This is a genomic window from Bradyrhizobium sp. NBAIM18 (genome assembly GCF_020193825.1).
In the GTDB taxonomy this organism is placed as follows: Bacteria; Pseudomonadota; Alphaproteobacteria; order Rhizobiales; family Xanthobacteraceae; genus Bradyrhizobium; species Bradyrhizobium yuanmingense.
The window spans coordinates 55656-149622 of the sequence record NZ_JADYVO010000017.1; the positions used below are offsets into that span (position 1 = coordinate 55656).

The window sequence follows — 93967 nt, forward strand, 5'->3', positions numbered from 1 at the left end:
TTCATTCCCCGTCATGTGATTGTCCTCCTCGTGTGCGCTTTTCGACCAGCGCAGGAGACAGGCCGGCCACCCCACGCGCATCTTCTTGAGGGTGACATGATGCCCCTGTTTTGCCCGACAAGTCAAATTTGGCTTCGAAAAATCCTAAAATTTGGCGACCTGAGTGTTTGCAATGACTTGGCTACTGTGCATGGGGTTGTTTTCGCACTTTTGTGTTTTGGGGCCGACAGCGGCGCCTTCGTTTCCTTTCCCGGAACTGCCGAGGTCCCTGACCTGTTGCCGAGAGCGCACACGTGCCGGCTTTCGCACTTGCCCTCGGTTGCCAACGAACCGCCGTTCACCCACTATTCGCGCTGACTCGTGATGTGGGGGGATCGATGCCGGCGTTTCGCTTCAAGTCCTTTGCAAAGCTCTTGGCCGTTGCAAGCCTCGTGCTTGCCCTGGCCATCCTGGCGCTGCCGCGCGCCGGCTTCGCCTACACCCAGGAGGAGCAGCAGGCCTGCACGCCGGACGCGATGCGGCTGTGCGGCGAGTTCGTCCCGAACGTCGATGCCATCACCGCCTGCATGATCAAGAAGAAGGCGCAGCTCTCGCCGCAATGCGCGGTGTTCTTCCGCCGCGGACCGGCGCCGCGCGAGCAGCGCGCCGGCAAGCCGACCCAGATCGCGCCCAAGGCTGCGAAGAAGACCGCCAAGCCGGCGCCGAAGAAGAAATCCAGCCAAGGCTGAGCGCCCAGCGACCAAGGCTGAGCGTCCAGCAGCGCGTTCCGGTTTGAAACTCCGCCGAAGGCGCGCAATCGGGCGCCTTCCTCGTTCCGGCCCTGACTTCGGCTTCGCGACAGATTGCGGACTCGTTTTGTTCGCACGGCGCCGGAAGGCTTGCATCGATTGACGGGCGTGCGCCCTGAAAAGCAAGCGAGCGGCAGGTTTGCGCGGCAAGGTTGCATTCCGCTTTTGTCCCGCGCAATGCTCAAAAAACGCACAGACGCGCGCACGAGCGGCATTTCGATGCGGCCCGTGTCTCCGTCCTGCGAAGCAGTGTGACTCAAAAGCCAACACGTCTTGTTATTTCGTGGCTGTCGCGCAGCTCCCGACAAATTTTTCTTTCACGAATCAGCGCGCTGATTCATTTTCGCGGCCTGGGGTCAATCTGGAGGCGGAAGGTATGAACGTCATTGTTTTTGCATCACGTAAAGGCGGTTCGGGCAAGAGTACCCTCGCCGCGCATCTCGCCGCGCAGATCAAGGCGAGCAAGCAGGTCATGCTGGTTGACGCCGATCCGCAGGGCTCCCTGACGCTGTGGCACAAGCTCCGCGGCACCAACGAGCCGCCGATCAAGGCTGCCGTCAACTCCGTCAGCGGCATCGTCTCCGCGGCCAAGCGCGACGGTTATGAATGGGTGTTGATCGACACGCCGCCGAACCTGTCGGCCGTCGTCGACGACGCGATCAAGAACGCCACCATGGTGGTCATCCCGGCGCGTCCCGGCGTGTTCGACGTCAACGCCGTGCAGGAAACCATCCAGATGTGCCGCGCGGCGCGCAAGCCCTACGCGGTCGTGCTCAACGGTGCCCCGGCCAAGCGTGACGAAGCCGAAAGCCCGATCGTCACCATCGCCCGCGAAGCACTGGCGAAATTCCGCGCTCCGGTGTGGGGCGGCCAGATCACCAATCGTTCGGATTTGTTGATGGCGCTCAGCCACGGCGAAGGCGCGCGCGAATATCAGGCCGAAAGCCGTGCGGCTCAGGAAATCGCAAGACTGTGGGCGGCGATCGAGCGTTCGGTCAAGGCTATCCGCGGCACCGCGTCGGCCTCCGGCGCAATGCACAAGCAGGCAGCTTAATTTTCATTGATCATGTCGAACGGCGAAAAACGCGCGGGAAGTCCGCGCGTTTTGCGTTTCTGATTTCGCTCACGCCACCATCAGCATGTAGAACACGATGACCGGCGACAGGGTCAGGATTACCGACCAGATGCCGACGGCCCAGAGAATGTCCTCGGTGCTGAAGCCCTGCTGTTCGGCGTCGAAATGCGACGCCATTTCATTCTGACTATTCACAAACGCCCCCGCGATTTCTTCGCTTATGGACGTCAGTGATAGCAGCGATGTTTTAAGATCCGGATCGCATCTGCCCGTGCATTTTGAACACAGGTGCTACCACGGATTAACCATCCCGCGCGCGCAGCTTCAGCCGACCAGCCAGACGCGAAACAGCAGCACCGGCATCAGGCCGAGCATCACGGCCCAGAACCCGAACGACGAGACGACGAGAATTCCCTTCAAGAGATCGGCGGGCGCGAACTGGCTCGCGGCCGTAGGCCGGGTGCGATACCCCATGGTCATTTCCCCTTCGGTAACTTTGGACAGAACGATAGGCGCAGTCACGTAAACGAGACGTGGATACGGATTGCGGCAGCTGCGAAGGCCGTTGGGGCGCGGTTAACCACGGTGCGATCCGTCGTTCCCACCGCCGTCATTCCGGGGCGCGCGTAGCGCGAACCCGGAATCCATTCATCCACCAACTCCGCCGCGCAATGGATTCCGGGTTCGCGACTTCGTCGCGCCCCGGAATGACATGTGAGTGACGCGAAGAAGCGGCGCGCTACGCCGCGATCGTCACCCGTCGCTCGATCTCGCGATCGATCGTTGCCGCGAGCTCGCTGCTCACTTCCACCATCGGCAGGCGCACCTCCGGGCTGTCGATCAGGCCGGATCGCCACAGCCAATACTTCGCCGGCGCGGGGCTCGGCTCGGCGAACAACAGCCGCGTCAGCTCGGCGACCTCGTGCCAGCGCGCCAGCGCTGCATCGTGGTTGCCGCGCTTGTGCTCGCTATAGATTGCCGCGAAGGTCGCGGTCTCGACATGGGCTGAGAGCACGATGCCGCCGTCGGCGCCGTCACTGAGCGCCTCGAAGTAATTGGCGTCCTCGCCGGTGAGCACGCGAAAGCCCTTCGGCCGGTCGCGCAAGAGCGCGATCGATTGCTCCCGGCTCGCGCCGCAATCCTTCAGGCCGACGATGTTCTTGTGCTCGGCAAGGCGCAGCATGGTCTGGTTGGTGATGTTGACGGCGCAGCGATAGGGAATGTTGTAGAGCGCGATCGGCCATGCCGCGTGGTCGGCGAGCGCCTCGAAATGCGCCAGCAGGCCGCGCTGCGACGGCCGCACATAATAGGGACTGGCGATCAGGTAACCGTCGATCGGCCAGTCCGCGGTCTCGTCGAGGCGCTCTTGCAGACGCGAGGTGTCCGCACCGGACAGTCCGAGGCAGATCGGCAAGTTGCGGCCGGCGGTCGCCATCTCCTCGCGCACCACGGCGACGAGACGTTCGAGCTCGGCCGCGCGCAGTGTCATGCCTTCACCGGAGGTCGCGCCCAGGATGAGGCCGTCGATGCCGTGCGCGCAATAGTGCCGGGTCAGCCGCCGCAGCGACCTCTCGTCCAGCGCGCCGTCCTGGAACGGCGTCACCAGCGGCAACCACAGCCCGTGCAATTGGTCTCGTAGTCCGGTCATGTTTCCATCTCCTTCTCGGGAAAAATGCCTGAGACGGAGGCACATGAAAAAACCCCGTCCAGGCGGCGGGGTTTTCGGGATTGGCTCGGGATGACGACGTCAGCTTAGCGCGCGCAATATTCCGAGGCCCCGGGATGGGGGCCTTTTTTCGAAACGATTGCGCACGACTTCGTGATCATGGGCGAATGATGCGGGGTATGCGCGGAACTGTCAACACACGCGGAGAGCGAAGCACATTTTGACGAAAAAAAGCCGGACCCGAGGGCCCGGCTTAGGTATTGGCCACGTGAGGCCGACACAATCACCTTCCAAGAGGGATTACTGAACTCCCGCGCCACTGGAGGAGGGGGACAAATGCGCAACGCGAAGGCTCAGCGTGCAAACATTATGGGCTTGCCGAGTGCCTTGCAGCAACAGCCGAGGCCGCATGTCAGTCATGCGGAAATCAGGACGGCCAGCGTTGCGCCTTGCTCACCACGAAGTCACGGAACACCTGCACGCGCGCGACCGTCTTCAACTCCTCGGGATAGACGAAGTAGGTGTCGAGCTGGATCGAATCCGACTCGCCGAACAGCTGCACGAGCTTGCTCTGCTCCTCGACCAGGTAATCGGGCAGCGCGGCGATGCCGAGGCCCTGCGCGCAGGCGCGCACGAGACCGAGGATGTTGTTGACCTTGAAATAGGCTTCGCGCGGACCCGAGCCATTGCGCCCGGCTTCGATCAGCCAGTTGCGGTTCTGCAGGTGCGGCGCGAAGTTGCCGTCCGAGAGCGTGATGATGCGGTGGGAGTCGAGCTCCTCCAGCGTGCGCGGCGTGCCGAAGCGCTTGATGTATTCCGGCGAGCAATAGGCGTGGAAGCCCATCGCGAACAGCTTGCGCTGGATCAGATCCGGCTGCGTCGGCTTGCGGGTGCGGATCGCGACGTCAGCCTCGCGCATCGACAGATCGAGCTCCTCGTCGGTGACGATCAGCGAGATGCGGATCTCCGGATAGAGCGCGGTGAATTCGCCGAGCCGCGGGATCAGCCAGTTGATGCCGACGCCGGGCGTGGTGGTGATCTTGAGATCGCCGCTCGGCCGCTCGCGGCTGTCGGTCAGCTTGGCGCGCGCCGCCTGCAGCTGCATGAACACGTCATGCGCCGTGCGGAACAACAGGTCGCCCTGCTCGGTAAGGATCAGGCCCCGGGCGTGGCGGTGGAACAGCGAGACCGAGAGCTCCTGCTCCAGCGCCGAGACCTGGCGCGACACCGCCGATTGCGACAGGCCAAGCTGCTCGCCCGCATGCGTGAAGCTGCCTGCTTCCGCCGCGGCGTGAAACACCTTCAGCTTGTCCCAGTCCATATCCGTAAATCCGTCGCGTGTTCGGGGCATGATTCTATTCCGCTGCCGCGCGCTCGCTGGCGCGAAGGGCCAAGAAACGTTCGGCTTCGAGTGCGGCCATGCAGCCGAGGCCGGCGGCCGTCACGGCCTGGCGATAGGTTTCGTCGGCGACGTCGCCGGCGGCGAACAGGCCGGGCATCGAGGTCGCGGTCGAGTTCGGGGCGACCTCGATATAGCCGGAGGGTTTCAGCTTGACCTGATCCTTGACGAGCTCGGTCGCCGGCGCATGCCCGATGGCGATGAAGATGCCGTCGGCCTTGACGTCCGTGAGCGCGCCGGTCTTGACGTTCTTGAGCCGGACATGGGTGACCTTGTTGGGGTTCTCGGTGCCGCAGATCTCGTCGACCGCGGCGTCCCAGATCACCTTGATCTTCGGATGCTTGAACAGGCGCTCCTGCAGGATGCGCTCGGCCCGGAAATGATCGCGACGATGCACGATCGTGACCTGCGAGGCATGGTTGGTGAGGTACAGGGCTTCCTCGACCGCGGTGTTACCGCCGCCGACCACGATCACCTCCTTGCCACGGTAGAAGAAGCCGTCGCAGGTGGCGCAGGCCGACACGCCGCCACCCTGGAACTTGGCTTCCGACGGCAGCCCGAGCCAGCGCGCCTGCGCGCCGGTAGCCAGGATCACGGTCTCGGCGAGATAGACGTCGCCAGAGTCGCAGGTGAGGCGGAACGGCCGCTGCGCCGTCTCCAGCTTGGTGACCAGGTCGGAGACGATCTTGGTGCCGACATGGACCGCCTGCTTCTCCATCTGCTCCATCAGCCAGGGGCCCTGGATCACGTCGGCGAAGCCTGGATAGTTCTCGACGTCGGTCGTGATGGTGAGCTGGCCGCCGGGCTGGATGCCCTGGATCAGGATCGGCTCAAGCATCGCGCGCGCGGCGTAGATCGCGGCGGTGTAGCCAGCCGGGCCGGAGCCGATGATGACGACCTTTGCATGAACAGGAGCGGACATTTCGATGGACGCCTTTCACGGGGGATTTGCAGCGCGGGCGCGCAATGTGCCGGGAGGCCTAGCGGAGGCGCTGAAATATCAGAGCTAATCTAAGCAATCTGGCGAGCCATGCAAGAATTGCATTCCCTATCGGCGGATTTTTCCAACAGGGAACAAAAGTCGATTGCGCTGCACGCGCAATAAAATTGCGCCGGCGGTGCGGATTGGGCTATGAGGATTTCGACAAGTCACCCAATACCGCCGCAAAGGCCAGGAGTTCCAATCACGTGTCGCGGAACCTAGACGAGATCGACCTGAAAATTCTTACCGAGATTCAGGCCGACGGTCGAATCACCAATGTCGAGCTGGCCAAGCGCGTCGGCATCTCGCCGCCCCCCTGTCTGCGCCGCGTCCGGGCGCTGGAGGAGGAGGGTTACATCCACGGCTATCGCGGCCTCCTGGACGCACGCAAGCTGGGCTTCGACGTCACCGTTTTCGCCGCCGTGCACCTGTCCAGCCAGGCCGAAGCGGATTTGCGCGCGTTCGAGGAGTTCGTCCGCGCCGAGCCCCTGGTGCGGGAATGCTGGATGCTGTCCGGCGAGGTCGATTTCATCCTGAAATGCGTCGCTCCCGACATGGCGACTTTCCAGGATTTCGTCACGCATCTGACGGCGGCACCGCATGTCCGCAACGTGCGCACGTCATTGGTGCTGCACAATTCGAAGTACGAGGCGGCCGTGCCGCTCGAGGTGAAGGGACGACGGTAGGGTCTTCTCCCTCTCCCCGTTCTTACGGGGAGAGGTGAAGACCAGTCCACGGTCCTCTCCGTCATTGCGAGCGGAGCGAAGCGATCCAGAGTCTTTCCGCAGAGGCAGTCCGGATTGCTTCGCTCCGCTCGCAATGATGTGTGGTGAGGACGTGTGTCCCGGCACAACTCCAGCAACACACCAAAAAGGCCGCACACTGCGCGGCCTTTTCGAAATGTCAGCAGACGCAGCGGCAAGTCCTTACCGCCACTCCACCTTGGTGATCTCGTACGCCTTGGCGCCGCCCGGCGTGTTGACCTCGACCGTGGCGCCCTTCTTCTTGCCGATCAATGCGCGTGCGAGCGGCGAGGTGATCGAGATCCGGCCCTTCTTGGCGTCCGCCTCGACCTCGCCGACGATCTGCCACACCGTCTTCTTCTCGGTGTCCTCATCGACCAGCGTCACGGTGGCGCCGAACTTGATGGTGTCGCCGGAGAGCTTGGAGATGTCGATGATGTCGGCGCGCGCGAGCTTGTCCTCGAGCTCGGCGATGCGACCCTCATTGTGCGACTGCTCTTCCTTCGCGGCATGATACTCCGCGTTCTCCGACAGGTCTCCGTGCGAGCGCGCCTCCGCGATATGCTCGATGATCCGCGGACGGTCCACGGACTGGCGCTGCTTCAATTCTTCCCCGAGCGCGACAAAGCCGGCCTGGGTCATCGGAACCTTTTCCATCGTCTCTCTCGTCCTTCGATCGTGCGCCCCAGAATGCGGATGGGCGCCGCAACCTTAATTCGTCAGTCCTCCAGAGCCCAAAGAGGGGCTGCCGGACCTTGACAGATATGGGCTTTAGCGCCGGAACAGAACTGCCACCTGGCCGGACAGTTCCTCCGGCCATTGTGGCTTCATTGCCAATCACTTAGCGGAAGCTTCGCTGCCGCTAGCGATCAGGTTTCCGAAAAGTAGCTCTGCAGGGTACGAACCTCAAGGTCCCCGCCCAAATAGGCGCGGATGCCCTGCGCGGCCGCCACGGCCCCGGAAAGAGTGGTGTAATATGGCACTTTATGCAAGAGGGCCGCGCGCCGCAGCGAGCGGCTGTCGGCCAGCGCCTGCGGGCCTTCGGTGGTGTTGAAGACGAGCTGGACGTCGCCATTGGTGATGGCATCGACGATGTGCGGCCGCCCCTCCAGCACCTTGTTCACCTTCTCGGTCGGGATGCCCTGGTCGGTCAGGAAGCGCGCCGTGCCCGAGGTCGCCAGCACCTTGAAGCCGAGCGAATGCAATTCGCGCACGGCATCCGCGATGCGCGTCTTGTCGCTTTCGCGCACCGAGACGAACACAGTGCCCTTGCGCGGCACCCGCGTGCCGCCGCCGAGCTGACTCTTGGCGAAGGCGACCGCAAACGAGCGGTCGATCCCCATGACCTCGCCGGTCGAGCGCATCTCGGGGCCGAGCACGGTATCGACGCCGGGGAAGCGTGCGAACGGGAAGACCGATTCCTTGACGCCGACGTGCTTGAGCGCCGCCTTCTTCAGCTTGAAATCGGCAAGCTTCTCGCCGGCCATGATGCGCGCGGCGATCTTGGCGACCGGCGTGCCGACCACCTTGGCGACGAACGGCACGGTGCGCGAGGCACGCGGATTGACCTCGAGCACGTAGATTTCGCCGTCCTTGATGGCGTATTGCACGTTCATCAGGCCAATGACGTCGAGGCCGAGCGCGAGCTCGCGGGTCTGCCGTTCCAGCTCCTCGATCATTTCCGCATCGAGCGAGTGCGGCGGCAGCGAGCAGGCGCTGTCGCCGGAATGGATGCCGGCTTCCTCGATGTGCTCCATGATGCCGACGATGAAAGTGTCCTTGCCGTCGCACAGGCAGTCGACGTCGATTTCCGTGGCATCCGACAGATAGCGGTCGAACAGCAGCGGGTTCTTGCCGAGCACGGTGTTGATCTGGCCGGTCTTGTCGTTCGGATAGCGCGCCTTGACGTCGGCCGGCACCAGCTCCGGCAGCGTGCCGAGCAAATAATCATTGAGCTGGTTCTCCTCGCGGATGATCTGCATCGCGCGGCCGCCGAGCACGTAGGACGGGCGCACCACCAGCGGCAGGCCGAGATCGGCGGAGACGAGGCGGGCCTGCTCGACCGAATAGGCGATGCCGTTCTTCGGTTGCTTGAGGCGGAGCTTGTCGAGCACGCGCTTGAAGCGGTCGCGGTCCTCGGCGAGGTCGATGGCGTCGGGTGAGGTGCCGAGAATCGGCACTTCGGCGGCTTCCAGCGCACGCGCCAGCTTCAGCGGGGTCTGGCCGCCGAACTGCACGATCACGCCGTGCAGGGTGCCGTTGCTGCGCTCCTTGGCGATGATCTCCAGCACGTCCTCGGCGGTGAGCGGCTCGAAATAGAGCCGGTCGGCTGTGTCGTAGTCGGTCGACACCGTTTCCGGATTGCAGTTGACCATGATGGATTCGTAGCCGGCGTCATGCAGCGCGAAGCAGGCGTGACAGCAGCAATAGTCGAACTCGATGCCCTGGCCGATGCGGTTGGGACCGCCGCCGAGAATGATGACCTTCTTCTTGTCGGACGGCGCGCTCTCGTCCGCGGGCAGGCCGGCGAACGGCGCCTCATAGGTCGAGTACATGTAGGCGGTGGGCGAGGCGAACTCGGCCGCGCAGGTGTCGATGCGCTTGTACACCGGGTGGACGCCGAGCGCGTGGCGCTTCGCCTTGACCTCGGCCTCCGTCGTCTCGGCGAGCACGGCGAGCCGCGCGTCGGAGAAGCCCATGGCCTTCAGCGTGCGCATGCCGAAGGCGTTACCCGGCAGGCCGTTCTTCCTGACCTTCTCCTCCATCTCGACGATGCCGCGCATCTCGGCGAGGAACCACGGATCGATCTTGCAGGAGTTGAAGATGTCCTCGTTCGACCAGCCGAGCCGCATGGCCTGGGCGACCTGGAGGATGCGGTTCGGCGTCGGAGTGCCGAGCGCGGCGCGGATCGCGTTCTTGTCGTCGTCGCGGCCGAGGCCCTCGATCTCGATCTCGTCGAGGCCGGTCAATCCCGTCTCGAGCCCGCGCAGCGCCTTTTGCAGGCTTTCCTGGAAGGTGCGGCCGATCGCCATGACCTCGCCGACCGATTTCATCGAGGTGGTCAGCGTGGTCGAGGCGCCCGGGAATTTCTCGAAGGCAAAACGCGGCACCTTGGTGACAACGTAGTCGATGGTCGGCTCGAATGACGCCGGCGTGGCACCGCCGGTGATGTCATTGGCGATCTCGTCGAGCGTGTAGCCGACCGCGAGCTTGGCGGCGACCTTGGCGATCGGAAAGCCGGTGGCTTTCGAGGCCAGCGCGGAGGAGCGCGACACGCGCGGATTCATCTCGATGACGACCATGCGGCCGTCTTCGGGATTGACGCCGAACTGAACGTTGGAGCCGCCGGTCTCGACCCCGATCTCGCGCAGCACCGCCAGCGAGGCGTCGCGCATGATCTGATATTCCTTGTCGGTCAGCGTCAGCGCCGGCGCGACCGTGATGGAATCGCCGGTGTGCACGCCCATCGGATCGAGGTTCTCGATCGAGCAGACGATGATGCAATTGTCTTTCTTGTCGCGCACCACCTCCATCTCGTACTCTTTCCAGCCGAGCACGGACTCCTCGATCAGCACTTCGTTGGTGGGAGACGCGTCAAGGCCGCGCTCGATGATGTCGAGGAACTCTTCCTTGTTGTAGGCGATGCCGCCGCCGGTGCCACCCATCGTGAAGGAGGGGCGGATGATCGCGGGCAGGCCGATCTCGGACAGCGCCATCATGGCCTGGCCGAAGGCGTATTCCTGGTAGCGCTTGCGACGCTCGCTCTCGCCGAGCGTCCATTGCCGGTCGAGCTCTTCGAGCGCGGCGCCCGACAGCTTCTCGCGTTCGGCCTGGTATTTCTCGCGGAACGACTTCTTCAGCTCGGAGGCGTTGGCGAGCCGAGACTTCGGCGTCTCGAGCCCGATCTTGGTCATGGCCTCGCGGAACAGCTGGCGGTCTTCGGCCTTGTCGATGGCGTCGGCGGTGGCGCCGATCATCTCGACGTCGAACTTCTCCAGCGTGCCCTGGCGGCGCAGCGACAGCGCGCAGTTCAGCGCGGTCTGGCCGCCCATGGTCGGCAGCAGCGCGAAGCCGCCGGGGACGACGTGACGTTCCTTCTCGATGATCTTGGCGACGATCTCGGGCGTGATCGGCTCGATATAGGTCGCATCCGCCAATTCCGGGTCGGTCATGATGGTGGCCGGGTTGGAATTGACGAGGACGATGCGATAGCCCTCTTCCTTCAGCGTCTTCACCGCCTGCGTGCCCGAATAGTCGAACTCGCAGGCCTGGCCGATCACGATGGGACCGGCGCCGATGATCAGGATGGTCGAGATGTCGGTTCGTTTGGGCATCACCGCTCACGGGCTGGGATCTGGGCACAAAAAAAGGGCGCGCTTGCCGCGCGTCCCCATTTGGCGAGAGCGCGGGGTCTCCCTCGCGCGCGGGTGGGTCTTAAACCAGTTTTTGGAGCGGCGAAACCCCGAAAAACGCCCATCAACCGCCAATTTTCAGGGGTTTGACGGTGCGTTGCCGGCATCGTCGGGGCGGGCGGGCAGTCCGTCTCCGCTTCCGCTAGGCTCCAGCTACGCCGGACACGCTTCGCCCCTTCGGGTCTTGCGTGGCTGCGCCACGCGTAGCCCCGCACGGGCGAAGCGTGGAGACCCGGCCTGGATTTGAACCAGGATGAAGAGCGATGCACCGCCCCCGCGTAGACATTTCCGCCACCGGGCCATCAGGATTATTCCCGATCGGCGTGCGCCAGGCCACCTCAGCTGATCGTTATGCTTAACGGACCAGAGGCGGCCTCGCGATGAAGGTCATGCGCCCGCGGTTGTGCCCGATATTGCTGTGGGCGCGCTGGACCGCGAAGCCCGCCGCCTTCAGCTTGGCCGTGATCTCGTCCTCGCTGTAGCGCTGCAGTCCGATCTTCGAGCGCAGCTGGCGATAATCCGACAGCGCGGTGCTGATCAGCCCGATCAGCGCGTCCTTCAGAAAGCCGTGACGCAGGCCGAACCCGAGCAGCGCCATCACATCCCTGACCATGCCGACATTGGGCTGTAGAATGTCGCCCAGCACCAGCTTGCCGGAAGGTTTCAGGATGCGGCGGATGTTCAATAGCGCCGCATCGAGCTCGTCCGGTGTCATGTATTGTGCGACCGAGTTCATCACGACGAGATCGATCGACTGATCCTGCATCTTGCGGACGTCCTCGAGCGAGCGGACGCGGATCTTGGTGTTTGGGGCAAACCGAGCGATCAGCCGGCCGCGCACGCCCGGCGCGGGCTCGGCCAGGATCAGCATGCCGCAGGCTGCCGCCACCTGGCTCGCCGACAGCGCTTCGCCGCAGGCATAGTCCAGCACCGTCGCATCGGGCGAGGGGATGTAGCCGATGATGTCCCGCGCAATGATCTGGAAGTGCAAGTCGCGATGCAGCTTGCTGACATAGATCGTATGCGTGGAGTCGTAATAATCGATCCAATCGTCCATTGGTATCCCGCCCAGGGGTTCCTATCTAGGAACCGCGCTGCCCACCTTGCGTTAGGGGTGCGGCGGCGCGCCGTCAATGTCCGCGTCCTAACAGGAAGGTCTCCCGTGAGCAAAACCAACAACAAGGTCTCGCCCGAACTCGATACCCCCACGGATCTGTCGCCCGACGGGGTCAAGAAAGTCTCTGAGGCGCTCAACGTGCTTCTGGCCGACGCCTTCGCGCTTTATCTGAAGACCAAGAATTTCCACTGGCACATCAGCGGGCGCCACTTCCGCGATTACCACCTGCTGCTCGACGAGCAGTCCGACCAGATCTTCGCCACCACCGACCAGCTCGCCGAGCGCGTCCGCAAGATCGGCGGCACCACGCTGAAGTCGATCGGCCAGGTCGCAAAGCTCCAGACCATCAAGGACAACAACGAGGACTACGTCCCGCCGCGCGAGATGCTGCGCGAGCTGATGCAGGACAACAAGCACGTCGCAGCCGCGATGCGCAAGGCGCACGACGTCTGCGACGAGGCCGGCGACGTCGCCAGCGCCAGCATTTTGGAGAACTTCATCGACGAGACCGAGCGCCGGACCTGGTTCCTGTTCGAAGCGACGAGGCAGGAGGGCGCCAACGAGGCGTAACGGGATGCGTAGGTGGGTTAGCCTCGCAGAAGCGCGAAGCGCATCTGCAAGGCGTAACCCACCACTGTCTCTGTCCGCGGAAACAGAAGAGGTGGGTTACGCCTTCGGCTAACCCACCCTACTGCACCACGCGTGTGGCTACCGCCACAGCCGCATCAGCGCGCCGTCCTTCCCGGTCACGGGATCAGCCGGCGGCAGCGCCACTTGCGGAATCGTCTTCAGCGCTTTCGCATGGTTCTCCGGCGTTGCGCGCGTGATCTCCATTTTTGCGCCTGGCGGATAGGCGCCGATCACGCAAAAATCATCGCTCGCCTTGATGCGTTGATGTCCGGTGCCGGCGGGCAGGATCGCAACGTCGCCGGCCTTGATGTCCAGCTCCTGGCCGTGATCGCCGCCGAAACGCACGCGGGCGCTGCCGCGCGCGACGCCGAGCACCTCATGCACCGTCGCATGATAATGCAGATAATCGTAGACGCCGTTGCGCCACGTCCCGCCCCAGCCGTTCGCTTCGAACAGGTTTTCGATGGTCTCTTCCGGGTGTCCCGGATCGAGCTTCACCGCGCCCTGGTAAACCAGGAACGGAAGGATGTTGTTCGGCACGAGCCCGTCATCCTCGAACACGATGGCGAGCGGCTCGGCCTTGTCGCGGACGACGGACATGGCTTTGCTCCTGCGCAAGAATAGCAGGGATCAACCAAACGCGTGCGGCGACGTTCCTCGTTCCACCGTCATTCCGGGGCGACGCGCAGCGTCGAGCTATGATGCGCAATTGCGCATCAGAGAATCCATGGCGCTGCAGAGTCTGTTGCCAGATGAATTTCCGGGCTCGCGCTACGCGCGCCCCGGAATGACGAAAAAGTCCGGGCGAGCCCGGACTTTTGTGGTGACGTATTCGGGGAGAACGCGCCTTACGCCCTCTTCCTCTGCCGCATCAGATCCGCGAAGCGCTGGAACAGGTAATGCGAGTCGCGCGGGCCGGGTGAGGCCTCGGGGTGATATTGCACGGAGAATACCGGCTTGCCGTCGAGCTGGATGCCGCAGTTGGACCCATCAAACAAGGAAATGTGGGTCTGCGTCGCGCCCTTCGGCAGCGTCGTCTCGTCCACGGCAAAGCCGTGGTTCATCGAGGTGATCTCGACCTTGCCGGTGGTCTCGTCCTTCACCGGGTGATTGGCCCCGTGATGGCCCTGATGCATCTTCTTGGTCTTGGCGCCGACGGCAAGGCCCAGCATCTGGTGGCCGAGGCAGATGCCGAAGGTCGGCGTGCCCGACTTGATCACGTCGCGGATCACGGGCACGGCGTATTTGCCGGTCGCGGCCGGATCGCCTGGACCGTTGGACAGGAACACGCCGTCGGGCTTCATTGCCAGGATGTCTTCGGACGACGTCGTTGCCGGCACCACCGTCACCTTGCAGCCGACGCCGGCGAGCAGGCGCAGGATGTTGCGCTTGATGCCGTAGTCGATGGCGACGACGTTGAACTCGGGCTTGTCCTGCCTGCCAAACCCCTTGTCCCAGGCCCAGGGCGTCTCGTCCCAGGTGAAGCGCTGGCCGCTCGTCACCATCGGCACGAGGTCCATGCCTTCGAGCCCCGGCCACTCGCGCGCTTCCTCCTTGAGGCCGTGCAGGTCGAACTCGCCAGACTTCGAGTGCGCGATCACGGCGTTGGGCATGCCCTTGGAGCGGATCAGCGCGGTCAGCGCGCGGGTGTCGATGCCAGAGAGGCCGATGATGCCGCGCGCCCTAAGCCAGGCATCGAGATGCTTGGTGGCGCGGTAGTTCGAGGGATCGGTGATCGCGGTGCGCAGGATCACGCCGCGCGCGCCGGGCGTCGCGGCCATGTTCACCGTCTCGATGTCGTCCTCATTGGTGCCGACATTGCCGATATGCGGGAAGGTGAAGGTTATGAGCTGGCCGGCATAGGAGGGATCGGTCAGGATCTCCTCATAGCCGGTCATTGCGGTGTTGAAGCAGACCTCGCCGACGGCGTGGCCCTCGGCGCCGAGACCAAAGCCCTCCAGCACCGTGCCGTCGGCAAGCACGAGGAGCGCGGTCGGTTTGTGGTCCGGCCAGGCGGGATCGTTGTCATGTTGTGTCATGAGCCCGCTTCATAAGCCCCCCGCGTGTGCACGTCAAAGCGAGAGAGGGCCGATTCACATGCGTTTTTGCATATTTGACAGGCCTCCTCCCGCCCTTAAGCTCGGCCGCACAATTTCCGGCAATTTCCTGGGCTTGCGAGGCAATAATGGACCAGACCACCCCCATTGTGCTGGTTCCGGGGCTGGCGTCCTCGGCCCGGATCTATGCGCCCGTGATCCCTGCGCTCTGGCGTTTCGGGCCGGTGACGGTCGCCAACCACATCCGCGACGACAGCATGGCGGCGATCGCCCGCCGCATCCTCGCCGAGGCACCGCCGCGCTTCGCCCTCGCCGGCCATTCCATGGGTGGCTACATCGCGTTCGAGATCATGCGCCAGGCCGGCGAGCGCGTGACAAAGCTTGCGCTGATCAACACGCAGGCGCGGCCCGACACGCCGGAGGCCACCGCACGCCGCCGTGGCCTGATGGCGCGCGCCAGACGCGGCGAGCTGCGTGCCGTGCGCGAGGAGAGCTTTCCGGAGCTCGTGCATCCGTCGCGGCGTGATGACGCCGAGATTCTCAGGCTCGTGCATGCGCAGGACGAGGACGTCGGCGTCGAAGGCTATCTGCGGCAGCAGACCGCGATCATCGCACGGGCGGATTCGCGCCCCTTGCTGGCGACGATCACATGCCCGACGCTGGTGCTGACGGGCGATACCGACAACTCCATCCCCAACGCCTTCTCAAAGGAAATGGCCGAGGGGATTGCCGGCGCCAGGCTCGTGATCCTCGATCGCTGCGGGCACCTGCCGCAAGCCGAACAGCCGGAAGCGACGGTGCGCGCGCTGACCGAATGGCTCGCTAGCTAAGCACTCACCCGCAGTAGGCGGCCTTGGTCCATAGCGGCAGGAGGAAGAAGCCAACCGCGGCAATATCCACCGCGTAAAGTATGCGCCGGGTTTTCGTGGAGACCGGATTCGTCGAGAATTCGCCCTCGTAGACCACGAGCGGATCGAACCTTGGCTCCCAGCCGAGCTTGTAGGTCAGCAGGGATATGAAGTCGTAGGCCGGCAGGTACAGCAGAAGGACCAGAAAGAGGCCGTTCGCCGCGATCGCGAGCCAGGACGTTCCGGTTTCTCCGGTGAAGGCCGGAAGCGAGCCGCAGGTGTAGGGCCCGAAACGGCTTGCCCAGAGCACCACGAGGCAGACTGCCAACATGGCGAGATGCTTTCCGGTCTTCATCCAAGCACCTATATTGACCCGACATCTTGTTGTAGACCACGAGTCTTTCCGGACTATTTCCAAACGAGGCGATCATGCTGCGCGACGACATCAACAATGCGGTCAAGGAGGCCATGAAGGCCAAGGACGAGCGCAAGCTGTCCACGCTGCGCATGGTCAACTCGACCATCAAGAACGCCGACATCGACGCGCGCGGCAGCGGCAAGCCGCCGCTGTCGGACGCCGACATCCTCGCGGTGCTGCAGAAGATGATCAAGCAGCGCCAGGAGGCGGTCGAGCTCTACGACAAGGGCGGCCGCGCCGAGCTTGCCGCGCAGGAGCGCGAGGAGATCGCGGTGATCTCGGCGTATCTGCCGAAGCAGATGTCCGAGGACGACGTGAAGAAGGCGATCGCGGATGCGATCGCCGAGACGGGCGCTGCCGGCATGAAGGACATGGGCAAGGTGATCGCCGCGCTGCGCGCGAAATACGCCGGGCAGATGGATTTCGGCAAGGCGTCTGGTCTCGTGAAGGCTGCGCTGTCGGGCTGAGCTGTCATTCCGGGGCGTGCGGAGCACGAACCCGGAATCCATCGGGCTTCCGACTCCGTTGCGAAATGGATTCCGGGCTCGCGCTACGCGCGCCCCGGAATGACAACAAGAACAAGGGGAGGCAACCGATGACCGCCATCAATCCGTTCCGCATCGCCATCGGCGACGACATCCTCGCCGACCTGAAGTCACGCCTCGCTCGCACGCGCTGGCCCGATGCCGAATTGGTCGACGACTGGAGCCAGGGCGCGCCGCTGAAATGGATCCAGGAGATCTGCACCTATTGGGCCAACGAGTACGACTGGCGCTCGCGCGAGGCAAAGCTCAATCGCTTCTCGCAGTTCACCACGGGGATCGACGGGCTCGACATCCACTTCATCCACGCGCGTGCGAAGGAGCCTTCGGCGCTTCCGTTGATCATCACCCACGGCTGGCCCGGCTCCATCGTCGAGTTCCAGAAGGTGATCGCGCCGCTCACCGATCCAGCCGCGCATGGCGGCAATCCCGCCGACGCCTTTCACGTGATCTGCCCTTCGCTGCCTGGGTTCGGCTTCTCGGGCAAGCCAAGGACCACCGGCTGGGGCGTCGATCGCATCGCCGCGACCTGGGCCAAGCTGATGGACCGGCTGGGTTACGCGCGCTATGGCGCGCAAGGCGGCGACTGGGGCTCGGCGGTGACGACTTCGCTCGGCGCGCAGGACGCTGAGCACTGCGCCGGCATCCACATCACGCTCGCCTTCAACGCGGCGCCGAAGGTCGAGGGCGACCCGACGGCAGAGGAGAAGCGGGCGCTGGCCGGCCTCAAGCATTATGTCGATCTCGATTCCGGCTACTCCAAGCAGCAATCGACGCGGCCGCAGACGCTCGGCTATGGCCTGACGGATTCGCCGAGCGGGCAGGCGGCCTGGATCCTGGAAAAATTCTGCGCCTGGACCGATTGCAACGGACACCCCGAAAACATCTTCAGCAAGGACGAGCTGCTCGACAACGTCATGCTCTATTGGGCGACGCAGACGGCGACCTCGTCGGCGCGGCTCTATTGGGAGAGCTTTGGCAAGCGCCGCACCACGCCGGTGGTGAAGGTGCCGACGGGTGTCGCGGTGTTCCCCAAGGAGATCGTCACGCCGGTGCGGCGCTGGATGGAGCCGAACTTCCATGACATCACGCATTGGAGTGAGATGGAGAAGGGCGGTCACTTCGCCGCCTTCGAGCAGCCGGAGCTGTTCGTGCGCGATGTCCGGAAGTTTTTTGCGACGGTGCGGTGAGTCTCCGCCGTCATTCCGGGGCGACGCGTCAGCGTCGAACCCGGAATCCATCAAGCGGCATTTCCTGTGGCCCGATGGATTCCGGGCTCGCCCTTCGGGCGCCCCGGAATGATGGCGAGGGACTTGTCCCGTGCGCCCGCGGCCCTAGACTGAACGATAATAACAAGACACCGGAAACGACCATACCATGCTGACCGAAGCCGCAACCTACGACGAGCTCGTCCGCAACTTCCGTTGGGATATCCCCGCGCGCTTCAACATCGCGGAAGCGTGCTGCGATCGCTACGCCGACGGCACCGGCCGGCTTGCGCTGATCTATGTCGACGACACCGGCGCCACCAGCCGCACCACCTTCGATGAGGTCGCGGAGATGTCGCGCCGCTTCGCCAATGTGCTGAAGGCGGACGGGCTGGTGCGGGGCGACCGCGTCGCGGTGTTCCTGTCGCAGTCGCTGGAATTGCCGATCGTGCACATGGCGGCGTTTCGCTCTGCCCTGATCTCGATCCCGCTGTTCGCCCTGTTCGGCGAGGACGCGCTGGAATTCCGTCTGTCGAATTCGCAAGCCAAGGCGATCGTCACCGACGAAGCCGGCTGGGAGAAGCTGGCGAAGATCCGCGACCGCCTGCCGGAGCTGAGGAACGTCTACGTCGTGGGCGGTCGCGCGGTCGCCGGCACGACATCGTTTTGGGATGCGGTGAAGGCCGCTTCGCCCGACTTTACGCGCGCGGATACCTCGGCCGACGATCCCGCGCTGATCATCTACACCTCGGGCACGACGGGTAACCCGAAGGGCGCGCTGCATGCGCATCGCGTCGTGCTCGGCCATCTGCCGAATGTGGAGATGTGCCACAACTTCTTGCCCAGGCCCGGCGATCTCATGTGGACGCCGGCGGATTGGGCCTGGATCGGCGGGCTCATCAACGGTCTGCTCGCGTTCTGGTACCACGGCATTCCCCTGGTCGGCCATCGCGCGCGAAAATTCGAGCCGCAGGCGGCGATGCAGATGATGGCCGATCTTGCGGTCCGCAACGTCTTCCTGCCGCCGACGGCCCTGAAGCTGATGCGGCAGGCCGGCGTCAAGCATTCCGGCGTCAAGCTGCGCAGCATCTTCACCGGCGGCGAGTCTCTCGGGGGTGAATTGCTCGGCTGGGTGCGCGAGACGTTTGGTGTCGACGCGCATGAGGTGTTCGGCCAGACCGAGTGCAACCTTGTGATCGGCAGCAACGCGAACCTGTTTCCGATCCGTCCGGGTGCGATGGGCAAGGCGACGCCGGGCTTCGATGTCCGCATCGTCAACGACAAGGGCGAGGAATTGCCGCGGGGGCAGCGCGGCATCATCGGCGTGCGCCAACCGTGCCCCGTCACCATGCTCGAATATTGGCGGAATCCGGAGGCGACCGCGAAGAAATATGCCGGCGATTTCCTGCTCACCGGCGATCTCGGCGTGCAGGACGAGGACGGCTATTTCTGGTACGTCAGCCGCGAGGACGACGTCATCACCACCGCCGGCTACCGCGTCGGCCCCTCCGAGATCGAACACACGCTGATGAAACATCCGTCCGTGGCCATGGCTGCGGTGGTCGGCATTCCCGATCCGATCCGCACCGAATCGATCAAGGCCTGGATCGTGCTGCGTCCGGGCTTTGCCAGCAGTGACGCGCTGGCGCGCGAGATTCAGGACTTCGTCAAGGTGCAGCTCGCCGCGCACGAATATCCGCGCTTCGTCGAATTCACGGAGACGCTGCCGATGACGGCGACCGGCAAGGTGCTGCGCCGCGAGCTGCGGGCGAGAGGCTAGCTTCCAATCATGTTAAAGACGTCTCAAGCCGCGGGGCTTCACCGCGCCTCGCTTGCAAAGCTGCACGAGCTCGATACGGCGCTGGAGCTCATGTATTACGGCTGGCGCGGCATGACGCTTGAGGCCGACACATATCTGGCCAAGCAGGGCCTGTCGCGTCCGCACCATCGCATCCTCTACGTGGTGGCACGCCGACCCGACATCGCCATCGGCGCGCTGATCGAGATCCTCGGCATTTCCAAGCAGGCCCTCAACCGTCCGCTCAATCTGCTGCTGGAGCGCAAGCTCCTGACCTCAAAGCGCGCGCCGGAGCAGCACCGCTCGAAATTGCTGCGCCTGACGGAAGCGGGGCGGCGCATCGAGCAACGCGCCTCGGACCACGAGCGCCAGGTCATGCGCGAGGCGTTCGCGCGCGTCGGGGCGAGCGGTGCGGCAGGATGGATCGGCGTGATGGAGGCGATCGCCGACAACAACTGACCGAAATCTCAAGTCAACATAATTGACATGAGGCGCGCGCTTTGCCACCTTCCGGGCCACAAGCCGAAGGGAGGATCCGTGTCGTGAGCGGACAGGCAATGGACCGCGCGGCCGCCGCAAGCTTCGTCGCGGCATGGTGCGCGAACTGGTGCAAAGTGGACATCGACGCGGTCGTCGTCCATTTCGCCGACGATGCGCAGATGCGCAGCCCTCTCGCGCTTACCCTGACGGGGTCTCCGACCGTCACCGGCGCCGAGAACATTCGCGCCTACTGGCGGAAAGCCTACGGCCACATCGAAAGCGCCGACCTGAAGATCCTGGACTGGAGCTGGGACGAGGTGATCGCGCGACTGACGGTGTGGTGGCAATTGGGCGATACGCGCGCCAGCGAGTTCATGGACTTCGACGATGCGGGCCGTGTGGTGCGCAGTGAAGCCTTCTACGGGAAATGACCATGCGATTTTCGGATATCGTCCTGCTTCTCAACACGCTCTGGTTCGTGGGCGCGTTCATCCAGTTCAGCATCGCGCAAACCAACACGTTGAAGATCCTGCTGCCGCGGGAGGAGCGCAGCAATCCGATCGCGCCGACCCTTGCAGCGAGCGTCGCGTTCCTCGGCGGCATGAATCTGCCGATCGGGCTCTTGTCGCTTTATCTTCTGGCCGCCCGTCCGTCCTTCTTCCAGCCGGCCGAAGCGCAGCTCGCGCTGTTCCTGTTCTTTGCCGCCTGCCATTTCAGCCAGTTCGCCTATAACGTCCCGGTGCTGATGCGCGGCGGCCGCGTCGGGGTGGCCTATTGGCCGGTGTTGAAGGGCCCGATGCTCCGGATCTTCGTCATCGATGCGGCTCTGTTCGCGGCCAATCTCGCAGTGGCGCTGCAGCTCACGATTGCGTCCTGATCTAGCGCGGCGGCTCCGCAAGGGCCGCGCGCAGCATCGCGGCGAGCTCCTTGCGCCGGAACGGCTTGGTCAGAATGCATGCGTCGATCCCGTCGGGCGTCTTGACCGGATCCTGGCTGTAGCCGGACGTGAAGAGCACCTTGAGGCCGGGCCGCAGCTGAGCGGCCTGCCTCGCCAGCTCCGGCCCGAACATGCCGCCGGGCATCACGACGTCGGTGAACAGCAGCTGGATGTCCGCGGACTGGCGCAGCACGTCCAGCGCCGCGGGTCCGTTTGCCGTCGTGACGACGCGGTAGCCGAGCGCTTTCAGCTCGTTCTCGACATAGGCGCGCACCATGTCGTCGTCCTCGACGACGAGGATCTTCTCGTATCCCTCGGGTGCGGCGACACGCTCTGCCGGCGAGGGCTCCTTGCTCGGCGACGTCGCGAGCGAGGAAAGTACAGCCTGACCACGCTGCCTTGACCTGGTTCGGACTGCATCTGCACGAGTCCGCCGGATTGCTGCGCAAACCCGTAGACCATGCTGAGGCCAAGGCCGGTCCCCTTGCCGACCTCCTTGGTGGTGAAGAACGGCTCGAACGCGCGCTGCAACACCTCGCTGCTCATGCCCGACCCGGTATCCTTCACGGCCAGCATGACGTAGTCGCCGGGCCGCGGCTCGCCGTTGACGTCGAGGTCGGATTCACCGAGCGATGCATTCCGCACCTCGACCATCAGCTTGCCGCCGTCAGGCATCGCGTCGCGCGCGTTGAGCACGAGGTTGAGCACGGCCGTCGCCAATTGGCCGGGATCGACGCTGGCGAGCCAGAGGTCCGGGGCGAACGTGAAGCTGGATTCGATGTGCTCGCCCAGGGTCCGCTGCAGAAGCTGCTTCATGCCGGTCACCTGCTCGGCGATGTCGATCTCGCGCGGCCGCAGCGGCTGCTTGCGCGCGAAGGCGAGCAGGCTCCGCGTCAGGTCGGAACCCCGCTCGGCGGCGGTCGCAATGTCGTCGGCGATCCGGTGCAATTCCTCGTTGCCCGCAAGCCTGTCGGCGAGGTGCTCGGAATTGCCGAGAATGACGGTCAGGAGATTGTTGAAATCGTGCGCCACGCCGCCCGTGAGCTGGCCCATGGCTTCCATCTTCTGCGACTGGCTGAGCTTGTGGCTGAGATCGGCGATGGCGGCGCGCTGCTGCTCGAGCGATTCGGCCGTGCTGTTGAGCAGCGTCATCAACCCGCCGAGCTCGCCCCCCGGATGGGGCTCCGGAATGCGCGCGCTGAGATCGCCGTGCCCGAGGCTCTTCGCCATGGCGGCGAGCCGTCCGACCTGCCGTCCGATGCTCACGGTCGTGAGGATCCAGAGGCCGGCGAGGAGCAGCAGCGAGGCCACCGCCAGGATCGCCATGTCCTCGTAAAGCCGGCGGTTCGCTGCCGCGATCAGTCCGTCCTTGGACCGCCCCACCAAGATATAGAGTCCGGCCTTACGGATCGCGGGCGAGCGGGCAACGCCCCAGATCTGCGTGCGGCCGTCGCGATCGGCGATCTCCCGGAATGGTTCGCCGTCGGGATCTGCCGCGAAGCGGAACAGGTCGGAGCCCGCAATGGAGCCGCCGATGGGTACGCTCCAGCCGCCGCGCTTGGGGGCGGCCAGGACCGTGCCCTTGGCGTCGACGAGCAGGATGTCCTTCTCGGCGAGCAGCCGCTTGTCGTGAAACTCCGCGAATTTGTTCAGGTTGAAGGAGGCCAGCAGCACGAATTTCAGCGCGCCTGTATCCGATCGCACCGGATAGGCGATTTGCAGCACCGACAGTCCGGTGAGGCGGCCGAACACCGGTTCCACCGCGACGAGGCCGTGAAGAGTCTGGACCTCTTTGAAATAGCCGCGGTCGTTCAGGTCGAGCGTGCGGTTGGTCCGCAGCGAGTCGCAGAACAGCCTGCCGTCGGGATCGATGGTCAGGATACCCGTGAACTGCGGATATTCCTCGCGGACATCCGACAGAAACGCCGAGCATGCCGCCTTGTCGCGCGTGTCGAGGTCGCGGGCGCGGGCGAGCCCGTAATGAAGCTGGGCAGTCCCCTGGATCTTCTCGCCGAGATCGCTGGCGATGTCGTCGGCGGATGCGGCGAGATTGGCCAGCGCCGCGTCGATCTCGCTCGTCCGGTTCTGCACGAAGCGCAGCCCGACCAGAATCGCCGGCACGAGCATGGCCGCGATGACGAGGATAAGTAACCGGGTACGCAGGCTCATCGGTGGGCGATCGGCTCTCGGGCGACGGTATTCGGAGGTGCAATTTGCGGCACGATCATCTGCCCCGTCCATAGCGGTCGGTGCAAAAATCGCGCGAAAGGCTAACGATTTCGCCGTGCGAGCATCGTCGTTTCGCTGCTAACCTTCGCGCCGGCCGGCATCAAGTTGCGCCGCCGCGCGGCGGCGCTAATATCGCGGCATGCGCGCGACGAAGATCGCGCCGATCTGCGGAGGAAGCTGATGTCCATCTCGGGCAAGGTCGATCCGGTGGTGCGTCCGGTGGCGGCGGTCGACATCGCCGAGGCGCTGGTCGAGGGGCTGCGCGATTTCCAGGCGCTGCCGCTCTACGGTCTCTGCTTCGGCGCGCTCTATGCCGCCGGCGGCATCGTCATCATGCTCTGTCTCACCGCCTTCGGCATGGTCTACCTGGTCTATCCCCTCGCTGCCGGCTTCGCGCTGATCGGACCGTTCGTTGCGATCGGCCTCTACGAAGTCAGCCGGCGCCGTGAGCTCGGCGAACCGGTCTCGTTCGCTGCGATCTGGTCAGCGATCCGCTCGCGCAGCGAGATCGGCTGGATGGCTTTCGTGACGTTGTTCGTGTTCGTGGTCTGGATGTACCAGGTGCGGCTCCTGATCGCGCTGCTGCTCGGCCTCAACGCCTCGTTCTCGAGCTTGCAGGAATTCATGACGGTGGTGCTGACGACCAGCGAGGGCCTGCTGTTCCTGGCCATCGGCAATGCGGTCGGGGCCGTGCTGTCGCTGATCCTGTTCTCGCTGACCGTGGTGTCGTTCCCGCTGCTGCTCGATCGCGAGGTCGATTTCGTCACGGCCATGGTGACGAGCGTGCGCGCGGTGGTGACGAGCCCGCTGCCGATGATCGGTTGGGCCGCATTGATCGTGATGCTGCTGATCGTCTCGGCGCTGCCCTATTTTCTCGGGCTGGTGGTCACGCTGCCGGTGCTCGGGCATGCGACATGGCACCTGTACCGCCGGTTGGTGGCGCCGGTGTAGGCCGTCGCCCCCGCCTAGTGCGCAGTTGCGCACGGGGGCGGGGGCCCGTAACCCCAGGGAGAAGTTGGGGCGCGAAGTCGTAACCACGAGTCTTCGCCAAACTTTATCCTGTGGTTATGGGTCCCGGGCTCGCGCTTCGCGCGCCCCGGGACGACAGCGGAGATTGCCTCGCTCAAGGCACCTTGATCCCCATCGCCTTCAGCGCCTCCAGCAACCGCACCGGCGGGGACATCTCGATATGCGGCGCCTTGCCGGTCTCCAGCAGGCTCTTCAATCCGGAGAGGATCGCGGGCCAGCCGGTGCGGCCGCCGGAAAGGATGTCGTCGCTGAGCTCGCGGTCGTGGCGTTGGCTCAGGGTGAGGCGGACGGCTTCGCCGGCCTGCTCTATCTCGTAGGTGACGATGGTGGTGCCGAGCTTTTCCACGAGGTCCGGCCAATTGACGTTCCAGCTCACTGTGAGCCTCCTCGGCGGATCGTATTCGAACACTTCGCCGCGGATGTGCTCGGAGCCGTCGGGCGCATGCACGACGAAGCTGCCGCCGAGCTTCGGCTCCATCTCCACCGCAAAGCCGGAAAAATATTTGCGGCTGAACTCGGCGGACGTCAGCGCCTCCCACACCTTCTCGGGCGTCGAGGCGATGTAGATGGTGTAGACGGTCAGCGGCTTGAATTGATCGAGGTTCATCGTGCATCAAATCCTTCGTTGAGCGGACTCACTCGTCGCCGTTCTCCAACTGACGTTTCAGCTCGTTGAGCGCGGCGAGCTTGCTGCGCTCGAACTTCCTGATCCAGCGTTCGCCGATCTGATGGATCGGCATCGGGTTGAGGTAGTGCAGCTTCTCGCGTCCATGCCTGATGGTGGTGATGAGGTTCGCTTCCTCCAGGATGGCAAGGTGCTTGGTGACGGCCTGTCGCGTCATCGCAAGCCCCTCGCAGAGCTCGTTCAGTGTCTGGCCGTTTCTGGCGTGAAGCCTGTCGAGCAGCGAACGTCGCGAGCTATCCGCGAGCGCCTTGAAGACCTCATCCATGGCGGCGATAATAGGCAACTAAATGGTTGCATGTCAAGGGATCGGCTTGGAGCGACTGACGCGTCTTCCGTTCCAGCGCTCGCCATGCATTAATGCGGCGAAACCGCCCTCAGCGAGTCCCTCCCATGATGTCCATGCAAGCCTACCTCGCCTTCGTCGCCGCCTGCATTGCGCTGGCGCTGCTGCCGGGGCCGATCGTCACCCTCGTCATCGCCAATGGCTTGCGCCACGGCACGCGTGCGGCGCTCATTAACGTGGCCGGCGCGCAGGCCGGGCTTGCCATCGTCATCGGCATCGTTGCGATCGGCCTGACCTCGCTGATGGCGACCATGGGCTATTGGTTCGACTGGGTGCGCTTTGCCGGCGCCGCATATCTGATCTGGCTCGGCATCAAGCTGATCTGGGAGCCGGTCGAAGGCGTCGCTGTCGACGCACCGCCTCCGCCGCCGCGCGGCGGCTTCTTCCTGCAGGGATTCCTGGTGCTGCTGTCGAACCCCAAGGTGCTGGTGTTCTTCGGCGCTTTCATCCCGCAATTCATGGACATGAGCCAGCCGCATTTCCCGCAGGTCGCGCTGCTGGGTGCCACCTTCATGGTGACGGCGGTGATGACCGATGCGCTCTACGCGATTGCCGCCGGGCGCGCCCGAAAATTCTTCTCGGCGCGGCGAACGCGGATGGTGTCGCGCATCTCAGGCGGCTTCATGATCGGCGGCGGCATCTGGCTGGCACTGACGCGGGCGAAGTGACCGCTTAACTCATTCCCTGCTCGCGCAGCGTGGCCTCGATCTCGCGCAGGATCCGCGCCAGCCGCTCGGCCCATTGCTGCTGGCCGCTCTCCTCGGCGATCAGGTCCTGGCGGATCTCGATGCCGGTGTTGACGAGGCCGCGCGCCTCGCCGTGGATTGGAATCGTGTAGTCGGTGATGTCGCTCACCGCATAAGGCTGGTTGTCGCCGACGACGAGCGCGCTCTCGGCCCGCAAATGCTGCAGCATCAGAAGCGGCAGCACGGTGTCGCGGTGATAGAGCGTGCCGATGTGCCAGGGCCGCGGCTCGCCGTAATAGACCGGCGTGAAGCTGTGCAGCGCCACCAGCACCGTCGGCCTGCCCGCCCTGATGCGCGCATCGATCGCAGCGCCAATCCGGCGGTGATAGGGATCGAAGATCTCGCGCCGGCGCATCTCCTTGGCCGCGGCGGACAGATCCTCATTGCCGGGGATGGCGGTCGCCTCGGAGATCTCAGGGATCGAGCTTGCGACGCCGGGCGGGCGGTTGCAGTCGATCACCAGGCGCGAATAGCGCTGCGCGATCAGATGCGCATCGAGCATCTCGGCGAGCCGCTCGGCGACGCCGGCGATGCCGATATCCCAGGCGATATGCCTGACGAGATCGCTCTCCGCGACGCCGAGATCGCCGAGCGCGCGCGGCAGCACCCGTCCGTAATGGTCCGCGGTGAGCAGGAACGGCGATGTCCCTGCCGTATTCACCTCATGCACGGGCGGAATGTCGCCCTCGCCGAGCAGCTGGTCAGTTGCGTCGGCTATATCCAAAGCCATCCTGATTTGCCTATGGAATGACAAACTGTGTAAACGGAGTAGCGGTATCGCACCGATGCCGCAACGTTGGAACGGCATGAGCTCGGATCGACTTTTCGTTTACGGCACCCTGATGCGCGCCTTCGACCACCCGATGGCGCGGCTGCTCGCCGGCCATGCGGAATTCATCAGTGAAGCCACCTGCCGCGGCCGGCTCGTTCTGGTGAAGCACTATCCGGGATTGCTGCTCTCCGAGGCGGCGACCGACATCGTCCATGGCGAGCTGTTTCACCTGCGTGTGCCGGACGAGCTCTTGCGCGAGCTCGACATGTACGAGGCCTGCGGCGAGGGCTTTCCGGAGCCAACCGAATATCTGCGGCAGATGATCGAGGTGACGCTGCCCGACGGCACCACCGGGAAGGCTTGGACCTACGTCTACAACTGGCCCGTCACCGATCTGCCGCGCATCGAATCCGGGCGATTCCTCGATCGCTAAGCCGACAGCACTTCCTTCACCACGCGCACGTCGACCTCGCGCTCGACATAGGTCCATTCCTCGGTCCGCCGCAGCATCGCCACCAGCTCCTCGAACAGCGAGGCGTGCACGGGGGCGAATTCGAACCAGGTCAGGAAATCGAAGGGGCCGCCGAGATCGCGGCAATGATAGAGCTGGCGCGCGATCGCGGGCAGGAAACGAAGACTGCTCGCGATGTGGTGCGACTTGTCCTCGAAGATCTTGCGGCGCTCTTCCTGGGTCAGCTCCCACCAGGCCTGCGACTTGCGGATCGGGATCAGTGCTGCGCTGGTGGCCTCCAGCCGGCCGAGGCCGGCCTGCACGGCGACGAGTTGCTGCTTCTCGGCCCGCTCCGTGTAGCGCAGGCTGCTGGCGACGCCGACCAGCCGCCAGGCATTGCGCGAGGGCACCAGCGGCAACGAGACGGCCTCGCTGTCGGTCACCGACAGCGCCGGCACGAAGGGCAGGGACTCGCCCGTCACAGGCGAGAGCGAGGTCACCCGCCAACCCCCGGGTCTGGCCGCCCCGAAAGGTCCTGAACATGGCGGTATGGAAGCGTGGAACCGGGCGCGGTTCAAGTGGCTCGTCATTCCGGGGCGCGCCCCTTGGCGCGAGCCCGGAATCCATTTCTCCGAGCATCCCGGCGGCGCCATGGAGGGCTCGCGCTACGCGCGCCCCGGAATGACGGAGCAATGACTGTAGGCCTGTGCATAGGTCGAATAAGCCGGATAAGCCCGACAAACCTGGCCTTTGACCGGGCCGTCCCTATATCCCTGATCCTTCGCCCGACTCAAACGCTCGGCTAAACTCGCCCCATGCGCTTCACGCCCCAGTTCCTCGACGAGCTTCGTGCCCGGCTTTCGGTCTCCGAGGTCGTGGGCAAGCGCGTCAAGCTGAAGAAGGCCGGGCGCGAGTGGAAGGGGCTGTCGCCGTTCCAGCAGGAGAAGACGCCGTCCTTCTACGTCAACGACCAGAAGGGTTTTTATCACGACTTCTCCTCGGGCAAGCACGGCGACATCATCACCTTCGTGATGGAGACCGACGGCCTGCCGTTCGCGGAAGCGGTGGAGCGGCTTGCAAATATGGCGGGCCTGCCGCTGCCGGCGGTGACGCCCAACGCCGCGCGCGAGGAGCAGCGGCGGCGCTCGCTGCATGACGTGATGGATCTCGCGGCGAAATTCTTCGCCGAGACGCTGGCCTCGCGCGTGGGCGCGAAAGCGCGCGGCTATCTCGCCGACCGCGCCATTTCGCCGGCGACGCAATTGCAGTTCCGCCTCGGCTATGCGCCGGGCGAAAGATTCGCGCTGAAGGAGCATCTCGGCAAGCTCGGCGTCTCCGTCGAGGACATGGTCGAGACCGGTCTGTTGATCGGCGGCGACGACATCCCCGTTCCCTACGATCGCTTCCGCGATCGCGTGATGTTTCCGATCACCGATCTGCGCGGCCGCGTCATCGCCTTCGGCGGGCGCGCGCTGGAGAAGGACGTTCCGGCCAAATACCTGAATTCGCCGGAGACGCCGCTCTTCCACAAGGGCGACAATCTCTACAACCACCAGACCGCGCGCAAAGCCACCCATGACGGCAGCCCACTGATCGTGGTCGAAGGCTATGTCGACGTCATCGCCATGGTCACCGCGGGCTTTGCCGGCAGCGTCGCGCCGCTCGGCACCGCGCTCACCGAAAGCCAGCTCGCGCTGCTCTGGAAGATGGCGGACGAGCCGATCCTCTGCTTCGACGGCGACCGCGCCGGACAGAAGGCGGCCTATCGTGCTGCGGACCTTGCCTTGCCGTTCCTCGCGCCCGGCAAGAGTCTTCGCTTTGCGCTGCTGCCGGAAGGGCAGGACCCCGATGATCTCGTGCGCTCGGGCGGGCGCGGCGCGATCGAGGAGGTCATCGCCGCCGCCCGTCCGCTCGCCGACATGATCTGGTCGCGCGAGCTCGAGGGCGGCAATTTCGCCACGCCCGAGCGGCGCGCCGCGCTGGAGGCGCGCATCAGGGAGCTCACGAACGGCATCCGCGATGAGGTGGTGCGGCGCTATTATCGCGACGAATTCGTCGAGCGGCTGCAGCGCACGTTTGCTCCCGAAGGCGGGCGCGGCTTTGGCGGCCGGGGCAATTTCCGCCCCGGTGGCGGCCGGCCGTTTCAGCCGCGGGGCGGGGCGAATCGATTCGGCGGACAAGGGTTCGGCGGCCGCCGCGGCGCCCCGGGTCCGACCCCGCTACCGTCCGGCCCCTACCAGGCGGCGAGCCCGCAGCTGGCGGCAAGCCCGATCCTGCGAGGCCAGCGCAGCGCCATCTCCCGCCGGGAGGCGCTGATCCTGCAATGCCTGATCAACCACCCCTGGCTGCTGCACGAGCATCTGGAGGAGGTCGCCGCCCTGGAGCTGGCCCATCCCGAGGCCCACAAGCTCAGGGCCGGCATCATCGCCGCCTTCGCCAACGACCATCACCACTCGCCGGACCCCGGCGAGCAGGCAGAAAAGATGCGCGGCGACCTCGCAAAGGGCGGATTTTCTCAAACTCTTCAAAGGGTTGAGAATGTCATCACGACCCAGGCGGTGTGGGCCGCCCGCGAGGGCGCGGCGCGGGACGACGTTCTTGCCACCTGGCACCAGCTGGTTGCCTTGCATCGGCAATGGCATTCACTACTTAGAGAGCTGAAAGACGCCGAGCTGGCCTTGGGGGAGGATCCCAGCGAGGCCAATTTGGCGTGGCTGCGTGACGTCAAGGCTCGGATAGGGGAAGTCGACGGTACCGAAGCCCTGATCGAGGGTTTTGGCGAGCTGTCGGGCCGGCTCCAGAAGAGCATGTGATGAAAGAAACATGCGGACGGCCACGGCTGGAACCGCTAAAAGACTCGCCAAATCCTAGGTTTGGCGGCAAAAACAGGGTTAATCGAGGCTTAACGGTCTTGTAGCACTTTGGCCCAGAGGCGGCCGCAGGCATAACAGACGCGTCAGGAATGAATCCGCGCAATCGCTGTTGGCACTACACCTGCATCCGCCGCGACAAAGAGGCTGACGAAGCGTTAGGCAATTCCGGCGAGAGAGAGTTGGGGGTGGCGAGAGGTTTGTGCGCCGCCCTTTCCGTGTCGAGAGCTGCCGAAGCGAGAGCGTCGAGCAACAGGTTCATGTGAATTCACGCGAAGGCGCGGCGCGTCTCGCATGAAGCGCGTTTAGGAGCAATGGATGGCCACCAAGGCAAAGACGCTGCAGGCGAAGGACAAGGAAAAAGACGACAAGGCAGCGGATGCGCCGGAGAAGGACTCCCAGGACGCGCCCTCGCCCTTGCTCGACCTGTCCGACGCCGCCGTGAAGAAGATGATCAAGCAGGCCAAGAAGCGCGGCTTCGTGACCTTCGATCAGCTCAACGAAGTCTTGCCGTCCGACCAGACCTCGCCCGAACAGATCGAGGACATCATGTCGATGCTCTCGGACATGGGCATCAACGTCACCGAAGCCGACGACACCGAAGGCGAGGAGGAGAAGGACGAGGGCGACGACGAGACCGATAACGAGCTCGTCGAGGTCACCCAGAAGGCCGTCACCGAGGTCAAGAAGAGCGAGCCGGGCGAGCGCACCGACGATCCCGTGCGCATGTATCTGCGCGAGATGGGCACGGTCGAGCTGCTCTCCCGCGAGGGCGAAATCGCGATCGCCAAGCGCATCGAGGCCGGCCGCGAGGCGATGATCGCGGGTCTCTGCGAAAGCCCGCTGACCTTCCAGGCCATCATCATCTGGCGCGACGAGCTCAACGAAGGCAAGATCTTCCTCCGCGACATCATCGATCTCGAAGCGACCTATGCCGGCCCGGACGCCAAGGGCGGCATGAACACCGCGATGATCGCAGGTCCCAATGGCGAGGGCGGCGAAGCCTCGGCCGAGGGCGGCGAAGCCACCGCGTCTGCAGCCGCGCCCGCGCATGTCGCGCCGCCCGCCGCGCCCCCGTCGCCGACCCCGTTCCGCGCCGCGCCCGCGGCCGCCCCCGAGGGCGAGGAGAAGGATCCGGGCGAGGCCGCGGCCGAAGCCGACATGGACGACGACGAGTTCGAGAACCAGATGTCGCTCGCGGCGATCGAGGCCGAGCTCAAGCCGAAGGTGGTCGAGATCTTCGATCGCATCGCCGACAGCTACAAGAAGCTGCGCAAGCTTCAGGAGCAGGACATCCAGAACCAGCTCCAGAACGAGTCGCTCTCGCCGCACCAGGAGCGCAAGTACAAGAAGCTGAAGGACGAGATCATCGTCGAGGTGAAGTCGCTGCGCCTCAACCAGGCCCGTATCGACAGCCTCGTCGAGCAGCTCTACGACATCAACAAGCGCCTCGTCTCGCATGAGGGCCGCCTGATGCGCCTTGCCGACAGCCACGGCGTCGCGCGCGAGGATTTCCTGCGCAACTACACCGGCTCGGAGCTCGATCCGCGCTGGCTCAACCGTGTCTCGAAATTGTCGGCCAAGGGCTGGAAGAACTTCGTCCACCACGAGAAGGACCGCATCAAGGACCTCCGCCACGAGGTGCATCAGCTCGCCGCGCTGACCGGCCTCGAGATCGTCGAGTTCCGCAAGATCGTGCACTCCGTGCAGAAGGGCGAGCGCGAGGCCCGCCAGGCCAAGAAGGAGATGGTGGAAGCCAACCTCCGCCTCGTGATCTCGATCGCTAAGAAGTACACCAACCGCGGCTTGCAGTTCCTCGACCTGATCCAGGAAGGCAACATCGGCCTGATGAAGGCGGTCGACAAGTTCGAATACCGCCGCGGCTACAAGTTCTCGACCTACGCCACCTGGTGGATCCGGCAGGCGATCACCCGCTCGATCGCCGACCAGGCCCGCACCATCCGCATCCCCGTGCACATGATCGAGACGATCAACAAGATCGTGCGCACGTCCCGCCAGATGCTGAACGAGATCGGCCGCGAGCCGACCCCGGAAGAGCTCGCCGAAAAGCTCGGCATGCCCTTGGAGAAGGTCCGCAAGGTCCTCAAGATCGCCAAGGAGCCGCTGTCGCTGGAGACGCCGGTCGGTGACGAAGAGGATTCGCATCTCGGCGATTTCATCGAGGACAAGAACGCGATCCTGCCCATCGACGCCGCGATCCAGTCCAATTTGCGCGAGACCACCACGCGCGTCCTCGCCTCGCTCACCCCGCGCGAAGAGCGCGTGCTCCGCATGCGCTTCGGCATCGGCATGAACACGGATCATACGCTGGAAGAGGTCGGCCAGCAGTTCTCGGTGACGAGAGAGCGTATTCGCCAGATCGAAGCGAAGGCGCTTAGGAAGCTGAAGCATCCGTCGAGGTCGAGGAAGCTGCGGAGCTTTTTGGATAATTAATCCGGATTCCAATCAGAACGAAAACGGCGGGCCAACAGCCCGCCGTTTTTCTTTGACCCGGCTCTCGCCCCGTCAATGCGAGGAGCGCTTGCGACGAAGCAATCCAGGCTGCAGTTTGTACTCACCAGGCGATTGCCCTATCCATGTCTGCTTCTATTCCGACAGCAACAAAAGAGCGGACGGCGCCCGACTTCCGAGATGGGCTAGCAGCTGATATCGCCACGGCCCGCCCGTCCCAATCCTATTTCTAGTATTTTTCGCTAGCAGGCAACAAAAAGCCCCGGACGAAGCCGGGGCTTTGAGACTCTGATTCTGGTCAGGTTGGATAGATCAGTAGGCCGAGACCGCCGGGCCGCCAAAGCGATAGCTGACACCCGCACGCACGGTGTGGAATACCGGATCATGCTCGTACGAGAAGCCGGGGAACGCAGCGGTAGAGGCATTCCGGAAATTGCCGAAGTCCGTGTAGCGATATTCAACACGGGCCGACCAATTGGGCGTGAAGCCGTATTCCCAGCCTGCGCCCACGGTCCAGCCGGTGCGCGTGGTGGAGACGGTCTCAAACAGAGCGTTCGCAAGCACGTAAGTGTGGTCCATATCAGCCCAGGCCGCACCGCCGGTCACGTAGAGCAGCGAATTGTTGAAAGCAACACCGAGGCGACCACGGATGGAGGCCTGAGCATCAATCCGGAAGTCCGTGCCGTTGAGGTTTCCAAGACGATAACCGCCCTTGACATCCGAGCCTTCCAGATCGCCTTCGAGACCGAAGACGAATTGGCCAAACTGCCAGTTGTACCCGATGTGACCACCGCCAACGACGCCATCAGCGTTGAAGCCTTGGACGAAGCCGGTGGGGACGCCGGTTGCGGTGACGAACTCACGGGTGCTGTTATCGCCCCAGGCGTAACCAACCTGCGCACCGATGTAGAATCCGGTCCAGTTATAAACGGCAGCGACGGGCGCGGGCGCCTTGGTGTAAGGCCGGGCGGCCAGATCGGCTGCTGACGCGCCGGCGGTACCGAGGACGAGAGCGGCAGCGGCGATGGCGAGCTTTTTCATTATCTTTCCCAACTTTCAGACATGGAATGCGAATTGATGATGCAGTATAGCCCATGAGTCGCCCTCCAAGTGTCACCTGTGCGCCACAGCTGCCCGCAATATGAGCAGTGGCCCCACTTCACGCGCGATGCGCTCGGGGTCAAAACGCGAAGAACTCAGGTTAAGCAAATCAGGTCTGCTCTGCCGCCATCCAGACGCATCTCTGGATTGCTTCGCTGCGCTCGCAATGACGGGGACAACTTCTTCTTTGCCCCGCCCCTGAATCCGCTCGATCTCCAGCACCGGCCTCGCGCTTTTTCCGCGACTCGTGATCCTGCTCCCCAATAAAGTTGCGCGCGGGCTCGTCGCCGTCGAGGCTGCCGCGCAATTCGACGGGCCGAGGTCGGGTCGCCCTTCCTTGTGCGTTTGTAACGGCAGCTTTAGAAGGCGTTCACCTGGCTTTCTCTCGGCCTATAATTCCGACGAGAACGGCGCATTGATGCCACCCCACCTCACCGTCTACTACAACACCCGCTGCCCCGTCTGTGACGCCGGCATCGACTGGCACCGCAACAAGCTGCTGGCGCTGGTGTGTGCGGGCACGGTCGAGTTCAGGGACGTCAACGAGCAGCCTGACGCGCTGGCGCACTTTGGCGGTTCGCTCGACGACATCAGGCGCCGACTTCATGCGACCGACGAGGCCGGCCGGCTTATCGTCGGCACGGATGTCGCGATTGCACTGTGGCGGTTAACGCCTGGGCAGGGGTGGCTTGCGGCGCTATCAGGCAATCGCGTGGCGGTGCCGGTCACGCGGTTTGCCTATGACCGGTTTGCCGATCTGCTATTTGCCTGGAATAGATGGAGCGGGCGCTGGTGAGCGCCCACCTCGGCCCTTCTACTTCTTCTTCGCCCCCACCCGCTCGATCCGCTTGATCTCCAGCGCCGGCTTGCCTGACTTTTCCGCGATCTCGCGGTCCTGTTCCATGATGAAGGCGCGGGCGGGTTCGTCGCCGTCGAGGCCGCCGAGGAGCTCGGCCGGCACGCGGCGGTTGGAGCGTTGGGAATCGTCTTCGTAGACGACGTTGAAGAAGACGAATTCGCCTTTGGGGTTGGTTCCGGGTTTTTTGGCCATGGCGGCTTGTCCTCGATCAGGACGCCGCAGTCAAATGACTTTCGGGCAAATAACTTTCGGACAAATGACTTTCGCGATCGTCGCCACGCCTTTCAATAAACGGCGGGCCGAAGCCCGCCGTTTATCTTTTCAGCGTCGCCCGGGGCTGGCAGGGCGACAACCTAAAATAGAAGGCTATAGAAGGCGCGCCGCGATGGCAAGGTAAATCGCCGCGCGACGATGTCGCAGCAGGCGCATCAGATATGCAGCTGATGGATATCGCGATTTCCCACAATTTCGAAAATCAGATGCTTTGGATCCTCGAAGTACTTTGTTCATCTTGCCGCGCTCTCGGAAGGCAACGAGAGCGCGCGGGCATCAGCGTCTGGAGTCTTGCGATGTTGGCACCATACCACTGTTTTGCCCGACGGTCAACGTTGATTCGGAAAAATCGTAAAGATCACATCAAGACTTCTACTGTGCATGGGGTTGTTTTTGCGGTTTTGTTTCGGCGCCGACGCACGCGCTTCGCGCTGCGCGCCTCAATCTCGCCGGCGGTGCACCACCTCCTGCACGGCGAGCCGTGATCCCCGTCCGCCGCCTTTGTCGCCAGGCTCTTTGCGTCCCTGCGCCATGATCGCGCTGCCCATCGCGGCCGAGCCGAAGGTGATGAGGAAGGAAGCGAGCAGCAGCACGAGCGCAATGCCGGGTGCGCGGTCGGCGAAGATCAGCTCGCGCAGATGCCCGGGGTTGAGCCAGAGCAGGCCGCCGACCAAGAGCACGGCGGCGGCGGCGCCGATCGCGAGGTTGATGGCGAGCAGGCGAAACAGCGGGATGCGCAGGAGGGAGCGGGTCGATGGAGGCTGCTGGCGGTTGCGCATGGCGATGCCGTTCCCGTCACGCCGCCGGCGCCGCGCGCGCCGCCTGCTGCCGTTCCATCATGGTCTGCCACAGCGTCGCGATACTCTCCTGCGTCTGCGGCGCGATCAGGCAATGGCCCTCATTGTCGAAGCCGCAGAACCGCACGGAAGCGTCCTTCTTCACCTCGGTCAGCGCCTGGTTGATCATCTCGAGACACGTCATGACCTCGCTGACGTCCGAGAGGCGCGTGTGATGCAGGAGGTCCATCAGGCGGAACGTCATCACCGCGGGGCGGCCGAAGCTGATGCCGGGGCGGCCGAGCTCGAACAGCACGTTCACGGCCGGAAGCGCGCCGCGGATGTGCTCGAGCACGCCGGCCATGTCTTCCACGCTGCAGGCGACGAGGTGGGGGACTTGCGACGGCGCGGCCGCCGGCGTCCGTGGCGCAAGGCCGAGCGCGGCGATCACCTCCTGCTCGATCCATTGCCGCACCGGGGCGGGCGCATTGCGGATCTGCTCGGCGGTCAAGGTAATTCCGGTCATGTGCGGTTCTCCTGCTCGGTCCAGTCTAGAAAGCACGGCGTGGGACGGTTTGATGCGGATCAAGCCTTGCTGCGAGCCTTGTCCTTCGAGCCTTGCGCTTTGACGCTCGTGGCGTTCCCGGGCATGATCTGCGCTGCTTCGCACTGGGATTCTTGGGGGATTGCTCCACATGCTGAGACTGCTTTTCGCTGCCGCCTTGGTCGCGTCTCTGGCCGGCGGGTCGGCGCAGGCCGCCCGCTGCGGCGGCGACTTCAACGGCTTCATCGCCAGCATGGCGCAGGAGGCTCAGGCCGCCGGCGTCTCGGCTGGCGTGACCAATGCGGCGCTCGGCGGCGTTGCGCCCGACCCTGCGGTGCTCGCCTTCGACCGCCGCCAGCGCTACACCTTCAACAAGACCTTCGAGCAGTACGTCTCGACCCGGGTCGGCCCCGGCCGCATCAATGGCGGGCGCGCGATGCTGCAGCGGCATGCCGCGCTGCTGTCGCGCATCGAGCAGAAGTTCGGCGTGCCCCGCTATATCCTGGTCGCGATCTGGGGGCTGGAGAGCGATTTCGGCAAGGGCGACACCGGCAAGCTGCCGGTGGTCCGCACGCTGGCGACGCTCGCGCATGATTGCCGCCGCACCGATCTGTTCCAGGGCGAGCTGCTGGCCGCGCTCAAGATCGTGCAGCGCGGCGACCTCCAGCTGCGCGACATGATCGGTGCCTATGCCGGCGAGATCGGCCAGACCCAGTTCCTGCCATCGTCCTACATCAAGTACGGCGTCGATTTCGACGGCGACGGCCATGTCGACCTCCGCCACAGCATCCCCGACGTGCTCGCCTCGACCGCGAACCTCTTGCACACGAGCGGCTTCAAGATGGGCCAGCCCTATGGCGAGGGCACGCCGAACTTCGAGGCGATGCGCGAGTGGAACAGGGCGGTGGTGTACCGCAAGACCATCGGCTATTTCGCCGATCGGCTGATGGGGCAGTGACGACTGGTGGCACGAGCGTCCCACATACTCGCTGTCATCGCCCGGCTTGACCGGGCGATCCAGTATTCCAGAGAGCAGCGATGGAGCCGAGGGGCCGCGGCGTACTGGATGCCCCGGTCAAGCCGGGGCATGACAGCGGTGGGTGGGGTGATAGGAGAGCACTGCTGAAGCGCCACGCGCCTACGCCCCCTTCGCCATCTTCTCCAGCCGCCGCTGCAGCGGCGCCCAATAGGTTCCCGGGCGGAAGCGCTGCAAGAGATCCATGAAGCGGGCGTCGTTGCCGATCAGGATGCGCGGCTCGTTCCGCTCGATGCCCCTGATGATGCGCAGTGCCGCGTCCTTCGGCGAGGTCTTCGCCGCGTTCTCGAACCGTTCGATCGATTGCGCGCGGCGGGCATTGTCGGTGACGCCGACGCCGGTGCGGGCGTTGCGCGCGATCGCGGTGGCGATGCCGCCGGGATGCACGACCGACATCTTCACCGGGCTGCCCGCGACGCTGAGCTCGTGCCGCAGGCTCTCCGAGAAGCCGCGCACCGCGAACTTCGCCGCGGCATAGGCCGATTGGCCCGGCGGGGCGATGATGCCGAAGATCGAGGAGAGGTTGACGATGTGCGCCTCGGCCTTCGTCTTCAGGTGCGGCAGGAAGGCCCGCGTGCCGTGCACCACGCCCCAGAAATTGATGTCGAACAGCCAGTCCATCTGGGCCTGGTCGATCTCCTCGAATGTGCCCATCAGCGCAACGCCGGCATTGTTGACGACGATGCCGAGGGAAGAATGCGCGGCGATGGCCTCGCTCGCGAACTGCGCGATGTCGCCGGCCTCGCCGACGTCGACGCGGTGCAGGCTGACCTTGCGCGTTGTTCCGATCTCCGCCGCGAGCGCCTTCAATCCGCCCTCGTCGCGATCGGCCAGCGCGAGGTCGCAGCCGCGCTGGGCGAGCTCGATCGCCAGCGCCCGGCCGATGCCGCTCGCGGCTCCCGTGATGGCGGCGGCGCCCCGAATCGTCGTCATGAGTTCCCCCGTCAAGTCCCCGATGATGGAACTATGAATTACTTTTTTTTGAAATGAAACCGAACCCACGTCCGCCTGGGTTTTTAACATGCGTTATGAGGGCATGCATTGGGAGCCGCCGATGGGACAAGCGACGCCATTACGCGCGACAGCGCTGATCGTTGAAGACGACGCCATGCAGCGGGAGATGCTTTGCGTCCTCCTGGAGGAGAGCGGCTACCAGGTCATCCAGTGCGAAAGCGCCGAGGCCGCCGAGCGCGTGCTCGACAAGAACGCCGGCGCGCTCTGTCTGATGCTGACCGACGTCCAGCTGGCCGGCCGCATGAACGGCGTCGAGCTCGCGCATGTCGCCAAGCACCGCAATCCCAAGCTCGACGTCGTCGTCACCTCGGGCCGGCCTTTGAAGCAGGCCCTGCCCGACGGCGCCAAGTTCTGGGCCAAGCCCTGGGCGCCGCTCGACGTGCTGCGCGAGGCCGAGATCGCTCAGCTGTCCTGACGCGCCCGCTTTCTCGCAGCGCCCTGCGGTGATAAGGTCGGACCATGACCTGGTCCTTCCTGCTCACCTCGCTCATCGTCGTCGCTTCCCCCGGCACCGGCGTGCTCTACACGCTGGCCGCGGCGCTGACCCGCGGTTCGCGCGCCAGCGTGGCGGCCGCCTTCGGCTGCACGCTCGGCATCGTGCCGCACATGGCGGCGGCGATGCTCGGTCTTGCCGCCGTGCTCCACACCAGCGCGCTCGCCTTCGCCGCGCTGAAATGGTGCGGCGTCGCCTATCTGCTCTACATGTCCTGGCAGGCTCTGCGCGAGACCGGGGCGCTGGCGGTTGGGGGCGAGATCAGGGAAAGATCGAGCAGCCGCGTCATCGTCACCGGCTTCCTGATCAACATCCTCAATCCAAAACTGTCGATCTTCTTTCTCGCCTTCCTGCCGCAATTCGTCGCGGAGGACGAGGCCCATGTGCTGGCGCGCATGCTGGAATTGAGCGGCGCCTTCATGGCGATGACCTTTGCGGTGTTCGTGCTCTACGGCCTCTGCGCCGCCGCGGTGCGCGAGCGCGTCATCTCCCGCCCGGCCGTCATGGCCTGGCTGCGCCGCTCCTTTGCCGCCGGCTTCGCCGCGCTCGGCGCCAAGCTGGCGTTGTCGGAGCGATAGCTTCTTCGTCACCTCTCGAAAGGTCTCGTCATGCCCGGGCTTGTCCCGGGCATCCACGCTCTTCGGACTGTGCGGCAAGGCGTGGATGGCCGGGACAAGCCCGGCCATGACGCTGTTAGAGCGGGTACACTTCGAACTCTCGCACAATAAAAAAGCGGGCCTTGCGCCCGCCATCTTCGATCGACCCGACGCCCGGGCGGAGCTCACTCCACCCGGGCAAAGAAACAGAAGCCTCGTTACTTCTTCTTCGCCTTCTTGGCCTTTTTCGCCTTCTTCTTCGCCGCCTTCTTCGCTTTCTTAGCCATAGTATCCTCTCAAAGGTTAATGGTGGAACGCGACACGAGGGTGCTCGGCGGAGGGCCAGCCTCGCAACATCCTCGACGACAAACTCAGCAGATTCGGAGCCGGCTGCCCCGCCTCGTCACATCCGTGTCATCCTGTTATCCACAGCTCAGATGCATTTTCGGGTGATTTTGCCGCGCGAATCCGCTTCGCGCGCGTCCGGGGGCACGGCGCTGGTGCGCGCCGGGGCTTGCTTAACGAAGCCGAAATCGCGCTGCGGGATTCATCAATCCAAAACCAATGCCCGAGTTTACGCAATTGCGGTGAGACTCCATTAAGCGCGCCGCGCGCATGATCGTCCGCAAGAACACGGGGGCGGGTATGTACGGGCAGTTGCCGAGCGAAGAGGGCGGGACCATGCGCGTCCCGCAGTCGCCATGCTGAGCGTGTCGACACTCTGGATCGTTATCGTCATCAACTTCCTGTCGCTGGGCCTGATCTGGGCCTATGTGGCGCGCGCCTATCCCAAATTCGAGGCGGCTCGGTATTGGACTGCGGGCGCCGTGCTGGCGGCGGCAGGCGCGGCGATCTCCATGCTGCGCGACGTCATGGAGCCGGCCTTTCCGCTGGTCGGCGGCGGCGGCCTCATGATCTTCTCGTCATGGCTCGCCTGCATGGGCGTGGCCCGGTTCTATCACCGGCCGGTGTCCTGGCCGGCGGCGATCGGCAGCTCGCTGCTTGCCAGCGCCGGCCTCGCCTTCTTCCTGGTCGTCACCGACCACATGCCGATGCGGATCGTGATCTACTCGCTGGCACAATCGACACCGATCATCCTCACGTTGCCGCTGCTGCTCGGCCAGCAGAATGGGCGGGAAAATCCCGGCGCACGCCTCGCTGCGATCGTGGGATTTCTCCTGCTGTCCATTCACGTCGTGCGTTCCGGGGCGGCGCTGCTCGGCTATGGCGGCGCCATAACGGCGGTCAACTTCAACGGCTTGCAGACGTTGATGATCCTGCTGCTGGTGTTCCTGGCCATGGCCTGGAATTTCGCCTGTCTGTTGATGGCGATCGAGCGGCTGCGCAACGAGGTTGCCGACCTCGCGTTGCTCGACGATCTCACCGGCGTTGCCAACCGGCGGCATCTCTTGCAGCGCCTGACCGAGGAATGCGCCCGTTCGGGGCGCAGCGGTGAGCCGTTCTCGCTGCTGCTGATCGACCTCGACGGCTTCAAGACCATCAACGACACCCATGGCCATGCCGCCGGCGATGCCTGCCTCAAGCACTTCACCCTGATGGCGCAGACGCGCTTGCGGCCCGGCGACATGCTCGCCCGCACCGGCGGCGACGAGTTCTGCATCGTGCTGCCGTCCTCGTCGCTGCGCGAGGCGGCCGCGATCGCCCGCCGCGTGCTCGAAGTCTGCCGTCAGGACGCCGCCAGCTGCAGCGGCCGCGACATTCAGATCGCGATCTCGATCGGCGTTGCGGAGTGGGACCGCGGCATCGGGGATTTCCCGGACCGCCTGATGGCCAATGCCGACCACGCCCTCTATGCCGCCAAAAAGAACGGCAAGAACGATTTTGCGGTCTATGACCCCGCCCCGCCGCTTTCGCCCGAGTCTGTCGGGACGCTGAGGACATTCGCGTAAAGCCTGTTAGGCTTGGGTCGCATTGGACCCCGCATGATGATATTTCGCCTGCTCGCGGCCACGTTGGCCGCTCTCCTTCCGCTCGTCCCCGCCGCTGCTGCGGATGCCGAGCTCGCCAGGCTCGCGCGCGCCTCCGGCACGCCCGACATCCCCGGCCTGAAGATCGTCTGGCTGGCGCCGTGGGGCGACCTCGCTAGCGCAAGATCCTGGCGCAACATCATCGTGCACCAGACCGAGGGACCGGCGGGCTCGGCCCGCGGCGGCGCGCAGGCGCAGGCGAAGAACCCGACGCGGCGTGGCGTCACGGTCTGGGTCGAGACCGACGGCACGGTCTATTGGGCGGTCGCCGAGAACCTCGTGCCGACCCACGGCGACGGCGCCAACCGCAACGACAACAAGTACATCGACAACCGTCCGACCTACCGCCAGGTGGTGCGCGACAATTCGATCGGCGTCGAGTTCGCCGGCAATTATCCCGACGTGACGGCGGGGCCGACCGAGGCACAGGTCGCGGCGTGGAAGATCCTCGTCAAGGTGCTGCGTGCGCGCTACGACATCCCGCTCGAGCGCGTCTACGCGCACAACTGGATCGACTACAAGGACGCGCGCTATTGCGAAGGCTGCACGCTCGCGACGATGGCACGGGAATGGGGGGAGTAGGCGGTGTGCCCACACGGGCGCAGTTCGCCTCACGCCAACAAAAAAGCCGGCGTTGCCGCCGGCTTTTCGTCTCTTTCGATCCGCCAATCTCTGGCGCTGAACCGCCGCGCTTAATGCGCGGCTTCCAGCGCGGCCTGTTCGGCCTTTGCGATCGTGCCCTTGACCGCGGACTGCACCTTCTCGAAGGCGCGGACCTCGATCTGGCGGACGCGCTCGCGCGACACGCCGAACTCGGCAGCAAGGTCTTCCAGCGTCATCGGCTCATCGGCGAGGCGGCGGGCCTCGAAGATGCGGCGTTCGCGCGGGTTGAGCACGCCCATGGCGCCGTTCAGCGCGTCACGGCGGTGATCATACTCCTCGTGCTCCGCCATCATGGCTTCCTGGTTGGGCGTGTTGTCGACCAGCCAGTCCTGCCATTCGCCGGCTTCCCCATCGTCGCGGATCGGTGCGTTGAGCGACGCGTCGCCACCGAGGCGGCGGTTCATGTCGATCACGTCCTGATCGGTGACGCCGAGGCGCTTGGCGATCAACTTGACCTGGTCGGGGCGGAGATCGCCTTCGTCCAGTGCGTTGATCTTGCTCTTCGCCTTGCGCAGGTTGAAGAACAGCTTCTTCTGGTTCGCGGTGGTGCCCATCTTCACGAGCGACCACGAACGCAGGATGTACTCTTGAATCGACGCCTTGATCCACCACATGGCGTAGGTGGCGAGACGGAATCCCTTCTCGGGTTCGAATCGCTTCACCGCCTGCATCAGGCCGACATTGCCCTCCGAGACGACCTCGGAGATCGGCAGGCCGTAGCCGCGATAGCCCATGGCGATCTTGGCCACGAGGCGGAGATGGCTGGTGACGAGTTGGTGTGCCGCGTCGCGATCGTCATGCTCGCGCCAACGCTTGGCGAGCATGTACTCCTCCTGCGGTTCCAGCATCGGGAATTTGCGGATCTCGGCGAGGTAGCGAGAAAGGCCGGATTCTCCATTGAGGACCGGCAAAGCAGCGGTACGGGCCATAGTGCGCCCTCCAAAAGGTTCAGGCCCCCGATAGCGGCGGGCCAGGCAGACGACCGCTGTGTTAAAGCCGGCCGTAGCTGCGATGTTCCGCGTTGGTCATTTCAACGCACACGCAATATACCCCATGGGGAGTCAAAAAGGGAAGGATTGCTGACGTCACGTCCCCGTGTGGCAGCTATAACTTTTTGTAATGTAAAGGCTTTCTGAAGCGGCCTGCGTCATAGCGCCGCCTTGAGCGCACGTTCCAGGAGAAGCAAATCCTCCGGCAAAGGCGCCTCCCAGTGCAGTAATTCTCCCGTCCTCGGGTGCTCCAATACCAGCAGGTAAGCATGTAAGGCCTGCCGCCCCAGCGCCGCCAAAGCTGCCTGCGACTCGGGGCCGAGCTGGTTGGCCTTGGTCTTGAAATGCGGGCCATAGACGGCATCGCCCATCAGCGGGTGGCCGATATGGGCGAGATGGACGCGGATCTGATGGGTGCGGCCGGTTTCGAGCTCGCAGGCGAGCAGGGCGGCGACGCCCTTGCCGTCGCGTCCCTTGAAGCTCTCCAGGATCTCCCAATGCGTCACCGCCTCGCGGCCACCCTGGCGCACGGCCATCTTCTCGCGTGCATGCGGATGCCGGTCGATCGGCGCATCGACGGTGCCGCGGTGCCGGTTCGGCACGCCCCAGGCGAATGCCATGTAGCCGCGCCGCATCGCGCCGGTGCGGCCGTGATCGGCGAATTGCGCCGTCAATGAAGCGTGGGCGAGATCGTTCTTGGCAACCACCATCAGCCCCGTCGTGTCCTTGTCGAGCCGGTGCACGATCCCGGGCCGGCGCACTCCGCCGATGCCGGAGAGCGAGGCGCCGCAATGGGCGATCAGCGCATTCACCAAGGTGCCGGTCTCGTGGCCGGCCGCGGGGTGCACGACGAGGCCCTTGGGCTTGTTGAGGACGACGATGTCGTCGTCCTCGAACACGATATCGAGGGCGATGTCCTCCCCCTTGGGCTCGGCGGGCGCCGCTTCCGGCACGTCGATTATGATCGTATCGCCGGATGCGACGTGATAAGCGGGGTCGCGGACCGCGGAGGCCTTCAGGTGCACTGCGCCCGCCAGGATCAGGGCTTTCAGCCTCGATCGCGACAGCTCCGGCAGGCGCGCCGCCAGCACGCGGTCGAGCCGGGCCGAGCCCTCGGAGCCTTCGACCACAACCTCCAACCTTTGCGCTGACCCAGGGCTTTCCATGACGACGTCTGATACCGCTCTTCCCGAACCGACCCCCGAGCAGGCCGCGCTGTTCGCGCGGGTGCGGCGGATGATGCTGATCGCGGGGTTGACCACGGCGCTGGCGTTCTGCGCCGTGCTGATCGCGGTGGGCTACCGCCTTTTCAAGTCTGAGGGAAGGGCGGTCGAAGCGGCAAGCGATGTCACTGCCACCCTGCCCAAGGGCGCCAGAATCGTCTCGACCGGGGTCGCCGGCGACCGCCTCGTAGTGACGCTGGATCTCGGCGGAATCGTCGAGATCCGCACCTTCGATGCCCATACCCTGAAGCCCACCGGACGGCTGAAATTCGCCAATGAGCCGTAAAAGGCCCCTCGGGGTCCTTGCGGTGGACAAATTTCGAGGCTATTGGCTAGCCCTTACGCTCCCTTCGTCTAGCGGTTAGGACGCGGCCCTCTCAAGGCTGAAACAGGGGTTCGATTCCCCTAGGGAGCGCCAAGGCCTTCTTCTTCATTTTGAAATTCCTTGGGTTTTTGCCACATTCCCCAAACCTGCAGAATGGGTTTGGGGTTTTCTGTTCGCCTTATCCTCAAGCTTTACGATCGCGCGCCGTCCGCCGCGCCTACGATCCGCTTCGCGCGTGTAACGCTCGGCGTCGGCGAGCGTTAGGTGGCCCATCGCGGCCATGATGTCGTGCGCCGTTGCTCCAGCCAGTCGCCCGGACGTCTTGCGGAGACCGTGCGGCTGACAACTCAGATCTGCGATGCCGGCCGAGGTGATTGCGGCTCTCAGCCAGCCGCTGAACCCGTCGACGGTGAATGGCTTTCCATATTCGGTCGTTAGAATCAGACGTGTTTCCGCGGCAACGCGGCGAGCGCTTGGCGCAGCGAGTCTGCCTTCTCCACGAGGACAGGAATGCCCGTCTTGCGGCGCGTATATTCGAAGTCCTCCGCGTCAGCTTGAATCCATGTGGTTAGGTGCGTGTCAACGCGAGCAGTACCAACGTTGAGCATTAGCTCGTAGGCAGCTCGCTGCTTTGTGCCGAAGGGCCATCGCTTCTCGAACGCCGCCAGCTCTGCATCTGTCCAGGCCCGTATCTCCTTTGACTTCCCTCGCTTGATGCCATCGGACGGATCAGCCGTGAGCCATTTCAGGTCTTTGGCGTGCCGGATGAGGATGCGGAGCTTCTTGAGCGTGTCTATCTTCGCGCCGGGCTTGTTATGAAGCGGCTTGAGAATCTTCTCCTCAATTCGATCCTTGGTGAGACCGGCTACTGCGCGGTGGCCATGATCGCGCCTGATCTGATCCAATCGAGTTCGATAGGTGTCCAGGAACGCATCAAGGATGGGGCGCAAGACCATCTCGCCCGACACGACGGGAGCCGTGATCGTGAGAAGGCCGCGCGGCGCCGCGCGCGCTCCAGTTGCGATGTCCTCGGCTTCCTCGAGCTCGGTGAGGACGCGGCGGCAAACCTCGACATAGCGCTCGCCCTCCTCGCTCAGCTTGATCGATCGTGTGGTCCGGTGCAGCAGCTCGGCGCCGACACGCTCCTCCAGGAAGGCGATTGCGCGGCTCACCGCGGCAGGAGAGCGGCCGAGTTTGCGCCCTGCCGCAGCCAAGCTTCCCTCGTCCACCGCAAGGACGAACACCTTCATTGCATCCAGTCGATCCATGCGCTCGCCGCAGCCCCCCTGAGATTTCGGCTGAAAGCTAGGCGTTTGCGCCGGCTGCGACAACCTCCGCAAGGATCGATCCGGCATTCGTTCGCGTCGCGAAAGAGTGTCTGCCGGGCAGCGGATATTCGCAAGCAAGCCGCCGCAGCGTACCTCAACGCCCAAGCCAGCCGCCGCTGGCGCAGGTTTTCAAGCCAACAACAGGAGCCCGTCATGGGTATCGAGCAGAAGGTCGCCATCATCACCGGTGCATCGCAGGGTATCGGCGCTGCCCTGGTCCAGGGTTTTCGCGATCGCAACTATCGCGTCGTCGCAACGGCGCGCTCCATCAAGCCGTCGGGTGATGACGACGTCCTCGCCGTTGCAGGCGACATCGCCGAGCGGTCCACCGCAGAGCGCGTGGTGTCGCAAGCGATCGCCCGCTTCGGCCGAGTCGACACGCTGGTCAACAACGCGGGCATCTTCGTCGCAAAACCGTTCACCCAGTACACGGCCGAGGACTATGCCGCAGTTATGGGCACCAATGTCGCGGGCTTCTTCAACATCACGCAGCTTGCCATCGCCGAAATGGAGAAGCAGGGGTCTGGCCACGTCGTCCAAATCACGACGACGCTGGTCGATCAGGCCAATTCGAATGTGCCCTCGGTGCTGGCCTCGCTGAGCAAGGGCGGGCTGAACGCCGCGACCAAGTCGCTCGCGATCGAATACGCCAGGCGCGGCATCCGCGTGAATGCGGTGTCGCCCGGCATCATCAAGTCGCCGATGCACCCGGTCGCGACGCATGCCCAGCTCGACGCACTGCACCCGCTCGGCCATATGGGCGAGATGTCTGACATCGTCGATGCCGTGCTCTATCTCGAGGGCGCCTCCTTTGTCACCGGCGAAATTCTGCATGTCGACGGCGGCCAGAGCGCCGGCCACTGAGCGGAGGAGAACGACAATGCCCATCGTCACCATTCAAGTGACCCGCGAGGGAACGGCGCCGGGTGCGGCGTCGCTCACGGCGGAGGAGAAGGCCGCACTGATCAAGGGCTCGAGCGAGCTGCTGCGCGACGTGCTCGGCAAGCCGCTCGAGTCCACCTTCGTCGTGATCGAGGAAGTCGACACCGACAATTGGGGCTGGGGCGGCGTGCCCGTGCAGGAATTCCGCCGCCGCGCCGCTCGGACGGACTGATCCGTCGCGTTTCGCGCGCAGGAGGATGACATGACCGACGCAGATTCGATGCAGCACATCAAGTCCCGGCTGCCCCCGCGGCCGGGATCCGACTCACGATCAACCTGGCGATACGCCGTGGCGGGCCTGTCTGCATCGCTGGTCGGCCTCGGGCTCGCCCGCTTTTCCTATACGCCGCTGATCCCGGCGCTGATTGCGGCGAAATGGTTCAGCGCGTCGGATGTCGTCTATCTCGGCGCGGCGAACCTGGCCGGTTATCTCGCTGGCGCGCTCGCGGCACGAGCTCTCGCGACCCGGGTCGGTGCGGTCCGCACGCTGCGGGCAATGATGCTGCTTGCCACGCTCTCGTTCATTGCGAGCGCAACACCGCTGTCGTTCATGTGGTTTTTCGCTTGGCGCTTCCTGTCCGGCCTTGCCGGCGGCATCATCATGGTGCTGACGGCTTCTGTCATTCTGCCACACACCTCGGCGGCACGGCGCGGAGCCGTCGGCGGCGTGATTTTCGCCGGCGTCGGCCTGGGAGTCGCCGCGTCCGGCACCCTCGTGCCGTTGCTGCTGCAACAGGGCTTGCAGCAGAGCTGGTACGGTCTTGGCATGCTCTCGACGCTCCTCACGCTCGCGAGCTGGTGGAACTGGCCGGCCGAAGCCGAGCCTGCTGCTACGCCGTCGCATCAAGCGAAGCACCATCGCGGCTCGCTGGCTGGCCGCGCGCTGTTGCTTCAATACGGCCTCAATGCGGTAGCCTTGGTGCCGCACATGGTTTTCATTGTCGACTTCGTGGCGCGTGGCCTCGGCCAGGGCATTGCCGCGGGCTCCCGCTATTGGGTGCTGTACGGTCTCGGCGCAGTCGTCGGCCCACTCCTCATCGGTCAGCTCGGCGACCGTTCGGGGTTCGGACCTGCTCTCCGCGCCGCGTTCCTGATCGAGATGGCTGCGGTGCTGCTGCCCACTGTCAGCACGGCGCCGCTGTCCCTGATCGTGTCGAGCGTGGTCCTCGGCGGCTTCACGCCGGGTATCGTGCCCCTGGTCCTGGGACGGGTTCATGAGCTCGTGCCGCATTCGCTCGAGCAACAGCGCGCGATGTGGAGCCACGCTACGACCAGCTTTGCCCTATTCCAGGCGGCTGCAGCGTACGGCTTCTCGTGGATCTACGCCCAGACCGGAAGCGATTATCTGATCCTGTTCGGACTCGGCGGCGCCGCTCTGATGCTTGCACTGGCGATCGATCTCGGCGTCTCGGTTACGACCCGCGAGAAGTAGTCACTGGAACTCGGCCCGGCATGGGTCTTCCGTTTCGGCCGCCAGACCCTCGCCTTGCCGCGGCGATCCTCGCACCTTGGGTTCGCCTCGCAGAAGCTAACGAGCCATAACAACGCATAACGAGCAAACGGCGGCCGTCCGTAGCAATGTGTTCGCAGGACAGCGGCAATCCAATGCCGAATATACAGCGAGGATCTGCCCCGTGCGGATCCGCGAGAGGCTTCGGTTCGAACGTGCCGATGGCATGCAACACATTGGGAGATCAAGAGATGAACAACAACCAGATCGTCGATTCCAGCTTCACCGCGATCATCAATGCGCCGCTCGATCGGATCGACATTCCCGATTGGTGCTTCAATCTGTCCGAGCACGAATATCAGGGCTGCTCCCCGGCGCATATCGCCGCCGGCTTCACGACCACGCCAGATGGCAAGCGTATGTCCATCAATGTCGAGATCATCGGCGGGAGCCTCATGGTTCAGCATTACGTCGAGACGCTCGGGCGGCGAGATCATTTGATTCTCGACTCCACATCCGACGTCTTCACGCCGAACGGTCGCACCACGATCCACGTGACGTGGGAGTTGAGCGTCAAGGAGATCGAACCGGGCAAATGTGAGTTCACTAACAGGGTCAAAACTCATGCCACGGACGAGTTCATGACGTTCATCGGCAAGCAGGGCATTCCGTTCGAGCTGTTCCGGGCGCAGCGCCAGCCCTTCTCGATCTCTCACAATCAGAGCGAAACGCCGCTGTTTGCGGCCAGCATCGAGCGGGCAGCGCTGCAGAACAACCGATAGCCAGCCCGCGGGCTCGAGAGGAGAGATCCATGACGCAATTGTCCTACGAGAAGGAAATCACCGCTCTGCTGGTGGTCGATCCATACAACGACTTCATCTCCGAGGGGGGCAAGATTTGGCCCCGGATCAAGGCCGTGGCCGAAAGGAACGGCTGCGTTCCGCACATGATCCAGGTGCTACATGCGGCCCGCGACGCCGACATCCGTGTCTTTTATGCCATGCACCACCGCTACCGGCCCGGCGACTATGCCTCCTGGAAATATATCGCTCCAATTCAAAGGAGAGCCTGGAATAACAGGAGCTTCGAATTCGGCACCTGGGGTGGAGAGTTTCGCGCGGAGTTCGTCCCGGCGCCCGGCGAGATCGTGGCAAGCGAGCACTGGTGTTCCAGCGGCTTCAGCAACACCGATCTCGACCTCCAGCTCAAGCGGCATGGCATCCAACGGCTAATCGTCATAGGGCTGGTCGCCCACACCTGTATAGAGGCGACCGTGCGCTTTGCTGCCGAGCTCGGATACGACGTGACGGTGGTCAAGGACGCAGTTGCCGATTATTCCGACGACATGATGCGGGCTGCGCTGGAGATCAACATGCCGAACTACGCCAGTGCGATCGTATCCACGCAGGAGATCGTCGAGGCGTTGTCGGCATTGAATTCCGCCGCGTCAGCCGCGTGACCTTCTCGTCGGCATGTCCCCCTCGCTCTGAATCGTCTTTCCCGACTGGAAGGGAGAACTCAATGGCTCGACAGATCACCATCGACAAGCTGTCTTCCGGCCTCTGGACGGCGACCTTCAATAACCCGCCTATCAATCTGATAGATCCCGACACGATCGGCGAATTGCAGGACCTGGTTGCGGAGCTCGAAAGCGATACAGAGATCAAGGTCGTGGTGTTCCGAAGCGCGGACCCGGATTTCTTCCTGGCGCATTGGGATGTGCTCGCGGACAAGCGGAAAGTCGCCGCCATGCCGCCGGGTCCCACGGGCATGCATCCCTGGATCGACCTGCTCGTTCGGCTGTCACGTGCGCCGGTTGCCTCCATCGCGGAGATTCGTGGTCGCGCCCGTGGGGCCGGGAGCGAGTTCGTGCTGGCCTGCGACATGCGCTTTGCCAGCCGCGAGCGTGCAGTTCTTGGGCAATTCGAGGTCGGCCTCGGTGCGGTGCCGGGCGGCAATCCCATGGCGAGGTTGGCCGGCCTGATGGGCCGGGGGCGTGGGCTGGAGGTGATCTTGGGCGCGGACGACTTCCCGGCGGAGCTTGCCGAACGCTATGGTTATGTCAACAGAGCCCTGCCGGACGAGGAGCTCTCTACCTTTGTTGAATCCTTCGCGCGCCGTCTCGCCTCGTTCGAGAAGTACGCGATCGTAGGTGCCAAGGCCTTGATGGATGAGGTCACTTTGCCGGCAGATGCGGTCTTCCCCTCGTCATTATCGGCCTTCTTTAAGTCGACGGCTCACCCTGGCACCCGGAAACGAGCGGCATCCCTCCTCGAGCGAGGACTACAGCGCCGATCCGAAACCGAGCTGCGGCTCGGCCAAGCGGTCGCTGAAGCGAGCTCCTCGAAATGATCTTCCCGATCAATCGGCCGAAGACAGCTGGCCTCGCGACTGCGCGGCATTGTCCTCGTTGATTTCGATGGGCTGTTGCATCGACCCCCGGGCTTTTTTTGGACCGAACGCCGACACGTGGCAGCGTTGAACGCGCGCCCAAGAAGCTCAATGCCGGAAGCCGGCTCGCGCGGATCCGTTGTATTTCGGTGCGGCCCTGCCTATACTCGGCTCGTCTCACCGAAATCGCAGTCGGGGTTACGCAGTGCAGCGCGCTCGCCGTATCCTTGGCGACAAGGCGCGCACCCGGGATGAACTCCCCCAAAAGCAGCATACAGCCGGACGCAGCAACCGGCTCCCCTCACAGCGGCACCGGGGCAGGTCGGGATTTCGATCCGGTCACGTTCGGCCCGTTTTCTCTTCGATCACGAATCCTTGAAAAGGACGGGTTGCCGGTCAAGCTTGGCAGCCGGGCAATCGACATCCTGCGCCTGCTCGTGGATCGCGCTGGCGAAGTCGTGCCGAAGAGCGACATCCTCGCATATGTGTGGGCCGGCCTCGCGGTAGAAGAGATTAGCCTGCGCGTTCACATTGCCGAACTCCGGAAGGCCCTGGGCGATGGGAAGGACGGTGCCCGCTATATCACCAACATTCCGAGCCGAGGATATTGCTTCGTCGCGCCCGTCCGACGTGGCGAACGCAATTCGGCGCTGACGGAGGTGCCGCAGACCCAGGCCGGAGCGATGGACCCGTCGTCCACACTCCCATATCGCCTCGACCGAATGGTCGGACGAGAGGACGTCCTGGCCGAGCTCTCGGCACGTCTGCTGAGCGAACGCTTCGTCACGCTCAGGGGCCCGGGCGGCATAGGCAAGACAACCGTTGCCATCGCGATTGCGCATAAGATGTGGGAGGAGTTCGAGGGCAAAATTCACTTTCTCGATCTTGGTCCGCTGAAGGATGGGACGCTCGTCGCGACCACGGTGGCCGCCGCTCTTGGCCTCGTCGTTCATCACGCCGACCCAACCGAAAGCATCGTCAGTTTTCTTCGCGATCGCCGGCTACTTCTCGTGCTCGATAGCTGCGAACATGTGATCGAAGATGTTGCACGTCTGGCAGAGACGATTCACCGGGAAGCCTTCGGCATCTCCATTCTTGCGACCAGTCGCGAGTCGCTATTGGTGCAGGGAGAGCACATTTACGAACTCGTTCCATTACCAGGTCCTCCGCAGGGCGCTCGTCTGAGCGCGGGTGAGGTGCTGAGCTATCCGGCCGCACGTCTTTTCGCCGAACGTGCGGCTGCCGCCGGTCACCGCCTGGATATCACAGACCAGGACGCGGAAGTTCTTGTAGATATTTGCGGAAAGCTTGACGGCATCGCGCTGGCGATTGAACTCGCTGCCGCACGCGCCGGTGTCTACGGCTTGCGAGAGCTGGCGACACTGCTCGATGGCCGGCTCAAGCTCGAGTGGCGTGGGCGACGCACAGCGCCGCCGCGACAACAGACGCTTGGCGCCACGCTTGACTGGAGTTTCGGTCTGATTGGCGAGGCCGAAAGGCTGGTCCTACAGCGTCTCGCCATCTTCGCCGGGTCCTTTACGCTGCAGGATGCGATTGCCGTCGCGGTCGAAGAGGGGGAGCCTGTCGAAGGCGCCGTCGACGCCCTGGAGCAACTTGTTGCCAAGTCCCTGTTGTCGACGCAACCGAGCCGCCTGTCGCGATGCTATCGCCTGCTCGACGCCACCCGGGCCTATGCGCTCCACAAGCTCAGCGAAAGCGGCCAAGTCCAGGACGTCGCGCGGCGTCACGCCGAGCACGTTCACCGCTCGCTCGAAGCAGGCATGGCCGATTCGGGCTCTGCAGATCCGAAGTCACCTGCGCTCGGCCGCGGGAGTCTGTTGGCAGACGCTCGCGCTGCGCTTCAATGGAGCTACGCTCACGTCGACGGGGACGAGATTCGTGTTCCGCTCGCCGGCAGTTGTGCGCGTCTCTTGATCGAGCTCAACCTGCTTAATGAGGCGCGCATCTGGTCTGAGCGCGCGCTTGCCGTTCTCGACGACCGCCATCGCGGCGGAAGGTGGGAGCTGGAGCTTCAGGCCACGCTCGGTCATGCCTTCATGTTTACGGAGCGCAATAGCGAGCGAGCCGAGGCCGCGCTTCGACGCGGACTCGAGATCGCGGCCGCGATCGGAGACGACGCCAACACATTCAGGCTGTTGGCGCGGTTGAACATGTTCTATCGCCGGACCGGCGACTATCGACATCTGCTGCCGGTGGCACTTGAGGCCGAGCGAGTCGCTCGTCTGATCGGCGATCCGGCGGGGATCGCCGGCGCCAAGGCCCTCATTGGGGTATCCCATCATCTCGTCGGCAACCAGACCGAGGCGCAGCTTCATCTGGACGAAGGCGTACGCAACGACGCGGCGCTACGGGGGGCGCAACCCGGCCATTTCGCCTATTCCAGAACACCTCAGATACCGCTTGCTCGCGTGTTGTGGCTGCGCGGCTTTCCCGATCGGGCGGTGGAATGCGCTCGTCCGCTGACGGGCTCTGGCGCGCCTCGGGATGTCGTTATGCACTGTATCGCGCTCTGCTGGTCCGCCTCGCTGTACGGGTGGATCGGAGACTGGACCGCGGTCGAGGCGATGGCCGGCCGGCTCGAAACGCATGCCGGCCTGCACGGGCTCGCGCCCTACCAGGCGGTAGCGGCCGGTTTCCGGGCGCAGACGATGATCGCCGGTGGGGATTTGCGCGGCGGCATCGAGTTACTGAGAGTCGCACTTCCGCGGCTGCACGCTGACCGCTACGAGCTCTATGCGTCCGCATTCGTTGCGGACCTGTCTCGGGGCTTGGCCGAACTCGGGCAACCGTCCGAGGGACTTGCAATCTTGCGCGAAGCGATCGCTCGCATCGAGCTTGCAGGCGGCGCCTTCGACATGCCAGAGCTCTTGCGCGTGCGGGCGGAACTAGAGCTGCGTCATGGGGATCTTCATGCCGCAGAAGCGAGCCTCCGGTCTTCGGCTGCGTTGGCTGACCAGCAGGGCGCGCTGTCCTGGCGATTGCGGACTGATATGTCGCTGGTGCGTCTGAAGCGTAAGCAGGGAACCCGGAGTCACTTGGAGGAGCTCGCTGCGACTTATGCGAGGTTCTCGGAAGGATTTGAGACGGCCGATCTGAAGGCCGCTCGGCTCATGCTCAATTCAACGCTCGTCTGACCTGATAGGCATCAGTCGAACCGCAAATCCCAGAGATCGATGGATATCATCAGCGTATCGAGCATCGGGGTCAGGGTCGTCTCGTCACGTAGAAAGGTACGCCGCCTCGTCGCGATCTTGATGCCGTCGACGTTGACAGGATTGGACACGTACTCGGCGACCGGAAAATTCCCTGCTATTTCGACTCGATAGTCATGGCGGCGGATGAGCAGGTCGGGACCGAAGTAGAAGTCCTGCTCGATGCTGTGGCTTGCGAGCGCCGGCGAGAAGGTCGCCCTCAGCCCCCGCCAGACCTCGCTTCCCTCATGGCATGGCTCGATCTCGTGCACTTCCGAAGCTTTCTCGGAAAGCAGGAACGGCGTGGTGAGGCAGGTCCAGAGGGCGTAGCTTTCGAAGTAGATGCGGTGCAGCGGATCCCAATGCGTCCGCATATCGTGTCGCGCGAATGAGGTGCGCGGGTCCTTTCGCTCCGCGACGACACGTTCGTCGGCGGCAACAATGGCGACCCGCTCGGGGCTGAACTCGCTGTGCTGGCCGTTTTTTCCAAACGGCTCAATGCGAGCCTGCTCACGGTGAAGGTCAATCCGCACGGTTCGCTGCAGATGATCCTGTTCGACGCCTTTCAGGGCCCAAACGTCGCCGCCTGCCGCGATCGTGGCGGTGAGGCGCTTGCGGGCATTCCATCGGTTCAGGCCGCCATGAGCCTCAATCGCATCCGCCAGCAGCGCAATCATCCGTCGATTTTCCTTCGCGTGAGAACTGCCCTGATAGGTATGCCCAAATGCGGATGATCGCTCGTTAAGCGTTGTTAAGTGGCGCTGCATAATCGAAGAAACGCCGTAGAAACTCGGATATCTCATCCAAATAGCAGAGGTGGAGCAAACTGGATCAGAGCCATCAGGGTGACCACAACCAGGGCCAGCATGACAATTGGCTTGCGCATTTTCGCCCTCCGCTGGATAGGCCGTCTAGCCGAACCTCGGGACCGGCTAGACGGCTGCGCTTCGATCAGACGTCCCCCGTGACGTCCATGATCGCAGCGGCAAATGCCTTGGGCGCCTCCTGCGGAAGGTTATGGCCCACGCCTCCGTTGATCGTGCGGTGCGAATATTTGCCGGAGAACATCTTGGCATAGGCCGACGGATCGGGATGCGGAGCCCCGTTGGCGTCGCCTTCGAGGGTAATGGTCGGGACACCAATGACAGGAGCCCGCGAAAGCAGCGCCTCATAGCCATCATACCTCGCTTCGCCCTCGGCAAGGCCGAGACGCCAGCGGTAGTTGTGGATCACGATCGCGACGTGGTCCGGATTATCGAATGCCTCGGCACTGCGCTGGAAAGTCGTCTCCTCGAAGTGCCATTGCGGGGACGCGAGCTGCCAGATCAATTTCGAAAACTCCCGACGATACTCCTCGTAGCCTTCGCGACCACGCTCGGTCGCGAAATAGAACTGATACCACCATTGAAGCTCTGCCTTTGGCGGCAGGGGCATCTTGCCGGCTTGCTGGCTGCCGATGAGATAGCCGCTCACCGAGACCATCGCCTTGCAGCGCTCCGGCCACAGCACCGCCATGATGTTGGCAGTCCGCGCTCCCCAGTCGAAGCCGGCGATCGTGGCCTTGTCGATTCTGAGCGCATCCATCACAGCGATGATGTCGGCCGCGATCGCCGATGGCTGCCCGTTCCGCATGGTCTCATCGGACAGGAAGCGCGTGGTGCCGTAGCCACGCAAATAGGGCACGATCACGCGGTAGCCCGCGGCGGCGAGAATTGGCGCGACATCGACGAAGCTGTAGATGTCGTACGGCCAGCCGTGCAGCAGGATCACGGCTGGACCGTCGACCGGTCCTGCTTCGGCATAGCCGACGTTGAGCAGGCCGGCATCGACCTGCTTAAGCGACGGGAACGAAGTATTGCCGCCTGCTTTGACGGCGGTAGCAGGCTTCGCAGGCTTGGCTACGGCTGTGCTTGGCGCAAGCTGGGCTGCTGCGAGCATCGTCGCGGCGCCTGCGAAGAAGCGGCGGCGTTCGTGGTCAACATCATCTGACATGAGAGGCTCCTATCGTGGTTGCGTAGTTTCAGCGCGGCCCGAATTGTGGCGTTCAGCCCTTTTTCTCTTGGAGCCGCGCAAGAAAGTCGCGGACCAAGGCGGCAATATCGTCGGCCGCTTCATCCAGTGCGAAGTGGCCGGCTTCCAGGATGTGGACTTCCGCAGTCGGGACATCGTCGCGATAGGCGCTCGCGCCGGCGACGGTGAAGGAGGGATCGTACTTGCCCCACACCACCAGGATCGGAGGCTGCGTCCTGCGTAGCCAATCCTGCCATCGCGGATAGGCAGCGACATTGGTCCGGTAGTCCAGGAACAATGTCGTCTGAATCTCGGGTTGGCCAGGACGCGTCAGGAAGGCGTATTCATCGCACCAGGCGTCGGGGTCGTAGCGCTCGGGATGTGGGCTTGAGCCGAGGTGACGCTGACGCGTCGCCTCGAGAGAGGTGAAGTTGGCCTTCAGCGCCTCGAGTTCATGCGCGGGATCGGCCCAGAATTTGCGACGCGCTTCCCAGAGCGGACTCAAACCTTGCTCGTGTGCAACAGCGTTCTGGATAATCATGGCGCGAACACGTTCCGGGTGGTCCAGCGCCATGCGGAAGCCTACCGGGCCACCATAGTCCTGCATCAGGAGAACGTAGCTGGTGAGACCGAGCCGGTTCGAGAGTTCGCCGATCACGTCGGCGATGTTGTCGAAGGTGTAGGTGAAGTCGGAGGGCGACGGCGCGCTGCTGTTGCCGAAGCCAGGATAGTCGGGCGCGATCAGATGATATCGGTCCGCAAGCAGCGGCAACAACGATTCCCACATCCGCGAGGAGGAAGGGAAGCCGTGCAGCAGAAGCACGGTCGGCGCGTCCGGCGGGCCGGCTTCGCGATAGAAGACCTTGAGGCCTCGGATATCGACCGTGTGATAGCTGATCGAGCGGCGGCTCGACCGCAGATCGTGGGCCGAAGCCTGCACGGTCGCGCAAGCCAGGGCCGCTGAGAGGGCGAGGGCGGCTGGAATGCTCATGTCATTGCTCCGGTGTCATGCCGCTGTCTGAATGCCTGCGCCTGCGCGCGCGGCGGCTTCCGCACGTCGGACCACCGACGTGAGCTCGGGCGTAAAGCTCTCGTCGCCTTCCTCGATATGTCCAGTCAGTCGTGCCGTGATCTCCTGGAATATCCACTCGTTCCCATCGGGATCGATGAAGGAGGCGTAGGAAGCGTAGCTCTTGCGCTGCGGATTGGGACCGGCGACGAGGTCGTGCATGCTGGAGTGATGGAATATGCCGACGGGATCGTGGAAGGGCTCGCTGACGGCGATGCCGCGGCGGCGCAGTTCATCGCACGCGGCTTGAATGTCGGATACGACGAGGTGAAGTCCTTTCACCGAGCCGGGGGCGGCTGTCGTGAGTTTGCTGCCGAAGATCACCGAACACTGGGAACTCGGCGGCGTAAACTGGATCACGCGATAGCCGTCCTTGCCTTCGTAGTCGATATCGAGCCGCCAGCCTAGTTCTGCATAGAACCGCTTGGAACGCTCGACGTCCGAAACCGGCAGGACGAGGACCTCGAGCTTCATTTCGACCTTGTCGAGGGTTGCGGGTTTGCGAAGCCCTGCTTCGAGGATCCGGATGTCCTGCTCCACGGTGCCGCCGCTGATGCCGACTCCGGCAACGAGTTGCCCGTCGATGGTCAGTGGCGCGCCTCCGCCCATCGAACAGAAGCGTCCGCCCGCGACACCCATCAATGGAAACAGCGCCTGGCCAGGCTGCACCATCGGTGACAGGTCCGCGGTTCGAAGCCCCACGAGCGCAGATGTGTAGGCCTTTCGCTCCGACAGTTCGAGCGAGAAGGTCGGAGCGCCGCTCATGCGGTGCTTGAGAATGATGTTGCCGTGCACATCGATGATGCAGATTGCAACCGGCACCTTGGCTTTCTTCGATTCCGCTTCGATGCGCCCTGCGATGGTTTTGGCATAGGAAAGCAGGTCCATGACAGTGTCCTCTCTAGTGGGTATGGCGTGAGCTTTGCGGAGGCATTCGAACGCCTGCACCCGAGCGTGGAGGCGCAGAGGCTTAGGTCTCGCCCGAGCTTCGTTGCTCGCGAGTACAATCTGCACCAGAAGCCGTCGGTTAGCTCGTTATGTATTGTTAGGCGTTGAGAGCGAGAGCGATCGCCGCTGTCGCGGTCATTCGAAGAATGCGTCGAAGATCTCGACGTCCATCAACACCGGCTTGGCGATCACGCTTCCGTCGGCCTGCAACATGTGTACACGGCGAAGCGTCGGCGCGATCACGCCGCCGAAACTGCCGTGTGCCCAGGAATATTGCGCGACTTTCATTCCGAAGAGGTCGTGATCCGTCCGCCGCAGCAATCCGTTCACGTCGAAATAGAGCACCTGCTCGGGTGCGAGCGTAATCACGCTTGGAGGAAATCGCGCCCGCAGCCGTCGCCACGATTCCTTCCTCTCCTCCCAAGGCGGTAGTTCCTCTACGACCACGTCTGGACGCGCAAGCAGAAATGGGCCGACCAGATCATTCCAGATCGCAACGCCGCAAAAAAAGACGAGCTGCAACTCGTCTGCGAGGACGGCAGGGTCGGATTGGGGGAACGCAGGGCTGGGATCGCGCCAGGTTCGCAGCACCTCGCCATGCATGGCTTCGACCGTGATCGCATCCGGTTGAAACGAGCCCGAATACTTTCCGCCGGTGATCCCCATGAAGCGGATGGATTGCGTCCGGGTGGCGCCTTCCGCAGTAACATCCTTGAATTCACCGGCACGCCCGACGCTGTCAAACAGCTTTCCGCTGATGGAAAGGTGGAGCGTGAATCGGCTTAGACTGTTCCAGCGGGCCAAGCCGCCATTGGCACTTAAGACGTCGTCGAGAAGATACATGTCCCGCCATATCACCATGAAGCCCCTCCATCATGGCGGGGTGGCTGCGGCTTGGCGTGTTAGAACTTGTTAGGACTTGCGAGCCGGGATTTCAGCGGTATCCCGTTGAAGGGTTTATCGATTTAGTGCGCCCAGGAGCTCATTCGCTGCGATCAGATCGCGGGTTTGGAGGCCCTCGCCGTAGCGCGCGACAAGTGGGGCGAGCAGGGCGCGGGCGTCCCCGGCTCTGCCGCTCTGTTGCCACACGCGGCCGAGGCTGATCGCTGCGCGGAGCTCCCAACCGAGGGCGGATTGACGACGGGACAGGTCGAGCGACTTGCGGAAAATGCGTTCGGCCTCCGCGGCTTCGCCCGACCGGATAAGGATATCCCCCTTGACCCTCAGCATCTCGGGCATGTCGAAAGATTCGCCATGGCCGGGGATCTCCGCGATGGCCTCGTCGATCGTGGACAAGGCCTCAACCGCATGATTTTGCGCCGCGAGACCCTCCGCGAGCGCCGTAGCAAACACCGTCGTCATGATCCGGTGTCGCGTCGCATAAAGAGTGGCCTGGCTGGCGCGAAGATGCTCGATGCCAGCGGCAAGGTCACCGCGGCGCAGCAGCAGCTCGCCCTTCTGGCCAATGCCTACGGCGTGATAGGGCCCGAGAAAGTGTCGCGCCGAGTGATCGATCAGCCGCTCGATCAGGATTTCGGCATTGGCCCAATCGCCGACCCAGAGAAATACGTAGATCGTCCAGATCAAGGAAATGCCGAGCGTGAGCGGCTGTTCGAGCTGTTCGGCCTCGCGGACTGTGTATCTGGCCGCTTCGATTGCGCGATCCGGCCGTCCCGTGAGCCAGAGCCCGCGCGCCAGCGCGACCAGCGCGACGATGCGGTCGTCATAGCCGAGATGCCCGATGTTTAACCGCTGCGAGTCGGGGTTGTGCACCATCGCGCTTTCGCAGAACCGCACGGCTTCGTGCTGGTTGCCGATCAAATGATGAGCGACCCCCACCATCCACTCCACGTTGAATGTGGCGGCAGGATCGTTCAGCTTCCGCGCGACGCCCTCTCCCCGTTCTCCAGTGCCCAGGGCACCGTGGAAATCGCCGACCCTCGTCAGGTAGATATGGAGGCCGCGCAAAAGCCAGAGCTGCCAATGTAGGTCTTCAAGCTCCTCTGCAAGCTGAAGGCCGCGCGTGAACGCCGACCGTACCGCTTCCGTATTGCCCTGCGTGAACATCACGGACACGCCATGTGCAGCCTGCAACGTCATCTCCTGGCGAACGTCCGCAGCTGGCTTGTCCAGCGATGCAAGGGCCTGCCGGGTCCAGCGATAGCACTCCGTCAGCAGAGTCAGTTCGAGGAAGAATTGGGCGGCTGAAGCCGCCAGATCCACGCCGATCGTCCGATCGCCCCTGTCCGAAAAGCTCCAGATCAGCGCGGCCCGAACATTCGGCAAATGGTCGGCATAGGGAAGGAAGCCGCCGGTCGATTTCAGGCCCGCGGACTTCAATGCAATGTCGCGCAGGAAATCGCGAAAATATTCGGCATGTGCACGCTCGACGCGGTCCGCCTCGCCGTTCTCGACGAGCTTGCCTCCGACGAAGGTGCGCGTCGTATCGAGCAGCCGATAGCGCAGCCGTTCCGCAGGAACAGTTGCGATTAGCGATTTTGAGAGCAGGTTCGAAATTGCTTCAACCGCTTGAAATTCGCCGATGCCTTGGCTCAATGCGACCGCGAGCGCAGCCTCCAGCGTGAACGGCCCGACGAACACGGACAATCCGCGCAGCACCGCGCTTTCGGCTGCGGGCAGCAGGTCGTAACTCCAGGCAAGCGCGGCGCTTAAAGTCTGATGCCGCGGAATGGCGGTGCGTCGTCCCCGCCACAGCAGCGAGAACCGGCTGTCGAGCAGGGACGCCGTCCCGGCGATGCCGTAGGCGTCGACACGTCCGGCCGCGAGCTCGATGGCAAGCGCGATACCGTCCAGGCGTCGGCAGATTTCGGCAACGAGCGGCGCATCCTCTTCGCTCAGCTCGAACCCGCTCAGGCTCTCTGCAATGCGTTCCACGAAGAGCTGGCTTGCAGGATAGGTAAGGACTTCGGCCATCCCCAGCTCCACGCCCTCGGGCGGGCAAGCCAATGGAAGCAACCGATGGACGCGCTCACCCTCCGTTCGAAAGGATTCGCGGCTGGTCGCGAGCACATGCAGCCCTGGCGCCTCCTGAACGATCCGCTCGGCCAACGGAGCGAGCTCGTCAATGACGTGCTCGCAACTGTCGAACACCAGCAGCGTTCGCCGGCTGCGCAGGACCGTCAGTAGTCCCGGAGCCGGATCGTCCGAGTTGACAGTCAGGCCCAACGCGGCCGCAATCGTCCCTGCAACGAGGCTCGTGTCCGAAAGCGCGCCGAAATCCACGAAGTACACCTGGCCGTCGAAAGTCTCGAGCGCGCGGTGGGCCACGGCCACTGCGACCGAGGTCTTTCCGATCCCGCCGGGGCCAACGATTGTGACAAAACGATGCGCGGCAAGCTCGGTGGAAACCTGCTCGACCGCTTCGTCCCGTCCGATCATCCTCGCCAGCGGAGACGGCAACGGATGCGCAGGGCCGGCCGGCTGGGTGGGCTGGCTGTGGAAAGGTGTCGAGCGGAGCAGCGGGGCTGCGAGGCAGTAGCCGCGTCCCGGCACGTTGATGACGTATCGCGAGCCTTCGCCGGCATCTCCCAAGGCCTTCCGCAGCGTGGTGATGTGGAAGCGGAGGCTGCCTTCGTCGACGGTCACGTCGGACCAGACGCGCTTGATGAGCTCGCGCTTGTCCACCACCTGGCCCGCCCGTTCGGCCAGAAAAATGAGAATGTCGAGCGCGCGGCCGCCGAGATGAAGCGGGGCCCCGTCTTTCTCGAGCCGGCGCGAGCTTGCAAATAGCTGGAAGGGCCCGAAGGAAATCGGCGAATCCTGATCGCTGGTGTCCGGCACGGGCACAAATTCCAGTGAGGGGCGCTGTCGCGTTTCTGTCTAGCAGAACGTTGTTGCGAGTAAAACTGCCTGGGCGTGGCGAAAGGCGTGCTAATCGCCCAACGTCTCAAGGGGAACCCAAGCATTTTAGCTTTAGCGTGAGCAGCTTATCGCGTCGCCGCGACAATTCGTCAGCGCGATCGAGGTCGCGGCAGTAGGGTCCGCTTGGATCGTGACCGCGTCGATCATAACAGAATCTCGCAACGTCTAACGAGCTAAACGCGTGCTGCGCAGCCAGTATGAGCCTCGAGCTAGGTCCAACCAACGGGGAGGCTATCGTGTCCGCCATCGGCTCCATTCCGAACGGAGGTACCGTTCGATCTCAGTTCGTCTCTGGCCTTGAGGATCAATCGCGGGATTGGGAGCTCGTGCTGCAGGAATCCCATCACCGCATGAAGAACACGCTGACACTGCTTGGTGCCTCGGTCCGCCGCGACTTCACACGAGCCGGCAGTCGGGACGTCTCGGGGGTGGTGGATCGGTTCGAACGGCGAATCTTTGCCTTTGGCAGGCTCTACCAACTGCTTTCGAACAGCGATGAGCCGTCCCTTTCCGTCGCGACCTTCTTTGAGAATGTCTGCGAAGCACTTTCGGCAGCGGTCCTGGAGCCCGCTGGCGTCCGTTGCGAGGCTTTGGTCGAAGGCGGTGTTCTGTCAGCATCCCAATGTCATCGGCTTGCGCTGATGATCACCGAGCTGGTCACGAATGCGGCGAAACACGCCTTCCCGAGCAAGAATGAGGCGTTGATCCGGATCGAGATCCTCCGCCGAGATGGCACATGGATCTGCACGGTGGCTGACAACGGCATTGGTGCGACAGGTCAGCTCCGGGGCACCGGCAGCCGTATCATGGAAGGGCTTGCGCGCAGCATTCACGCCCGCCTGAATGGCGAAGCGGGGCAGGGCGGCACTCGGATCACCATCGAGATGCCGGCTACCGACTGAAGATGGACGGATCTCACGAACGCTGCGCCATAACACCAAGAGCAAGCGGGTGATGCAACAGCGGGTTCAGCTTTGGGCTCGCCTCTTACATCGGGAGTTCGACATGGCAAAACTTGAAACTGATCGCGAAGCAGGAAATAGGACTTTGGCATCGCGTGGCGCTGATCTGAAGCTCGAAGTCGTCGTAATTCCGGTGTCCGACGTCGACCGATCCAAGGCGTTCTACCAGCGTCTCGGCTGGCGATTGGACGCCGATTTCGCCTCTGGCGATGGATGGCGCGTGGTCCAGTTCACACCGCCGGGCTCTGCCTGCTCGGTGATCTTCGGCCGCAATGTCACGTCGGCATCGCCCGGCTCGACACGCGGTCTGTATCTGATCGTGTCCGATCTCGACACTGCAAGGAATGAGCTGATCGAGCGCGGGATTGCTGTCAGCGAGACGTTTCATGGCGGCGGCGATGTCCATGCGGGCGCTGAGGAGCCCTACCTGTTCGGCAGCGTCCGGATCGGCGGCGTCGACCCGAAGCGCGCCAGCTACAGCTCGTTCGCCTCCTTCAGCGATCCTGACGGCAATGGCTGGTTCCTGCAGGAGGTGACCACGCGACTGCCCGGACGCATCGAGCGTGACGGCGCGACATTCTCCTCCACGGCCGATCTGGCTGCCGCGCTGGGTCGTGCGGCGGTAGCGCATGGCGAGCACGAGAAACGCACTGGCGTGCACGACGAGAATTGGCCCGACTGGTACGCCGAGTACATCGTGCGCGAGCAGGCCGGTCAGTCCCTGCCATCATAAAGCAACAGCATTTTCTGCCCACGGCGCACGGCGGCTCGCTGTCGTGCGCCGTTTCGCGTTGCATCGCCAGAAGCAACATCACCGCTCGTCCTGATCGTGCAGACTCGCAAGGGCTAACGAGGCCTAACAACCGATAACTCGCCAAGCAGAAGGGGGCTGCGTCAATCTCCATGCACGACGCAACGACGGCCCCGATCTCGAGATCGGCCATCGCCACCGACCACAGCAAGGGAGATTCGCCATGACCACGCAATCACGCGCCGACATCCTCAAACCCGACCGCCGTCAATTGCTGAGCCAGGCCGCGATGGGCGCCGTTGCCGCCAGCGTATCGAGCCTGCTGCCGCTGCATCCGGCGAAGGCGGCCATGAGCGACGCGATCCGCCCGTTCCGCGTCAACGTGCCCGAGGAGGACCTGCTCGATCTGCGCCGTCGCCTGGCGGCAACGCGCTGGCCGGATCGCGAGATCGTCGCCGACCAGTCGCAAGGTGTGCAGCTGAGGACGGTGCAGGAACTCGTTCGCTATTGGCAGAGCGACTACGACTGGCGCAGGATGGAGGCGCGGTTGAACGCCCTGCCGCAATTCGTCACCGAGATCGACGGCGTCGACATCCATTTCATTCACGTCCGCTCGCGGCACGAAAACGCGCTGCCGATGATCGTCACGCATGGGTGGCCAGGCTCGATTATCGAGCAGATCAAGATCATCGATCCGCTCACCGATCCGACCGCGCACGGCGGGCACGCCAGGGACGCATTCGATCTGGTCATTCCCTCGCTGCCCGGTCACGGCTTCTCCGGCAAGCCGACCACGCTCGGCTGGGATCCGCAGCGTATCGCGCGCGCCTGGATCGTGCTGATGAAGCGCCTCGGTTACACGCGTTACGTGGCGCAAGGCGGTGATTGGGGCAATGCGGTCACCGAACAGATGGCGCTGATCGCGCCGCCGGAGTTGCTCGGCATCCACACCAACATGCCCGCCACCGTCCCCGACGATATCGCCAAGGCTCTTCAGCCGGGCGGAACGCGACCGGCCAACCTCTCGGCTGATGAGCGCATCGCCTACGACCAACTCGACGATTTCTACAAGCACGGCCTCGGCTATGCGATCGAGATGTCCAATCGGCCGCAGACGCTTTACGGCTTGGTCGACTCCCCCGCGGGCCTCGCGTCCTGGATGCTCGACCATGATGCGCGAAGCGCAGCGATGATCGCGCGCGTCTTCGACGGCAAGACGGAAGGCCTGTCGCGGGACGATGTGATCGACAATATCACGCTCTACTGGCTCACCAACACCGCGGTCTCGTCGGCGCGGCTCTATTGGGAGAACAAGCTGGTGTTCTTCGCGCCCAAGCATGTGCAGATTCCCGTCGCCGTCAGCGTCTTCCCGGACGAGATCTATGCCGCGCCGCGCAGCTGGGCCGAGAAAGCCTATCCCAGGTTGATGCATTACAACCGTCTCGACAAGGGCGGCCACTTTGCAGCCTGGGAGCAGCCCGCATTGTTCACCGCGGAGATGCGCACCGCATTCCGTCCGCTGCGCCAATCGATCTGAAATCGGCATAGATCAGGAGCCAGACCATGAACCGCCCCGAACGTACCTTCGCGACCGGCGAGATCCGCCTTGAACGCCGGCTGCCGACCTACTGGCGTGTCACCTTCGACATGCCGCCGGTCAATATCTTCGGACCGAAGCACCTTCCGCTGCTCAGCGACATCGTCACCGCGATCGAGACCGATCCGCAAGTGAAGGTGGTGGTGTTCGACAGCGCCGTCGAGGGATTCTTCATCACGCATTACAATTTCCTCGCGCCGCTCGAGGAATCGCTTGCCGAGCCGCCCGGACCGACGGGCCTGCAGTCGCTGCCCGACACCCTGGTGCGTCTCAGCCGCGCGCCTGTTGTCTCCATCGCTTCGATACGCGGCCGCGCGACCGGTGTCGGCAGCGAGCTCGCGCTCGCCAGCGACATGCGCTTTGCCAGCCGCGAGAAGGCGATCCTGTCGCAATGGGAGGTCGGCGCGGGCCTCGTGCCGGGCGGAGGACCGATGGCACGATTGCCACGCCTGATGGGCCGTGGCCGCGCGCTCGAGGTTCTGCTGAGCGCCGACGACGTCCATGGTGATCTGGCCGAACGGTATGGCTATGTCAACCGATCCTTGCCGGATGCCGAGCTCGACGGCTTCGTCGAGGCGCTCGCGATGCGTATCGCCACGTTTGACAAGGACGCCATCGCCGAGACCAAGCGCCTCGTCGATATCGCGAGCCTGCCGCCCGATGTCGAGATCAAGCCCGAGTGGGACGCGTTCCTGGCCTCGCTCGCACGCCCCGCAGCTCAGAGCCGCATCAAGGCGCTCATGGCGCGCGGCTTTCACCGCCCCGGCGACGTCGAAAATCGACTCGGTTTCCACGTCGGCCAGCTGGGCGGATGAATCAACGGTCCCGCGCGCGACCGCGAGTTGCGCCTGTTCTGCCGGAATAAAAGGAGAAACATATGAGCTTCACGATCGATGTAAACGGAATTCCTCGCAGCGTCGATGTCGATGGCGACACCCCGCTGCTTTGGGTATTGCGCGACGTGCTCGGTATGACCGGCACGAAATTCGGCTGCGGCATGGCATTGTGCGGAGCGTGCACGGTCCATCTTGACGGCGCGGCAGTCCGCTCCTGCATCACCACTGTCGACAGCATCGGCGAGGGCAAGGTCACCACCATTGAAGCGATCGGCGGGACGCCGGCAGGCGCGAAGGTTCAGAGGGCCTGGCTCGAGCACGAAGTGCCGCAATGTGGCTATTGCCAGTCCGGCCAGATCATGTCGGCCTCGGCGCTGCTTGCCGACAAGCCTCATCCGACCGACGCGGATATCGATGATGCCATGAGCGGCAACATCTGCCGCTGTGGGACGTATGTCCGCATTCGGGAGGCGATCAAGCTTGCCGCCGGATCGCAGGTGAAGGAGCGTTGATCATGACATCGGATCGCACGGCGTCTCACGCCTCTGCCACGCTATCCCGTCGCAGCTTTCTGGTGAAGACGGCCCTGGCCGGCGGCGGTCTCGTGCTGAGCCTGAGCTTGCCGCTTGGCCAGAGCAGAAGCTCCTCCACTGGGACGTTCGAACCGAACGCCTTTATCCGGATCGGACGTGACGGTGAGGTGGTCCTGACCATGCCGTATGTCGAAATGGGGCAAGGCACCTACACCTCCATTCCGATGCTGATCGCCGAAGAGCTGGAAGTCGGCCTCGGGCAGGTGCGGCTCGAACATGCGCCGCCCAACGAAAAGCTCTATGCCAACCCGCTGCTGGGTGTGCAGGCCACCGGCAATTCGAACGCGATCCGCGGCGCCTGGAAGCCGTTGCGAGAAGCCGGCGCAACAGCGCGGATCATGCTGATCGAAGCAGCCGCGCGGCGCTGGGGTGTCGATGCGAAACACTGCCGGGCCGAGGCAGGCGAGGTCATCCATACGCCGAGCGGGCGTCGCCTCAAGTACGGTGAGCTCGCCGCAGAGGCTGCGATGATCCCTCCGCCTGCCAGCGTGGTTCTGAAGAATGCGAATGAGTTCAAGCTGATCGGCACGCCGGTACGGCGGCTCGACGTGTCGGGCAAGGTGAACGGCTCCGCCCTCTATGGAATTGACGCGCGGCCACCCGGGCTGAAGATCGCGACATTGGCTCAATCGCCGGTGTTTGGCGGCAGACTGAAGAAGGTGGATGACAGTGCGGCGATGGCCATCAAAGGCGTGCGCCAGATTGTCCGGCTCGACGATGCCGTTGCCGTCGTCGCGGACCACATGGGCGCGGCCAAGAAGGGTCTGGCGGCACTCAAGATCGAGTGGGAGGACGGACGCCATGCTGGTCTCAGCACGCAGGACATCGCCCGCGAGCTCGAGGACGCCACTCTGAAGGCCGGTCCGATTGCGCAAGACATCGGCGACGCCGCGAAGGCGTTGGCCGGCGCCGCGACCCGGGTCCAGGCAAGCTATCATCTGCCGTTTCTGGCGCATGCAACGATGGAGCCGATGAACTGCACGGTCCACTTCCGCGGCGATGAGTGCGAGATTTGGGTCGGCACGCAGGCGATCGCAAGAGTCCAGGCGATGGCGGCGAAGGCGACCGGCCTGCCGCCGGACAAGGTCACCGTTCACAATCATCTGATCGGCGGAGGCTTTGGACGCCGCCTTGAGGCCGATGGTGCGGTACGTGCCGTCGAGATCGCCAAGCAAGTCGATGGTCCCGTGAAGGTCGTGTGGACGCGCGAGGAGGACATCCAACACGACATGTACCGTCCCTATTGGGTTGACCGCATCGAAGCCGGTCTCGACGAGAGCGGTAGACCCGTGGCATGGACCAACCGCTTCGCCGGCTCCTCCGTGATCGCGCGGTGGCTTCCGCCCGCATTCAGGAACGGGCTCGATCCCGACACGACGGAAGGCGCGATCGACCTGGTCTATTCGCTTCCGAACTTCCATGTCGAATATGTTCGCGTCGAACCGCCGGGCATTCCGACGGCCTTCTGGCGCAGCGTCGGTCCCTCGCACAACGTATTCGTCACCGAAAGCTTCATCGATGAATTGGCGGCGGCGGCCAAGCAGGATGCCGTCGCCTATCGCCGTGCGCTGCTGGACCACAATCCGCGTGCGAAGGCTGTGCTCGAACTCGCGGCGGAAAAGGCGGGATGGGGCACACCATTGCCCCAGGGGCGAGGCCTGGGCGTTGCCTTGCAAAATGTGTTCGGAAGCCACCTCGCGCAGGTTGCGGAGGTCGAGGTTGCCAAGGATGGATCGATCCGCGTGCACCGCGTCGTGTGCGCCATGGACTGCGGCATCGTGGTCAATCCCGACACGGTGCAGGCGCAGATCCAGAGCGGCGTCATGTTCGGAGTCACCGCGGCCCTGTACGGTGAGATCACGCTGAAAGGCGGTCGCGTCGAACAGGCTAATTTCGATACCTATCAGATGCTGCGCATCGACCTGGCGCCTTCCATCGAGGTCTACCTCGTAAAGTCAGCGGAACCTCCCGGCGGAATGGGTGAGGCTGGAACCTCGGGCATCGTCCCCGCCGTGGCGAACGCCATTTTTGCGGCCACCGGCAGGCGATTGCGCAAAATGCCGATCGACTTCAACGCGCTTAAGACGTGAATGCATCAAGCATATCTTAGTAGAAGGATACGAAACATGATCCGGAAGGCAAAAGCAGTCTGGAGGGGCTCGGGGCGCGACGGCAGCGGCCACTTGTCGAGTGAATCCGGTGTGCTCGCTGATACGCCCTTTTCGTTCGAGACCCGCTTCGAGAACGAGAAAGGGACCAACCCTGAGGAGTTGATCGCGGCGGCGCACGCAGGCTGCTTCACGATGGCGCTCGCCTTCGGTCTTCAGCTCGCCGGTTTCACCCCGACGGAGCTGACGACGGAAGCCGCAGTCACCTTGGAGCCCGAGGGCAAGGGGTTCAGGATCAGCAAGTCGGCTCTGGCCTTGCGGGCCAAGGTGCCGAACCTCGACGATGCCGGTTTCGCCCGCATCGCCCGTGATGCGGAGAAGAACTGCCCGGTGTCGAAAGTGCTCAACGCCGCGATCAGCCTCGACGCCAAGCTGATCTAATCCGCACCCAAGTGTGAGATGTCATGACCCGAACGCATCAGCCTGATGAAGACAGATTTCGGGCCATCCTGCCCGAGGACGCAGCGTGGAAGCCGTTTCCAGCCTTTCCGCCGGGCGCGCGGCTGGCTATCATGGTCGGTCATCCCGCTGAATCTGGTCCCTATGTGGTCCGGGTGAAGGTGCCGGGCGGCACGAAGCTGATGCCGCACAGACATCCAGAGGACCGGATCTATACAGTCATGTCCGGCGTCTTCTACATAGGGCTTGGCGAGAGGTTCGACGGCCGCAAGGTGCAGGCCTTTCCGCCGGGCAGCGTCCTCGTGCTGCCTGGTGATACCTGGCATTTCCATTGGGCAAAGTCCGGCGAATACGTCACGCAGGTGTCCGCGATCGGGCCGCTTGGCCTGGAATATCGCGACCATCATGATGATCCCCGCCTAGCCGGCCTAACTGGAAACGGGCATCAAGATCACCGATAGCAGCGGCGGTGGCTCTCTCGCTGGGCGCGCCAACGGTCGTCGAGAATATGAATACGAGGTTGCGCTCGCCGCAAGGAAGGTAACTTCAACCATTCCGATCGTATTCATAATCGCGTCAGACCCCGTGAAGCTCGGACTGGCAAAGAGCTTCGCTCATCCCGGCGGCAACGCCATGGGCATATCTATGATGACAGCGAGACTTGTCCTCAAGCGTCTCGAACTGATCCAGGAGCTGCTCCAACAAAAGGCTACCGTCGGATTTTTGGTAAACCCTGACAATCAAGACTTGCTTCAGGAAATTGACGAAATTGCCCGCTCGACCGGGCGGACCTTGAAAGTAGCCAAGGCGCGCAACCAGGATGAACTAGAACCCGCTTTCAGGCATCTTGTTAGTGCTCAAGTCGGGGCAGTCCTCGTCAGCAACGATGCGATATTTTTCAACCTGCGTGCGCAACTTGTCGCATTGGCCGATCGTCATTCGCTTCCGGCGTCCTATGAATTCCGCGAATTTCCGGCCGCCGGTGGTCTGATGAGCCACGGGCCGAGCCTTGTCGCAAACTTTGAAAAAGCCGGCACTTACGCTGCACGCATTTTAGGAGGTGCTCGGCCGGAGGATTTGCCCATTCAGCAGCCCACGGAGTTCAATTTGGTTCTCAACTCAGCAACCGCGCGATCCCTAGGCATCGAAATCCCGCCATCACTGCTCGCCCGTGCGGACGAGGTGATCGAGGACAATGCTGCAATGCACGAGTCCAGAACTGCCCGTGGCGGACCGTAGTTCAGAGTGCCGCAAGATCTGCTTCCTGAGAGTGACCCGAACGTAGTCTGGAGCTATGCGATCGACCCACAATTCGAATGCAAGGAAGTCGCTCGGCTTATTGCGCCTGGCCTGAACTTTGAAAACCACGATCCAGACGTTAGCACCGGCTGCACTAGTCCGGCTTTCGCAAGGGGGGCCACACTCAACCCGCTATCATGGCCGCAAATGCAGCGCGAAGCTCTCACGGCTGCCCGCAGTGCTGCTAGGAACGATGCTGTCGAATTCTACGTTGTCTGATGCAGGTCACGTTGGACCAGCGGGGGGCGGCTCCGAGCAATGTCCCTCCCTCCAGTGTCGAGCCGGGGCCGCACTCCCGTATCGTCCTTTCGCCGTCATCTTCTGAGCAGAAGCCCGAGGCTGCGGGCGGTGCGCTTGATCGACCCCACATGTCTTCGAAGTTGTTTTGCTATTTCAGCTGACCTCGCGCGTTGTTTGACCAAGTTGATTAGGAGCTGAAGCTCACCGTCAGTCCAATCTTTCGGCTTGAGATCCCGCATCGCTCCTCCGATTCGGATCCCGACATTAACAAATGTGAAATCGATTCGCGCTTCCGTAGTTCTTCTGGTTCGCCACAACCTGAGCCCCGTGGCCCTCAGGTATGTGGGCCTCAAAAGTCGCGACCCGGTCAGGGTGGCTGCCGGGGCACTGAGGGTTTCTCCGGCTTTAGGGGCGGCTGCAAGGACGCCGGAAGTACAGAAGTGATACAGGGGGCGGTGCAGACAAGACCACCTGCCGAGCATTTGGCGGCGGCATCTTTTCACCTGCCGCCAAGAAACGATTGCACCACAACGTGCTGGCGATTGCGCTCTCTTCGGCCATTGGGAGGTGAATGAATGCGGCAGTCTTGTGCCTTCATCTGTCGGAGAGCCGCCGTTCTGCTCGAACTCGGCGGGGGACAGTCGGGAGGTGCACGCTGGCGGCATTTGCGTGGCAAAGTGCTGCAAGCACTTGCAGTTGAGGCCTGCGACTTTTTAGGAACGTCGGATCCAAAAGCAAGTTGCGGGATCAAACAGGCTTCAAGGATCAACGTCATGGCCAACTCTCCCGAAATGGCTCGTCCGAGCCACCGCACGCCCCCTCAGACGAGCGAGGTCGTTCCCGCTGATGAAATTCGCACAATCATGTTGAATCAGGTCGCGTGGGGCGCCGTTTTCGCGGGTGCAGCGATCGCGCTTGTCATGCAGATTATTCTAAACATGATCGGCCTAGGCGTGGGTTTATCCACGGTAGACGTTGGGGAAGGTAGCACGCCCAGCGCAAGTTCGATGTCGGTTGGTGCAGGTATCTGGTTTATAGTTTCCGGCATTCTGGCTGCGGCACTAGGTGGCTACATAGCCGGTCGGCTTTCTGGCAAGGCGTCTGCTTCAACCACGGCTTATCATGGACTAATGTCATGGGCAGTCTCAACGCTGGCAGTGATGTATCTGCTTTCTTCCGCCGCTTCGGGCTTGGCTGGTGGCGCTCTCAGCACAGCATCTTCCGCTTTGGGCGGAGCGGGAAAAGCGCTCGGAGGGTCGGTCCAAACGGCAGTTCAAACGGCAGCGCCTACGCTGAACAATGTTAGCGATCCGATGGCTGCCATCGAAAGCAAAGTTAGAGGCGCCTCGGGAGGGCAAGATCCCGCCGCGCTTCGTGATGCCGCGGCCACAGCCGTCCGCGCGGCCCTAACGGGTGACGCTTCTCAGCAGTCAGCGGCTAACGACAAGGCCGCCGAAGCTTTAGCCAAGGCTCAGAACATATCACAAGACGAAGCAAAGGCGCAGATCAGTCAGTACCAACAGCAATATAAAGAAGCGGTAGCCAAGGCGAAGGAGCAGGCAAAGCAGGCGGCGGATACAGCTGCCAAGCGTGTCTCACAAGGTGCATTGTTCGCGGCAGTGGCATTGTTACTGGGTGCCTTGGCCGCGTTCTTTGCAGGGCAAGCCGGGGCCGTGAATCCAACAGTGTCGGCGCAAGTCGCCCGTCGATGACAACAACGACCCGAGAAATTGACTCAGCTCGAACAACCAAGTTTGTCAGCTCACCGAAAGTCGTCGCTTCAGCGCTTTGTCCCTCGTTCGTTGAAAAGCATGCGACCTAATCATGCATATCATCTCTGGCAGATGATCAGGAAGGTGGTCGCACGCGGACGAGCGGCTCCAAACGATCGTCTTGGCGCTCATTGCTTCACGCAATCGCTCCGAGTCTTGTTGGACTAAGGACGAGGTGAGTGTTCGATAAGCTGATCTTGCAGCCTCTTGCGACACCACGCTCGCATCGGCGCCGGTCCAACTATAAGAACTTAGCTCCAAGCTCGCGTTGCCCGGCAGCTCTGTCTATCGCGAGCGCTTCGCAAACCTTGCGAAAAAATTTAAGAACGATGCGTTGTTTCTCGCGTTGGGCGCATGTCCATAGAGGAGGCAAACATGCAAGGACAATGCGTGGTAGCAGTATACAACTCTCGTAACGACGCAGAGGAAGCGTACCGTGCTGTGGTCGGTTCAGGCGTTCCAGCAGATCATGTGAGGCTGAGCAATCAGCCATCACAGTCAAGCAGCGAAAGAGCAAGCGCCAGCTCGGATGGAGAAAGTTTCTGGGACTGGCTGTTTGGAAGCGATGTGCCGCCAGACGAGCGCCGCCTGTATGAAAGCCACATGGAAAGGGGCGGCACCGCATTGTCGGTGCTAGTGGATGCTCCCACCATGGCCGATCTTGAACGCATCGAAGGTGTGCTGCAAGAGTACAATCCGGTCGAGATCCACGAAGAAAACGGGGGCGGCTCGACAGCGGTCGGAAGCGGAGTATCAGGAAGCTCGGTGAGCCAAGAAGGGTATGGCTCTCAAGGCGATGAACGCGAGAAGGTTATCCCTCTCCCGGAAGAAGAACTGAAGGTCGGCAAACGGGCCACCGAAACCGTCAAGCATATAAGAACTTACGTAGTCGAGGAGCCTGTGCAGAAGGACGTACAACTGCGCGATGAGCGAACTGTGATCGAGCGCCGTCCAGCTACGGGAGCTGCGACAGGGAAACCAACGGAACGGGAGTACGAAGTGCGAGAACTGCATGAGGAGCCCGTAGTCCAGAAGGAGACTCGAGCCGGTGAAGAACTGGTGGTACGCAAAGAAGCGGCCCAACGTACTGAGAGAGTTGCTGATACGGTGAAGAAAACCAGGGCCGACATCGACAAGACTGAGCGTTGAGCTTAGCTGATCAACCGCCGGCATCGAAGATGGTATGGCGAGTGAGGGCGGCTTTGGCCCGCTCTCACTTGCTCGGTTATTAGAATAGTCGTGCGTCAGAGCGAAAACGCCACCAATCTACTTCATCGGCCTTACAGATTCTAGCTCACATGGACGTTAGAAAGGAGCCGTGGCCATACGTTTTGGCGGCAACTTCAGTGATGCGCCGAAACGCTTCTGACGGTCTCGGTGAGCATGTCACCCGATGAGGAATGGCTGACGTCACCCAGGCTGATGATGCCGACCATCCGCTTGCTCTTGTTGATCACCGGCAGCCTGCGGACCTGCAGCTTCTCCATATGATGCATCGCCTTGGCGAGGTCATCGTCCTCGCGGCAGCAATGGATGCCCTCGGTCATCACGTCGCGCGCCGTCGCGCGGCCGGCATCGAAGCTGTGGCTCGCGAGTCCTTTGCAGACGATGTCGCGGTCGGTCACCATTCCGACCAGCTTGTCATCCTCGCCGATCGGAATGCAGCCGATGTCATGCGCCCGCATCAGTTTGGCAATCTCGGTGATTGGGGTGTCGGGGCTGACCCAGTCGACACCCTTGTGCATCACGTCTTTGACTTTCATGGCGAGCCTCCGTTCGTGGGTTTCAAGTGCGTTGATGCAATGCAGCGGCACACCCCCATCCTCCGAACTCCGACCAGACAAAGCGCAGACACTTTCGCCGCCACCCTGCGGAACGGTATGACGGCGAACTTGCGGCTAGAGTTCCCGCCCAGGGCCGCAAGGACAATGGGCGGCGCACAGGTCCTCAGTCATGCGCGCTGAAGCGGCCGTGCGGTGCGTTGGCCGTCAGGCGCGCAAACTGCGCGTGACCCATGTGAAGCAGCGTCTCATGATCGCCGGCTTCCATATAGATGTCCGGCTGTGCCTCGAGGCTGTCGTCGACGATGATATCCAATCCGTAGCATTTGCCGACGGCAGGAACTGCACCGTGTGCACAGTCGCTGAACAGCCGATTGATCTCGGTTTCATTGGCCATGTGGACATTGTCGCCGAGGCTTGTCCTCAGGTCCGACAGGCGGAGGTGATGCGATGCGGGCAAGACGGCCAGCATGTATCCGCCGTCGCGCCGCAACACGATGCCCTTGGCGAGGCGGTCGCCGGAGATATGGCATGCCTGTGCCGTTCGGGCGGACGTCATGCTGAGTTCGTGCGGGATCACCTCGTACTGGATGTTCTCAGCGGCGAGGTATTTCTGGAGGGTGGGAGCAATGGCCATGGCATCACCTCCGATGCGGAATGGAAACCATCCACCGTGAGGCGATCCTGCAGACTCTCGCCATTCGATGGGCGGCTGCCTGACTAGCTACCCAACATAGGTCTTCCATCCGCAAGCTGCAATGCAATTCCCCTCGGAGCCGCAACGGGTGTGGGCAGGAGCAGGCTTTTCGCGTGGCTCGGCGCTCTCCTACGCCGTCGTGCCGTCGATCGAGCGGCGGATCACCCGCTGCACTTCCGTATTCGACAGGAACAAATCGTGGTTGATGATGCCCCAGCCTTCCTGGGAGGCATCGACCACGCGCACACCGAGCCCTGCGATGGCGGCCTTCTCGGCCGCGCCGACGCGGGTCATGCCGCCGGCGAGCTGCCCCGACAGCGCCAGTGCACGATCGTTGGTCGAGGCGATCACCGTGATCTTGCCGGCGAGAGGGCCGATGCGCTGGATCGCCGACGAGAACACGTCCATGTCGATGTCGGGCGCGGCAAACACCACCGCGCCAATCTTGCTCGTCACCGTGTCGCCGTATCTCCCATGGAGCTGGCGCAGGCTTTCGAGCGTCAGCATGGTTCCCATGCTGTGGGCGACGATGTGCACGCGCCCCGCCCCCGGCGCCGACACCAGCGCAGAGAGCACGCGCTCGAAATTGTCGCGCGACCACATCGCGCTGTCGCGGTCATAGGCGTAGTCGAACAGTCCTGCCTTGGAAGGCCAGGAGAACGCCATGGTCCGGCCGCGGAACTTGATCCCATCGGAAAGGTGGGCTGCATCCAGCACCGCCGTCTCGAACGTCTGCTTGAAACCGTGCACATAGATCAGCACGTCCCCGCCGCCGGCCTGCGCAGCGAGATCGCCGGCGTCCGCCAGCACCGGTTCGATCCGGTCAAGACGCCAATCGTCAAGTCCAACCGAGGCGAGGGAAAGTCGGCTCTCGTCCGGCGCCGTCAGCTTCGCCCGTGCCACCGTCATGCTTGCCGCACGCTCCGGCCCGAACCAGGGCTTCGCGCGAGCACCGTTCACGGGCTTGCGCGTGGTGACGACAAGCAATGTCGGGTCGACCGAGAGCGAGGAGGCGTCGTAGCGCGCGCCGGTCGCACTGAGGCCGGCGCATCCGCCCAGCGCGAGTGCGCTGCCCGCCGACAGGAGCCCGCCAAGGAGAGCGCGGCGCGACATGGAATGATTTGTTTGGAGAAGACGTCGGCCTATCACTGGGAACCCATGGGAACTTTGCCCCCGACAGCATCGCCCCATCTGCTCTCTGAATGACAATGGGGGCGAGATCGCGGCGGAGCCGCCTCGCGCATGTCGTGGCCTTCAAGTGAATGGCGGGTCAGTCGGTGATCTCGATTGCCTGGATCTCGCACCAATCGCGCAATGCCCGCTCCCTCGCCTTGTTGCGGTAGTCATGCCAAGCATCGATCGCTCCCCGTCGGGAGAGCAGGCCCTTGAACTTCTGATAGGCGCCGCGTTTGCTGAAAATATAGCGAACGTCGTCCAGAACGTTCGGCAGGAACTCGCGGACGAAGGCAATCACGAGAGGCTTGCCGAGGTCGAGGTCTCGTGAGTTCGGGATCTGCAAGTATTTGGTCTCGTCTTCGATATCGTCAGGCAGTTCGTCGTCCTCGAGCTCCTGGAGGTCGTCCTGATCGAACTGGTAGTAGATCTTTCCTGTCTGCCTGCAGACGAAGGTGCGGCACTGCCCCATGCCGCCGCTGATGTCGGCGAACTCTAAAGCCTGGAGGATGTCTCCGAATTCGCGGGCATTGGATACCCGGCTAACGAAACGACGCCGCAATGTCTGCAATCGGCCCGAACAGTATAAGCGGATCGTCCTCCGAGGCAATGAACCCTCGCCGTGTGGCAACTGCCCCGGCGTCGACGGCAAAACACACCGATCCGCTGTCAACCCCTCCCGCCAAAAAAATTCTACTTTATCGAAATTCGGATTTGTCGTATGTGTCGGCCATTCCAGCCCACCAAGGGGCGGTCGTACGTCGTTTCGAGCGCGGGCTGGAAGTTGCGGTGGACGCGGGCGGCGTTAAAGGCGGAGCTTGCGCGTGCAGGGCGAGATGAACCTCGTGAGCATGCGGGACCCGCGAAGACGAACGGCGCCCCTGCGTACGGCGAAACCGTGTGGTCCTGGCCGTCGTTGCTACGGTCAAGCCTTGGCGAAGACGTCATCGCGTCAACCGGCGCGGTGCCGTGACTTTTGCGGAGGCGAGGGAGGCCAGAAGGAACTCGGCTCCCGGGAGAGCGCGGCATAGGCCGTCAAACCATCGCGCAGGGAAGGCCTGGTTTCGGCTGCCCTGTGTCTCCCCTGTGCACTGCGTGTGCATTCGTTCAGCGCAGGGGTCTTATGGGTGCCAGCTGGCGCCCGGCCTTCCCTGCGCCCTTTCCTTGGAGGGGGTGTGAAGCGGAGCATAGCTCGGGCGGATCACGCCGCGAGAACGCGAGCGTATGCCGATTGGATCGGCGGATTGACGCAGCGGCATTGTTGGGCTCCGGTCCGATACACTTCCTGCGTTCACCGGCCTCACTTGCAAGCATGCTGCATCGGCATCAGTGGTGGTGGTCGTTCTCACGAGAATATGCACTATGCGCGCCGATGCGCCTCCGAAGCTGCTGCCGGGCCTTCGGAGATTCTGGCAATTTGCTTTTCGGAGTGACGAGATGAGCGGTTTGGTGGTCTCTGGCGGCCGGGTGGTGGATCCCGCGAGCGGGATGGACGCCGTTGGGGATGTGGCGGTGGTGGACGGCAAGATCGCCGCCGTCGGCACGGGCCTCGGCGGCGCCGAGCGGGTGATCGACGCCACCGGCCTCGTGGTGGCGCCCGGCTTCATCGATCTGCATGCCCATGGCCAGTCGATCCCGGCCGATCGCATGCAGGCGTTCGACGGCGTCACGACCACCCTCGATCTCGAGGCCGGCGTGCTGCCGGTCGGGTCCTGGTATGAGCGCCAGGCGCGGAAGGGGCGCGTGCTGAATTATGGCGCGGCCACCAACTGGGCCTTTGCCCGCATCGGCGCGATGACGGGCTCCAACGCGGAGAGCTCCCTGGAAGCGTTCGGCAACGCCATGCGCGACCGCCGCTGGATCGACAATGTCGCAACCGATGCGGAGGTCGCGGGCATTATCGAACGTCTCGGGCGCGGCCTCAACGAAGGCGGCATCGGCATCGGCATTTTGAACGCCTATGCACCCGGCGCCGGCGTTCAGGAGCTGACCGCTGTCTGCCAGCTCGCCGCGGCCAAGGACGTGCCCACCTTCACCCATGTCGCTTTCATGTCGCGCATCGACCCCGAGAGCGCGGTGGAGGCCTATATCCGCCTGATCGGCTATGCCGGCGCCACCGGCGCGCACATGCACATCTGCCATTTCAATTCGTCGAGCAAGACCGACGTCGAGCGCTGCCGCGCGCTGATCGAAAAGGCGCAGGCGCAGGGCCTGCCGATCACGGTGGAAGCCTATCCCTACGGCACCGGCTCGACGGTGCTGGCCGCGGCCTTCTTCAGCGATCCCGAGTTCGTCGAGCGCAACGGCACCGGTTACGATTCCGTGCAGCGCGTGACCGACGGCTACCGTTTCCACGACCGCGAGGAGCTCCTGAAGGCGCAGGCCGAGGAGCCGTCCTCGCTGGTGCTGTGGCACATCCTCGACACCGAGAACAATGCGCACCACCGCGACCTGCTCGACATGTCGGTGCTGTATCCCGGCGGCGCCATCGCCTCCGATGCGATGCCGTGGACGCTGTCGGACGGCTCAACCTACACCGGCGATGCCTGGCCGCTGCCGGATGACGCCACCTCGCATCCGCGCTCGGCCGGCTGCTTCACGAAATTCATCCGCGAATGGGTGCGCGAGCGCAAGGCCGTGTCGCTGCTGGAAGGCGTGCGCAAATGCGCGCTGATCCCGGCAGAGATCCTCTCGCAGAGCACGCCGGCGATGCGGAGCAAGGGGCGACTCGCGAAGGACGCGGATGCCGATATCGTCGTGTTCGACTATGAGAAGCTCAGCGATCGCGCGACCTTCACCGCGATGAATCGTCCCTCTGAGGGCGTCCGGCATCTCGTCGTCGGCGGTCAGGTGCTGATCGGCGACGGTATTCTCGATGTCACTGCGCGGCCGGGCAGGCCCGTGCGGCGGCCTGTGGTCGAGGGCTGACCCATGCCGGTCCCCATTCTCTTGGTGACGGGCTTTTTGGGGGCCGGCAAGACCACGGTCGTCAACCGTCTGCTGGCGCATGCGGAGGGGCGGCGCATCGCCGCCGTGGTCAACGATTTCGGTGCGATCAACATCGATGCGGAGCTGATCGCGGGTGCGAGCGACGGCGTGGTCAGCCTTGCCAATGGCTGCATCTGCTGCTCGCTCGAGGGCGATCTGCTCCGCACGCTTTGGACGCTGCTGCGGCGTGATCCCAAGCCCGATTGTATCGTCATCGAGACCAGCGGCGTCGCCGATCCCGCCGACATCGTGCGCAATCTGATGGACCCGGTGATCCTGCGCGAGGCACAACTGGAGACGGTGCTTTGCGTGTTGGACGCAGGGACACCGCCCGCTGCCCTCGACGAGGCGTTGCAGCGGTCGCAGCTGCGCGTCGCCGATATCGTGGCATTGAGCAAGCTGGACCTGGCGGACGCGGGCGCGGCGACGCGGATGCGCGAAGCCATCCGCGCCCAGCGCGTGCCCGCGGTGGTGGTCGAGGCACACCACGGCGAGATTCCGCCTGCGCTGCTGTTTCCCGCCGGCGCCTACTGCTCTTCGGCGCCGCGCGAGGTGGGACCGAAACGGCCGGCGGAGGAGCGCTTCGAGGCACTGAGCTGGACCTCGGATAAGCCGGTCTCGTTGCCGCGCCTGCAGCAGGCCATCAGCCGCCTTGCACCGAAGCTGGCGCGCGCCAAGGGCCTGTTCGAGACGCTCGAGCAGCCCGGCCGCACGATGGTGTTTCAGTTCGCCGCCGGCCGCGCGACCCTGGCGCCTGGCGATGCGCCGACACCGGGCGCGGCGCGGACGCGCATCGTCTTCATTGCCGAGCTTGGCATGCTCTCGAAGGCGGAGCTCGATGAAGTCATGGAGGCGTGCGTTGCCGGCGGCTGAGGTGAGGGGGTAGGGTCAACCGCTTCCGCCATTAGCCACCACCTCTCCTCTTGCCGAGTCGATCCGAGGCCGAACTATGCCGCCAAATATGCCACTCGCCCCCGCTGATGCCGCCTCGCGCCGCGCTGCCAAGCCGGCCATCGTCTATCCGGCCGGGACGATGCCCGGGCCGGATATGGCTACGCTCGAAGCAGCCCGCCGTGCTGCGGTCAAGAAGCACGAGCTTGTCGTGCCGCCGCGCGATGCCCGTGCCTTTCGCGTGGCGCGCGGCCAGTTCTTCCGCATCGTCAGCATCGAAGGCCCTCAGGTCGGCGACCTCAATCTCTGGAACGCGGACGATCTCTCCGAGCGCTTCTTCAGCGGCAAGACGCGGGCGCTCCATGGCACGCATGTCGGCATCGGTGACCGGCTCTGGAGCAATATGCCCTATCTTCGGCCGATGGCGACCATCAGCCACGATACGCTCGGCTGGTACGGCTTCGACGCCGACGGCGCCGGCATTCACGATGTGATTGGCACGCGCTGCGATCCCTATACAAATCTCCTGCTGAACGGCACGGCCTACGATTTTTGCTGCCACTCCAATCTGTCCCGCGCCCTCGCCATCGAATTGAAGGCGGATCCGGCCGCAGTGGAGCATCATGTCCACGACGTGCTCAACGTCTTCATGTGCACCGGCTTCACCAGGGACACGCACCAATATTTCATGAAGGCAAGTCCGGTCCGCCCCGGCGACTTCATCGAGCTCTTCGCGGAGATCGACCTGCTCGGCGCGCTGTCGGCCTGTCCGGGTGGAGACTGCAGCGCAACCCATTCCAGCGATGCCGCGGCATGCCATCCGCTCAAGATCGAAATCTTCGAGCCGGATCGAACGGCCCTGAAAGGCTGGACCTGGCCTACCCCGAGCGCGTATCACCGTCACCACGGTGCGCATGCGGGAAGCTGAGTCTCAGTCTTCGACCGGCAATCTGTCGCCGTGCACATACCAGTCCGCGCGCGATGCCCACTGCACATGCCGATCGGGCGTCGTCCGCAACGGCTCGTCGAACGCGCCGGCATGGATGATCGCCTCGCGTCCGCTGCGGGTGAGATGCGGCATCGGACTGCCGCAGTTCTTGCAGAACGCGGTGGCAAAGCTCCGCGCGTTGGGCAGATCGAAACGCGTGACTGATGCTTCCCCGTGCAGCCAACGCAGAGCCTCTGCTTTCACGATCACCTCGCAGGAATGCGCTGTCCCGGTCGCCTTGCGGCAGCGCGAGCAATGGCAGTTGAGGAAACGGTGGAACGGAGCATCGACCTCGAAGGCGACCTCGCCGCAGAGGCAGCTGCCACGGAACGCCACCATCTCATTCAACCTCCGGCTCGGCCGGGCTCTCGGCCGGCTCGTCGGCATGGAGCGGGAGCGCGCCATGCGCGCCGCGAAGCCGGATCATCGTCTCGATCATATCGACGTCGATCTTCAGCATGTCGAGGTCGGGCGTCATCTCGCGCACCTCCTGGCCCTTGCGGGCCAGCTCCTCCGAGACGTCGACCGCCATCCGGCGCTCGGTCACGCCGCCGGACGTGTTGACAAAGAGCTTCGCACGCATCCATTCCAGTCGTGCCCGCTGGGTGTCGCGCTCGAACTTCTTCTCGATATAGCGGCGCCGCGCTTCGGCATAGGCGCCGACCAGCGCGGTCTCCGGCAGGCTCCATAATTGCTCTGTCGACATCGTCATGCCGTTCAGGTCCCGGGTTCGGCTCGGCGGAGACTTCCTCCGCGGGCTATCAGACCCTGCCGGCCGGCAATTCTCAAGAGGGAGGCGGCAGCTCCTGCCGCTTCACGCGAACTGCGCGATGCCGTGACCGACGGACCAGTTCTCCTTGGGCGCGTCGAGCACGTTGACGAACACGTCCTCGGGCCTGATCCCCGGGTTCTCGCCGAGCAGGTCGGTGATCCGGCGATACAGCGCTTTCTTCTGCTCGGCCGTGCGCGAGGCGAACACGGTGATCTGGATCAGCAGGGCGTCTTCGCTGCGCTCGACGCCGTAGGCATTGCCGCAGCGGAAGTTGGCCGGCTCATGCTCGGTGATGGCCATGAACGCATCGCCTTCGGGCACGTTCAGGGCCTCGCGCATCGCGCGGTAAAGTCCGTCCAGAATCGCCTGCCGGTAGCTTTGCGGCTTACCGGCGCGCATCGAAATGTGGAGGAGAGGCATCACGCGGCCCTTTGCATGCGGCCCGGCCGACACGGCGATGTGAACGCCGCCGGCTCGGCCAATTGAGAAAACGGACTATCAATCTCGATCAGTTTTTGACACGATGTCGAGAAAGCATGTTCTTGACGGCATGTCAAATACTTTGCGGAGCCAAGCTTGAGACCGCGTGAGTTCGATCATGACGAGGTTCTGCGCATCGCGTTCGACCAGTTCCGGCGCAAGGGCGTGCGCGGCACCTCGCTGTCCGACATTGCGCGCGATGCGGCGGTCCAGCGCGGGAGTCTCTACAATGCCTTCGGCAGCAAGGAGGCGCTATTCCTGCAGGCCTATGAACGCTACGCGGGGGATTATCTCGCCAGGCTGCAAAAGGCGCTCGGGGCAGGTTCCTTGCGCAAGCGCCTCACCGCGTTCTTCGATCTGACCATCACCAATTTCCGCTCGGGCACGCCGCCGCGCGGCTGTCCGACGACGCGCGGGCTGATGGAGCTCGGCGGCGCCGAAGGCGAGGGGCTCGACGACAACGCGCGCCAGGCTTTTGCGAATCTGATCTCGCGCATCACCGCGCTGCTTCAGGACACGTTGGCCGCTGGCGCGGCGCGGGGCGAGTTCGACGGCAATCCCGCGGCTGCGGCGCTGCAGATCGTCACCGTGACGCGCGGCCTCGCCGTGCTCGAGCGTGCCTTCGGGGACGAGCCCCAATTGCGCAAGATCGCCGCGCACACGATCGATCTCGTGCTCGGCAGGAATAGCGGATAGGTGTCAGCACAGCGCGAGCGCGTTGACCGCGCGTGTCGCAGCATCCTCCTTGCCGGAGCCAACGACCTGGCCAACGGTGGATTCGAACTCGCCCGGTTGCTTGCGGCGCGCGACCGCCAGCAGTCGCATCAATTCCGCCTCGTCCTTGGAAAGCCGCCTGCAGGACGGCGGCATGAAGCACAGCTCGCAGGGCCGCTCCTTGCGTAGGATCCTGACGAGCGCGGCCGCGCGCGCGACCAGCAGCGGACTGTCGGCAATGCCGGGCGCTTCCTCGGCAAAGCGATAGGCCGCTTCCCAGCAATCCGATGCGCCGGTCGCATAGGCCGCTCCGATGAAGCGGAGCAGCGCCAGCGCGAGGCGGGAAAAATCATCGTAGCTGTCGATGTTCGGCCGGGTCGCAAGCGCGGCCTGGAGTGGACAGAGCAGCGGCTCACCAGCGTCCGACGTCGGCTCAGAATCGCAACTGGCCCGCATCGTGAACGATCTCGTCAATGCAACGTCGCGCTGCCCACGAACCAGCTCTTCATCGCCAACATCCCGTCATGCGCGACAGGCTGCACGTGCCGGTCGGGCAGGACGAGGCCGGCCATGCGGAAGATCGTCGCAAGCCCCAGGACCGGCGCGAGCGCCCAATCGGCGCCGATCGGCGGCAACCAACGCTCGAACTGCTCGCGCGCGACATCGACGCGGTCCTGCTGGGCCGCGGCAATCGCGCGCAAGATTCCGCGCTCGCTGTCGGACATGCGCGGACAGGTGGGGCAGTGCACTTCGATCGCGGTATGCGCGGTGCAGGCAAAGATCTCGATGATGGAATCCAGCGACAGCACGGCATCGCCGACGCGAAAATGGTCGTACACCTGCTGGATATCGGCCGCCGTCGGGACGGCGCTTCCGCTACGCGCCTTCGCCCGAAATCCCCAGATGAAGAGACGCTCCGCTGCGCTCAGCGCAGGAAGGTCGACCGGCTTGGTGTATGTCGATCGATGCATTGTGCCTCTGGCCTCCGGCTGCGCTCACGCCAGCGCTGGCGCGGATGATCTGCGCCGATCGTTCTGCCAGAGAGCTCTCCAAGTCAACGCGCGGAGAGGCGATGTCGAGGTGTTCTAGATTGGAAGAATTCGTATCTCGGGTGACGTCGGTCTCGCTTGTCTCGTGGCCATACGAGCGTGCCGGTAACGTCCCCGCAAAATTTCGGAGTGTCGGGAACCCGAATGCTTAAAGCTTTGCTAAGAGACGCGGGATAATCTGGCATATCAGCCCTTCCAATTCCTGTGAGCACCGATGATTTTCTCCCGCATCAGTTTCAAGCTGGTCCTGATTGTCGGCATCAGCCTCCTCGGCATGATCGCGTTGGCGCCGGTCGCCCTCTCGACCCTGCGCACGCAGATGGTCGCCGACCGTCAGGCCAAGACGCAGCAGATGGTCGATGTTGGCTACGGCATCCTGGCGCACTACCAGAAGCTCGAGAGCGAAGGAAAGCTCTCGCGCGAGCAGGCGCAGGCCGGCGCGATGGCCGAGATCAAGAGTCTGCGCTACGACAAGGTCGAGTATTTCTGGATCAACGACATGACCCCCAAGATGGTCATGCATCCGATCAGGCCCGAGCTTGACGGCAAGGATCTCTCCGGGATGAAGGATCCCGCCGGCAATGCGCTGTTCATGGGCTTCGTTGACGTCGTCAACAAGAAGGGTGCGGGCTTCTACGGCTACCTCTGGCCGAAGCCCGGCTTCGACCAGCCGGTCGGGAAAATCTCCTATGTGAAGGGCTTTGCGCCCTGGGGTTGGATCATCGGCACCGGCATCTATCTGGACGACGTCGATGCCGCCTTCCGCCAGAACGCGATGACCTTCGCCTATATTTGTCTCGCTGTGCTGGTCGTGGTGCTCGGCGCCTCCTTCCTGATCGGCCGCAGCGTCACCCGGCCGCTGGCCCGGATCACCGCGCTGACCGAGCGCCTTGCCGCCGGCGACAGCGCCTTCGACGTGCCCTACACCGACCGCCGCGACGAGGTCGGCGGCCTCGCCAAGGCGCTCGCCGTGTTCAAGGACAATGCATCGGCGGTGAGCCGGATGCATGCCGAGCAGCAGGAGCTGAAGCAGAAGGCCGACGAGGAGAAGCGCAAGACCATGACCGATCTCGCCGGCAAGTTCGAGGCGAGCGTCCAGGCCGTCGTTCGAGACGTCTTCGACGAGGCCCGCGCGATGCAGCAGGCCGCGCAGGGCATGTCGGAAACCGCCAACAAGGCGAGCGACCGTGCGAGCTTCGTCGCCACCGCGTGCCAGCAGGCCTCGAGCAACGTGCAGACGGTGGCCTCGGCCGCGGGCGAATTGTCGGCCTCGATCGCCGAGATCAGCCAGCGCGTCGCGCAGGCCGCGACAGTGGCCGACAAGGCCGCCGCCGACGGCCAGCGCACCAACGACACCGTGCAGGGCCTTGCCGCCGCTGCGCACAAGATCGGCGAGGTCATCGACCTCATCAACCAGATCGCCTCGCAGACCAATCTGCTCGCGCTCAACGCCACCATCGAGGCGGCGCGCGCGGGCGAAGCGGGCAAGGGCTTTGCGGTGGTCGCGAGCGAAGTGAAGTCGCTGGCGAGCCAGACCGCGAAGGCGACCGACGAGATCGGCGCGCAGATCACTGCGATCCAGGCAGAGACCAATCAGGTCGTCGGCAACATCGAGAGCATCCGCGCCACCATCATGGAGGTCAACGAGATCTCCTCGTCGATCGCCGCCGCGGTCGAGGAGCAGGGCGCCGCGACGAAGGCGATCGCGCACAGCGTGCAGGAGGCGGCCTCCGGCACCTACCAGGTCTCGCACAACATCTCCGGTGTCACCGATGCGACCGCCGAGACCGGACAGGCCGCCGGCCTCGTGCTGCAATCGAGCGGCCGGCTGACGCACAAGCTGCAATCGCTGCAGGAGGAGGTCAGCGCCTTCGTTGCGGGCGTGCGGGCGGCCTAGTATAGCGGGAGGATGGGCCAAAACTCCGATCGACGCGCGCGCATCCTCCTGATCAATCCGAACAGCAATGAGGCGACCACCACGATGATGGTGGCGATTGCCAGGTCTGCTGCCGCCGACGGTTTCGATATCGTCGGCGCCACGGCAACGCGTGCGCCCACGATGATCGTCTCGGCGGACGCGCTGGAGGTGGCTGCGCTGGAGGTCGAGGAGATCGCGCGTCTCCGTGGCGGCGAGTGCGACGGCGTCATCGTGTCGGCATTCGGTGATCCCGGTCTCACCGGGATCAAGGCGGCGATGAAGCTGACCGCCGTCGGCATCGGCGAATCCGCGATGCTGGAAGCCGCCGGGAACGGTCGCCGGTTCGGCGTGGCGACCACGACGCCGTTGCTGAAAGCGAAGATCGATGCATTGCCTGATACGCTGGGCTTGCGCGCGAGCTACACCGGCACGCGCTTCGCCGATGGTGATCCGCAACAGCTGATGCGCGATCCAGCGCAGCTGCGCGCAGCGCTCGCCGGCGCGGTTGAGGCCTGCATTGTGCGAGACAGAGCGGAAGCGGTCATCATCGGCGGTGGGCCGCTGGGTGAAGCGGCGCGCGAGCTTCAGCCGATGTTCGCGGCGCCAATCATCGCACCGATCCCATCTGCCGTGCGACGGATCATTCGTCTCGTCGCGGCGTAGCCCCCGGTTTTTCCGCGCCGCGGCATCGGCCGTGTCGCGGCAAACTGTTTTCCTTGACATCAACTCTGCGGTGCTCGACGTGTAACGAGGTCGAGCGATGCTGCCTTGCGTCCCTCGCGAAAGGAAAAGCAACACGGGAAGGACGTCATGAACACGGGCCTTGACGAGAATGACTACCTCGCCACCTTGCGCGGCCTGTGGGACAAAGCCTGGCCGACCGGCCTGCCGCGCTCGCCGAACTATCTGCACGGCGAAGTTCCCCTGACGGAATATCTGCGCACCTGGGCGAAGCGGAGTCCGGAGCGGCCCGCGGTGATCTTCTACGGGCATGTGACCACCTATGCCGATCTCGATCAGAAGAGCGATCGCTTTGCGGCGCTGTTGCAGGCAAAGGGCGTGCGCAAGGGCGATCGCGTCGCCGTCTTCCTGCCGAACTGCCCGCAATTCCACGTCGTGTTCTTCGGTATCCTGAAGCTCGGCGCGATCCACGTCCCCATCAGCCCGCTGTCGCGCGCATTCGAATTGTCCTACCAGCTCAACGACACCCAGGCCGATGTGATCGTCGCGCTCGACCAGCTCATGCCTATCGTTGATCAGGTCCGCGGCGAGGTGCAACTGCGCGAGATCATCGTCACCAGCTTCGCCGACGTCGTGCCGGCGTCGCCTGCCTTTCCGGCACCGGACTCGATCCGCACGCCGCGCGTTGCGGTCTCCGGCGCAACTGATCTCCTGCCGGCGCTCGCGGCAATGTCCGCACCGACGCCGCTGCCGCCGCCTCACCTCGATGATGTCGCCGCGCTCAATTACACCGGCGGTACCACCGGCATGCCCAAGGGCTGCGTCCATACCCATCGCGATATGGTCTACACGGCCGCCGCCAATTACGGCATCTCGTTTCCCTCGGATGAGAGCAGCGTGTTCCTGTCGTTCTTTCCGGAGTTCTGGATTGCGGGCGAGAATTCCGGTCTGATCTTCCCGCTGTTCTCGGGCGGCACGCTGGTTCTGCTCGCGCGCTGGGACGCTGTCGGCGCGATGGCGGCGATCGACAAGTACAAGGTCACGATGACGGCGATGCCGGTCGACAGCGCGGTCGAGATGATGGACCATCCGCGCTGGAGCGAGTTCGACCTGTCGTCGCTGCAACAGGTGCGCGTGGTCTCCTTCGTCAAGAAGCTCAACGCCGGCTATCGCAGGCGCTGGAAGGACCTCACCGGCACGATCCTGATGGAGGCGGCCTGGGGCATGACCGAGACCCACACCTCCAATACTTTCACCGCTGGCTTTCAGGACGGGGATTTCGACCTCAACAGCCAGCCGATCTTCGTCGGCCTGCCGGTCCCCGGCGCCGAGTTCAAGATCACGGATTTCGAGACCGGTGCGCTGCTGCCGCTGGGAGCCGAAGGCGAGATCCGCGTGCGCACGCCGTCGCTGCTCAAGAGCTACTGGAACAAGCCCGAGGCGACGGCGGAATCGCTCGTCGACGGCTGGTTGCGCACCGGCGATATCGGCACCATCGACAAGGACGGCTTTCTGCACTTCCTCGGCCGGCGCAAGGAGATGCTGAAGGTCAAGGGCATGAGCGTGTTTCCGCCGGAGATCGAGGCGTTGCTGGGGCAGCATCCGAAGGTGCTGGGCTCGGGCGTGGTCGGCCGTGATGATCCGGACAAGGGCCAGGTGCCGGTCGCTTACATCCAGCTCAAGCCGGAAGCGATCGGCACGGTCTCAGAACAGGAACTGCGCGCCTGGTGCGCCGAGCGCATGGCCGTCTACAAGGTTCCGGAAGTCCGCATTATCGATGCGCTGCCGTTGACGGCAACGGGCAAGGTCAGGAAGCAGGACCTCATTCCAAATCCTCCTGCCGTCCAGTGAGAGAGACGATGTCGTTCAAGAAGCTCCTGATCGCCAATCGCGGCGAGATCGCCATCCGCATCGCACGCGCGGCGGCCGATGCCGGCATTGCGACGGTCGCGATCCATCCCGCCGACGATGCGCTGTCGCTGCACGGGCGCGTTGCGGACGAGGCGCTCGAGATCCCCGGCCGCGGCGCACGGGCCTATCTCGACATCGAGGCCGTGGTGATGGCGGCCAAGAGCGCAGCTTGCGATGCCGTGCATCCCGGCTATGGCTTCCTCAGCGAGAACGCGGCATTCGCGAAAGCCTGCGCCGACGCCGGAATCACCTTCGTCGGGCCGAAACCGGCTGCGCTCGAGCTGTTCGGCGACAAGGTTGCGGCACGTCAGCTGGCCAAACGCTGCGGCGTGCCGATCATTGCCGGCACCAGCGGGCCGTCCAGCCTCGAGGAGATCACGGCATTCTTTATCTCGCTCGGCAGCAATGCTGCGATCGTGATCAAGGCGATGGCGGGCGGTGGCGGCCGCGGCATGCGCGTGGTGGAGAACGCGTCCGATCTTTCGGAAGCCTATGCGCGCTGCCAATCCGAGGCCAAGGCGGCGTTCGGCTTCGAGGGCGTCTATGCCGAGCGGCTGATCCGGCAGGCGCGCCACATCGAGGTCCAGATCATCGGCGACCGCCATGGTGCGATCTCCCATCTCTGGGAACGCGAATGCACCATCCAGCGCCGGCACCAGAAGCTGATCGAGGTGGCGCCGAGCCCGTCATTGAGCGATGCCCTGCGCGGCCGCATCATCGAAGCGGCAAAGCAGCTGGCGGGCGCCGCGTCTTACGACAATCTCGGCACGTTCGAGTTTCTGGTCGACGGAACCGCCGAGGACAGCTTCGCCTTCATCGAGGCCAACCCGCGGCTCCAGGTCGAGCACACCGTGACCGAAGAGGTGCTCGGCGTCGATCTCGTCCGCGCTCAGCTCGCGGTCGCCGCAGGCAGCACATTGAGCTCGCTCGGCCTTGCGCAGGCATCGATCCCGAAGCCGCGCGGCCATGCCATGCAGCTTCGCGTCAACATGGAAACGCTGGATGAGACCGGCGCCACGCATCCGACCGGCGGCGTGCTCGCCGTGTTCGAGCCGCCGTCGGGCCCCGGTGTCCGCGTCGATAGCTTCGGTTACGCCGGCTACAAGACCAGTGCCTCGTTCGATTCGCTGCTTGCCAAGGTGATCGTGCACACGCCGAGCGAGGCCTGGCATGACGTCGTCGCGAAAGCCTCGCGTGCGCTACGCGAGTTCCGGATCGATGGCGTCGTCACCAACATTGCCTTCCTCCAGTCGGTGCTCGCGCATCCCGATTTCAGGACGAACCGCATCGCGACTGATTTCATCGACCGCAACATTGCCGGGCTCGTGGAAGCATCGGATGGTGCCGCCAAGCCGCTTTACTTCGCCGCGGCCGAGCGCGGCGCCGGTCACAGCGCGGAGGTGCACGTCGCGCCAGCCGTACCCGAAGGCACGGTGATGGTCGCGGCGCCCTTGCAGGGAACCATCGTCACCATCCAGGTGAAGAAAGGCGAGATCGTCCGCCCCGGCCAGCAACTCGCCGTGATCGAGTCCATGAAGATGGAGCACCTCGTCATGGCCGAGCAGGGCGGGCGGGTGACAAAACTCGTCGCAGGTGACGGCGTCACGCTGATGCATGGCGAGCCGATCCTCTATCTCGAGCCGCTCGATGTCGCCGCCGACAGCGCGGCGGCGGAAGCCGACATCGATCTCGACCATATCCGTCCCGATCTTGCCGAGCTGATCGCCCGCCAGGCCAACACGCTCGACGAGAACCGCCCCGCTGCGGTCGAGCGCCGCCGCAACACCAACCAGCGCACCGCGCGCGAGAACGTCGCCCAGCTCGTCGACGACGGCTCGTTCATGGAGTACGGCAGCCTTGCGATCGCGGCGCAGCGCCGCCGGCGCAAGCTCGACGATCTCATCAAGAACACGCCGGCGGACGGCCTCGTCATGGGCGTCGCCACTGTCAATGCCGAGAAGTTCGGGCCCGAAGGCGCGCGCTGCATCGTCGTCGCCTACGACTACACCGTGCTCGCGGGCACGCAGGGCCACATGAACCACAAGAAGATCGACCGCATGCTGACGCTGGCGGAAGACTGGCGCGTGCCGCTGGTGTTCTATGCCGAAGGCGGCGGCGGCCGGCCCGGCGACACCGACCGGCTCGGCATGACCGGCCTCGACGGGCCGTCCTTCGTGCAGTTCGCGCGGCTCTCGGGCCTTGTGCCTGTCGTCGGCGTTGTTTCCGGCTATTGCTTCGCCGGCAACGCCGCGATGCTCGGTTGCTGCGATGTCATCATCGCCACCAAGAACGCTTCGATCGGCATGGGCGGTCCTGCCATGATCGAGGGCGGCGGCCTCGGTGTCTATCATCCGGCCGAGGTCGGCCCCGTATCATTCCAGTCGCCGAACGGCGTCATCGACATCCTGGTCGAGGACGAGGAGGAAGCGACCCGCGTCGCGCAAAAATATCTGTCCTATTTCCAGGGTGCGGTGGCGGATTGGGAGGCTGCTGACCAGCGCCTGCTCCGCCGCGCCATCCCCGAAAACCGCCTGCGCGTCTATGACATCCGCAGCGTGATCGACCTCGTCGCCGACAAGGATTCCGTGCTGGAGCTGCGCCGCGATTACGGCGTCGGCATGATCACCGCGCTGATCCGAATCGAAGGCAAGCCGTTCGGCCTGATTGCCAACAATCCGCGCCATCTCGGCGGCGCAATCGATGCCGATGCGGGCGACAAGGCTGCTCGTTTCCTCCAGCTCTGCGACGCCTTCGATCTGCCTGTTGTCTCGCTGTGCGACACGCCCGGCTTCATGGTCGGCCCCGAGGCGGAGAAGACCGCGATCGTGCGCCACGTCTCACGCATGTTCGTGACCGGCGCCAGCCTCACCGTGCCGCTGTTCGGCATCGTGCTGCGCAAGGGCTATGGTCTCGGCGCACAATCGATGATCGGCGGCGGCTTCCACGCCTCGTTCTTCACCGCGGCCTGGCCGACCGGCGAGTTCGGCGGCATGGGCCTGGAGGGCTACGTCCGTCTCGGCTTCCGCAAGGAGATGGAGGCGATCGCCGATCCCGAGGAGCGCGAGACCTATTACCGCAACAAGGTCGCCGAGCTCTATGCCAACGGCAAGGCGGTCTCGATCGCCTCCGTGTTCGAGATCGACAACGTCATCGACCCGGCCGAGACGCGGCGCTGGATCATGGCGGGCTTGCGCACGGTGCCGAAGCCCGAGCCGAGGACGGCGAAGAAGCGGCCGTGCATCGACACGTGGTGAGGGCGGTGCAGCATTAGCTGCTTTCCCGGTTCCCGATTGACATCCCCGCCTGTGCTGCCAGACTTTGCACAATAATACAGGGTGGAGACGTCCGCGATGGCCAGCCTCTCGGCCTCGAACCATGTCGCCCGTGTCTTGTCCGTCGCCAATCATGTGGCCGACGTCGATGCCTCCTCGCGGATTGCGAGTTCCTGGCGGCGCTGCCTCGTCAACCACAAGCTCGATCCCGCCCGCCAGGGCCCACCGCAGACGCTCACCGAAGCCGAAATCCGCCATGTCGCCGAGCCGATGGAGGAGACGATCCGGCTCGTCACGCCCGAGCTCGACGATCTCGCCCGTGTCCTGCGCGACGCCGGCTACTGCGTCAATCTCGCCGATGTCAACGCGACCATGCTGTTCAGCCGTCTGCCGGGCGAAGCCGATGCAAGGATGTTTCTGGATTGGAAGATCTACACCGGCTCGAACTTCGCCGAGGTTTGCGAGGGTACCAATGGGCTCGGCACCGCGCTGGCCGAGCAGAAGCCGATCCTGGTGCATCGCGACGAGCATTTTCGCGCGCAATGGCACATGTTCTCCTGCGCGGTGGCGCCGCTGTTCGATCCGGTCGGCCGGCTCGCCGGTGCCGTCAACATCACCTCCTGCCGTGAGGATCTGGAGCGCGCCGCGCATCAGCTTGCACTTGCCGTGACGATGGAGGCGACGCGGCGGATGGAGGGTGCGATCTTCCGCGGGCATTTCCGCAATGCCTGGATCGCCACCGTGCCCGGTGACGGCGGCAGCGGCCTCGTCGCCTATGATGACGACCGCCGCATCGTCGGTGCCTGCCGCTCGGCGCGTGCGCTGCTCGGCCTCACCGACGGCATGATCGCCTCCGGCATCGACCTGTCGCGCTACCTCAAGTTCGACCATCACGCTGCGCGTGGCACCGGCGAGATCGTCGAGCTGCGCCATGGCGACGGCCGTCCGTTGGGGCAGGGGCATGTTGCTCCGCCCCTGCGTGCGAGATCGCATGCGCCGCGCCGCGATGCGCAAGTCGATCGCTTTGATGCGCTGCACCGGCTCGCCGGCAGCGACCCCGGCCTGATCCGAAGCGTCAAACGGCTGCGGAGCATCGGCGACCACAATCTGCCGGTGCTGCTGCATGGCGAGACCGGCGTCGGCAAGGACGTGTTCGCGCGGGCCATTCACGGTGCGAGCAACCGCGCGCGCAACAATTATGTCGCGCTCAATTGCGCGGCGATGCCGGAAAGCCTGATCGACGCCGAGCTGTTCGGCTACGAGGCGGGCGCCTTCACCGGCGCGCGGCGCGAGGGCTCGAAGGGCCTGATCGTGCAGGCCGACGGCGGCACGCTGTTCCTCGACGAGATCGGCGACATGCCGATCGGCTTGCAGACGCGCCTGTTGCGCGTTCTGGAAAACCGCGAGGTCTGGCCGCTCGGCGCGCTAAAGCCCGTCACCGTCGATATTCGCCTGATCAGCGCCACGCATCGCGATCTCGGCCGCATGGCGGAAGCGGGGGCCTTCCGCGCCGACCTCTATTTTCGCCTGCGCGGCATCGAAGTGCGCCTGCCCGCCTTGCGCGAGCGCGCCGACCGCGACGACATCATCCGCCAGATCGCGCGCGAGGAGGCGCCGAGCTGCCGGCTCTCGGAGGAGGCATGGTCGCAGCTCGCGGCCTACCCGTTTCCCGGCAACATGCGCCAGCTCCGCCACGTGCTGCGGCTCGCCGGCTGCACGGCGGAAGATGGCGTCATCACCGATGCCGATCTCGATCTGCCGCCGTTTGGCGGACGGACGGAGCCTGATCTCGAAGCAGCCGAGCGTGCGACGATTGTCGCGGCGCTACGTAAGCATGATGGCCGAGTGACGGAAGCCGCGCGCGCACTGAAGCTCAGCCGCGCGACGCTCTATCGCAAGATCAAGCAGCTGAAGATCGAGACGACGCAGTAGCTCTTTCTTCCCCTCTCCCCTTGTGGGAGAGGGTGGCTCGCCGCGCCGCGGCGAGACGGGTGAGGGGTCTCTCTCCGCGAACACATCTTTCATCGGAATTCGGGGGTCGATTCCCCTCATCCGGCGCTTCGCGCCACCCTCTCCCACAAGGGGAGAGGGTGCACTGATGTCCAGACCGGATAGATGGGTAACACAGTAGACCGGATGGATGGGTAACAGTTCTCTATCGGCTGGGAGGATCAGCCGATGCCTTGGCGAGAGAGCTGTGCGATGGACCAGCGGATTAGCTTCATA

At 63.9% G+C, this 93967-nt stretch carries 88 protein-coding genes, 1 tRNA gene and 2 pseudogenes (1 of these 91 running past the window's edge); 51 read left to right on the forward strand and 40 right to left on the reverse strand.

Annotated features, from left to right (window positions below):
• A protein-coding gene (locus tag I6F17_RS28300; protein WP_036040150.1) for a CaiB/BaiF CoA-transferase family protein crosses the window boundary here: on the reverse strand, positions 1 to 15 show its start. The gene continues 1152 nt to the left of window position 1, outside the view; only the first 15 of its 1167 coding nucleotides appear in the window; the start codon lies at positions 13 to 15; its stop codon lies off the left edge, out of view.
• 362 nt (positions 16 to 377) lie between these two features.
• Here I6F17_RS28300 and I6F17_RS28305 point away from each other — a divergent pair, with 362 nt between their 5' ends.
• Both I6F17_RS28305 and I6F17_RS28310 read left to right on the forward strand, forming a co-directional pair.
• On the forward strand, positions 378 to 728 hold the full coding sequence (locus tag I6F17_RS28305; protein WP_036040142.1) for a hypothetical protein: 351 nt from the start codon (positions 378 to 380) through the stop codon (positions 726 to 728).
• Positions 729 to 1164: 436 nt separating this feature from the next.
• A complete protein-coding gene (locus I6F17_RS28310; RefSeq protein ID WP_025032179.1) occupies positions 1165 to 1842 on the forward strand; it encodes a ParA family protein in 678 nt (225 codons plus the stop codon).
• A 69-nt stretch (positions 1843 to 1911) separates the two neighbouring features.
• Here I6F17_RS28310 and I6F17_RS37810 read toward each other — a convergent pair whose 3' ends face one another.
• From I6F17_RS37810 to trxB, 5 genes are all read right to left on the reverse strand, one after another.
• Positions 1912 to 2040 (reverse strand): hypothetical protein, encoded by a 129-nt coding sequence (locus I6F17_RS37810; RefSeq protein WP_260345777.1) that lies wholly within the window; start codon positions 2038 to 2040, stop codon positions 1912 to 1914.
• A 147-nt stretch (positions 2041 to 2187) separates the two neighbouring features.
• On the reverse strand, positions 2188 to 2337 hold the full coding sequence (locus I6F17_RS28315; protein WP_167361666.1) for a hypothetical protein: 150 nt from the start codon (positions 2335 to 2337) through the stop codon (positions 2188 to 2190).
• Between the two features lie 265 nt (positions 2338 to 2602).
• A complete protein-coding gene (gene dapA, locus I6F17_RS28320; protein WP_225131637.1) occupies positions 2603 to 3511 on the reverse strand; it encodes a 4-hydroxy-tetrahydrodipicolinate synthase in 909 nt (302 codons plus the stop codon).
• Between the two features lie 445 nt (positions 3512 to 3956).
• Positions 3957 to 4880 (reverse strand): LysR family transcriptional regulator, encoded by a 924-nt coding sequence (locus I6F17_RS28325; protein WP_025032176.1) that lies wholly within the window; start codon positions 4878 to 4880, stop codon positions 3957 to 3959.
• 4 nt (positions 4881 to 4884) lie between these two features.
• Positions 4885 to 5850, reverse strand: a complete 966-nt coding sequence (gene trxB / locus I6F17_RS28330) for a thioredoxin-disulfide reductase (protein ID WP_128264079.1) — start codon at positions 5848 to 5850, stop codon at positions 4885 to 4887.
• Between the two features lie 266 nt (positions 5851 to 6116).
• Between trxB and I6F17_RS28335 the strand changes: the two genes are divergently transcribed.
• The gene (locus I6F17_RS28335; RefSeq protein ID WP_008135853.1) at positions 6117 to 6596 is read left to right on the forward strand and encodes an Lrp/AsnC family transcriptional regulator; all 480 of its coding nucleotides are present in this window, start codon (positions 6117 to 6119) and stop codon (positions 6594 to 6596) included.
• 240 nt (positions 6597 to 6836) lie between these two features.
• On the opposite strand, the gene greA is transcribed toward I6F17_RS28335, so the two are convergent.
• The 3 genes from greA to I6F17_RS28350 all read right to left on the reverse strand — a co-directional run bounded on the left by greA (position 6837) and on the right by I6F17_RS28350 (position 12122).
• A complete protein-coding gene (greA, locus tag I6F17_RS28340; protein ID WP_036009537.1) occupies positions 6837 to 7310 on the reverse strand; it encodes a transcription elongation factor GreA in 474 nt (157 codons plus the stop codon).
• 212 nt (positions 7311 to 7522) lie between these two features.
• Positions 7523 to 10987 carry a carbamoyl-phosphate synthase large subunit gene (gene carB / locus I6F17_RS28345; protein ID WP_036040157.1) on the reverse strand — a complete coding sequence of 1155 codons (3465 nt, stop codon included), beginning with the start codon at positions 10985 to 10987 and terminating at the stop codon, positions 7523 to 7525.
• A gap of 433 nt (positions 10988 to 11420) precedes the next feature.
• Positions 11421 to 12122, reverse strand: a complete 702-nt coding sequence (locus I6F17_RS28350) for a class I SAM-dependent methyltransferase (protein WP_225131639.1) — start codon at positions 12120 to 12122, stop codon at positions 11421 to 11423.
• A gap of 105 nt (positions 12123 to 12227) precedes the next feature.
• Between I6F17_RS28350 and I6F17_RS28355 the strand changes: the two genes are divergently transcribed.
• The gene (locus tag I6F17_RS28355) at positions 12228 to 12752 is read left to right on the forward strand and encodes a DNA starvation/stationary phase protection protein (RefSeq protein WP_197953398.1); all 525 of its coding nucleotides are present in this window, start codon (positions 12228 to 12230) and stop codon (positions 12750 to 12752) included.
• A gap of 138 nt (positions 12753 to 12890) precedes the next feature.
• Here I6F17_RS28355 and I6F17_RS28360 read toward each other — a convergent pair whose 3' ends face one another.
• Together I6F17_RS28360 and carA are read right to left on the reverse strand one after the other, a co-directional pair.
• Positions 12891 to 13412, reverse strand: coding sequence for a hypothetical protein (locus I6F17_RS28360; protein ID WP_225131640.1), 522 nt, complete (start codon positions 13410 to 13412; stop codon positions 12891 to 12893).
• A 248-nt stretch (positions 13413 to 13660) separates the two neighbouring features.
• Positions 13661 to 14851, reverse strand: coding sequence for a glutamine-hydrolyzing carbamoyl-phosphate synthase small subunit (gene carA / locus I6F17_RS28365; protein WP_225131641.1), 1191 nt, complete (start codon positions 14849 to 14851; stop codon positions 13661 to 13663).
• A 146-nt stretch (positions 14852 to 14997) separates the two neighbouring features.
• Between carA and I6F17_RS28370 the strand changes: the two genes are divergently transcribed.
• The gene (locus I6F17_RS28370; protein WP_225131642.1) at positions 14998 to 15699 is read left to right on the forward strand and encodes an alpha/beta fold hydrolase; all 702 of its coding nucleotides are present in this window, start codon (positions 14998 to 15000) and stop codon (positions 15697 to 15699) included.
• Between the two features lie 4 nt (positions 15700 to 15703).
• Here I6F17_RS28370 and I6F17_RS28375 read toward each other — a convergent pair whose 3' ends face one another.
• A complete protein-coding gene (locus I6F17_RS28375) occupies positions 15704 to 16072 on the reverse strand; it encodes a hypothetical protein (protein ID WP_225131643.1) in 369 nt (122 codons plus the stop codon).
• A gap of 74 nt (positions 16073 to 16146) precedes the next feature.
• Between I6F17_RS28375 and I6F17_RS28380 the strand changes: the two genes are divergently transcribed.
• The 6 genes from I6F17_RS28380 to I6F17_RS28405 all read left to right on the forward strand — a co-directional run bounded on the left by I6F17_RS28380 (position 16147) and on the right by I6F17_RS28405 (position 21040).
• Entirely contained in the window at positions 16147 to 16602 is a 456-nt protein-coding gene (locus I6F17_RS28380) for a GatB/YqeY domain-containing protein (RefSeq protein ID WP_225131644.1), read from the forward strand.
• A gap of 128 nt (positions 16603 to 16730) precedes the next feature.
• Positions 16731 to 17867 carry an epoxide hydrolase family protein gene (locus I6F17_RS28385; RefSeq protein ID WP_225131645.1) on the forward strand — a complete coding sequence of 379 codons (1137 nt, stop codon included), beginning with the start codon at positions 16731 to 16733 and terminating at the stop codon, positions 17865 to 17867.
• Positions 17868 to 18054: 187 nt separating this feature from the next.
• Entirely contained in the window at positions 18055 to 19665 is a 1611-nt protein-coding gene (locus I6F17_RS28390; RefSeq protein WP_225131646.1) for an acyl-CoA synthetase, read from the forward strand.
• Between the two features lie 9 nt (positions 19666 to 19674).
• A complete protein-coding gene (locus I6F17_RS28395; RefSeq protein WP_225131647.1) occupies positions 19675 to 20142 on the forward strand; it encodes a MarR family transcriptional regulator in 468 nt (155 codons plus the stop codon).
• Positions 20143 to 20240: 98 nt separating this feature from the next.
• Positions 20241 to 20594: a nuclear transport factor 2 family protein gene (locus I6F17_RS28400; RefSeq protein WP_225131648.1), complete on the forward strand. Its 354-nt coding sequence runs from the start codon at positions 20241 to 20243 to the stop codon at positions 20592 to 20594.
• A gap of 2 nt (positions 20595 to 20596) precedes the next feature.
• A complete protein-coding gene (locus tag I6F17_RS28405) occupies positions 20597 to 21040 on the forward strand; it encodes a hypothetical protein (RefSeq protein WP_036040178.1) in 444 nt (147 codons plus the stop codon).
• 1 nt (position 21041) lies between these two features.
• On the opposite strand, the pseudogene I6F17_RS28415 reads toward I6F17_RS28405, so the two are convergent.
• Positions 21042 to 23269, reverse strand: a pseudogene (locus I6F17_RS28415) (ATP-binding protein).
• A 240-nt stretch (positions 23270 to 23509) separates the two neighbouring features.
• Between I6F17_RS28415 and I6F17_RS28420 the strand changes: the two are divergent.
• Positions 23510 to 24280 (forward strand): DUF2189 domain-containing protein, encoded by a 771-nt coding sequence (locus tag I6F17_RS28420; protein WP_225131650.1) that lies wholly within the window; start codon positions 23510 to 23512, stop codon positions 24278 to 24280.
• 172 nt (positions 24281 to 24452) lie between these two features.
• Here I6F17_RS28420 and I6F17_RS28425 read toward each other — a convergent pair whose 3' ends face one another.
• Both I6F17_RS28425 and I6F17_RS28430 read right to left on the reverse strand, forming a co-directional pair.
• Complete coding sequence (locus I6F17_RS28425; protein ID WP_036009564.1) at positions 24453 to 24965, reverse strand: SRPBCC family protein; 513 nt, start codon at positions 24963 to 24965, stop codon at positions 24453 to 24455.
• 28 nt (positions 24966 to 24993) lie between these two features.
• Positions 24994 to 25308: a helix-turn-helix domain-containing protein gene (locus I6F17_RS28430; protein WP_036040181.1), complete on the reverse strand. Its 315-nt coding sequence runs from the start codon at positions 25306 to 25308 to the stop codon at positions 24994 to 24996.
• Between the two features lie 125 nt (positions 25309 to 25433).
• On the opposite strand from I6F17_RS28430, the gene I6F17_RS28435 reads away from it, so the two are divergent.
• The gene (locus tag I6F17_RS28435; RefSeq protein ID WP_081493772.1) at positions 25434 to 26054 is read left to right on the forward strand and encodes a LysE family translocator; all 621 of its coding nucleotides are present in this window, start codon (positions 25434 to 25436) and stop codon (positions 26052 to 26054) included.
• 4 nt (positions 26055 to 26058) lie between these two features.
• Here I6F17_RS28435 and I6F17_RS28440 read toward each other — a convergent pair whose 3' ends face one another.
• Positions 26059 to 26862 carry an N-formylglutamate amidohydrolase gene (locus I6F17_RS28440; protein WP_225131651.1) on the reverse strand — a complete coding sequence of 268 codons (804 nt, stop codon included), beginning with the start codon at positions 26860 to 26862 and terminating at the stop codon, positions 26059 to 26061.
• Between the two features lie 76 nt (positions 26863 to 26938).
• Between I6F17_RS28440 and I6F17_RS28445 the strand changes: the two genes are divergently transcribed.
• On the forward strand, positions 26939 to 27337 hold the full coding sequence (locus I6F17_RS28445; protein WP_225131652.1) for a gamma-glutamylcyclotransferase family protein: 399 nt from the start codon (positions 26939 to 26941) through the stop codon (positions 27335 to 27337).
• Here the strand turns inward: I6F17_RS28445 and I6F17_RS28450 are convergent.
• Positions 27334 to 27898: pseudogene (locus I6F17_RS28450) on the reverse strand (chlorite dismutase family protein). The gene I6F17_RS28445 and the pseudogene I6F17_RS28450 overlap by 4 nt on opposite strands.
• A gap of 272 nt (positions 27899 to 28170) precedes the next feature.
• Here I6F17_RS28450 and dnaG point away from each other — a divergent pair.
• The gene (gene dnaG, locus I6F17_RS28455; RefSeq protein ID WP_225190453.1) at positions 28171 to 30168 is read left to right on the forward strand and encodes a DNA primase; all 1998 of its coding nucleotides are present in this window, start codon (positions 28171 to 28173) and stop codon (positions 30166 to 30168) included.
• 375 nt (positions 30169 to 30543) lie between these two features.
• On the forward strand, positions 30544 to 32679 hold the full coding sequence (gene rpoD, locus I6F17_RS28460) for an RNA polymerase sigma factor RpoD (protein ID WP_225190454.1): 2136 nt from the start codon (positions 30544 to 30546) through the stop codon (positions 32677 to 32679).
• A 330-nt stretch (positions 32680 to 33009) separates the two neighbouring features.
• Here the strand turns inward: rpoD and I6F17_RS28465 are convergent, their stop codons facing one another.
• Complete coding sequence (locus I6F17_RS28465; protein ID WP_036044076.1) at positions 33010 to 33738, reverse strand: outer membrane protein; 729 nt, start codon at positions 33736 to 33738, stop codon at positions 33010 to 33012.
• Positions 33739 to 34216: 478 nt separating this feature from the next.
• Between I6F17_RS28465 and I6F17_RS28470 the strand changes: the two genes are divergently transcribed.
• Positions 34217 to 34594 carry a DCC1-like thiol-disulfide oxidoreductase family protein gene (locus I6F17_RS28470; RefSeq protein WP_225130721.1) on the forward strand — a complete coding sequence of 126 codons (378 nt, stop codon included), beginning with the start codon at positions 34217 to 34219 and terminating at the stop codon, positions 34592 to 34594.
• Between the two features lie 18 nt (positions 34595 to 34612).
• Here the strand turns inward: I6F17_RS28470 and I6F17_RS28475 are convergent, their stop codons facing one another.
• The 3 genes from I6F17_RS28475 to I6F17_RS28485 all read right to left on the reverse strand — a co-directional run bounded on the left by I6F17_RS28475 (position 34613) and on the right by I6F17_RS28485 (position 36232).
• Entirely contained in the window at positions 34613 to 34849 is a 237-nt protein-coding gene (locus tag I6F17_RS28475; RefSeq protein ID WP_225130661.1) for a hypothetical protein, read from the reverse strand.
• Between the two features lie 521 nt (positions 34850 to 35370).
• Positions 35371 to 35709 carry a hypothetical protein gene (locus I6F17_RS28480; RefSeq protein WP_225130662.1) on the reverse strand — a complete coding sequence of 113 codons (339 nt, stop codon included), beginning with the start codon at positions 35707 to 35709 and terminating at the stop codon, positions 35371 to 35373.
• A gap of 16 nt (positions 35710 to 35725) precedes the next feature.
• Positions 35726 to 36232 (reverse strand): hypothetical protein, encoded by a 507-nt coding sequence (locus I6F17_RS28485; RefSeq protein ID WP_225130664.1) that lies wholly within the window; start codon positions 36230 to 36232, stop codon positions 35726 to 35728.
• A 169-nt stretch (positions 36233 to 36401) separates the two neighbouring features.
• Between I6F17_RS28485 and I6F17_RS28490 the strand changes: the two genes are divergently transcribed.
• Positions 36402 to 37208, forward strand: a complete 807-nt coding sequence (locus tag I6F17_RS28490; RefSeq protein ID WP_036044084.1) for a lytic murein transglycosylase — start codon at positions 36402 to 36404, stop codon at positions 37206 to 37208.
• A 180-nt stretch (positions 37209 to 37388) separates the two neighbouring features.
• Here the strand turns inward: I6F17_RS28490 and I6F17_RS28495 are convergent, their stop codons facing one another.
• Positions 37389 to 38219, reverse strand: coding sequence for an SDR family NAD(P)-dependent oxidoreductase (locus I6F17_RS28495; protein WP_225130666.1), 831 nt, complete (start codon positions 38217 to 38219; stop codon positions 37389 to 37391).
• A gap of 121 nt (positions 38220 to 38340) precedes the next feature.
• Between I6F17_RS28495 and I6F17_RS28500 the strand changes: the two genes are divergently transcribed.
• The 4 genes from I6F17_RS28500 to I6F17_RS28515 all read left to right on the forward strand — a co-directional run bounded on the left by I6F17_RS28500 (position 38341) and on the right by I6F17_RS28515 (position 41959).
• Positions 38341 to 38715, forward strand: coding sequence for a response regulator (locus tag I6F17_RS28500; RefSeq protein WP_036044151.1), 375 nt, complete (start codon positions 38341 to 38343; stop codon positions 38713 to 38715).
• Positions 38716 to 38759: 44 nt separating this feature from the next.
• Entirely contained in the window at positions 38760 to 39371 is a 612-nt protein-coding gene (locus tag I6F17_RS28505) for a LysE family translocator (RefSeq protein ID WP_225130668.1), read from the forward strand.
• A gap of 719 nt (positions 39372 to 40090) precedes the next feature.
• Positions 40091 to 41299 (forward strand): GGDEF domain-containing protein, encoded by a 1209-nt coding sequence (locus tag I6F17_RS28510; RefSeq protein WP_036044089.1) that lies wholly within the window; start codon positions 40091 to 40093, stop codon positions 41297 to 41299.
• Between the two features lie 33 nt (positions 41300 to 41332).
• Entirely contained in the window at positions 41333 to 41959 is a 627-nt protein-coding gene (locus I6F17_RS28515; protein WP_225130670.1) for an N-acetylmuramoyl-L-alanine amidase, read from the forward strand.
• Between the two features lie 110 nt (positions 41960 to 42069).
• On the opposite strand, the gene rpoH is transcribed toward I6F17_RS28515, so the two are convergent.
• Positions 42070 to 42969: an RNA polymerase sigma factor RpoH gene (gene rpoH, locus I6F17_RS28520; protein ID WP_036009602.1), complete on the reverse strand. Its 900-nt coding sequence runs from the start codon at positions 42967 to 42969 to the stop codon at positions 42070 to 42072.
• A 218-nt stretch (positions 42970 to 43187) separates the two neighbouring features.
• On the reverse strand, positions 43188 to 44195 hold the full coding sequence (locus tag I6F17_RS28525) for an RluA family pseudouridine synthase (protein ID WP_225130672.1): 1008 nt from the start codon (positions 44193 to 44195) through the stop codon (positions 43188 to 43190).
• Between I6F17_RS28525 and I6F17_RS28530 the strand changes: the two genes are divergently transcribed.
• Together I6F17_RS28530 and I6F17_RS28535 are read left to right on the forward strand one after the other, a co-directional pair.
• Positions 44194 to 44538 (forward strand): hypothetical protein, encoded by a 345-nt coding sequence (locus I6F17_RS28530; protein WP_225130674.1) that lies wholly within the window; start codon positions 44194 to 44196, stop codon positions 44536 to 44538. The genes I6F17_RS28525 and I6F17_RS28530 overlap by 2 nt on opposite strands.
• 57 nt (positions 44539 to 44595) lie before the next feature.
• Positions 44596 to 44670: transfer RNA gene (locus tag I6F17_RS28535), tRNA-Glu, on the forward strand.
• Between the two features lie 347 nt (positions 44671 to 45017).
• Here the strand turns inward: I6F17_RS28535 and I6F17_RS28540 are convergent.
• Complete coding sequence (locus I6F17_RS28540) at positions 45018 to 45845, reverse strand: LysR family transcriptional regulator (protein WP_225130675.1); 828 nt, start codon at positions 45843 to 45845, stop codon at positions 45018 to 45020.
• A gap of 213 nt (positions 45846 to 46058) precedes the next feature.
• Here I6F17_RS28540 and I6F17_RS28545 point away from each other — a divergent pair, with 213 nt between their 5' ends.
• The 7 genes from I6F17_RS28545 (at position 46059) to I6F17_RS28575 (ending at position 53843) form a co-directional block, all read left to right on the forward strand.
• Positions 46059 to 46769: an SDR family oxidoreductase gene (locus tag I6F17_RS28545; protein ID WP_036043294.1), complete on the forward strand. Its 711-nt coding sequence runs from the start codon at positions 46059 to 46061 to the stop codon at positions 46767 to 46769.
• A gap of 16 nt (positions 46770 to 46785) precedes the next feature.
• Positions 46786 to 47019: a 4-oxalocrotonate tautomerase family protein gene (locus tag I6F17_RS28550; protein WP_225130677.1), complete on the forward strand. Its 234-nt coding sequence runs from the start codon at positions 46786 to 46788 to the stop codon at positions 47017 to 47019.
• Positions 47020 to 47049: 30 nt separating this feature from the next.
• A complete protein-coding gene (locus tag I6F17_RS28555) occupies positions 47050 to 48279 on the forward strand; it encodes a YbfB/YjiJ family MFS transporter (RefSeq protein WP_225130679.1) in 1230 nt (409 codons plus the stop codon).
• 269 nt (positions 48280 to 48548) lie between these two features.
• A complete protein-coding gene (locus I6F17_RS28560; protein WP_036044101.1) occupies positions 48549 to 49079 on the forward strand; it encodes a hypothetical protein in 531 nt (176 codons plus the stop codon).
• Positions 49080 to 49108: 29 nt separating this feature from the next.
• Complete coding sequence (locus I6F17_RS28565) at positions 49109 to 49756, forward strand: isochorismatase family cysteine hydrolase (RefSeq protein WP_036044103.1); 648 nt, start codon at positions 49109 to 49111, stop codon at positions 49754 to 49756.
• 62 nt (positions 49757 to 49818) lie between these two features.
• Positions 49819 to 50649: an enoyl-CoA hydratase/isomerase family protein gene (locus I6F17_RS28570; protein WP_225190455.1), complete on the forward strand. Its 831-nt coding sequence runs from the start codon at positions 49819 to 49821 to the stop codon at positions 50647 to 50649.
• Positions 50650 to 50939: 290 nt separating this feature from the next.
• Positions 50940 to 53843 (forward strand): winged helix-turn-helix domain-containing protein, encoded by a 2904-nt coding sequence (locus tag I6F17_RS28575; RefSeq protein ID WP_225130681.1) that lies wholly within the window; start codon positions 50940 to 50942, stop codon positions 53841 to 53843.
• An 11-nt stretch (positions 53844 to 53854) separates the two neighbouring features.
• Here I6F17_RS28575 and I6F17_RS28580 read toward each other — a convergent pair whose 3' ends face one another.
• From I6F17_RS28580 to I6F17_RS28605, 6 genes are all read right to left on the reverse strand, one after another.
• Entirely contained in the window at positions 53855 to 54577 is a 723-nt protein-coding gene (locus I6F17_RS28580) for a hypothetical protein (RefSeq protein WP_225130682.1), read from the reverse strand.
• Between the two features lie 274 nt (positions 54578 to 54851).
• Complete coding sequence (locus tag I6F17_RS28585) at positions 54852 to 55892, reverse strand: alpha/beta hydrolase (RefSeq protein ID WP_225130683.1); 1041 nt, start codon at positions 55890 to 55892, stop codon at positions 54852 to 54854.
• A gap of 52 nt (positions 55893 to 55944) precedes the next feature.
• Positions 55945 to 56901: an alpha/beta hydrolase gene (locus tag I6F17_RS28590; protein WP_225130684.1), complete on the reverse strand. Its 957-nt coding sequence runs from the start codon at positions 56899 to 56901 to the stop codon at positions 55945 to 55947.
• Positions 56902 to 56916: 15 nt separating this feature from the next.
• Positions 56917 to 57867, reverse strand: coding sequence for a heme-binding protein (locus I6F17_RS28595; protein ID WP_225130685.1), 951 nt, complete (start codon positions 57865 to 57867; stop codon positions 56917 to 56919).
• 195 nt (positions 57868 to 58062) lie between these two features.
• Positions 58063 to 58770, reverse strand: coding sequence for a hypothetical protein (locus I6F17_RS28600; RefSeq protein ID WP_225130686.1), 708 nt, complete (start codon positions 58768 to 58770; stop codon positions 58063 to 58065).
• Positions 58771 to 58884: 114 nt separating this feature from the next.
• The gene (locus I6F17_RS28605) at positions 58885 to 61728 is read right to left on the reverse strand and encodes a winged helix-turn-helix domain-containing protein (protein WP_225130688.1); all 2844 of its coding nucleotides are present in this window, start codon (positions 61726 to 61728) and stop codon (positions 58885 to 58887) included.
• 317 nt (positions 61729 to 62045) lie between these two features.
• Between I6F17_RS28605 and I6F17_RS28610 the strand changes: the two genes are divergently transcribed.
• The 11 genes from I6F17_RS28610 (at position 62046) to I6F17_RS28660 (ending at position 73575) form a co-directional block, all read left to right on the forward strand.
• Positions 62046 to 62711 (forward strand): sensor histidine kinase, encoded by a 666-nt coding sequence (locus I6F17_RS28610; protein WP_225130690.1) that lies wholly within the window; start codon positions 62046 to 62048, stop codon positions 62709 to 62711.
• A gap of 103 nt (positions 62712 to 62814) precedes the next feature.
• Positions 62815 to 63504 (forward strand): VOC family protein, encoded by a 690-nt coding sequence (locus I6F17_RS28615; RefSeq protein ID WP_225130692.1) that lies wholly within the window; start codon positions 62815 to 62817, stop codon positions 63502 to 63504.
• A 241-nt stretch (positions 63505 to 63745) separates the two neighbouring features.
• Entirely contained in the window at positions 63746 to 65059 is a 1314-nt protein-coding gene (locus I6F17_RS28620) for an epoxide hydrolase family protein (RefSeq protein WP_225130694.1), read from the forward strand.
• Positions 65060 to 65085: 26 nt separating this feature from the next.
• On the forward strand, positions 65086 to 65934 hold the full coding sequence (locus I6F17_RS28625; protein ID WP_225130695.1) for an enoyl-CoA hydratase/isomerase family protein: 849 nt from the start codon (positions 65086 to 65088) through the stop codon (positions 65932 to 65934).
• Between the two features lie 62 nt (positions 65935 to 65996).
• Positions 65997 to 66467 (forward strand): (2Fe-2S)-binding protein, encoded by a 471-nt coding sequence (locus tag I6F17_RS28630; RefSeq protein WP_225130696.1) that lies wholly within the window; start codon positions 65997 to 65999, stop codon positions 66465 to 66467.
• A gap of 2 nt (positions 66468 to 66469) precedes the next feature.
• Positions 66470 to 68638, forward strand: a complete 2169-nt coding sequence (locus I6F17_RS28635; protein ID WP_225130697.1) for a xanthine dehydrogenase family protein molybdopterin-binding subunit — start codon at positions 66470 to 66472, stop codon at positions 68636 to 68638.
• A 36-nt stretch (positions 68639 to 68674) separates the two neighbouring features.
• Positions 68675 to 69097, forward strand: a complete 423-nt coding sequence (locus I6F17_RS28640; protein WP_225130698.1) for an OsmC family protein — start codon at positions 68675 to 68677, stop codon at positions 69095 to 69097.
• A 23-nt stretch (positions 69098 to 69120) separates the two neighbouring features.
• Positions 69121 to 69576, forward strand: coding sequence for a cupin domain-containing protein (locus I6F17_RS28645; protein WP_050991990.1), 456 nt, complete (start codon positions 69121 to 69123; stop codon positions 69574 to 69576).
• On the forward strand, positions 69566 to 70354 hold the full coding sequence (locus I6F17_RS28650) for an ABC transporter substrate-binding protein (RefSeq protein ID WP_225130722.1): 789 nt from the start codon (positions 69566 to 69568) through the stop codon (positions 70352 to 70354). The genes I6F17_RS28645 and I6F17_RS28650 overlap by 11 nt, the downstream gene beginning before the upstream one ends.
• A gap of 1091 nt (positions 70355 to 71445) precedes the next feature.
• Entirely contained in the window at positions 71446 to 72366 is a 921-nt protein-coding gene (locus I6F17_RS28655) for a hypothetical protein (RefSeq protein ID WP_063710701.1), read from the forward strand.
• A 435-nt stretch (positions 72367 to 72801) separates the two neighbouring features.
• On the forward strand, positions 72802 to 73575 hold the full coding sequence (locus I6F17_RS28660; protein WP_225130699.1) for a YsnF/AvaK domain-containing protein: 774 nt from the start codon (positions 72802 to 72804) through the stop codon (positions 73573 to 73575).
• A gap of 194 nt (positions 73576 to 73769) precedes the next feature.
• Here I6F17_RS28660 and I6F17_RS28665 read toward each other — a convergent pair whose 3' ends face one another.
• The 4 genes from I6F17_RS28665 to I6F17_RS28680 form a co-directional block, all read right to left on the reverse strand.
• Positions 73770 to 74189 carry a CBS domain-containing protein gene (locus I6F17_RS28665; protein WP_036009620.1) on the reverse strand — a complete coding sequence of 140 codons (420 nt, stop codon included), beginning with the start codon at positions 74187 to 74189 and terminating at the stop codon, positions 73770 to 73772.
• Between the two features lie 184 nt (positions 74190 to 74373).
• Positions 74374 to 74844, reverse strand: a complete 471-nt coding sequence (locus I6F17_RS28670) for a YbaK/EbsC family protein (protein ID WP_036009608.1) — start codon at positions 74842 to 74844, stop codon at positions 74374 to 74376.
• 189 nt (positions 74845 to 75033) lie between these two features.
• The gene (locus I6F17_RS28675; protein ID WP_225130700.1) at positions 75034 to 76017 is read right to left on the reverse strand and encodes an alpha/beta fold hydrolase; all 984 of its coding nucleotides are present in this window, start codon (positions 76015 to 76017) and stop codon (positions 75034 to 75036) included.
• A gap of 157 nt (positions 76018 to 76174) precedes the next feature.
• A complete protein-coding gene (locus tag I6F17_RS28680; RefSeq protein WP_225130701.1) occupies positions 76175 to 76639 on the reverse strand; it encodes a hypothetical protein in 465 nt (154 codons plus the stop codon).
• An 800-nt stretch (positions 76640 to 77439) separates the two neighbouring features.
• On the opposite strand from I6F17_RS28680, the gene I6F17_RS28685 reads away from it, so the two are divergent.
• The 3 genes from I6F17_RS28685 to I6F17_RS28695 all read left to right on the forward strand — a co-directional run bounded on the left by I6F17_RS28685 (position 77440) and on the right by I6F17_RS28695 (position 80884).
• Entirely contained in the window at positions 77440 to 79005 is a 1566-nt protein-coding gene (locus tag I6F17_RS28685; RefSeq protein WP_276573276.1) for an amidohydrolase family protein, read from the forward strand.
• 3 nt (positions 79006 to 79008) lie between these two features.
• Entirely contained in the window at positions 79009 to 79938 is a 930-nt protein-coding gene (locus tag I6F17_RS28690) for a GTP-binding protein (RefSeq protein ID WP_225130704.1), read from the forward strand.
• Positions 79939 to 80014: 76 nt separating this feature from the next.
• A complete protein-coding gene (locus tag I6F17_RS28695; protein WP_225130706.1) occupies positions 80015 to 80884 on the forward strand; it encodes a DUF1989 domain-containing protein in 870 nt (289 codons plus the stop codon).
• Between the two features lie 3 nt (positions 80885 to 80887).
• On the opposite strand, the gene I6F17_RS28700 is transcribed toward I6F17_RS28695, so the two are convergent.
• The 3 genes from I6F17_RS28700 to I6F17_RS28710 all read right to left on the reverse strand — a co-directional run bounded on the left by I6F17_RS28700 (position 80888) and on the right by I6F17_RS28710 (position 82136).
• A complete protein-coding gene (locus I6F17_RS28700; RefSeq protein WP_225130708.1) occupies positions 80888 to 81283 on the reverse strand; it encodes a GFA family protein in 396 nt (131 codons plus the stop codon).
• A 1-nt stretch (position 81284) separates the two neighbouring features.
• Complete coding sequence (locus I6F17_RS28705) at positions 81285 to 81656, reverse strand: hypothetical protein (protein ID WP_225130710.1); 372 nt, start codon at positions 81654 to 81656, stop codon at positions 81285 to 81287.
• Between the two features lie 102 nt (positions 81657 to 81758).
• Complete coding sequence (locus tag I6F17_RS28710; RefSeq protein WP_225130724.1) at positions 81759 to 82136, reverse strand: tautomerase family protein; 378 nt, start codon at positions 82134 to 82136, stop codon at positions 81759 to 81761.
• Positions 82137 to 82292: 156 nt separating this feature from the next.
• Here I6F17_RS28710 and I6F17_RS28715 point away from each other — a divergent pair, with 156 nt between their 5' ends.
• Positions 82293 to 82892 carry a TetR/AcrR family transcriptional regulator gene (locus tag I6F17_RS28715; protein ID WP_225130711.1) on the forward strand — a complete coding sequence of 200 codons (600 nt, stop codon included), beginning with the start codon at positions 82293 to 82295 and terminating at the stop codon, positions 82890 to 82892.
• A gap of 3 nt (positions 82893 to 82895) precedes the next feature.
• Here I6F17_RS28715 and I6F17_RS28720 read toward each other — a convergent pair whose 3' ends face one another.
• Positions 82896 to 83366 carry a hypothetical protein gene (locus I6F17_RS28720; protein ID WP_225130712.1) on the reverse strand — a complete coding sequence of 157 codons (471 nt, stop codon included), beginning with the start codon at positions 83364 to 83366 and terminating at the stop codon, positions 82896 to 82898.
• A 14-nt stretch (positions 83367 to 83380) separates the two neighbouring features.
• On the reverse strand, positions 83381 to 83881 hold the full coding sequence (locus I6F17_RS28725) for a hypothetical protein (protein WP_225130713.1): 501 nt from the start codon (positions 83879 to 83881) through the stop codon (positions 83381 to 83383).
• Between the two features lie 292 nt (positions 83882 to 84173).
• Between I6F17_RS28725 and I6F17_RS28730 the strand changes: the two genes are divergently transcribed.
• From I6F17_RS28730 to I6F17_RS28750, 5 genes are all read left to right on the forward strand, one after another.
• The gene (locus I6F17_RS28730; protein ID WP_225130714.1) at positions 84174 to 85856 is read left to right on the forward strand and encodes a cache domain-containing protein; all 1683 of its coding nucleotides are present in this window, start codon (positions 84174 to 84176) and stop codon (positions 85854 to 85856) included.
• Between the two features lie 12 nt (positions 85857 to 85868).
• Entirely contained in the window at positions 85869 to 86540 is a 672-nt protein-coding gene (locus I6F17_RS28735; RefSeq protein WP_225130715.1) for an aspartate/glutamate racemase family protein, read from the forward strand.
• Between the two features lie 147 nt (positions 86541 to 86687).
• Positions 86688 to 88409, forward strand: coding sequence for an AMP-binding protein (locus I6F17_RS28740; protein WP_225130716.1), 1722 nt, complete (start codon positions 86688 to 86690; stop codon positions 88407 to 88409).
• Positions 88410 to 88417: 8 nt separating this feature from the next.
• A complete protein-coding gene (locus I6F17_RS28745; RefSeq protein WP_225130717.1) occupies positions 88418 to 91723 on the forward strand; it encodes a carboxyl transferase domain-containing protein in 3306 nt (1101 codons plus the stop codon).
• A gap of 96 nt (positions 91724 to 91819) precedes the next feature.
• The gene (locus I6F17_RS28750; protein WP_225130718.1) at positions 91820 to 93673 is read left to right on the forward strand and encodes a sigma-54-dependent Fis family transcriptional regulator; all 1854 of its coding nucleotides are present in this window, start codon (positions 91820 to 91822) and stop codon (positions 93671 to 93673) included.
• Positions 93674 to 93967 lie beyond the last annotated feature (294 nt).

Excerpts from the sequence above, each read along its gene's own strand:
- I6F17_RS28495 (WP_225130666.1), bottom strand. The coding sequence starts at position 38,219 with ATGACGACGATTCGGGGCGCCGCCGCCATCACGGGAGCCGCGAGCGGC.
- I6F17_RS28565 (WP_036044103.1), top strand. The coding sequence starts at position 49,109 with ATGACGCAATTGTCCTACGAGAAGGAAATCACCGCTCTGCTGGTGGTC.
- I6F17_RS28440 (WP_225131651.1), bottom strand. The coding sequence starts at position 26,862 with ATGGCTTTGGATATAGCCGACGCAACTGACCAGCTGCTCGGCGAGGGC.
- I6F17_RS28690 (WP_225130704.1), top strand. The coding sequence starts at position 79,009 with ATGCCGGTCCCCATTCTCTTGGTGACGGGCTTTTTGGGGGCCGGCAAG.
- I6F17_RS28325 (WP_025032176.1), bottom strand. The coding sequence starts at position 4,880 with ATGCCCCGAACACGCGACGGATTTACGGATATGGACTGGGACAAGCTG.
- I6F17_RS37810 (WP_260345777.1), bottom strand. The coding sequence starts at position 2,040 with ATGGCGTCGCATTTCGACGCCGAACAGCAGGGCTTCAGCACCGAGGAC.
- I6F17_RS28315 (WP_167361666.1), bottom strand. The coding sequence starts at position 2,337 with ATGGGGTATCGCACCCGGCCTACGGCCGCGAGCCAGTTCGCGCCCGCC.
- greA (WP_036009537.1), bottom strand. The coding sequence starts at position 7,310 with ATGGAAAAGGTTCCGATGACCCAGGCCGGCTTTGTCGCGCTCGGGGAA.
- I6F17_RS28725 (WP_225130713.1), bottom strand. The coding sequence starts at position 83,881 with ATGCATCGATCGACATACACCAAGCCGGTCGACCTTCCTGCGCTGAGC.
- I6F17_RS28595 (WP_225130685.1), bottom strand. The coding sequence starts at position 57,867 with ATGGACCTGCTTTCCTATGCCAAAACCATCGCAGGGCGCATCGAAGCG.
- I6F17_RS28705 (WP_225130710.1), bottom strand. The coding sequence starts at position 81,656 with ATGACGATGTCGACAGAGCAATTATGGAGCCTGCCGGAGACCGCGCTG.
- I6F17_RS28640 (WP_225130698.1), top strand. The coding sequence starts at position 68,675 with ATGATCCGGAAGGCAAAAGCAGTCTGGAGGGGCTCGGGGCGCGACGGC.
- I6F17_RS28545 (WP_036043294.1), top strand. The coding sequence starts at position 46,059 with ATGGGTATCGAGCAGAAGGTCGCCATCATCACCGGTGCATCGCAGGGT.
- I6F17_RS28590 (WP_225130684.1), bottom strand. The coding sequence starts at position 56,901 with ATGAGCATTCCAGCCGCCCTCGCCCTCTCAGCGGCCCTGGCTTGCGCG.
- I6F17_RS28645 (WP_050991990.1), top strand. The coding sequence starts at position 69,121 with ATGACCCGAACGCATCAGCCTGATGAAGACAGATTTCGGGCCATCCTG.
- I6F17_RS28485 (WP_225130664.1), bottom strand. The coding sequence starts at position 36,232 with ATGACCGGAATTACCTTGACCGCCGAGCAGATCCGCAATGCGCCCGCC.
- I6F17_RS28685 (WP_276573276.1), top strand. The coding sequence starts at position 77,440 with ATGCGCGCCGATGCGCCTCCGAAGCTGCTGCCGGGCCTTCGGAGATTC.
- I6F17_RS28435 (WP_081493772.1), top strand. The coding sequence starts at position 25,434 with ATGATGTCCATGCAAGCCTACCTCGCCTTCGTCGCCGCCTGCATTGCG.
- I6F17_RS28585 (WP_225130683.1), bottom strand. The coding sequence starts at position 55,892 with ATGTCAGATGATGTTGACCACGAACGCCGCCGCTTCTTCGCAGGCGCC.
- I6F17_RS28380 (WP_225131644.1), top strand. The coding sequence starts at position 16,147 with ATGCTGCGCGACGACATCAACAATGCGGTCAAGGAGGCCATGAAGGCC.
- I6F17_RS28525 (WP_225130672.1), bottom strand. The coding sequence starts at position 44,195 with ATGGAAAGCCCTGGGTCAGCGCAAAGGTTGGAGGTTGTGGTCGAAGGC.
- I6F17_RS28375 (WP_225131643.1), bottom strand. The coding sequence starts at position 16,072 with ATGAAGACCGGAAAGCATCTCGCCATGTTGGCAGTCTGCCTCGTGGTG.
- I6F17_RS28515 (WP_225130670.1), top strand. The coding sequence starts at position 41,333 with ATGATGATATTTCGCCTGCTCGCGGCCACGTTGGCCGCTCTCCTTCCG.
- I6F17_RS28505 (WP_225130668.1), top strand. The coding sequence starts at position 38,760 with ATGACCTGGTCCTTCCTGCTCACCTCGCTCATCGTCGTCGCTTCCCCC.
- I6F17_RS28620 (WP_225130694.1), top strand. The coding sequence starts at position 63,746 with ATGACCACGCAATCACGCGCCGACATCCTCAAACCCGACCGCCGTCAA.
- I6F17_RS28740 (WP_225130716.1), top strand. The coding sequence starts at position 86,688 with ATGAACACGGGCCTTGACGAGAATGACTACCTCGCCACCTTGCGCGGC.
- I6F17_RS28350 (WP_225131639.1), bottom strand. The coding sequence starts at position 12,122 with ATGGACGATTGGATCGATTATTACGACTCCACGCATACGATCTATGTC.
- I6F17_RS28465 (WP_036044076.1), bottom strand. The coding sequence starts at position 33,738 with ATGAAAAAGCTCGCCATCGCCGCTGCCGCTCTCGTCCTCGGTACCGCC.
- dnaG (WP_225190453.1), top strand. The coding sequence starts at position 28,171 with ATGCGCTTCACGCCCCAGTTCCTCGACGAGCTTCGTGCCCGGCTTTCG.
- I6F17_RS28390 (WP_225131646.1), top strand. The coding sequence starts at position 18,055 with ATGCTGACCGAAGCCGCAACCTACGACGAGCTCGTCCGCAACTTCCGT.
- I6F17_RS28490 (WP_036044084.1), top strand. The coding sequence starts at position 36,402 with ATGCTGAGACTGCTTTTCGCTGCCGCCTTGGTCGCGTCTCTGGCCGGC.
- I6F17_RS28540 (WP_225130675.1), bottom strand. The coding sequence starts at position 45,845 with ATGGATCGACTGGATGCAATGAAGGTGTTCGTCCTTGCGGTGGACGAG.
- I6F17_RS28400 (WP_225131648.1), top strand. The coding sequence starts at position 20,241 with ATGGACCGCGCGGCCGCCGCAAGCTTCGTCGCGGCATGGTGCGCGAAC.
- I6F17_RS28635 (WP_225130697.1), top strand. The coding sequence starts at position 66,470 with ATGACATCGGATCGCACGGCGTCTCACGCCTCTGCCACGCTATCCCGT.
- I6F17_RS28370 (WP_225131642.1), top strand. The coding sequence starts at position 14,998 with ATGGACCAGACCACCCCCATTGTGCTGGTTCCGGGGCTGGCGTCCTCG.
- I6F17_RS28445 (WP_225131652.1), top strand. The coding sequence starts at position 26,939 with ATGAGCTCGGATCGACTTTTCGTTTACGGCACCCTGATGCGCGCCTTC.
- I6F17_RS28655 (WP_063710701.1), top strand. The coding sequence starts at position 71,446 with ATGGCTCGTCCGAGCCACCGCACGCCCCCTCAGACGAGCGAGGTCGTT.
- I6F17_RS28675 (WP_225130700.1), bottom strand. The coding sequence starts at position 76,017 with ATGTCGCGCCGCGCTCTCCTTGGCGGGCTCCTGTCGGCGGGCAGCGCA.
- I6F17_RS28720 (WP_225130712.1), bottom strand. The coding sequence starts at position 83,366 with ATGCGGGCCAGTTGCGATTCTGAGCCGACGTCGGACGCTGGTGAGCCG.
- I6F17_RS28405 (WP_036040178.1), top strand. The coding sequence starts at position 20,597 with ATGCGATTTTCGGATATCGTCCTGCTTCTCAACACGCTCTGGTTCGTG.
- I6F17_RS28550 (WP_225130677.1), top strand. The coding sequence starts at position 46,786 with ATGCCCATCGTCACCATTCAAGTGACCCGCGAGGGAACGGCGCCGGGT.
- trxB (WP_128264079.1), bottom strand. The coding sequence starts at position 5,850 with ATGTCCGCTCCTGTTCATGCAAAGGTCGTCATCATCGGCTCCGGCCCG.
- I6F17_RS28395 (WP_225131647.1), top strand. The coding sequence starts at position 19,675 with ATGTTAAAGACGTCTCAAGCCGCGGGGCTTCACCGCGCCTCGCTTGCA.
- carA (WP_225131641.1), bottom strand. The coding sequence starts at position 14,851 with ATGACACAACATGACAACGATCCCGCCTGGCCGGACCACAAACCGACC.
- rpoD (WP_225190454.1), top strand. The coding sequence starts at position 30,544 with ATGGCCACCAAGGCAAAGACGCTGCAGGCGAAGGACAAGGAAAAAGAC.
- rpoH (WP_036009602.1), bottom strand. The coding sequence starts at position 42,969 with ATGGCCCGTACCGCTGCTTTGCCGGTCCTCAATGGAGAATCCGGCCTT.
- I6F17_RS28660 (WP_225130699.1), top strand. The coding sequence starts at position 72,802 with ATGCAAGGACAATGCGTGGTAGCAGTATACAACTCTCGTAACGACGCA.
- I6F17_RS28580 (WP_225130682.1), bottom strand. The coding sequence starts at position 54,577 with ATGATTGCGCTGCTGGCGGATGCGATTGAGGCTCATGGCGGCCTGAAC.
- I6F17_RS28500 (WP_036044151.1), top strand. The coding sequence starts at position 38,341 with ATGGGACAAGCGACGCCATTACGCGCGACAGCGCTGATCGTTGAAGAC.
- I6F17_RS28710 (WP_225130724.1), bottom strand. The coding sequence starts at position 82,136 with ATGCCTCTCCTCCACATTTCGATGCGCGCCGGTAAGCCGCAAAGCTAC.
- I6F17_RS28750 (WP_225130718.1), top strand. The coding sequence starts at position 91,820 with ATGGCCAGCCTCTCGGCCTCGAACCATGTCGCCCGTGTCTTGTCCGTC.
- I6F17_RS28360 (WP_225131640.1), bottom strand. The coding sequence starts at position 13,412 with ATGTCCGTCGTCCGCGACAAGGCCGAGCCGCTCGCCATCGTGTTCGAG.
- carB (WP_036040157.1), bottom strand. The coding sequence starts at position 10,987 with ATGCCCAAACGAACCGACATCTCGACCATCCTGATCATCGGCGCCGGT.
- I6F17_RS28745 (WP_225130717.1), top strand. The coding sequence starts at position 88,418 with ATGTCGTTCAAGAAGCTCCTGATCGCCAATCGCGGCGAGATCGCCATC.
- I6F17_RS28555 (WP_225130679.1), top strand. The coding sequence starts at position 47,050 with ATGACCGACGCAGATTCGATGCAGCACATCAAGTCCCGGCTGCCCCCG.
- I6F17_RS28575 (WP_225130681.1), top strand. The coding sequence starts at position 50,940 with ATGAACTCCCCCAAAAGCAGCATACAGCCGGACGCAGCAACCGGCTCC.
- I6F17_RS28670 (WP_036009608.1), bottom strand. The coding sequence starts at position 74,844 with ATGGCCATTGCTCCCACCCTCCAGAAATACCTCGCCGCTGAGAACATC.
- I6F17_RS28480 (WP_225130662.1), bottom strand. The coding sequence starts at position 35,709 with ATGCGCAACCGCCAGCAGCCTCCATCGACCCGCTCCCTCCTGCGCATC.
- I6F17_RS28560 (WP_036044101.1), top strand. The coding sequence starts at position 48,549 with ATGAACAACAACCAGATCGTCGATTCCAGCTTCACCGCGATCATCAAT.
- I6F17_RS28570 (WP_225190455.1), top strand. The coding sequence starts at position 49,819 with ATGGCTCGACAGATCACCATCGACAAGCTGTCTTCCGGCCTCTGGACG.
- I6F17_RS28625 (WP_225130695.1), top strand. The coding sequence starts at position 65,086 with ATGAACCGCCCCGAACGTACCTTCGCGACCGGCGAGATCCGCCTTGAA.
- I6F17_RS28630 (WP_225130696.1), top strand. The coding sequence starts at position 65,997 with ATGAGCTTCACGATCGATGTAAACGGAATTCCTCGCAGCGTCGATGTC.
- I6F17_RS28510 (WP_036044089.1), top strand. The coding sequence starts at position 40,091 with ATGCTGAGCGTGTCGACACTCTGGATCGTTATCGTCATCAACTTCCTG.
- I6F17_RS28735 (WP_225130715.1), top strand. The coding sequence starts at position 85,869 with ATGGGCCAAAACTCCGATCGACGCGCGCGCATCCTCCTGATCAATCCG.
- I6F17_RS28695 (WP_225130706.1), top strand. The coding sequence starts at position 80,015 with ATGCCGCCAAATATGCCACTCGCCCCCGCTGATGCCGCCTCGCGCCGC.
- I6F17_RS28470 (WP_225130721.1), top strand. The coding sequence starts at position 34,217 with ATGCCACCCCACCTCACCGTCTACTACAACACCCGCTGCCCCGTCTGT.
- I6F17_RS28600 (WP_225130686.1), bottom strand. The coding sequence starts at position 58,770 with ATGTATCTTCTCGACGACGTCTTAAGTGCCAATGGCGGCTTGGCCCGC.
- I6F17_RS28475 (WP_225130661.1), bottom strand. The coding sequence starts at position 34,849 with ATGGCCAAAAAACCCGGAACCAACCCCAAAGGCGAATTCGTCTTCTTC.
- I6F17_RS28530 (WP_225130674.1), top strand. The coding sequence starts at position 44,194 with ATGACGACGTCTGATACCGCTCTTCCCGAACCGACCCCCGAGCAGGCC.
- I6F17_RS28425 (WP_036009564.1), bottom strand. The coding sequence starts at position 24,965 with ATGAACCTCGATCAATTCAAGCCGCTGACCGTCTACACCATCTACATC.
- I6F17_RS28700 (WP_225130708.1), bottom strand. The coding sequence starts at position 81,283 with ATGGTGGCGTTCCGTGGCAGCTGCCTCTGCGGCGAGGTCGCCTTCGAG.
- I6F17_RS28615 (WP_225130692.1), top strand. The coding sequence starts at position 62,815 with ATGGCAAAACTTGAAACTGATCGCGAAGCAGGAAATAGGACTTTGGCA.
- I6F17_RS28730 (WP_225130714.1), top strand. The coding sequence starts at position 84,174 with ATGATTTTCTCCCGCATCAGTTTCAAGCTGGTCCTGATTGTCGGCATC.
- dapA (WP_225131637.1), bottom strand. The coding sequence starts at position 3,511 with ATGACCGGACTACGAGACCAATTGCACGGGCTGTGGTTGCCGCTGGTG.
- I6F17_RS28385 (WP_225131645.1), top strand. The coding sequence starts at position 16,731 with ATGACCGCCATCAATCCGTTCCGCATCGCCATCGGCGACGACATCCTC.
- I6F17_RS28310 (WP_025032179.1), top strand. The coding sequence starts at position 1,165 with ATGAACGTCATTGTTTTTGCATCACGTAAAGGCGGTTCGGGCAAGAGT.
- I6F17_RS28420 (WP_225131650.1), top strand. The coding sequence starts at position 23,510 with ATGTCCATCTCGGGCAAGGTCGATCCGGTGGTGCGTCCGGTGGCGGCG.
- I6F17_RS28305 (WP_036040142.1), top strand. The coding sequence starts at position 378 with ATGCCGGCGTTTCGCTTCAAGTCCTTTGCAAAGCTCTTGGCCGTTGCA.
- I6F17_RS28430 (WP_036040181.1), bottom strand. The coding sequence starts at position 25,308 with ATGGATGAGGTCTTCAAGGCGCTCGCGGATAGCTCGCGACGTTCGCTG.
- I6F17_RS28665 (WP_036009620.1), bottom strand. The coding sequence starts at position 74,189 with ATGAAAGTCAAAGACGTGATGCACAAGGGTGTCGACTGGGTCAGCCCC.